Below are 111,184 nucleotides of genomic sequence, written 5' to 3'. Positions count from 1 at the left end.
AAGGCGTCGTCGCCGTGTGCCCCGGTGCGTACCCCGGCGACCAGTCCCGCTCCGGCGCGGACGCCGGTGAGCACGTCGTACGAGGTGTCGCCGACGACCGCGATCTGACGTACGTCGTCGGCGGCCTTGGTCCGCAGGAACGCCTCCAGGACCATGTCCGGGAAGGGCCGTCCGCGTCCGCCGGCGTCGGCCGGGCACAGGGTGAGCGGGACCAGGTCCCGCCAGCCGAGCGCGTCGAGGACGGCGTCCTGGGTGACCCGGGCGAATCCGGTGGTCAGGACGGCGGTACGGCCGCCCGCGAGGAGTTCCTCGATGGTCTCGCGCGCGCCGGGGACCGGGGCGACACGGCCGGCGTCGACGAGTTCGCCGTAGGCCTTCTCGAAGGCGGTGTTGGCGCGCTGGGCGAGGGTCTCCTCGCCGAACAGGTGGCGGAACACGGAGATCTTTGACTCGCCCATGGTGGCGCGGACGTAGTCGAGTTTCCGTGTGTGGTCGGGGCTGCCCGGCTCTACGCCGAGTTCGGCGGCGGCCCGTTCAAAGGCCTGCTCAACGAGGCCGCCGTCGGCGACGGTGGTGCCGGCCATGTCGAGGACGATCAGTCGGATGTCGTGGTTGGCCATGGTCATACGGGTCTCACCAGCCCAGTTCGTCGGCGGTCGTCTCGGCCATCGCGGGCGAGCAGGTCATGCCCCGGCCGCCCGGCCCGGTCACCAGCCACACCCCGTCGCGCACCCGCTGCCGGTGGACGACCCGGCCGGGCTCGGTGCACTGCGCGTACACCCCCGCCCAGCGGCGCCTGATCCTCGGCAGCGGACGGCCGAGGAAGGACTCGGCGATCGAGGCGAGGTGCTCGTAGGGGTCCTCGACGGTGTCGAAGGCGAAGGGGTGTTCGTACTCGTGGGTGTCGCCGATGGTGAGCGAGCCGTCGGCGCGCTGGACCATCAGCAGCTGCATCCGGTGCTCCGCCGCCGTGGCCGGCTGCGGCTGTCCGGCGTTGAGCTCGTCCAGGGCGGGCGAGGCGTAGGCCGGGTAGTAGCGGAAGCTGTCGGCGTCGGCGACCGAGGTGGTCATCGGCTCGTCCAGCGGGTCGGTCTGCATCATCTGGAGGCGGACGCGGCGTACCGGCAGTTCGGGTCCGGCCAGTTCGCGGACGAGTCCGCCGAGCCAGGCGCCCGTGCAGAGCACGACCATGTCGCCGTGGTGCACGTCGCCGTGGTCGTCGCGCACGGCACGGTCGCCGACCACCTCGCGGATCTCGCGGCCCGGCAGGAAGGTGTAGCGCGGCGACTTCAGCAGTTCGGCGCGGAGCGCGAGCTGGGCGGTACGGGGTTCGACGGCGGCGTCGCGCTCGCAGTAGAGCGCCGCGTCGAACTCGCCGCGCAGGGCGGGGTTCACGGCGCGGGCCTCGCCGGGCGTGAGCAGCTTGTAACCGCGGGAGGCGGCGTCCGCGCGGGCCACGGCGGCCTCGGCGACGGCCCGCTCCAGCTCGCCCCTGACCAGGGTCAGCGAGCCGTTCGGGCGGAAGCCGAGGGCCGGGATCCGGCCACCGATCTCCGCCCACAGCTCCCGGGCGCGCAGGGCGGTCTCCAGCTCCGGGCCGGATGCGCGTCCGCCCACCCAGACCAGGCCGAAGTTGCGCAACGACGCGCCGCGGGCCTCCGCCTCGCGCTCGATCTGTACGACCTCGTGGCCGCGTTCCACTGCGTGCCAGGCGTGCATGGTTCCCATCACGCCGGCTCCGACGACTGTCACTCTCACGGCGGCAACGCTCCTCGTGCTCCAGTAACCGGAAGGGTCCGGCTGACAACGAGAGGGTGAACGAGCCATCAAGTTTGGGCTAGACCCGTTATCGTTTCGTGATCGAGGAGGGGTGTGGATAGGGGATGAAAACGGGTGATCGGGGGACGGCTCAGGAGGCGGGTTCGTTGCCCCGCAGATGTGTGGTGAAGGAGAAGCGGTCGCCCCGGTACAGCGACCGCACCCGCTCCAGCGGCCGGCCCGCCGTGTCCCGCGAGACGCGGTGGATCAGCAGCATCGGCAGCCCCGGCGGCGTCCCCACGAGGAGCGCCTCGCGCGGGGTGGCCAGCACGGTCTCCAGCCGCTCGTCGGCGTCGCCGAAGCCGATGCCCTGGGTGTGGAGGTAGGCGTAGAAGGAGGAGTCGGGTTCGAAGTCGGTGTCCAGACCGGGGACCCGCTCGACCGCGATGTACGTGCTCTCCAGGCCGACCCGTTCGTCGTCCGCGAGCAGCACCCGCTCCAGGTGCCAGACCGGCTCGCCGCGCGTCAGCCCGGTCTCGGCGGCCAGCGCCTCGGGGCACGGGAAGCGGTCGAGCGTGACCAGGTTCCGCCCCGGGGTACGGCCCTGCCGGCGCACACCCTCGGTGTAGCTGGCGAGCGAGAGCGGCTGCGCCAGCTTGGGTCCGGCAACGACCGTGCCGCGGCCCTGGCGGCGGAGCTTGCCCTCCAGAAGCAGTTCGCGCAGCGCCTGGCGCACGGTCTCGCGGGCGACGTCGTACCGCTCGGAGAGATCGCGCTCGGTCGGCAGCAGGTCCCCCTCAGCCAGTTCTCCGACGAGCCGGTCGAGCCGCGCCTTGACCGCGTAGTACTTCGGGATGCGGCCGTGCTCCGGGATGCCGTGGCGGACGGGGGCGCCGGGGGCCTGGTCGTTCGGGTAGTCCACCCAGGGATCGTGCCAGACGGAGGGGGGTGATCCGGCGTCGCCTCCGGGTGAGCGGCGCCCGGTCGCTCAGCGGCGCCTGCGTGCGAGCAGGAGCGTGCCGCCCGCGACCAGCAGGACACCGGCGACGGTGAGGGCGGTACGCGGACTGCCGAGTCCGGTACGGGCGAGCTCGTCGGCGAGGGTGACGCGGCCGTCGGCGTCGGAGGGCTCGGGGGTGGGTACGGCGGAGGGGTCCTGGTCGGCGGGGGGCTCGGTGGCGGAGTCCGTGCCGGAGTCGGTGTCGGTGTCGGTGTCCGGGTCTCCGTGGACGGCGAACCGGTAGTCGTTCGACTGGCCCACCCAGTCCCCGTCGTTGTCCTGGCGCTGCACCACGGCCGCACTGGCGGTGACCTCGTTGGCCACGGCGTCGGAGGTGACGGAGAGCCGCACCTTGACGCGGGTGGTGGCCCCCGGGCCGACGGTGAACCCGGCGAAGTCGCCCGCCTCGAACGCCCCGACCAGCTCGTCCTCGTCGGTCGTCTCGAACCGCACGGGGTGCGGGTGGCGTCCCGCGTAGAACTCCAGTCGCGGCTGAGCGGCCTTCAGCGCCCGCGCCTCGTCGACCAGCACCACAACAGGGTGGATGTTCGCGCACGTCCGGTCGGTGGTGTTGGTGACGTCCACGAACCAGGTCCCGAACCCTCCACCGGCGTCATAGGAATCGGGCCCCCCGTGAATCCGGGTGACCAGCGGAAACTCCCGCCCACCGAAGCCGGCACAGGAGGGGGCGGCGGAAGCGGGGGCAGGGACGGGCAGAAGAACGGCGGCTGCGGCGAGGCAGAGGGCGGCGGGGGTAACCAGTCGCATAAACACATGACCTTGCCGCCCCAAGGTCCGACGACGGAGCCGCCACACGGCAGAGAGGAGGAACCCCGCCCAATCGGCGGACGCGCACCGACACCCTGCACACGCAGGGGTCGCCTACTGATCGGGGGCGCGCGAGCCGCCGTCGGGGGCGCGGGGAACTGCGCGTCTTTCTGGGGGCGCGGGGAACTGCGCGTTTTTAGGGGCGCGGGGAACTGCGCATTCTTTAGGGGGCGCGGGGAACTGCGCATCTCTTGGGGGCGCGGGGAACTGCGCATTCTTTAGGGGCGCGGGGAACTGCGCGACAAGCCACGACGGCGCCGCACCCACACTCAACCGACAGACCCCCACCCCCCACCCCCCTCAAACCCCCCGCCCAAACACCGGCGCCAACAACAACTGCGCCGCCCCCTCAGCCACCCCCCACACCCCACCAGAAGCCACCCGCACATCCGTCCCGGCCCCACACACCGCCGCCCCAACCCCCCGCAGAAACACCTCCGGCGCCCCGGAAACCGTCCGCCCCCCGAGCAACACCACGTCAATGTCCAGCAGGGACACAAGATTGGCGGCCCCCACCCCCAACACCCGCGCAGCCTCCCCCACATCCCCCCGCCCCACGGCGGCAAGACACAGCACCTCGATACACCCCCGGTTCCCGCAGGAACACCGAGGCCCGTCGAGCTGGATCACCTGATGCCCGAACTCCCCGGCCCCGGTCCGCGCCCCCCGATGAACCACCCCGCCGATCACCAGCCCCGCCCCCAACCCCGTACCAAGATGCAGATACGCGAACGACCGGGCCGTACCCCCCACTGCCAGCCTCAGCGCAGCGGCATTCGTGTCCTTGTCGACCACCACCGGCACCCCGAGCCGCTCAGCAAGCGCGTCCCGCAACGGAAAGCCGTCCCACTCCGGAAACCCGGTGACCCGGTGCAGCACGCCCCGACTGTGATCAAGCGGCCCAGGCAGCGCGACCCCCACACCAAGCAGCGACCCAACACTCTCCCGGTCACCGACCCCCACCCGGCCACCCACAACCTCACCAACCGCCCGCCCCACGCCCGCCACCACCGCATCCGCCCCGGCCCCCAGATCCAGCGCCGACGACGACTCCCCCACCACCCGCCCGGTGAGATCGACCAGCACGGCCCGCAGCTCGTCCCGGTCGAGATGCACCCCGACCGCATGCCCGGCCCCCGGCACCAGCCGCAACACCGTCCGCGGCTTCCCCCCGGTGGACGCCCGCCGCCCCGCCTCCGCGGCGAGCCCGTCCCCCCGCAGCCGGGCGGTGATCTTACTGACGGCCTGCGGCGTGAGCCCGGTCCCCTCCGCGAGCTCCAGCCGGCTGATCCCGTCCGCACCGGCCGCCCGCAGCAGATCAAGCACCAGCGCGGCGTTGTGGCTGCGCAGGGCGAGCAGATTGACGCCCGCACCGCTCGCCCCCCGCGCCCCGCCGTCCGCGTCCACGCCCATGCCCCTCTCCGCTACCGCCACTGACACCGGCACCGCCGCCGCCGTCACTGTCGCCGTCACCGTCGTGACCCAGCCTTTCACCACCCCATTGTCCTCCGCGCTTGCACTTTGGCAACAGCGTTGCGAAAGTGGGAGCCATGACTGGTACGACTGGCACTCCGACTGGCACTCCCCTCCGCGCAGGCCTCGTCGGCTACGGCCTCGCGGGTTCCGTCTTCCACGCCCCGCTGATCGCCTCCACCGAGGGCCTGACGCTGGACACGGTGGTCACCTCCAACCCCGAGCGGCAGGAACAGGCCCGCGCCGAGTTCCCGGACGTCCGCACGCTGGGCACCGTGGACGAGCTGTTCGACCGCGCGGACGAGCTGGATCTGATCGTCATCGCGTCGCCGAACAAGACCCATGTCCCGCTCGCCACGGCCGCCCTGAAGGCCGGTCTGCCGGTCGTCGTGGACAAGCCGGTCGCCGGCACCGCGGCCGAGGCGCGCGAGCTGGCCGCGCTGGCGGAGGAGCGCGGGCAGCTCCTCTCGGTCTTCCAGAACCGCCGCTGGGACAACGACTTCCTCACCCTGCGCAAGCTGATCGCCGAGGGCGAGCTGGGCGAGGTCTGGCGCTTCGAGTCCCGCTTCGAGCGCTGGCGCCCGCAGCTGAAGGGCGGCTGGCGCGAGTCCGGCGACCCCGCAGAGATCGGAGGTCTGCTGTACGACCTCGGCAGCCACGTCGTCGACCAGGCCCTCGCGCTCTTCGGCCGGGCCGCGTCGGTCTACGCCGAGTCGGACGCACGGCGCCCGGGTGCCCGTACCGACGACGACACCTTCATCGCGATCACCCACACCAACGGCGTCCGCTCTCACCTCTACGTCTCCGCCACCACGGCCCAACTCGGCCCGCGCTTCCGGGTGCTGGGCTCGAAGGCCGGCTATGTGAAGTACGGCCTCGACCCGCAGGAGGCGGACCTGCGCGACGGAAAGCGCCCCGGCACGAGCGGCGGCGACTGGGGTACCGAGCCCGAGGACCTGTGGGGCCGCGTCGGCTCCGGCGAGTCCCCGCTGACCGGCGGCGGCCGCCCCGAGCCCACACTGCCCGGCGACTACCCCGCGTACTACGCCGCGATCGCCGCCGCCCTGCGCGACGGTTCCCCCAACCCGGTGACCGCGCTGGAGGCGGCCGCCGCCCTCGACGTACTGGAGGCGGCCCGCCGTTCGGCCCGAGACGGAGTGACGGTAACGCTGTGACCAACCACGACAAGCCCGAACTGACGCCCACGGTCGAGGAGCTGGAGGCCCAGGAACGCCGTCTGGTGTTCCGGGCGTTCACCCACGACGACGCCTGGGAGCTCGGCTCCCTGCTGGTACGGCTGGCCACCGAGCGGCAGGCGCCGGTCGCGATCGACATCCACCGCGCCGGCCAGCAGCTCTTCCACGCCGCGCTGCCGGGCTCCACTCCGGACAACGACGCCTGGATCGCCCGCAAGCGCCGGGTGGTGGAGCGGTACGGCTCGGCGTCGTACCTGGTCGGGACCCGGTTCCGGGCGAAGGGCAGCACGTTCGAGGACTCCTCGCGGCTCGACCCGGATCTGTACGCGGCGCACGGCGGTTCGTTCCCGATCACCGTCGCGGACGTCGGTGTGATCGGCGCGGTGACGGTGTCGGGTCTGCCGCAACTGGCGGACCACAAGATGGTGGTGGAGGCGCTGGAGCAGTTCCTGGACGCGCGCGGCCTACTCTGATCGCCTGATCCCGTCACCCGACGCCTGATCCCGTCTCCCGTCACCCGTCACCCGTCACCCGTCACCCGTCACCCGACGCCCGACCCCGGCCCCCCGACCCCCGACCCCCGACCCCCGAGAGTCCAGGGCCGTTTCCCTCCAGGGGGAATCTTCCGGGCGGTCCCTCCCGTTGGCACAGCCGTACCGGCCGTCATGCCAACCGGAGGGATCGGACCCGATGAACAACGAGGCACTGGGCACGCTGAAGCAGCAGGTCGGGCGCTATGGCATCTGGAGCATCGGGCTGCGCTCGGAGGACCCCGACCGCCGTACCGAACTACGGGAGGCCGCCGCCGAGTTGGAGGCGCTCGGCTTCGGCGCGCTGTGGCTCGGCGGCAACACCACCGCCGCGCACGCCGCGCCCCTCATCGAGGCCACCAAGAGCCTCGCCGTCGGCACCAGCATCCAGAGCATCTGGCAGCACGAGGCCGCCGCCTCCGCCGTGGACTTCGCCGACCTGGAGACGGTCCACCCCGGCCGGTTCGTGCTGGGTCTCGGCGTCAGCCACGCCAGGCGCGCGGACCAGTACGGCCGCCCGTACGCGGCGCTGGTCTCCTACCTCGACGCCCTCGACGCGGCCGGGCTGCCCGCCGAGCGCCGGGTCGTGGCGGCACTGGGCCCGAAGATGCTGCGGCTGGTCTCGGAACGCGCGGCGGGCTCGATCCCGTACCTGGTCACTCCGGAGCACACGGCCGCCGCCCGCGAGATCCTGGGCGAGAACGCCCTCCTGGCACCGGAGTTGAAGGTCGTCCCGAGCACGGACCCGACCGAGGCCCGCGCTCTCGCCCGCCCGTTCCTCGCCCCGTACCTGGGCCTGCCCAACTACACCAACAACTTCCTCCGCCACGGCTTCACGGAGGACGACCTGACCAACGGCGGCAGCGACCGCCTGGTCGACGCGGTGTTCGCCTGGGGCGACGACACCCGCATCCGCACCCACATCAACGCGTTCCTGGACGCGGGCGCGGACCACGTGGCGTTGCAGGTGGTGGACGGATCCCCGAGAGAGACCCTGCCACTGAACACATGGCGCCACCTGGCAGAACTCCTGGCCTGAACTCCACCGGTGCGATGGGCCCGCAGGGCCCTCCTGAGGGGCGCGGGGAACTGCGCGACCAGCCACGACGGCGCCGCACCAACCCACGCCCCCCGCGGAGCGCTACGCCTGCTGGAACTCCTGCCGCTGCCGCCCCAGCCCCTCGATCTCCAACTCCACAACATCCCCACCCCGCAGATACGGCTTCGGCTCGGCATGCCCCAAGGCAACCCCCGCCGGCGTACCCGTGTTGATGACATCCCCGGGATACAGCGTCATGAAGTGACTGAGATACCGCACGACCTCCGCCACGGAGAAGATCTGCTCCGCCGTACTGCCGTCCTGCTTCAGCTCACCGTTGACCCAGAGCTTCAGCGACAGCGCCTGCGGATCCGGCACCTCGTCCGCCGTCACGAGCCACGGCCCGAGCGGGTTGAACGTCTCGCAGTTCTTCCCCTTGTCCCAGGTCCCGCCGCGCTCCAGCTGGAACTCCCGCTCGGAGACGTCGTGCGCCACCGCGTACCCGGCGACATGCGTGAGCGCCTCCTCGGCGGACTCCAGATAGCGGGCCGTACGTCCGATGACCACGGCCAGTTCGACCTCCCAGTCGGTCTTCTCCGACTTGCGGGGCACGAGGACCGTGTCGTTCGGCCCGACCACGGTGTCCGGCGCCTTGAAGAACAGCACCGGCTCGCTCGGCGGCTCGGCGCCGGTCTCACGGGCGTGGTCGTGGTAGTTCAGCCCGATGCACACCATCTTGCCGATCCGCGTCAGCGGCGGCCCGACACGCAGCCCGGTCGCGTCCAGCACGGGCAGCTCACCGGTGCCGGCGGCGGCGCGGATCCGCTCCAGCGCCGCATCGTCCGAGAGCAGCGCCCCGTCGATGTCGGGCACCAGGCCGGACAGATCACGCAGTACACCCTCGGCGTCGAGCAGCGCGGGCCGCTCCGCCCCCGCCGTACCGACTCGCAGCAGCTTCATGGTCACTATCTCCCTCGATCGCGGGCACTCCGCCGACGCGTGCGGTCATCGGAGGACTGGTCGATCCTCCAAGGTCACGGTCCACTCCGCAATACCCGGTTCATCTACTGGACCGTAGCCTCGCGCACCGGGGCGTAAGCCCGGCGTCAGCGATAGAGCGCGGCCCGCTCGACGGCGCTCCACGTGGTGCTGGTCACCACGTACAGCGCGGCGGCGAGCGGCACCACGGCGACGGTGACCAGCGTGAGGAACGACATGAACGGCATCGCCTTCGTCACCGCCCCGAGCCCCGGCATCTGCTCGCCGCCCCCGCCGAGGGCCACGGCCCCGCCCGAGTCGGCCATCATCCGCTTGGTACGCCGGTAGTTGAACGCGGCGACGCCCGCCACGAACAGGAACAGTGCGACGTAGACCAGCCCCGCCCCGCCGAGCACGCCGTCGCCGGCCAGGGCGTCGGACCAGCGGTCGCCGAGGGGCGCGCCCAGCAGGTCGTGGCCGAGGAGCGCGTTCGCCTCGCCGCCGATCGTGGTGCTGGAGAACAGGTGGTAGAGCAGGAAGAAGGCGGGGAGTTGGAAGAGCCCCGGCAGACAGCCGGCCAGCGGCGAGACCTTCTCCTTGGTGTGCAGTTCCAGTACGGCCTGCTGGAGCCGTTCGGGGTTGCGGCTGTGCTTCCTGCGGAGTTCGGCGATCTTCGGCTGCAACTGCTTGCGCGCGTTCTGGCCACGCGCGGAGGCCCGGGACAGCGGATGCACCAGCAGCCGGACGAGCATGGTGAACAGGATGATCGCGGCGGCTGCCGCGGAGGCGTGGAACAGGGGCTGGAGCAGATCGGCGAGCCGCTCGACCAGTTGCGCGAAAACGGACATGGGTGAGCCCTCCGTGGGTCTCGTCGTGCCGGGAGGTCCCGGGGATTCCGGGACGGATGTGTCGGCATGACGACCCGCGCGGGCAGGCTCGGACGAGGGTGATGGTGATGGTGCGGTGAGTGCCCTACGCGACGGTCGTCAGGAGGGCACGTCCGGGCGCTCGGGGACGTCTGCGCCCCTTGGCGTCGGGATCACGCTGCGGCAGGAAGGCCGTACGGCGGTCCCGGTCCCGTATCGCCGTACGTACGCGCGTCGGTGGCACCGCGGGCGCGCAGCGCGAGCCGATCAGTGCGCAGACGGCGAGCGCGGACCCGGCGGTGGCGGTCGCGGCGAGCGCGACGGTGACGGCCATGGAGAGACCGCCGCCGTCGAGGAGGGCGAACTGGAGAAGCAGGAGGACGGGGAGGAGGAGTGCGGTCGGCCGGCGCAGGGCGGGGCGTGACGGGACGCGGTCGTGGATCACGGACACACCCCCCTCGTCCTCACTCTCGCCGGCTGGACGGAACTCGCCTGCGCCGGACTGCCTACACCGGACTCGCCTACACCGGACTCGCCTACACCGAACTCGCTTGCACCGAGCCGGCCTGCGCCGGACTCGACCCCACCGGACTCTCCTTCACCGCGCCCGCCGGGTCGAGCCCGATCGGCTGGAGCAGCCGCTTCGGTGTCAGCAGCGCGCGGCTGACCGGATCCGCCGGGTCCGGGTCGAGTCCGGGACCCGGTGTCATCTCAACGTCCGGGACCGGCACAACGGTTCCGCAGGTGGGACATTCGCCGTAGGAGCCGAGTTCGGTGCCGCAGTCGGCGTGCCGGAAGACCCGCAGGACCGGCTGGTCGAAGTGCCCGGTGCCCCAGCGGCCGAGCGAGCGCAGCACCGGCCACAGCGCGACGCCGCGCTCGGTGAGGACGTACTCGTCGCGCGGCGGCGACTCCTGGTACCGGCGTTTTTCGAGGATGCCGTCGGCGGTGAGGTTCTGGAGGCGGGCGGCCAGGACGGCGCGCGGGATGCCGAGGTGGACGAGGAAGTCGTTGTAGCGCCGGACGCCGTAGAGCGCGTCGCGGATCACCAGGAGGGTCCAGCGTTCGCCGACGACCTCCAGCACGCGCGCGATGGTGCACTGCTGTGTTCCGTAGTCCTTGCCCAGAGCCATAGGCCCACTGTAACCACTTTACCGGGAGTAGGTTCAATGACCGAACTTATAGTGCTACGGTTTCCGCCATGACCAGGTTCAATGAACGAACCCTCGAAGGCGGCGGCCTCGATGGCGGCAGCCTCGAAGCACGTACGGTCGAGGAGGCGCCCGCTCCTGGAGCCGCACCCGCGGGACCGGTGCCGAACGCCCGCGCCACACTGACCCTGACGAGCGCCGCCACCGCCGTGGCCCTCATGACGTACACGGCGCCGATGGTGACGCTCGCGGACACCGCCGCCGCGCTGCACACCGCCCCGTCGGCCCAGGCCTGGCTCCTGAACGGCACCCCGCTCGGCCTCGCCGCGCTCCTCCTGGTCGCCGGCACCCTCGCCGACGACTACGGCCGCCGCCGTGTCTTCCTGGTCGGCACACTGGCACTCGGCCTCACCACCGCGCTCGGCGCCTTCTCGACCACCACATGGCAGTTCACGCTGGCCCGGGTCGCCCAGGGCGCGGCGAGCGCGGCTCTGCTGGCCAGCGCGCTCGGCCTGATCGTGCACGCCTTCCCGGACCCGCGGGCGCGGCTGCGCGCGACGGGCGTGTGGGGCGCGTTCGTCAGCGGCGGTATCGCGGTGGGCCCCCTGCTGAGCGGCGCCCTGCCGGACTGGCGCTGGGTGTACGCGGTGCTGGGCGCCGCGTCCGTGCTGGTGGCGGCGCTGGGGCTGCGTTCGCTCGCGGAATCCCGCTCTCCGCGCGGAGGCCGGCCGGACCTGCTGGGCGCGGTGACGTTCGGCCTCGCGCTCGTCGCGCTGGTCGCGGCGCTGACCCTGGGCCGGGACGGCTGGCTGCGCGCGCCGGTGGGGCTGCTGCTGCTCGCGGCCGTGGTGCTGGTGACGGTGTTCGCGGTCGTCGAACGCCGGGTGAAGGTCCCGATGATCGACCTGGGCCTGCTGCGGCGGCCGCGCTTCCTGGCCTCATCGGCGGGCGGTCTGTTCACGGGCCTGGCGGTGATCGGCCTGTTCAGCTTCCTGCCGACGGTGCTGCAACGTTCCCTCGGGATGTCCGCGCTCGCCTCGGCGTGGCTGCTGCTGATCTGGTCCGGCCTCTCCTTCGCGGTGGCGCTCCAGGCCCGCCGGCTGCACGGCCGGGTCTCCGCCCGCCACCAGCTCACCATCGGCTTCATCCTGCACCTGGTCGGCGTGCTGACCATGTGGGGCGCGATCGACGCCGGTTCCTGGGCCCGTCTGCTGCCCGGCCTGATCCTCGGCGGCGTCGGCGCCGGCCTCCTCAACGCCGCCCTGCCCGGACTCGCCGTCGAGTCGGTCCCGGCCGGCCGCGCGGCGATGGGGTCGGGCGCCCAGCAGACGTTCCGCTACGTCGGTTCCTGCGCGGGCGTGGCCCTGACGATCGCGATCGCGACGGTGCCGGGCGGCGGGATCGACCTGGCGCTCGCGGTGTCGGCGGGCTTGGCGGCCGTGGGGGCGGTGGGGGTGGCGGTGTCCCGGTGAGAAGGGTCCCTCCTGGGCGGGCTCTCAGCGTGGCCGCATGGAGCTGAGCTTCGCCCACACGATCAGCCGGTGGGCGGAGCTGTACTCCGGGGTGCAGGTGGTGAGGGTGAGGTAGTACCCGGGTTCGCGATAACCGGCGTCGGGGTGGACGAGGCTGCGGGGCACCGGCCGGACGACCCCGTCGTCACGGGGCGAGGTCTCCCGGAGCCCCTTGTCGACGACGTACGTGTAGAAGGCGTCCGCGGTCTCGACGCCGATCTCGTCACCGCGCGTGAGGCGATCGACGTACCGGAACGGCTCACCGTGTGTGTTCCGGTGCCCCGCGAGCGCGAAGTTCCCGGCCTGGCCGGGCTGTTGGGACGACGGATAGTGCCCGACGTACCCCTTGTCGAGCACACCCTCCTTGCCGACGCCCTCGGCGACGGGGACGCGGAGGCCGAGGCGGGGGATGGAGAGGATGGCGTAGGCGTGGCGGGGGCTCGCCCTCGTGCCGGAAATCCCCCCGGATCCGGCACGCGGCACCCCCGCGACACCGGCGCCTTCGTCGGCCCCCACCCCTGGCTCCCTCACCCCCGGCTCCCCCGCACCGGCCGTCCGCCACCCCTCCTCCAACCGCTCGACACCCCGCGCGGCAATCCCCTTGGCCTGCCGGTTGGTCCACCAGAGCTGATGGACGACGAGCAGCAGCAGTACGACCCCGACGGTGACGAGGATCTCGCCGCAGGCCCAGACCCCGCGCCGCAGCACAACACCCGGCCGTACGCGGCACCCGGCGTCCCGCTGGGCGGCCGGAACATCCCGATACCCCCCATCCACCCGGTCTGGGTACGACGGAAACCGGCCCCAGCGGTGCCCAATCCCCCCTCTCCGGCCCCCCGGCCAGCGGAAACCTCTCCTTCGTAACCGCTCGGCAGTACGGTGTCCCCCATGCGCCCCGACACGCCAGCCGAAAACGTCGACCACCCCGCCGAAGCGGCGCGCCTGGAGCGAACCGCCGGCCTGTATCCCGAGGACTCCGAAGCCCTGCTGCTGAGGGCCGCGGCCCACCGGGAACTCTCCGGCGACCGCCCTGCCGCGACAGCCCTCTACGACCGCCTGCTCTCCTCCGGCACCACCTTGGAAGACCCCCTCCTGGTACGCGCGCTCAAGGCGTCGAACCTGTGGGAGTACGGCCATGAGGCCGAGGCCAGGGCCATCATCGACGGCCTGCGCGCCGCGGCACCCCGCAGTGCCGCGCCCTGGCTGATCATCGCGGAGTCACTGGAGTCGCACGACGAGCTGGAGGCGGCGCAGGAGGCCTTCACGGAGGGCGCGACGCAGCTGCTGGGCGGGTCCGCGGAGCCTCCGCAGGCGACCCACCCGCTTCTCTTCGGCCGTCACCGGGTCCGCCGCATGCTGGGCCTGGCGCACGACGACTGGGACACCCTGGCTGACACGCTCCACTCGATGCCGGTCTCCCTGGACGAACTGCACGACCCGAAGCGCGTCTGGTCGCTGGGTTCGGACAACCCGGCGGAGCTGGAGGCGGAGATCTCCCGCCTGCGCGCGGAACTGGGCGCGTACCGGGAGGCGTTGTCCCGCCCGTATCCGGTGGCGATGCTGCACTGGCCGGCGCGGGAACTCACCGAACTCCTGACGGCGTACCCGCCGCTGGCGTCGGAGTACCCGTCCCACGAGGACCACCTGGCGACCATAGAGTCCTCCCTCCGCGAACTCGCCGCCTCCGGCACCCCCAACCTCGGCATCGTCACAGGCACGGTCCCGTCCTACGAGGCCTTCGCGGCCTCGGAATCCACCCCACCGGACGACCCCACCCTCCTCCCCCAGTACGCGACCACCCTGGCAGCCCGAGGCCGAGCAACGGCTTGGCCACCGGAGCCGGGAGCAACGTGCTGGTGCGGCTCGGGCCGGAATTATGGGGAGTGTCACGGGGTGTAGAGGCGACTCCGGCTCGGGGTAAAGAGTCGCCCCGATTCGCGTGTCGGCCGTTCTCGTCACGACCCACCTGAACGTCGTTGCCTGAGCTTAGAGTTGGACCATGACAGACGACGTCTACAGTGCATCCGACACAGAGCCTGGAAGCGACGACCCCGCAGAGAGCCTGGTCACCGAAGATTCTGAGGTTGTTGACCCCGAATCCGAAGAAATCGAATCGGCACCGATCCATGCCGACGACGCTCTTCGCTACTTCGGGGCCGACTTCGATGTGGATGGGCTTGTCAAACGGCTGGACAACGGGACGTTCATAATCCCCACGTTTGAGCCGCTAGCAGAAGATGACATTGCCGGGTTCGAAGGTTTTCAGCGTGGTCTGGTCTGGAAGAAGAAGCAGATGGACCGCTTTATCGAATCCATCCTTCTAGGCTACCCAGTCCCAGGAGTATTTCTCGTAGAATTGACGGATCGCCGCTACCTCGTCCTAGACGGACAGCAACGTCTGACCACCCTTCAAGCCTTCAAGCACGGAAAGTATTGGTCGACACGCGGCGCCAGTAAATTTTCCCTTCGGTACGTTGGCGACGAATTCAAGGGACACACATACGCAAACTTGGAAGCCAAATCACAACGCCTGTTCGACAATACCTTCATCCAAGCAACCATTGTTGTACCGAAGGGCGCCGAGGGGAAGCGGGGGATCTATTCCCTATTTGAGAGGATTAACAGCGGAGGAACAAATCTAAAGCCCCAGCAAATCCGGGTCGCACTCTATGCTGGCGCCACCGTAAACTTCGTCCGCGACTTGAATCAGGACTCGAACTGGCGAAGCCTTTTTGGCCCGCATAATCGCGACCTGAAAGACCACGAGCTGATCCTTCGGGCCATCTCGCTGATGCCGTCCGCCCAGGGCTTCCATAACTTCCGACCGCCTATGGCCACGTTCCTGAATAACTACCTCGGCGTCCACCAAGAGCAGCTTCCGCCGGACGCCGATGGAATCCGGATGCGCTTCTCCAGAGCAGCACAGCTCCTCAATCAAGCTCGCGGACGAGACGCTCTGAGGATCCGCGGCACACAAGTTAATGCTGCACACACTGATGCGGTTCTCGTCGGCCTCATGACCGCCCTAAAGGAGAAAGAGGGACTGACGTCCGACGATGTCGACTCCGCATTGTCTGTTTTGCTCACCAGTACCAGGTACCAGCTTGCAGTGTCCGAAAGCACCTCACACAGCGAGCAGGTGAGTGCCCGAATCCGTCTCGCCGCCAGGGCATTTCAGGGGGACCCACTTGCCGACGAGCAAGAGTAATGCCAGAAAACAGATCCTGGCCATGAAGTCTGACCTTGACGCTGCCTACAAAAGGTATCGCGAAGGTCTGACACAGATGGAAATATCTCTGCAAGAAGACCTGCACAAGTACATGTGCATACGCCTGTCGGGCTACTTGGAACAGTTAATGTTCGAGGCGATATCTGGTTTTATGGCCACCTCCACCGGAGGTCCTGCACGAAACTTTAGCCTGTCCTTCTTCAAAAAAGCTCCTAACCTAAATCCCGAAGCGCTCGAGAAGCTTATTGGCAGATTCGGTGACCCGTGGGATGCAGAGATAGCAGATTTCCTGAACAAGGATGAGCGTAGAAACTCCTTAGGAAAACTACTTGAAGTCCGGAACAAGGTGGCTCATGGGCAGAGCTACCGCGGGGGCCAGATGAACGTGGCCAACTATAAAGAACTTGTTGATGCGATTCATTCATGGGTCGTAGACAGAATGTTGTAGCCTGCGCTTACTCAAGCCCTGCGTAACCTCACACACTGCTTTCATTCAGGGAATAAAATGCTCCCATTCGAGGAAGAATCGGATCTACAAGCTTCCAAGTGGATCGGAAATCAAGAGCTGCTGAAAGAAGACGCTGCACTCAAGAAGGTAGCCGAGCATATCCGTTCCCTCGACCCGTCTGGGGAGAGGTTTGCCTCCGTTCTGCGCGACACCATAGATCAATTGCTTAACGGAGAGGTCACAGGACGGTACGCATGGCAGCAGCTATTCAAGACTGAGAAGACACATGCAGGGACGCTTGTTGAGATTAACCTCCAGCGTGAGTTCAAGTTCGCGGATGGCGGTGACGTGGGCGAGCACGGCCAGCACCCCATGGACTACCGCATCCTAGGAATAGACGTGGACTGCAAGTTCTCCCAGACTTTTGGCGGATGGATGATCCCACCCGAGGCAATCGGGTACCTCTGCCTTCTTGTGTGGGCAGACGACATCAAAAGCAAATGGAGTGCCGGCCTGTTCCGAGTGCAACAGGAGTGGCTCAATACCGGCAGCAACCGTGATAAAAAGTTGACATTGAAAGCAGAACATCGCGGGGACAAGGTTCTCTGGCTCTGGCGCAATGCCGAACTCCCAGTAAATGTCCTCCTACATCTGCCTGAGACTACCCGTAGCAAAATTCTGATCGATGGCCCGCGTCAGGGGCAAAAGCGCGTTATCGAACTGTTTCGAAGGGTTCAGAATCGCCGCATCGGTCGAGGTGCTGTACGTACTGCGGCGCAGCAACTCGACTACATGGCCCGGCTGCGGGAGGGTAAGAACAGAGCTCGGACCGTGCTGAGAGAAGAGGGCATCGTGATTGCCGGCCCCTACGGTAAGCATCAGGAAATTGCCCGTCAGATCGGCGCCGAGGTGCCCCAGCGGGGTGAGTTTGTAAGCTTCCGCGTGGCCGAAGCCGCACCGCAGCACGGCGACCGGCCACGCGTCGAGCTGGAGGGGCGACACTGGGTTCTTGCAGGGCCGGACGACCCTGTGGTGACGGCGCCACGCCTTCCCAAGATCTCCGGCGAGGAAGAACTCTGATCAGTCAGGCAGCGATCGGGATGGAGTCGACAGCATGGTCAGCAATGAGATCTGGGAGCCTCCCGCAGGCTCTTGGGCCTCTTCAGCTGCTCGCCGACGAAACATGCAAGCTATCCGCAGCCGAGATACCACCCCTGAACGGCTGATCCGCCGACTCGTCCATGCCCAGGGGTTGCGCTACCGAGTAGCCGCCAGGCCCCTGCCAGACCTCCGTCGTACAGCCGACATGGTCTTCCGTCCGGCGAAGGTCGCCGTCTTCATCGATGGCTGCTACTGGCACGGATGCCCCGAGCACTATGTTCCTCCCCGGACCAACCCTGGCTACTGGTCCGACAAAGTCGCCAGAAATGTCGCCCGCGACCGGGACACCGACCAGCGCCTTACAGAGGCTGGCTGGACGGTGCTCCGGTTCTGGGAACATGAGCCATCCGAGGAGTGCGCTGCGCACATTGCGGCTGAGGTCGAGAAGCACCGCAGTGCCTTGCAGAAGAGACTGTCCGGCAGCTGATCAGGTCTTCTTCGGATCACGTTCTCGTGCTGCCCTGAGCACGTCGATGATCGACTTACCGACAGCCCTGGCGACTGGCGGAGGGAACGCGTTCCCCACCTGCCGGTACTGCGCAGTCTTGCCGCCGGAAAAGTCCCATTCCTGCGGGAATCCCTGGATGATGGCAGCCTGCCGCACAGTCAGCATCGGACCATCAGAACCGAACAGGTCTCGCTCCTCGGTTTCCTTTTTCGCGCACATATCGATGTCGTTGGCTACGCCCATGCCCGAGACACCGAGCTGTTTCCAGGCCGCCTTCGCGCGACTTGGCCCAAGGTCAGCACCGCCGTGCTTCTTCGAGCCGCCGACAAGAGTGGGTGCGATCCCTCCGCCCTTCCCCTTGAGCTCAGCATCGCGTTTGGTTGCCTTCGCGAGCCACCGGTCATAGGCAGCATGGGCGCGCTCCGAGTGAAGCCCGCCGAAGTACCGCTTATACCGCTCATGCATCGTCGGTTCAAGACTCTTTGCAACGCTTACCGGATCCTCGTGAGTCGCCGTAGGCCACTCGTACTTGAGGTCCTTGATGACGTCATCGCGGAATGCAACGAGGATGGCCCGCGGACGGAGCTGGGGGACGCCGAAGTCACTGGCCTCCAGGACACCCCACTTGCATACGGTGTAGCCGAGGCCCTTCACCCGGACCATTTGTCCGTCTTCTTCGCGGTACGTTCCGCCCTGGAGCCGAGCCGTGATCCAGTCGCGGTAGTCCGAGAATTTGGGATCCATGATCCCGCGTACGTTCTCGATCATGACCGCCCGCGGCTCAAGAGCTTCGACCAGCTCAAGCATACGCGGGAACAGATCCCGTTCGTCGTCCTTGCCAAGTTGCTTGCCTGCATGGGAGAACGGCGGACACGGCACGCCGCCCGCGAGAAGATCCAAGCCGTCCCGCTTCAGCAGTCCGGCACTCTTCTGCACATCCCGGTGTGGATCAAACTTCTTCACGTCAGCTGACAGCACGTCACAGTGGACCCGCTCCCAGGCCCACACCTCATGATCTTCGATGTTCAGCTTGAGCGTCTCCACCGCATGCTGGTCAATCTCAACCAGCGCCAGGTGCCCGAAGCCTGCCTGATGCAGTCCGATGGCCTGCCCTCCGGCTCCGGCGCAGATCTCGATCGACGTGAACTCAGGCTCCGTCGCCGCGCTGGCGCCCGCGGATTCCTTCGTGTGGGTCATGCCCCCTCCTTACAAGCCGAACAGCGGCAGACTCAGTTTGCAATCCACCATCACTGAGGGTGACAGACCCCACTGACAACGAGACCTCACTAAGTGTGCAGTACGCATCGAGGTTCGCCGCACGCACCCTCCGACACGCCGAACACTCATACGATATTGCGCATGCGGATACCTGTGTGGACCGAGGACGAACTCGTGCTGGCTGGAGCCCTCGTCGTGAGGAACGGCTGGCGGGAGCTGCGCACGCACGATCCGGAGGTCCGGGAACTGTCCGGACTGCTTCGCTCGCTGCCTATCCACGGCGCGGAAGCACGTGGTCTGCCTGAGTTCCGGTCTTTCGGCAGCGTCAGCCGCAAGACCACCGACTTCATGACGAACCACCCGCTGTACCCCGGAAAGCCGACCCGGTGCGGTGCGCCCACGCTTCTCATGATCGAGGCCTTTACGCGGCGCGAAACTGAGTTGCTCCAGGCGGCCCAGGCCATCGAGGAAGGCATCGGTTCTGGCGAGCTCCAGCTGCTCGCCCCGCAGCCCGACGAAGTCGACGAGACCGGCGCCACGGCCATCGAGGGACGCCTCCTCGTCCGCAGGGCACTCGCCCGGGAGCGGGACCCGAAGCTGCGCGCGCTGAAGATCGCGCAAGTGCGCCGCAGCGGAGCCCCGCTCCAATGCGAGGTCTGCGACTTCGACTTCGCGCGCACCTATGGCAGAGACCTGGGCGACGGTTACATCGAAGTGCACCACGTCATCCCTCTTCACGTTGCTGGGGCCAGGAAGACGAGCCTCGACGATCTCGCGTGCCTGTGTGCCAACTGCCATCGCATGTGCCACAGGAGCCTTCCGGGAGAATCCTGGCGTACGCCGGCCTCCCTTCGCGAGCGGATCGGGAAGCCCGCATCGTCGGCAGCCCACTAGGCCGCCTCTGCTTCCGCCTCGTAGTGCATCTGGGCCCGTTCAAGAACATCGTCCGGGTCATGGCCCTGCGCCGAGGTCCAGTGGAGCAAATCGGCAATCAACTCCACCGCCGATTCGTGGAGGTCCGTCGCCCGGCCCTGCCGTTTCCTCCCGTCATCCCACACCCCCCGGTAGCCATCGAGGGCTGCGACCGCCCGCTCGATGCGCCGACAGTCGGTGCCTCCGTTCACCGGAACCTCGCACCAGACTGCCTTCCCCGCCGCCGTAAGGACCGCACCCCAGTCCGTCGCCATGGTTGCGAGGAGGTGCAGGCCACGACCGCACTCCGCATCACAGTCAGCCAGTTGCAGGAACGGCAACTCAGCGCTTCTGTCGTGAACTTCCAAACGCAGTCGCTCACACCGCCACTCCAGCACCAGCGTCGCGATAGCGCCTTCGCCGACGTGCTTGACCACATTCGTCGCCAGTTCTGTCACCAGCAGTTCAGCCTCTTCTAAGCCAGCTGAGAAGCCCCACCGGCTCAGTTGCTTCGTGGCGGCTCTGCGAAGCAGGCGTACCTCCGAGGGCGCCGCCTCAAAGGGCAGGACACAGCGGAGTCGGGGTTCGGTCACATCGGAGCTGGGCACAGCCACTCCTCCCTCCCAAGCCACGCACGCGCATGTACTTGCCGTATCCGATCGGCTGCCCTGCGTAGCTGCTTGCGATCGAGCATGACACAGAGAAATCTCTCTATGTAACTTCTCACGAGAATCCATCGAGTGAATCTGATGGTCGTCGCGTCCCCTCCTGCCTAGCCTTGCGAAGGATCTCCGGGCTACCGCCCGGCGCACGGCGAAGGAGCCGAATGTCCGAACGGACCACAACACGCCGCCGCCAACTAGGTGCCACGATGCGCAAGTTGCGCGCCAGAAGGGGCCTAACCCTGGAAGAGGCAGGACAGCTCGTCGGCGTGTCCAAAGCGACAGTCAGCCGCTACGAGACTCAAGCCGGCCCAGTCAAATGGATCGTCGTCGACGCACTGTGCCGTGAGTACGGAGCCACCGACGCCGAGCGACAGGCGGTCGTGCGCTTGGCGAAGGACGCCAGGCAACAGGGTTGGTGGAGCTCTTTCGCAGACTCCATCCCAGAGAGCATGAACCTGATGCTCACGCTTGAGGACGAAGCCGTACGCGAGAGCCACTTCTCGTGCGTGTACGTCCCGGGGCTCCTTCAGACGCGCGCTTACAGCACCGCCGTACAGAGGGCGAACGAAGTCCCGTTGGAAGCGGCCGAGATCGAACGCCTCGTCGACATCCGGATGAGGCGGCAGGAGCTCTTGAACCGTCCGAAGCCGCCGCACCTGTGGGCGATCCTCGACGAGTCCGTGGTCCGCAGGGTCGTCGGGTCACCGCATGTGATGAGAGAACAGCTGGATCGACTGCTTGAGGCAAACGAGTCCCTTCACATCACGCTTCAGATCCTGCCGTTCGCCAAGGGAGCGCACTCTGCTGCTCTGGGGACCTTCGTCATCATCGGTGGCGTCGAGCCGATGCTGGACGTCGTGTACGTCGACTTCCTCACGGGCTCCCTCTTCCTGGAGAAGGAGAAGGAACTGGACCGCTACAGACTTGCGTTCGAGTACCTCCGCGCACAAGCGTTGGACATGGAGGCTTCCTCCGCCATGATTCATCGCGCTCGCAAGGAGTTGTGAATGTCCGCTGGCTCGCAGCACTTTCCCGAACTTTCCTGGTTCAAGTCGTCCTACAGCGGGGGCAATACGACGGAATGCGTCGAAGCCGCTTTCATAGCTCTCGGCGTGCTCATACGAGACTCCAAGCGGCCAGAGCATGCACAGCTGATCTTCTCGCCGGACGCATGGACGGGCTTCCTGGAAGGCTCGGGACCGGTTGGCTGACATCCTTCGCGCCTGAGCTGATGAACGTGATGCTGCAATATCTCAGCCGTCCAAAGGCAGCGTTCACAACTCCGGTGCCAGCCATGTAAGCCGCAGCAGCGCTGCCGCCGCCAGCCCCGCAGGGATCCCGTACCACCATTTCCTCAGCCACGGCGCCGAAACGAACAGCCACGTCAGCGTTGTTTGGAACGCGCAGCCGAGCAGGGCGACCAGCGCGCTGGCGCTGGAGTTGGTGACGGCCTGGTCGTCCCAAGGGCCGTCCGGCTGGACCATGTAGGCAAGGAGGACGAAGTTGCCGGTGACCGCTGTGACAGCGACAAGGATCAACGCACACACGGCAGCCCCCATGCGCCCCGAAGGTGCCGGAGTCCGGTTCTCGTACGGATCGGTCCTCGGATGGGAGCCCATCTCGGCACACCTTGCCTCTCTTCCAGCTCTCCAGGAAAGCACCGACCTTATGCCAGGACGTACGGCGTCGCCGGGCACCGAGGTTCCTCCCCGGCTCCACCGCACGCGCGAATTCGCGGCATTCATGGACCCCCAAGCCACCCCGCTGGCCGAATTGCGCAGTCGTCTCGCCACTCTCTGTGTACCGTGCCTCAATGGCTGACAGTGATGAGGCCCGGTTGGGGAAGGAAGCCGCTCGGCGGCTGGCCGCGCTTCCGGGGTGTGAGATTGCCGTCGGGCTGAGTGACGCCGAGTTTCGGAGGATCGAGGCCGCGTACGGCTTTGCGTTCTCGGCGGATCATCGGGCGTTCCTCGCCCAGGGGTTGCCCCTTGCGTCGCCGCCCAAGAAGGGGGCCGCCTGGGAGCAGCCGTGGCCCGACTGGCGGGACGGGGACCCCGAGGATCTGCGGTACCGGCTGGAGTGGCCGGTGCGCGAGGTGTTGCGGGACGTGGAGCTCGGGGGCTGGAACGCGCGGGCGTTCGGTGCGCGGCCCCGGGGGCTGACCGCGGCCGTGGAGGCCGCCCGGCGGAAGCTGGCCCAGGCGCCGGCCCTCGTGCCGGTGTACGGGCACCGGTTTCTGCCGGGGGGCTCCGGGGCGTCCGGCCATCCCCTGTTGTCGGTGTGGGGCACCGACATCCGCTGCTACAGCGACGATCTCGTCGACTGGGTCGAGCGGGAGTTCGTGGGGCTGGACGACGGCGGCCCCTGGGAGGCCGACCCGACCGTCGCCGTCTGGGCCGACTTCATCGCGTAGCCCCCCAACCTCGCCCACCTCGCCCTCACCCCGTGAAACTCCAGCGTGTCTGGCTGAACCCGCCCTCCCTGCCGAATCCGAACGCCGTCCGGGGCGCGACCCGGTACACCACCGCCCGGCCCGCCTCCTCGGCGCCCTCCGTCGAGGGTGGGGCCGCCGACGAGTCGGGGGTGACGAACACCCCGTCCCCGACCTCGTAGTGCCAGTCCGGGCCGTACTTCGTCTCCCACGCCGCCGCCAGTTCGCGCAGCCGGCCGTCGTCGGTGACGCGGACCGACTCGCCCTCCACGACCAGGTCGCAGCCCTCGGCGTAGCGGTTGGTGCCGGTGGTGAGGACGACGTACGGGTTGGTGTCGAGGTTGAGGCCCTTGCGTTCCGTCGCGCCGGTGGAGAAGTGGAGGGCCCCGTCGAGCCACACCGTCATCAGCGGGGTGACGTGCGGGCGGCCGTCGGGGCGTACGGTCGCCACCCAGGAGATCTCGGCCGCCGCGAGCTCCGCCACCGCCTCGGCCCAGGGTTTCGGCGCCGCGCCGGGCGAGCTGTACCGGGTGTCCAGATCGGTCTTCGGGCCCTGTGAGTCCGCCTGCGGAGACATGGAGGGCTCCTCTCTGTCGCCGATGCCATCCATCATTCCCGTATGCCCGCCACCCGCCAATCCGCGCACGCGGGCGCCCGCGTTAGCCTCGACCGGTAGATCCCCTACTCGGGGGATCCCCGCGCACAGGAGATCCCCGTACTCAGGAGATCTCCGTACCCGGGATATCCCCGTAATCAGGAGGCAGCCATGGCCAGGGTTCCCAGCGCGCTCGTCGCGGCGAGTGGGCTTGTCGGTGGGTACGGTGTCGCCCGCTGGACCAGGAAGCGGGAGCTCGGCGGGGCCGTGCTGGCCGTCGCGGGGGCCGCGGCGGCGACCCAGTGGCGGGCGCGGGCCGGCGGAAAGGCCGCGGGCGCGCTGACGGCGGCCTACGTCGTCGGGTTCGGCGCCTCGCATCCGCTCGCCAAGAAGGTCGGCGCCTGGCCGGCCGTCCTCGGGGTGGCCGGAGCCGTGGCCCTCGCCTCCTGGGCCGTCGCCGACCGACGCCGGCAGGCCTGAGCCCTCCCCACGAGGATCCCCGCGCCCTTCCCACGAAGGCCCCGGAGATCTACGACGATCTGAACGCCCGCCGGTACCCCTGCGGACTCGTCCCCACCACCCTCCGGAACCGTTCCCGGAACGCCGTCGGTGACCCGAACCCCGCCTGGCTCGCGATCCGTTCCACCGAGTACGGCGTCGTCTCCAGCAGATGCTGGGCGCGCCGCACCCGCGCCCGGTGCAGCCACTGGAGGGGCGTGGTGCCGGTCTGTTCGCGGAAGCGGCGGTTGAGCGTGCGGGTGCTCATGCCCGCCCGGCCCGCGATCTCCTCCAGGGTGAGATCGCGGTCGCAGTGCTCCTCCATCCAGTTCAGCAGGGGCTCCATGGTCGCGCCGGCCGGCGCCGGTGGCCGGTCGTGGACGATGAACTGGGCCTGCCCGCCCTCCCGTTCGAGCGGCATGACCGACATCCGGGCCGCGTGCGCGGCGACCGCCGAGCCGTAGTCCCGGCGCACCATGTGCAGGCACATGTCCAGCGCCGCGGCGGCGCCCGCCGACGTCAGGAACTGGCCGTTGTCGACGTACAGGACGTTCGGGTCCACCGTCACCCTCGGGTAGCGCTCGGCCAGGTCCGGCGCGGCGATCCAGTGGGTCGTGGCGCGCAGGCCGTCCAGCAGGCCGGTCGCGGCGAAGAGGAACGCGCCGACGCAGACCGACGCGATCCGCGTACCGTTCGCCGCCGCCTCGCACAGCGCCTCGGTGACGCCGGGTGGCAGGGTCTCGGGCGGGTCCTCCACGCCGGGCAGGATGATCGTGTCGGCCTCGGCGAGCAGTTCGAGACCGTACGGCGCCCGGATCGAGAACGGTCCCGACGCCACCTCCTCCCGCTCCGCGCAGACCCGCACCCGGTAGGCCTCCCGGCCGTCCGGCAGCCGGGCCCACCCGAAGGCGTCGATCGGCGCGGAGAGGTCGAAGGGGATCACCCGGTCCAGGGCCAGTACGGCGACGGTGTGCATGGCCAGACAGTAGGCCTACGACGGGTTCCGGCCAAGCCCGTGGCTACGGCAATCAGGCCCATGCATGTCGCCCCAGCAGGCTGGCGAGAATCCATTGGACCTTGGCATTCCCGCCACTTCTCCTTGATCCGGGACTTCCCTACCGTCGGGTCCCGTGACCAAGTTCCTGCTCAGCGTCCATGTCCTCGCCGCGATCATCGCCATCGGCCCGGTGACCGTCGCGGCCAGCATGTTCCCGCCCGCCGCACGCCGCGCCCTGGCCGCGCCCGACGACCACAGGGCCACCGGGACGGTGGCGCTGCTGCACCGGATCTGCCAGGTGTACGCGACGTTCGGTGTGGTCGTGCCGGTCTTCGGGCTGGCCACGGGCAGCGCGATGGGGGTGCTCGGGGACACCTGGCTGATCACGTCGATCGTGCTGACGGTGCTGGCCGCCGCCGTACTGATGGCGCTCGTACTGCCCCGGCAGAGCACGCTCGCGGAGGGGCGGGGGTCGCGCGAGACGACCGTACAACTCGCCATGTTCACCGGTGTGTTCAACCTGCTGTGGGCGACGGTGACCGTGCTGATGATCGTGCGGCCCGGGTCGACGACGGGCGCGTAGCCCCTGTTCACACAGGGCTCGGACAGGGCTCGGACAGGCCCGTACAGGCTCGCGGCCCAGGTGAGCGGTGCTCGCACCAAACGACGCGCGAACCCTTGTGGAGAAAACTTCTCCACTTTAGCGTTCACCTCCGACGCGATGGACTTCGGCTGATCGCCAAGGAGTTACGCATGCCCTCTGCTCTGAGATCGCACCTCAAGCGCACGGTCGCCATGCTGGCGGCGTCGGCCTGTCTCGGGCTGCTTGTCGCTTCGGCGGACGCGAGCGCGACCGACCGGAACACCGACCGCGGCACCGGGACCACCGTCGCGAAGGCGAGCGGCTACACCAGCCACACCAACGTGGCCTACGCCTCCGGCGGCAGCCAGGTCCTCGACCTGTATCTGCCGGACGACGGCCGCAGGTCGCGCCCCCTCGTCGTCTACGTCCACGGCGGTGGCTGGGGCGGCGGGGACAAGACCGAGTTGCAGGGGATTCCCGAGTGGGACTCCCTGCTGTCCCAGGGCTTCGCCGTCGCCTCGGTGAACTACACACTGAGCCCGACCGCCGTGTTCCCCCAGCAGATCCACGAGGTCAAGTCCGCGATCCGCTACCTGCGCGCCAACGGCTCCCGCTACGGCCTCAGCGGCCGGGTCGGCGTGTGGGGCGGATCCGCCGGGGCCCAGATCGCGTCCCTGGTGGGCACCAGCTGCGGGGTCCGCTCGCTGGAGGGCACCATCGGTACGACCGGCCCGTCGAGCTGTGTCGACGCGGTGGTCGACCTTTCGGGACCGAACGACTTCACGGACCTGGCCGACAACCCGATGCTGGCCGGCGCGGTGGCCTCCTACCTCGGTTGCCCGTCCGGGATCGAGTCGTGCTCGGACGCCGTGCTGAGGCAGGCCAGTCCCCTGACCCATCTGTCGTCCGGGCGGCGGCCACCGGCCTTCCTCATCGGACACGGCGACGCCGACACCCTCATCTCCATCGAGCAGAGCCAGGTGCTGTACTCGGCGCTCAAGCGCGTCTGCGGGAACGTCAGTTTCTTCACCCTGCACGGACAGGACCACTTCTTCCCGTTCTCCGGCGCCCTCTCGGAGCCCTACCCGGCCCGGACCGTGCAGACGTCCAAGTACTGCTCACCGACCCGGACCAGCACCGAGCCACCGCTCGGCCTGACCACCCTGGGCTCCTTCTTCCGCGCCCACCTGTAGGGACACGGTCTCGAACAAGTCCCCCGCCACCGGTCAGCCCTCCAGCAGCGCCGCCACGTCCCCCGCGCCGGCCGCCCTCGCGAACGCGATCAGTTCCGCTCGCGTCGGCGCCGTCGCGGGGCCCCGGCGCGTCACCGCGAAAGCCGCCGCCGCGTTCGCCGTCCGCGCGGCGGCGACCGGCTGCACGCCCTCGCCGAGCAGCGCGAGGAACGCGCCCACATGGGCGTCGCCCGCCCCGTTGCTGTCCACGGCCGTCACCGGGAAGCCGGGCACGTGCACGGGGGCGGTGCCGTCGGGCGGGGCGAGCCAGCAGCCGTCCCGGTCGGCGCGGACCAGTACCCCGGCGCCCGGCGCGAGCCGCTCACGCAGCACGGACGCCGCGGTCGCGGGGTCGTCGTGACCGGACATCAGCCGGGCCTCGCGCGCGTTGGCGCTCAGCCAGTCCGTCCTGGCCAGTACGGGTTTCAGTACGGCCGCCGGGATGTCCGCCACCAGCGGCGCCGGATCCAGGCAGAGCGTGACGCCGGGCGGCAGTTCGCTCGCGAAGGCGGACAGCAGGGGGCCGTTGACCGGCATCACGAGTCCGTAGCCGGACAGCTGGACCAGGTCGGGCGCGCGCACCTCCGCGGCGATGGCCCGGACGTCCGCCCCGGTCATCTCGGCGTCGACACCGAAGCTCGTCACGAACGTCCGCTCGCCGCCGGCGTCCACCAGGGCCACGGTGAACCCGGTGTCGCCGTCCGTACGGGCCGGCAGCAGCGTCGGTACCCCCTCGGCGGCGAGCGCGGCACGGACCAGGTCGCCGTAGGGGCCGGTGCCGTGCAGTCCCGCGAAGACGGTCCGGGCGCCGAGCCGGCCGGCCGCGACGAGGGTGTTGAAGCCGCCGCCCGCGGTCACCTCCGTGCGGGTGCCGATGACGTCGCCGCCGCGTTCGGGCAGCGCGGGCACCTCGATCACGAGGTCGGCGATGACGTTGCCCGCCAGGATCACGCGTGCGCTCACCGGTTCGTCCCTTCCACCGCGGGCGTGTCCGCCTCGGGCGCTGTAGTTTCCGGCGCTGTTGTTTCCGGGCCTGCCGTCTCCGGGTCTGCCGTCTCCGGGTCTGCCGTCTCCGGGTCTGCCGGGCGGCCGCCCAGCAGGGCGTACAGCAGGGCGCCGACGGCAAGGGAGATCGCCCAGCCGAGGCCGTTCGTGCCGAGCCAGGTGAGGGCCCACGGGCCCGCGAACCACACGTCGTCGGCGCTGGTCGAGGCCTCCGTGAACAGCAGACCCGTGACGATGGCCACCGCCCAGGCGAGCACCGCGGGGATCCGGAAGCCGCCGGTGTACCAGTACCGGCTGGTGCGGGAGGTGTCCATGAGGGCGGCGGAGTCGTACCTGCGGCCCCGCGCGGAGTCCACCAGGGACACGCCGACCCACGCCGAGATCGGCACCGCGAGCAGGGTGAGGAACGTGGAGAACGGACCGTAGAAGTCCTCCGCGATCAGCATGAAGTAGATGCCGCCGAGGAACATCAGGACGACGTCGAGGGTCACCGCCCAGTGCCGGCGCACCCGCAGGCCCAGGGTGAGCATGGTCAGGCCGGCCGAGTAGGTGGACAGGTGGTTCGACATCAGCAGTCCGCCGAACGCGGCGATCAGATAGGGCACGGCCATCCACGACGGCAGCATGCCGTTGATCGCGGCGACCGGGTCGGAGGCGTTGGCCAGGGTGCCGTCGCCCGCGGAGAGCAGCGAGCCCAGCGAGATCAGCAGCACCAGCGGGATGCCGGCGCCGAACGCCGAGGCCGTCACCAGCCGGCCGCCGGGGATCTTCCGGGGCAGGTAACGGGCGTAGTCCGCGCCCGCGTTGGCCCAGCCGATGCCCGTACCCGCGGCGATGAAGCCGATACCGGCGACGACACTGCTCGCGGGTCCCGCGTCCACACCGAGGACCTTGTCCCAGTCGACGGTCGCGACGAGGAAGCCCATCACGATCAGGTTCAGCACGCCGAAGACGATCGTGGCCCACTTGTTGATCCACATGATCGTGGCGTGGCCGAGGCCGCTGATCAGCAGGGTGCAGCCGATGAAGACCAGCAGGGAGATCACCGACAGCACGGTGTTCTGGTGCCAGCCGAAGATCCACTGGAAGAGGGCGAGCAGCGCGTAGGCGGCGGTGGTCGTCGAGATCGTCTCCCAGCCGATCCGGCTGAGCCAGCTGATCAGTGTCGGACCGGCGTTGCCGCGCTGTCCGAACACCGAGCGGGACAGGGTCAGCGCGGGCGCGCCGCCCTTCTTGCCCGCGAGGCTGAGCACACCCACCAGCGCGAACGAGCCGACCGAGCCGATCACGGCGACGAGCATCGCCTGCCAGATGTTCAGGCCGCGGAAGGCGACGAGGGTCGCGCCGAGCGGAAGTCCCAGGATGGAGATGTTGGCGGCGAACCAGGTCCAGAACATCTGGATGGCCTGGCCGTGCCGCTCCTCGTCGGGGACCGGCTCGATCCCGCGTGCCTCGATGGCTCCGACCTGGTCGTTGACGCCTTCTGCCGTGTTGGTGCCGACGTGATCGTTCGTCGTCGAAGCGGTCATGACGGAACCTCCTTGCCTCGTAGCCTCATGCCTCGTACGGAGGGACTGGTGTCGCGCCGGGTGCCGGCCGGGCCGGCGGCGCGGGGTGCGCGTGCGCGTCAGCGCAGCGCGAGCAGGCGCTCCGTGAGGGGCTCGAGCTCAAGTTCGTTGACGGTACGGAGGGTGTCCACCGCGTCCCGGGGCAGCGCCGCGAGTCCGGCCACGGACCCGGCCACCGCGCCGGCGATCGCGGCGATGGTGTCGCTGTCGCCGCCGAGGTTCGCCGCGAGCAGGCAGCTGCGCCACGGGTCGCCGCCGGTCACGGAGAGCACCGCGAACGCGGCCGGTACGGACTCCTGGCTGGCCACGCTGGTGCCGACGAGCGAGCTCACCAGGTCCAGCGCCTGCGCCTCGGGGACGCCCCTGACCAGCTCGGACGCCCAGCCGATCCGGGCGGCGATGTCCGCGCCGGCGATCCAGTGGCCACGCCGGGCGCCGGCCCGCGCGGCCTCGGTCGCGGCGGCCACGGCGTCCTCCAGGGTGCCGCCGCCGACGCCGGTGCTGACGGCCGCGGCGACGGCCGCCGCTCCGGCGATCCCGACGGTGGTGTCGTGGGTGACCTGGCAGGACTCGACGACCCGGTCCAGGAAGGCGTCCAGGGGCTCGGCGCGGCACGCGATGCCGACGGGGGTGACCCGCATGGCCGCCCCGTTGGTGCTGCCGTGCTTTCCGGCCTCCTCGGGCGGGACACCGCGGGCCACCGCGTCCAGGGCGGCCTTCGTGGAGGGGCCGAGGAGGTCGAAGGAACCCTTCGCCTTCATCTCCTTCTCCCAGTCGAGCAGTTCGTGCGCGAACCGGAGCGGGTCGATGTGCCCGCCGCCCGCCACGAGGAGCCGGCCCACGATCACGGCCTGGTCGGTGTCGTCGGTGACGGACCCTGCGGGCATCCCGGCGCTGACCGGGTTGTCCGGGCCGGCCGGGGCGAAGCCGGTGAGAGTGCCGTAGGCGCGGACGACGTCGTCGCGGGACATCACCTGGGTGGGCATACCGAGCGCGTCGCCCATGGCGAGGCCGTAGAACGCGCCGAGGGCGCGGTCGCGGGTGCTGCTGTCGACAGGGGTGCTGTGGGTGGTGGTCACCGGCGGTCTCCTCGCCCCGAGCGGATGTGCAGTTGGAACCTGGCGGGGTCGAGCAGGCTCGTCACCTGCTCGACGACGGACTCGTCGGCGGCCCGGTACACCTGGTCCAGGTGCAGGAAGGACTCGCCGGGGGTACGGCCGAGGGTCGCCGCCTGGGCCTCGTCGAGGCCGCGCACGGAGACATGGCCGTCACCGGACTCGGTGATCCGTCCCGCCGCCAGCAGGGTCTTGTTGAGCGATCCGTCGGTGAGCCCGGTCCGCGGCAGTTCGGCGAGCGCGCCGACGGCGGGGACCCGGCTGAGCTCCAGGGAGACGCCCCGGCCGTCGGGGAGCCTGCGCACCCGGTCCAGGGCGACGAACGTGTCCGCCCCGGTGCCGAGCTCCGCCGCCAGCGCGGGATCGTGCAGGGTCTCGAACCGCAGGACCTCGGTGGTCAGGTCGGCCGCGCCGCCCGCGAGCGAGCGGGTCCAGCCGAGCCGGTTGTCCAGGGGCACACCGTCGAAGGTGACGAACGAGCCTATGCCGGGGTGGGTCGCGATCAGGCCCTGCTCGCCGAGCACCTGGAGCGCCTGCCGGAGTGTCGTACGGCTGACCCCGAACCGCTTGGTCAGCGCGTGCTCCCCGGGCAGCCGCTCGCCGGTGCCGTGCACGCCGGCCCTGATCTCGTCGGCGAGCACGCGGGCGATGTGATGGCGTTTATGAACCTGTCCAGGCATGTCTAAAACGGTACTGGACATGACTGGACAGGTCTATAGGTGACGGGAAATCGGGCCACGGCCCGGTGGGGAACGGAGGGAATCAGGCGTGCGGCCCGTGGGTCAGCACGTTCACGACCCAGCCGTTCGGGGCCCGTACGAAGAAGCGCCGTACACCCCACTCCTCGTCCCGCAGCTCCCGTACGATCTCCGCGCCCGCAGCCACCACCTGCGTGTACACCGCGTCCACGTCCTCGACCTCCACGCTGAGGTCGGGGACGACGGGCGCGGTGCGCTCCTCGGTGAAGAAGCTGATCTGGGCGGTGGGGTTGGAGGCGGAGCCCAGGGTCATGATCCAGCCCAGGTTCATGACCTCCTCAAGGCCCAGCAGGGCGTAGAAGTCGCGGTTCTCCCGCATCGACTCCTCGGACCCGACCCGGATGTCCGGCATGACCCTGCGCACGCTCATGGCGGTCTCTTCTCAGTAAGGGTGATCGCGGTGTCAGGCGCGCCCGGTGGGCGTCACCGCCGCCGACAGCGGGGTGGCGATGTCCTCCAGCGACCTGCGTTCCGCCTTGACCGCGAGGAACGCCGCCACCAGGCCCGCCGCGCACATCAGGCCGGCGCCGATCTGGAAGGCGAGGACCGTGTCGCCGACCACGCCGGACTCGGTGAGGTCCGCGAAGAGCAGCGGGCCGCTGATGCCGCCGGCCGCGGTGCCGAGGGCGTAGAAGAAGGCGATGGCCATGGCGCGGGTCTCCATCGGGAAGATCTCGGAGACGGTGAGATACGCGCTGGAGGCGCCGGCCGACGCGAAGAACAGGACCACGCACCAGCAGGCCGTCATGGTCACGGCGTCCAGTGAGCCCCGGTCGAAGAGCCAGGCCGTGCCGAACAGCAGGACACCGGAGAGCAGATACGTCGACGAGATCATGATCCGGCGGCCGACGGTGTCGAAGAGCTTGCCGAGCAGCAGCGGGCCGAGGAAGTTGCCGGCGGCGATGACGGCGAAGTAGTAGCCGGTCTTGCCGGTCGGCACGTCGAAGAACGTGGTCAGGATGGTGCCGAAGCCGAAGGTGATGGCGTTGTAGAGGAACGCCTGGCCGATGAAGAGGGACAGGCCGAGGACCGCGCGCCGGGGATAGCTCTGGAAGACGGTCTTCGCGATCAGGCCGAAGCCGATGCTCTTGCGCTCGTGGATGGTGATCTCACCGGCGGGCGGCGGCAGCTTCTCGCCGTGCTCCCGCTCGATCTCCTCCTCGACGGAGGACACCAGCGCCTCCGCCTTCTCGCCGCGGCCGTGGATGAACTGCCATCGTGGGCTTTCGGGCACATGTCGCCGCACCAGCAGGATGACCAGTCCCAGCACCACACCCAGGGCGAAGCTGAGCCGCCAGCCGAGGTCCTTCGGGAAGATGGCGGTGTCCAGCATCAGGATGGACAGCAGGGCGCCGCCGATCGCGCCGAGCCAGTAGCTGCCGTTGATGATCAGGTCGACGCGGCCGCGGTACAGGGACGGGATCAGCTCGTCGATCGCGGAGTTGATGGCCGCGTACTCGCCGCCGATGCCGAAGCCGGTCAGGAACCGGAAGAGGAAGAACCACCAGGACTCGAAGGACAGCGCGGTCAGCGCGGTGGCCGTCAGATAGACCACCAGGGTCACCATGAACAGCTTCTTGCGGCCGAAGCGGTCCGTCAGCCAGCCGAAGAACAGGGCGCCCGTGCAGGCACCCGCGACATAGAGCGCGGCGGCGATACCGGTGACCTGGGCGGCGGTGATGTCGAGTCCGCTGCCCTCCTCGGCGAGCCGGCCGGCGACATTGCCGACGATCGTCACTTCGAGACCGTCCAGGATCCAGACGGTGCCGAGACCGATCACGATCATCCAGTGCCACCGGGACCACGGCAGCCGGTCGAGACGGGCCGGTACGGCAGTGGTGATGGTTCCGGTGGAGGCGGGCACAGAGTCCGGCGACGACGATTGGGCTGTCATGGCTCCCTCTCCGTTGAGCGACCCCCTCCCGAATGCCCCGAACCCGCGGGGTCACGCCCCCAGCATGCGCGAGACCGTGTAGATCAGCAGCCCGGCGAGAGAGCCCACCACCGTGCCGTTGATCCGGATGAACTGGAGGTCGCGGCCGATGTTGGCCTCGATCTTCCGGGTCGTGTGCTGCGGGTCCCAGCTCGCCACCGTGTCGGTGATCAGGGAGGTGATCTCCTTGCGGTACGTCGTCACCACGTGCACGGCCGCGTCCTCGACCCAGCTGTCCACCTTCCCCTGGATGTTCGGCTCGGTGGCCATCCGCGCGCCCAGCGACAGCAGCGACGCCCGCACCCGCAGCCGCAGCTCACTGCGCTCGTCGTCGGCCGCGGAGACGATCATCGAGCGTACGGCCGTCCAGGCGGACGCGATCAGGTCCTGGACCTCGCCGCGGCCGAGGACCTCGCCCTTGAGCCGCTCCACCTTGGCCCGGGTCTCGGTGTCGGACTGGAGGTCGGCGGCGAAGTCGGTCAGGAAGGTGTCGAGGGCGCCGCGGGCCGGGTGGGACGGCATGTCCCGCATCTCGGCGCAGAAGCGCACCAGCTCCTTGTAGACCCGCTCGCCCACCTTGCGGTCGACAAAACGCGGGGTCCAGCCGGGCGCACCGCCCTGCACGGCGCCCATCACGGAGTCGCCGTGCAGTTCGAGCCAGTCGTGCGCGCGGGTCACCACCAGGTCGACGACCCGCTTGTGGCCTCCGTCGGCGACGACCTTCTCCAGCATCTTCCCTATGCCGGGCGCGATCTCCTGGGCGTCGGCCCGCCGGGTGATGGCCTCGCCGACCACCGCCTGCACGTCGGAGTCGCGCAGCACGGTCAGGGCGCCGCGCAGTGCCGTCGCCAGCTCCGCCGTCACCCGGTCTGCGTGGGCCGGGTCGGAGAGCCAGACGCCGAGCCGGCTGCCGATGCCGACGGCGCGCAGCCGCTGCCGTACGACGGTTTCGGAGAGGAAGTTCTCGCCGACGAACTCGCCCAGGGAGACGCCCAGCTGGTCCTTCTTCTTGGGGATGATCGCGGTGTGCGGGATGGGGATGCCGAGGGGGTGGCGGAACAGTGCCGTAACGGCGAACCAGTCGGCGAGCGCGCCGACCATGCCCGCCTCGGCGGCGGCGGCCACATAGCCCGCCCAGGCGCCGGCGCCCTCGTGGGAGGCCCATTTGGCGAGGACGTAGACCACGGCCACGAAGAGCAGCATGCCGGTCGCGGTGAGCTTCATCCGCCGCACACCGCGCTGCTTCTCCTCGTCGGCGGCGCTGAACGTGGTCATCGCGCGGGCGGCGGCCGCGGGGACCCCCCGACCGCGCGGGGCGCCGCTGCCGCTGCCGAGGATGCCGCGATTGCCGCGACTGCCGGAGGTACCCGGCGGCGAATCCTCCTCTATGGCGACACTCGCACCTGATTCAGGCACCTTGTCCGGTTCCGTACGATCCATCCGCTCCACCCGTTCGCGATCCCCCACAGCAATATTGTCCCTTCCTGACCGACTCCTGGAACGAAACGAGAGTTCCCGGCGTCTGTCCGGTCGGGGAAGGCCCAGCGACGGACGGCATCGGCCCAAAGGGGGTCCCGTGCGGCTGCCCCCCGTCTGATGACGCATCATTAGGTGATCACATCGGAGCCCGGAGCTCCGCCCGCCCGAGGAGACCCAGCACCGCATGACCAGGCGCAACGACGGGGGCGACGGGGTGTCCCCCGCCAGACAGCGTGCCCTGCTGGCCGCGATCGTCGCCCTGATCACGGCCGTCTCGGCCGCCATCTACGTCGGTGTTGCGGCCGACGAGGGCCGTGCCGAACGGCCCGCCGCCGGCCGCCCCCCGCAGAACTCCGCCGCCCCCGCCTCCACCGGCACCTGGGTCGGAGCCTGGTCCGCGTCCCCGTCCGGCGCCGAGCCCGGCACCGAGACGGACGGCCTCGCCGGCCGCTCGATCCGCAACGTCGTGCACACCAGCGTCGGCGGCACCAGCGCGCGTATCACCCTCTCCAACCTCTACGGGCAGCAGCCGCTGACGATCACGCGGGCCACGATCGCCCTCGCCGCCGGCGACAACACCGCGGGCGCCGCGGCCGGGACCATGCGCCGGCTCACCTTCGCCGGCAGCACAACGGTCGTCGTGCCCGCCGGGCAGCAGATCGTCAGCGACGCCGTGACCCTGCGCGTCCCGCACGACACCGACGTCCTGGTCACCACCTACTCCCCCACCGGCGCCGGCCCGGTCACCCATCACGCCCACGCCCGGCAGATCTCCTACGCCGCCCCCGGCGACCGCGCGGAGGATCCGGCCGGCACGGCCTTCACCGAGCAGGTCGAGGCCTGGCGGTATCTGACCGCGCTGGACGTGCTCAGCAACGAGTCCGACGGCACGGTGGTGGTGCTCGGCGACTCGCTCACCGACGGCATCACCTCCAGCCTCGGGGAGAACCGGCGCTGGACCGACGTTCTGGCCCGGCGGATCCGCGAAGCCGTCGCGTCCGGGCAGGACGTGCCGCGCTACAGCGTCGTCAACGAGGGCATCAGCGGGAACCGGGTCCTCGACGACGGGCTCGGCCGACCCGCCGACAATCCCAGCGGTCTGAACCGCTTCGCGCGGGACGCGCTGGGGCGCACCGGCGTCAAGGTGATCGTCGTCGACCTCGGCGTCAACGACATACTCCGGCATCCCGGTACGGCGGACGCGGAGCGGATCCTCGCCGGTCTGCGGGATCTGGTGGGCCAGGCGCACGCCCGGGGCATCAAGGTCGTGGGGGCGACGCTGATGCCGTTCGGGGGGCACCGGGGGTACACCGACGCCCGTGAGGACGTGCGGCAGCGGATCAATTCCGCGATTCGGGCGGGGCGGGTGTTCGACGCGGTCGCGGACTTCGATGCGGCGGTGCGGGATCCGTACGACCCACGGCGCTTCGCGCCGGACTATGACTCCGGGGACCATCTGCACCCCAGCGACCGGGGCTACGCCCGCATGGCCACGACCTTCGCCCTCAACACACTGAGAGGCTCGGCACCGGCGGAACTCTGAGCACGACCGTTGTGCGGGTGCGGGTCGGTGGGGGTTGGCCGCGCAGTTCCCCGCGCCCCTGAAAACGTCCTTCACCCGCGGCCCGGTGGGGGCTGATCGCGCAGTTCCCCGCGCCCCCAAAAGCCTCCCCACCAACCGGCACAGCCGACCCACCGCGACTACCGCCGCACCCAGCGCCCCGCCCCCACAGGGCCGCACCCACACGACAGCCGTCACCCCCCCCAGGGGCGCGGGGAACTGCGCGACCAGCCCCCACCCGGCCGCACCCACACAACGACCGTCGTCCCCCCCTCCAGGGGCGCGGGGAACTGCGCGAACGCCCCCACCGACCCGCACCCGCACGACGGCCGCAGTCACTCAGGGGCGCGGCCAACCCCCACCGGCCCGCACCCGTCAGTCGTCCGATCTACCGCCGCGGCGCCGATCCCGGTGCCCGTCCAGCATCCGGCGATGGACGTCGTACACCCCGCCCCTGTCCACGTCGTCGCGAGACGACACCGCCAACCGCCGCTCCGCCTTCAACCGCCTCCGCTCCGCCCGCGTCAACTTCCGCTCCACCCCGACCCCGCCCCAGAAGGCGAACCCGGTCACCACCACCCGGGGCCCGCCCGGCTCCCCCGGCACCCCGTCCTCCCGGTGGTCGAAGCCGCCCATAAAACCGAACCCACGGACCACGACCTCGACACCCGGCGGCACCACGACGTTCACGCCGCCCATGATCGCGACGCAGTTGATCACGACCTCGCCGTCCGCGAAGTTCGCCTCGCGCAGATCGATCTCACCGCCACCCCAGAACGCAACGGAGTTGAACCGCTTGGGCACCGTCCAGCGCCCCTTGCGCTGGAATCCGCCCAGCACGGCCACACCCCACGTCGACGAGCCCTCCCCGCCGACGATCCGGCCGGCCCAACTCGCGCCCTCCCCGGGCCCCTTGACCAGCGACACCGAGGGCACGGCCACCCCGGCGCCGGGCAGGTCCCGGGTGATCGGGGCCAGTTCGCCGTAGGTCCGCGCCTGATACGTCTGTTCCAGGCGCTCCTCGAACTCGGTCATGTCGAGGCGGCCCTCGGCCAGAGCGTCCCGCAGGACCTCGGCGACCCGCTCACGATCGGCATCGGACGCGCGCAGCTCCGGGACATCGTCGGTCATACAAGCAGCCTACGATTTCCACGCCCCCGGCACTACGCGGCTGGGCCCCGTCGTCACATTCCCGTCCGCCTCGCAACGCCGTGCACGCCCTCTCGCCGCACCGGGCGAAAACCCACTCAAAACCACAGCTACACGTTCGCCTTCCCCGCATACATCCGCGCGATCACCGCCTCGATGTCCGGCTCCCGTACCGACAGGTCGACCAGTGGGTACTCCGCCGCGACCCGTGCCACCAGCGGCGCCGCCGACTGCGACGCCGGGAACGCCAGCCACTGGCGGGGCCCCTCCACCCGTACGACCCGGGCCGCCGGGATCTCGATCGGGGGCAGCTCGCGCTCCAGGTCGACCACGAGGGTGCGCTCGCTCTCGCCCGCCTCGTGCAGACCGGCGAGCGGACCGTCGTACATCAGGCGGCCGTGGTCGATGACCATCACGCGCGAGCACAGTTGCTCGATGTCCTGGAGGTCGTGGGTGGTGAGCAGCACCGTCGTGCCGAGCTCGCTGTTCAGGTCCCGCAGGAACTCCCGCACCTTGGCCTTGGAGATCACGTCGAGCCCGATCGTCGGCTCGTCGAGATAAAGCACCTCGGGGTCGTGCAGCAGCGCCGCCGCGATGTCCCCGCGCATCCGCTGGCCGAGCGAGAGCTGGCGTACGGGGACGTCCAACAGCGCGCCCAGTTCGAGGAGTTCGACGCAGCGGTCGAGGTTCGCGCGGTAGCGGGCGTCCGGGATGCGGTACATGCGGTGCATCAGCCGGTAGGAGTCGATCAGCGGCAGGTCCCACCACAGGGTGGTGCGCTGCCCGAACACCACACCGATCCGGTGCGCGAGCCGCCCGCGCTCCCGCGACGGATCGATACCGGCGACCCGCAGCCGGCCCGCGCTCGGCGTGAGAATGCCGGTCAGCATCTTGATCGTGGTGGACTTCCCGGCACCGTTCGGGCCGATGTAGCCGACCATCTCGCCGCGCGCCACGGTGAACGAGATCCCGTCGACCGCCCGCACCTGCCGCCGCTCCCGCTTCAGGAAGCCGGTCTTCTTGCGCACGTCGAAGACCTTCTCGACACCGTCGAGTTCGATGAACGCGTCCGCGCGTCCGTCCGAGTCCGCCATCGCCACCTCTCCTAACTCCCCGTACTCCGGTAGGTCCTGAGCCCGGCCCGCCACGCCAGACCCGCCAGCGCACAGCACACCGCCGCCACCAGCGGCGAGGTGAACGCCACCCACCCCGGCAGGTCGAGCGGGTACGGCCGCCCCAGGACGTAGGTCGCGGGCACCCAGTTGACGAAGGCCAGCGGCAGCACAAACGTCACCCCGCGCACCAGCTCCCGCCCGAAGACCGTCGGCGGGTACTGCAACAGCGTCGTCCCGCCGTACGTGAACGCGTTCTGCACCTCCGAGGCGTCCTGCGCCACGAACTGGAACGCCGCGCCGACCACGAACACCGCACAGAAGATCAGCGCACCGCTCACGATCATCACCGGCATCAGCACCAGCTTCACCGGCGTCCAGTCGATGTCCGCCGTCGCCAGCGCGTAGCCGAGGATCAGCGAACCCTGCACGACCCGGCCCAGCCTGCGCAGCCCGAAGCGGTCGGCGGCGACCTGCGCGAGCACCGGCGCCGGACGCACGAGCAGCGCGTCGAGCGTGCCGTCGCGGACCCGGCGCCCCAGCCGCTCCATCGAGCCGATCGCCAGGTCGGCCAGGCCGAAGGAGACACTGGCCAGGCCGTAGAGCAGGGCGATCTCGGGCAGCTCGTAGCCGCCGAGCGCGTCCACCCGGGAGAACATCAGCAGGATCGCCACGAAGTCGAGGGCCGTCGCCGCGAAGTTGCCGAACGTCGTCATCACGAAGGAGGCCCGGTAGGCCATCGTGGAACGGATCCACATCGCGGTGATCATCCGGTAGGCGCGAAGCCCGTCCACCAGCCGGCCGGCGTACGAGTAGGCGGGCCGCCCGGCGCTCTCCCGCACCGCGACCCGGTGAGGTGCCTCACCCACCCTGGACCACCACCCGACGCGTCGCCGCCGACTGCAACAGCCGGCCGGTCAGCAGCAGCACCACCGCCCACATCCCCTGGAAGGCGAACGTCTCCCACAGGTCGGCCCGGCCGAGCAGCACGTCCGCCGGCGCCTGGAGCAGCGACGACCAGGGCAGCAGCCGCACCACCTCGCCGAGCGGCCCCGGAAAGACGTTCAGCGGCAGCATCAGCCCCGAGCAGAAGAACCCCAGCAGCATCGCCATCTGCGTCACCCCGGTCCCGTCCATCAGCCAGAACGCGCTCAACGCCACCAGATACCGGATCCCGAAACTCACCAGCATCCCCAGCAGCACCGCGACCGCGAAGGCCACCCAGGTCAGCACGTCCGACGGCAACGCCACCGGGAACATCAGCGCACCGAACGTGAACGGCAGCACCCCCCGCCCCAGCAACTGGAACGCGGCCCGCCCCAAATCCCCGGCCAGCCACCACAGTTGAAGATCAACCGGACGGTAGAGGTCGATCGCCACGTCCCCCGTACGGATGCGTTCCATCAGCTCGTCCTCGAAGCCGCCGCCCCCGATCGCCAGCGTCGACAGCAACGCCTGCCCGACCCACACGAAGGTCACGGCCTGCGCCTGGTCGTACCCTCCGAGCTGCGGACGCTCGTCCCACAGAGCGAGATACGTGTACACCAGAACGACCCCGAACACGGTGTTGGTGAACACCCCGGCGGCAGTGGCCGCCCGATACGTCGCGTACCGTCGTAAACCCCCCGCAGCGACGGCCACGTACAACCGTCCCGCGCCCACACCCACCACCCTCCCGCTCGCACCGACACCAAAGCGCCGGAGCCTACTGGCCCGGTGGTGACGCATGCCACCGCATTTCCCGGCCGGAGCGTGCCGCTCACCGGGAACGGAACGACCGGTGCGAGAGTCTTCAACAGGGGCGCAAGAGGCGTACTGAGGGCGTACGGGAACGTACGACGCGAAACAGGAGTCCGTGCACAACATGAGCGACGAGCCGCAGCCGCACCAGCCGACCGAGGGCTGGGCACCGCCACCGGCGCCGGAGGGCAAGAAGAAACGCCCGAAGCGGACGGGCTGGCGACGGCTGATCCCGACCTGGCGCATGGTGCTCGGCACCTGCGTGATCGGCATCCTGATCCTGGGCGGCCTGTTCTTCCTCGGCTACTCCCTGGTCAAGATCCCGCCCGCCAACGCGCTCGCCACCAAGCAGAGCAACGTCTACCTCTACGCGGACGGCACCCAGCTCGCCCGCGACGGCGAGGTCAACCGCGAGAACGTCACCCTCTCCAAGATCTCCAAGGACGCCCAGCACGCCGTCCTGGCCGCCGAGGACCGCGACTTCTACTCCGAGTCCGCGATCGACCCCAAGGCCATGCTGCGCGCCGGCTGGAACACCGCCACCGGCAAGGGCAAGCAGTCCGGCTCCACGATCACCCAGCAGTACGTGAAGAACTACTACCTCGCACAGGAGCAGACCGTCACCCGCAAGGTGAAGGAGTTCTTCATCTCCATCAAGCTCGACCGCGAGCAGAGCAAGGACCACATCCTCGAGGGCTACCTCAACACCAGCTTCTTCGGCCGCAACGCCTACGGCATCCAGGCCGCCGCCCAGGCCTACTACGGCGTCGACGCCACCGGACTCGACCCCGCCAAGGGCGCCTACCTCGCCTCCCTGCTCAACGCACCCAGCGAGTACGACGTCGTCGCCCACCCCGAGAACCGCAAGGCCGCCGAGGCCCGCTGGAACTACGTACTCGACGGCATGGTCAAGGAAGGCTGGCTCAGCAAGGCCGACCGGACCGGACTGAAGTTCCCCATGCCCCGCGAGGCCACCGTCTCCACCGGCATGTCGGGACAGCGCGGATACGTCGTCGAGGCCGTCAAGCAGTACCTCACCGAACACAAGGTCATCGCCGCCGAGGACCTGGAGGCCGGCGGCTACCGCATCACCACCACCCTCCAGAAGCCCAAGCAGGACGCCTTCGTCAAGGCCGTCGACGACCAGCTGATGTCCCAGCTCGACAAGAAGGACCGCAAGGTCGACAACTACGTCCGCGCGGGCGGCGCCTCCGTCGACCCCAGGACCGGCAAGGTCGTCGCCATGTACGGCGGCATCGACTACGTCAAGCAGTACACGAACGGCGCCACCCGCCGGGACTTCCAGGTCGGCTCCACCTTCAAGCCGTTCGTCTTCACCGCCGCCGTCGACCACCACTCCACCACCCAGAACGACACCACGATCACCCCCAACACGCTCTACGACGGCACCAGCTCCCGCCCCGTCCAGGGCTGGACCGGCAGCTACGCCCCCGAGAACGAGGACCACGTCGACTACGGCGACATCAGCGTCCGCGAGGCCACCGACAAGTCCGTGAACTCGGTGTACGCGCAGATGGCCGTGGACGTCGGCCCCGAGAAGGTCGTCCAGACCGCCGTCGACCTCGGCCTGCCCGCCAACACCCCCTCCCTCGTCCCCTACCCCTCCGTCGCACTCGGCGTCGCCACCGCCAGCGTCCTCGACATGGCCGAGGCCTACGCCACCCTCGCCAACCACGGCGAACACGGCACCTACACCCTCGTCGAGAAGATCACCAAGGACGGCTCCGAGGACATCCGGCTGCCCGGACGCAAGACCACCCAGGCCGTCAGCCGCGAAGCCGCCGACACCACGACCTCCATGCTCCAGAGCGTCGTCGACAACGGCACCGCCACCGCCGCCCAGGCCGCCGGCCGCCCCGCCGCCGGCAAGACCGGCACCGCCGAGAACGACAAGGCCGCCTGGTTCGCCGGCTACACACCGGACCTCGCCACCGTCGTCGCCGTCATGGGCCAGAACCCGGAGACCGCCAAGCAGGAACCGCTCTACAACGCCCTCGGCCTGGCCCGTGTCAACGGCGGCGGACCGCCCGCCGAGATCTGGGCCCAGTACACCAAGGACGCGCTCAAGGGCACCGACGCGACCGACTTCGACCTCCAGGTTCAGGACGGCGCCGAGGAGTGGGAGTACCCCACCGCGCCGCCCACCGACGAACAGCCCGACCCCGACGACCCGACCGACGCCGCCAGCCCGCCCACCGACGAGCCGGGCAACGGCGACGAGACGACCGGACAGCCCTCCGACGGCACGGCCAACGGCGGTGCGGCGACCGGGGGCACCACGGGAGACGGCACCGACGGCGGCGGTACGGCCGACGGCGGCACCACGGGTGACACGACCGGCGCCACCACCGGCGACCCGGCCGGCGGCACCTCGGGAGACGGCACCAACGGCGGCGGTACGGCCGACGGCGGCACCACCGACGGCGGAGCGACCGGCGGACTGACCACCGGCACCGGCGGCCTGCCCGCCTCCACCCGCAGAGGTCAGTGACCCGAGGTCGCCTTCAGACCCACCACGGCCACCAGCAGCAACGAGATGAAGAAGATCCGGGCGGCGGTCACCGGCTCACCCAGCACCACCATGCCGAGCACCGCCGCACCGGCCGCACCAATGCCCACCCATACGCCATAGGCGGTACCGATGGGCAGCGTCCGGGCGGCATACGACAGCAGAACCATGCTGGCCACGATTCCGGCACCGGTCAGAAGACTCGGCACCAGACGGGTGAAACCGTCCGTGTACTTCATACCGATCGACCAGCCGACCTCAAGCAGACCGGCGACGAGCAACAGAACCCAAGCCATGACAAGCACCTCCGGGACGACAGAACGCTGGACGGGGATGCGTCGTCTTTGCGTTCGACCCGGTACGGCGCGTCTCGTCGGGGTGCCCCTCAAAAGTAGCAAAGAGCAGCCAAAAGGGGCTGGTGACGATGGTCACCAGCCCCTCAGCACGACTGCCCGGCTACTTCACAGATACAGCCCGGTGGAATCCTCAGAGCCCTCGAACCGGTCCGCCGCCACCGCATGCAGATCCCGCTCCCGCATCAGCACGTAGGCGACACCCCGCACCTCGACCTCCGCGCGGTCCTCCGGGTCGTACAGCACCCGGTCACCCGGCTCCACCGTCCGCACGTTCTGCCCCACGGCCACGACATCGGCCCACGCGAGACGCCGGCCCACGGCCGCGGTCGCCGGAATCAGGATGCCGCCACCGGAACGCCGCTCGCCCTCACCCACGTCCTGCCGCACGAGGACACGGTCGTGCAGCATGCGGATGGGCAGCTTGTCCGGATGGGTGCTGTTGTCGTTCGTGTTGGCGCTCACGGCTCGAACCTACCTGCCTTCAGCACATCCGTACGCGGCCGGGTCAGCGCCCGCGACGCCGGGCGCCGAGCGTCAGCAGACCCACCACGCCCACGGCCACCAGCGCCACCGGCACGATCCGCTCCAGACGGGGTGCGCCCTCCTCGTTCACGAACTGCGCCCGCACGTCACTCACGGCCCGGTTCACCCGGACGTAGGCCTTGCCGAGTGTGTGATCGACGTTGGCCGCCACCTTCGCCTTCGCATCCCCGACGATCGTCTTCGGGTGCACCCGCACCCCGATCTCGTCCAGCGTCTGGGCCAGCACGTCGCGGCGGTTCTTGATGTCCGCCTCGATCTGCGCCGGGGTTCTGGTGTCCGACGTGTCCGCCACCGTACGGCCTCCGCAATCTGCTGATGCTGTGTTCCGGACAGTCTGTCAGCTCCACGCCGCGCCGCACTGTCAGGACCCCCCGTTACGCTCGTCCCCATGAGTGAGCGACTCCAGCCCGGGGACGTGGCCCCCGCCTTCACCCTGCCCGACGCCGACGGCAACGACGTGTCCCTGGCGGACCACAAGGGCCGCAAGGTCATCGTGTACTTCTACCCGGCCGCCCTGACGCCCGGCTGCACCAAGCAGGCCTGCGACTTCACCGACAACCTGGAGCTGCTCGCCGGCGCCGGGTACGACGTCGTGGGCATCTCCCCCGACGCCCCGGAGAAGCTGGCGAAGTTCCGCGACAAGGAGAACCTGCGGATCACGCTGGCCGGCGACCCGGAGAAGACGGTCATCGAGGCCTACGGCGCGTACGGCGAGAAGAAGAACTACGGCAAGACGTACCTGGGCGTCATCCGCTCCACGGTCATCGTGGACGAGGACGGCAAGGTGGAACGGGCCCTGTACAACGTCCGCGCGACAGGCCACGTAGCCAAGATCATCAAGGACCTGGGCATCTGACCCCCGTCTCCCCCGAACGGCCCGTACCCCCGACCTGCGGTACGGGCCGTTCCGCATTCCACGCGTGACTGTCCGATAACCGGTTCGTTACTCCGTACGAGACCACGAACACGTGGCCGAGATCGGAGGGGGCTCAATGGGGGCCAGTGCATACACACGCGAGCGGTTGGAAGAGGCGGCCCGCGGGGCGCGAACGTTGTCGGAGGCGTTGGAGCGGTTGGGGGTGGATCCGAAGAGCTGGAAGCGGCGCTATGTCGTCGACCGAATGCGCAGACTGGGGGTCGACGTCTCGCATTTCGAGCGCGAAGGGACCAAGTGGACGAGAGCGATCCTTGAGCCTGTGGTCGCCCGGTCGACGAGTGTCTACGACGTTCTGCGGAAGCTCGGACTCGACCCGGTCGGCGGTCACCACACCAACATCTCCCGGCGGATCAAGGCCTACGGGATCGACACCTCGCACTTCGCGGCGAGCCGAACCGAGCGCCAGAAGAACAACCGGCGCCGCCGGACAGCCATGGAGATCCTCGTTGAGGACACATCGGAGCATGCCCGTCGTATTCCAAGCAGCCGACTCAAGAGGGCGATGCGCGAACTCGGCGCAGTGGAGCGTTGCGCCTTGTGTGGAACCGAACCGACCTGGCAGGGGAAACCGCTGCCGCTGGAAGTCGATCACATCGACGCCGACTGGCGGAACAATCGCATCAAGAACCTGCGGCTGCTCTGCCCCAACTGCCACTCGACGACCGACAGTTACCGTGGCCGCGGCAAGGGACGCGTCAGCGGCGGCACCCCATGAACAGTGGCGCGCGGTACACCCGCGAACGTCTGACCGAAGCTGCTGCCAGGTGCTCCGACATCGACGAGGTCATCGCCTTCTTCGAGACCCGGCCCTACGGTCAGCTGCGTCGTCATCTCTTTCGGCGCTTCGACCACTTCGGCATCGACATCTCCCACATGCCCCGCCGGAAGCGAGGGAACGCTCCAGAGCCCAGACCGGCCGCCGACGCGTTGCGCGACGCGGTCGAAGGCGCGGCCTCGATCGCGGACGCTCTCCGCAGACTGGGGATGGAGCCGTACAGCAAGTCACTGCGCGCCCGCCTCCGAAGCTGGGTGGCCGAGGGCGGTCTCGACACCTCACACTTCCTGGGCCAGGCGCATCAACGCGGTGGGCCGGGCACGGTGCCGCTCAGACGGGCCGGGGACATCCTCGTCCAGCACGACGGCACCCGTCGGACAAAAACGCACCTCCTACGCAGAGCGCTCCTGGAAGTGGGCATGCCGGAAGAGTGCGCTGAATGCGGGTGCGGTCCCCAATGGCTCGGCAGGCCGATGACCCTGGAGATCGATCACATCAACGGGGACTGGAGGGACGACCGGCGGGAGAACCTGCGCATGCTGTGCCCCAACTGTCACGCGACCACCAGCACGTGGTGTCGAGGCGGTCGCCGTTCCCGCGAGGTCGGCGCGGGCTGACCGGTACCATGGCGTGGCATGCGGCCGTGATGGAATGGCAGACATCCGGCGCTTAGAACGCCGTGGGCGAAAGCCCGTGTGGGTTCGAATCCCACCGGCCGCACGAGTGCAGAGGGGCCGTCGAACGGGCGGCCCCTCCGACATACCTCAGCCCAGCAGCTCCCGTACGACCGGTACCAAGGCTCTGAACGCCTTGCCGCGGTGGCTGATCGCGTTTTTTTCCTCGGGGGTGAGTTCCGCGCAGGTGCGGGTTTCGCCCTCCGGCTGGAGGATCGGGTCGTAGCCGAAGCCGCCCGTGCCTGTCGGGGTGTGGCGGAGGGTGCCTCGCAACTGGCCCTCGACCACCCGTTCCGTGCCGTCGGGCAGCGCGAGGGCCGCCGCGCAGGCGAAGTGGGCGGCGCGGTGCTCGTCCGCGATGTCGGACAGCTGGGCGAGGAGCAGGTCCAGGTTGGCCTTGTCGTCGCCGTGGCGGCCGGCCCAGCGGGCCGAGAAGATGCCGGGGGCGCCGTTCAGGACGTCGACGCAGAGGCCGGAGTCGTCGGCGACGGCGGGCAGCCCGGTGGCCCGGGCCAGGGCGTGTGCCTTGAGGAGGGCGTTCTCGGCGAAGGTGACGCCGGTTTCCTTGACGTCGGGGATGTCCGGGTAGGCGTCCGCGCCGACGAGTTCGTGGGGCAGGCCTGCGTCGGCGAGGATCGCGTGCAGCTCGGTGATCTTCCCGGCGTTGCGGGTGGCGAGGATCAGGCGGGTCATGCCCTCCAGTATCCCGGCCACCCGCGGGGGCCGGTTACGGCGTGCAGACCTTGGTCAGTTCGCCGGCGGCGTCGGTGACCGGGCTGATGTCCGGGGTCTCGTCGCCGTTCTGCACGGCCGTGCGGACGTTCTGCACGGCCTTCTGGAGGTCGTCGACCGCCTTGTTGACGTCGGTGTTGTCGGTCTTGTCACCGATCTCGTCGAGGTTCTGGTCGATGGACTGGAGGGATTCGTCGATCTGTGTCGGGTCGTTCGCCGCGGCGTCGACGGCCTGCTGGAGGTCGGTGACGCTGTCGGCGATCGCGTCGGCGGTCTGGACGCAGTCCAGTGCCTTGTTGACGGCGTCGCAGCCGGTGGTCAGCCCGGCGGTGAGCACAACGGCCACCACGGTGGCGGCGACGGCGGCGGTACGACGTCGGCGGCTCGCGGCCATGGAACGGTCCCTCCCTGGTTGCGGGCCCGGTGTACGGCCCGCTGCCGCCCCCCTGTCGCCCTGTTGTCCGGCCGGGCGCACAGTGATGAGCCGTGCGCCCGTACCTCTAGGGACGCGGCGGCAGGCACCCCGGTTGCCCGGAGCGGCCTGCCGATTTGGCGTGCCCTTTACTTTTCCAGGACCGTATCAAGTGCCTTGCGCTGAAGGGCAGCCAGTTCGTCGCATCCGGCCACGGCGAGGTCGAGGAGGGCGTTGAGTTCGTCGCGTGCGAAGGGTTCGGCCTCGGCGGTGCCCTGTACCTCGACGAAGCGTCCGTCGCCGGTGCAGACGACGTTCATGTCGGTCTCGGCGCGGACGTCCTCCTCGTAGCAGAGGTCCAGCAGCGGGATGCCGCCCACGATGCCGACGGAGACCGCGGAGACGGTGCCGGTGAGGGGCTGGCGGCCGGCCTTGACGAGCTTCCTGCCCTGGGCCCAGGTGATGGCGTCGGCGAGTGCGACGTAGGCGCCGGTGATGGCGGCGGTGCGGGTGCCGCCGTCGGCCTGGAGGACGTCGCAGTCCAGGACGATGGTGTTCTCGCCGAGTGCCTTGTAGTCGATGACCGCGCGCAGGGAGCGGCCGATGAGGCGGGAGATCTCGTGGGTGCGGCCGCCGATCTTGCCCTTGACGGATTCGCGGTCGCCGCGGGTGTTGGTGGCGCGCGGCAGCATGGAGTACTCGGCGGTGACCCAGCCTTCGCCGCTGCCCTTGCGCCAGCGCGGGACGCCTTCGGTGACGGAGGCGGTGCAGAAGACCTTGGTGTCGCCGAAGGAGACGAGGACGGAGCCCTCGGCGTGCTTGCTCCAGCCGCGTTCGATGGTGACCGGGCGGAGCTGTTCGGAGGTGCGTCCGTCGATTCGTGACATGGGGTCGAGCCTAGTCCCCCGTCAGGAAGGGGCCGGAGACGGTGTGCCTCCGGCCCTTTGTGGGTGGCGGCGAGTCCGAAGGAGGGGATGTCGTGCCAGGCGGCGGTCCTGGTGGGCGTCACCCCGCATGACTTCGCCCCGTCGGGCGGCTGCTCGGCGGGGCGGAGGAGACGTCTGTCAGCGACTCACATCATGTCTTCGATGTCGGCCGCGAGCGGGTCCGCGTCGGTGCCGACGACGACCTGCACGGCGGTGCCCATCTTCACCACACCGTGGGCGCCGGCGCCCTTGAGCGCGGCGTCGTCGACCAGGGCGGCGTCGGCCACCTCGACCCGCAGGCGCGTGATGCAGCCCTCGATCTCTTCGATGTTGTCGATCCCGCCGAGCCCGGCGACGATCTTCTCAGCCTTGGTGGCCATCTTCGTTCTCCCTGATCTGAACCGCTTTGTCGCAGTAACCCACAGTTGGCCCAACTTCGCGAGCGGTCATGCCGTCCGTACCGAATGATGGCGTCACGACAGCGGAACCGTCCTCAACTGGTCTACACCAGCTGGCCGACGGTCGCCAAACCCGGCCCTCCAGGAGGAGTCCGATGAGTGCCGAGAGCGCCGCCGGCCCCGTACGCAACCCGTGGAACAACGTGTTCCAGGGCCTTCAGAAGATGGGCCGCAGCCTCCAACTGCCCATCGCCGTGCTCCCCGCGGCGGGCATCCTGAACCGCCTCGGCCAGCCCGACGTGTTCGGTGACGACGGGCTGGGCTGGACCAACGTCTCGAAGGTGATGGCGGGTGCGGGCGGCGCGCTGCTCGACTCGGCGCTGGGTCTGCCGCTGCTGTTCTGCATCGGTGTGGCCATCGGTATGGCGCGGAAGGCGGACGGTTCGACGGCACTGGCGGCGGTGGCGGGGTTCCTCGTCTACTTCACGGTGCTGCGGCAGTTCCCGGAGGACTGTCCGTCCGGGGCACAGGTGGTCGTGGCGGGCTGCCAGGCCAACGACGGCACGGTGAGCGTCTTCACGTACCAGAACCCGGGGGTCTTCGGCGGCATCATCATGGGGCTGCTGTCGGCGTTCTTCTGGGCCCGTTTCCACCGTACGAAGCTGGTGGACTGGCTGGGCTTCTTCAACGGCCGGCGTCTGGTGCCGATCATCATGGCGTTCGTGGCGATCGCGTTCGCGGCGCTGTGTCTGTGGGTGTGGCCGCCGATCGGCAACGGGCTGGAGAACTTCAGCGACTGGATGAGCGACCTGGGTGCGTGGGGCGCGGGTGTGTTCGGTATCGCGAACCGGGCGTTGCTGGTGATCGGGCTGCACCAGTTCCTGAACGTGCCCATCTGGTTCCAGTTCGGCACGTACGTGAAGCCGGACGGCACGGTGGTGCACGGTGACATCAACATGTTCCTGGCGGGCGACCCGAACGCGGGGCAGTTCACGACCGGCTTCTTCCCGATCATGATGTTCGCCCTGCCGGCCGCGGCGCTGGCCATCGCGCACACCGCGAAGCCGGGCCGCCGCAAGGAGGTCGGCGGCATGATGCTGTCGGTGGCGCTGACGTCGTTCGTGACGGGTATCACCGAGCCGATCGAGTACTCGTTCCTGTTCATCGCGCCGGTGTTGTACGCGGTGCACGCGGTGCTGACGGGTGTGTCGATGGCGGTGACGTGGGGGCTCGGTGCGAAGGACGGCTTCAGCTTCTCCGCCGGGCTGATCGACTACATCATCAACTGGAACCTGGCGACGAAACCGTGGCTGATCATTCCGATCGGTCTGGTCTTCGCGGTGGTGTACTACGCCATCTTCCGTTTCGCCATTACGAAGTTCGACCTCAAGACGCCGGGGCGGGAGCCGGAGGACGAGGTGGAGGACGTGACGAAGGGTTAGCCCGGCAGCCCGCCCGCCGCTTTCACAGTCACCCCAAGTACCCTTCCGCAGGGCCCTCGGATCCCCTTTCCCGAGGGCCCTCAGCCATGCTCCGGAAGGTTCCGCTTTCCCTGTTGGCCGGGTACGCGCAGTAGCCGTGCGACAGCGAATTTCGCGGGTTCCTTATGCGTCCTTCATCTGCTAGAACAGGTCTACACCACTGAGTGGTGTAGACCACCACCCGATGGAGGACGTATGAGCACCGCCACCGATACGGCGGCCCCCGCGAAGAAGCGGGGATCCGGTCTGTTCCAGGGCCTACAGAAGGTCGGCCGCAGCCTTCAGTTGCCGATCGCCGTACTGCCCGCGGCCGGACTGATGGTCCGTCTCGGCCAGCCGGACGTCTTCGGCAAGGACGGCCTCGGCTGGGACAGGGTCGCCGCGGTGTTCGACAACGCCGGCGGCGCCATCACCGGTGCGCTGCCCATGCTCTTCTGTATAGGCGTGGCCATCGGCTTCGCGAAGAAGTCGGACGGCTCCACCGCGCTCGCCGCCCTCGTCGGTTTCCTGGTCTACAGCAAGGTGCTGGAGGCCTTCCCCGTCACCGAGGCCAAGGTCCAGAACGGCGCGGACATCGCCGCGACCTACAACAACCCGGGTGTGCTCGGCGGCATCATCATGGGTCTGCTGTCGGCGGTGCTCTGGCAGCGGTACCACCGCAAGAAGCTGGTGGACTGGCTGGGCTTCTTCAACGGCCGGCGTCTGGTCCCGATCATCATGGCCTTCGTCGGTGTCGCGGTCGGCGTCTTCTTCGGGCTGGTCTGGGAGCCGATCGGCGAGGGCATCAGCAACTTCGGTGAGTGGATGACCGGCCTCGGCTCGTTCGGCGCGGCCCTGTTCGGCGCCATCAACCGCGCGCTCATCCCGATCGGCATGCACCAGTTCGTGAACACGGTGGCGTGGTTCCAGCTCGGCGACTTCACCAACGCCGCCGGCGAGGTCGTCCACGGCGACTACAGCCGCTTCCTGGCGGGTGACCCGGACGCCGGTATGTTCATGTCGGGCTTCTTCCCGATCATGATGTTCGGTCTGCCGGCCGCCGCGATCGCCATCGCGCACACCGCCCGCCCCGAGCGCCGCAAGGCCGTGATGGGCATGATGATCTCGCTGGCCCTGACCTCCTTCGTGACCGGTGTGACCGAGCCGATCGAGTTCTCGTTCATGTTCATCGCACCCCTCCTGTACGTGATCCACGCGGTACTGACCGCGCTGTCCATGGCGATCACCTGGGGACTGGGCGTCCATGCGGGCTTCAACTTCTCCGCGGGCTTCATCGACTACGCGCTCAACTGGAACCTGGCGACCAAGCCATGGCTGATCATCCCCATCGGCCTGGTCTTCGCGGCGATCTACTACACCGTCTTCCGGTACGCGATCGTCAGGTTCAACCTCCCCACCCCGGGCCGTGAGCCCGAGGAGGAGGTCGAGGACCTCACCAAGGCGTGAGTCCCGTACGGACATGAGGAGGCCCCGGCATCAGGACGATGCCGGGGCCTTCGCGCGACCGGGCCTATGAGATCTCGGGGTGGATCAGATCTCGTACGACGTTCTTGGTGCCGCCAGTTCGACCGGGCCGTCGTACGCCGCCCGGGCGTCGGCCAGGTTGAGCTGGGGGTCGGTCCACGGCGGGATGTGGGTGAGCACCAGCCGGCGGGCCGCGGCACGCGCCGCCGTCTCCCCCGCCTCACGGCCGTTGAGATGCAGGTCCGGGATGCTCTCCTTGCCGTGCGTGAACGCGGCCTCGCACAGGAACAGGTCGGCGTCGCGGGCGAGTTCGTCCAGCGCCGGGGTGGTTCCCGTGTCGCCGGAGTACGTCAGGACCCGGCCGGCGTGCTCGACGCGGATGCCGTAGGCCTCCACGGGGTGGGCCACGCGGTCGGTGTGCACGGTGAACGGGCCGATCTCGAAGGTGCCCGGCTTGACCGTGTGGAAATCGAAGACCTCGCTCATGGAGGAGGCGCTCGGGGTGTCGGCGTAGGCGGTGGTCAGCCGGTGTTCCGTGCCCTCGGGTCCGTAGACCGGGATCGGATCACAACGGCCGCCGTCGTGCCGGTAGTAGCGCGCCACGAAGTACGCGCACATGTCGATGCAGTGGTCGGCGTGCAGATGGCTCAGGAAGATCGCGTCGAGGTCGTAGAGACCGCAGTGGCGCTGCAACTCGCCAAGGGCACCGTTGCCCATGTCGAGAAGCAGCCGGTAGCCGTCGGCCTCGACGAGGTAGCTCGAGCAGGCCGATTCCGCGGACGGGAACGACCCCGAGCAGCCGACGACGGTGAGCTTCATGAAACAGAAACCTCCGCTGGCGGGAATGGAAAAAACGGGGGTCGTGCGGTTCGTCGAGCGTAAGGCGCAAAACGTCCTGTCGCTCCTCCGCCAAGGGCTGTTGTGGGCGAACTCACCTGTGCTGTCACCGGTTCGGCTGGACCCGGGGCGCCTGGGGCGCATGAGGCGGGGCGTACTGATAACGCGAGGGGGGCGCGGGGTGCATCGCGCGCCGGTACCGTCATCTGTATGGACACGTCATGGTGGCTGGCGGTCGCGGCGGTGGTGCTGCTCGCGCTGGTCGCCGCGCTCGTCGACGGCTGGGGCCGGGGACGCAGGCCGAGCGGGCGCTCATCACGCCCGCCGGGTCGCCCCGGCGCACGGAGCACGCGGACACGGCCGCGCCCCGCGGAGATCTGGTGGGCGAACGTTCCCTACGAGGACGGCCCCGGCGCCAAGGACCGGCCCTGCCTGGTGCTGGCGGTGCACGGGCGCCGGGTGACGGTCGCGAAGATCACCACGAAGTACCACGAGGAACGCTCCGGCGTGATCCCGCTGCCCCCGGGCGCGGTCGGCGACGCCCAGGGCCGCCCCAGCTACCTGGAGACGGACGAACTCCGCCAGGTCCCGGTGGCCGACTTCCGCAGGCGGGTGGGGGTGGTGGACCCAACCCTCTGGGACCAGATCCGCCACCTGGCAACGTGATCGGGGGCTGGAAGACCGCCGAGGGAGGGGCGCGGGGCTGTACTGGATCCGCGGCTCCGCCGCGTGGGCGCGACCAGCCACAACGGACCCGCAGCCGAAAACGCGCCCCCTGGGCGGGCTAGGCCCAGAGCTGCCCCTGCAAGGTGGCGATGGCCTCTTCATCGGTGGCCGCGGTGTAGACGCCGGTCGACAGGTACTTCCACCCACCGTCGGCCACGACAAAAACGATGTCGGCGTCGACGCCGGCCTTCACCGCCTTCGTGCCCACCCCGATCGCGGCATGCAGCGCCGCCCCCGTGGACACCCCGGCGAAGATCCCCTCCAGCCGCAGCAGCTCCCGCGTACGCGTCACCGCGTCGGCGGACCCGACGGAGAACCGCGTGGTCAGCACCGACGCGTCGTACAGCTCCGGCACAAACCCCTCGTCGAGGTTCCGCAGACCGTAGACCAGGTCGTCGTAGCGCGGCTCGGCGGCGACGATCTGGACGTCCGGCTTGTTCTCGCGCAGGAAGCGGCCGACGCCCATGAGGGTGCCGGTGGTGCCGAGGCCGGCCACGAAATGGCTGATGGAGGGCAGGTCGGCGAGGATCTCCGGCCCGGTGCCGGCGTAGTGCGCGCCCGCGTTGTCCGGGTTGCCGTACTGGTAGAGCATCACCCAGTCCGGGTGCTCGGCGGAGAGCTCCTTGGCGACGCGTACGGCGGTGTTGGAGCCGCCCGCGGCCGGTGAGGGGATGATCTCGGCGCCCCACATGGCGAGCAGCTCGCGGCGCTCCTGCGAGGTGTTCTCGGGCATCACGCAGACCATCTTGTAGCCCTTGAGCCTGGCGGCCATGGCGAGGGAGATGCCGGTGTTGCCGGAGGTGGGTTCGAGGATGGTGCAGCCCGGGGTGAGCCGGCCGTCCTTCTCCGCCTGCTCGATCATGAACAGGGCGGGGCGGTCCTTGATGGAGCCGGTGGGGTTGCGGTCCTCCAGCTTGGCCCAGATCCGGACCTCGGGGGACGGCGAGAGCCGCGGCAGGCGCACCAGAGGGGTGTTGCCCACCGCGGCCAGCGGGGAGTCGTAGCGCATCGAGGGCCCGGAGCCTCAGGCCATGCCGCCGGCCACGGCCGGCAGGATCGTCACGTTGTCGCCGTCGGTGAGTTTGGTGTTGATGCCGTCGAGGAAGCGGACGTCCTCGTCGTTGAGGTAGACGTTGACGAAGCGGCGCAGCTGCTCACCGTCCACGATGCGGGCCTGGATGCCCGTGTGGCGGCTTTCGAGGTCGGTGAAGAGGTCGGCGAGGGTCTCACCGCTGCCTTCCACCGCCTTCTGACCGTCGGTGTACGTGCGGAGGATGGTGGGGATGCGGACCTCGATGGCCATGGGTGCGGCTCCTGTCGGGAGAAGTCTGGTCGGTGGGCGCGCGGCAGCGCAGGTGCAACGGCGATGTGGTGCGTCGTGAAAGCGCCGCGGCTCACGGCCGTACGGCAGCAGGGAGGTGCGTCAACAGATGGCGCTGGCAAGCCTGCACAAATCGACGTGCAGCCGCGCCACGAGCAGTGTGCCCGGCGTCTTCTCGCTCACGTCGTTCAGAACCATGGGCTCATCGTATCGATTCCCGGTCCGGGTACTGGAATGTGATCTCGCATAGTGGATGAATTCTGCCCGAATACCGGGATCAGTGGCTTTCCACGACCGTGACCTCCTCCTCCGTGACCTCACCCTCCACGATCCGGAACGAGCGGAACTGGAACGGGCCCGCACTGTCGGTGTCGGCGGTGGAGACGAGGACGTAGTGGGCGCCGGGTTCGTTGGCGTAGGAGATGTCGGTGCGCGAGGGGTAGGCCTCGGTGGCCGTGTGGGAGTGGTAGATGATCACCGGCTCCTCGTCGCGGTCGTCGAGCTCGCGGTAGAGCTTGAGCAGATCACCGGAGTCGAACTCGTAGAAGGTGGGCGAGCGGGCGGCGTTGAGCATCGGGATGAAGCGCTCCGGGCGGCCCGAGCCCTCCGGGCCGGCGACGACTCCGCACGCCTCGTCGGGGTGGTCCTCGCGCGCGTGGGCGACGATCTGGTCGTAGAGGGCCTGGGTGATGGTCAGCATGTTCGTCAGGATAAGCAAACGGGCCGTTCCGTACCGAGGGTTGGTACGGAACGGCCCACATGCTGAACAGCGGGGTGGTGTGCGACGGGTCAGCCGACCTTGCCGAACTCCTCCGTGCGGCGCTCGGCGACCTGCGGGTTGCGGACCTTGAGGATCATCCAGCCGATGTAGAGGGCGGCGGCCCAGCCGGCCATCACGTACAGACAGACGCGGGCGTCGGCGTCGTACGCGATCAGGCAGGTGACGAAGAGCAGGAAGACGATGGCGATGTACGAGCACACCGCGCCGCCCGGGGCCGGGAAGGAGGAGGCGCGCAGCCGGCCCGACTCCACACCCCGGCGGTACATGACGTGGCTGATCAGGATCATCAGCCAGGTCCAGATGCCGGCGGCGGTGGCGACGGAGGTGACGTAGCCGAAGGCCTTCTCCGGGACGATGTAGTTGAGGATCACGCCGATGCCCATGAAGAACATGGAGACGGTGATGCCGATCGCCGGGGTCTTGGTCGAGGACAGCTTGTTGAAGATGCGCGGGGCTTCACCGTTGTCGGCGAGGGTGCGCAGCATGCGGCCGGTGGAGTACATGCCGGAGTTGCAGGACGACAGGGCGGCCGTGAGCACCACGAAGTTGACGATGCCTGCACCGGCCGGGATGCCGATCTGGGCGAAGGCCTCCACGAAGGGGCTCACGCCCTCCGAGAACTCGGTCCACTTGACCACGCACAGGATGACGGTGAGGGCACCGACGTAGAAGAGCGCGATCCGCCAGGGCAGGGTGTTGATGGCCTTGGGGAGGGTCTTCTCGGGGTTCTCGGACTCACCGGCGGTGACGCCGACGAGTTCGACGGCGAGGTAGGCGAACATCACGCCCTGGAGGGTCATCAGCGAGGAGCCGACGCCCTTGGGGAAGAAGCCGTCGAAGGCCCAGAGGTTGGAGACGGCGGCGGTGTCGCCGGCCGAGGAGAAGCCGAAGGTGAGCACACCGAGGCCGATCACGATCATGCCCATGAGGGCGGTGACCTTGACCATCGAGAACCAGAACTCGATCTCGCCGAACAGCTTCACCGAGATCAGGTTGGCCGCGAAGAGCACCAGCAGGAAGACCAGCGCGGTGACCCACTGCGGGACGGACGGCCACCAGTAGTTGACGTAGATCGCGGCGGCGGTGAGTTCCGCCATGCCGGTGACGACCCACATCAGCCAGTACGTCCAGCCGGTGAAGTAGCCGAAGAAGGGGCCGAGGAACTCCCGCGAGTACTCGGCGAAGGAGCCCGAGACCGGGCGGTAGAGCAGGAGCTCGCCGAGCGCCCGCATGATGAAGAAGATGATCACGCCGGCGAGGGCGTACATCAGGATCAGGCTGGGTCCGGCCTTGGCGATGTTCGCCCCGGCGCCCAGGAAGAGGCCGACGCCGATGGCGCCGCCGATCGCGATCATCTGGACCTGACGGCTGCCGAGCCCGCGCTCGTACCCCTCCTCGGGGGCGTCGCCGCCCACGGCCTCGTTGCCGTCGCCCTGCTTGCCGACCTGCACTGAGGTCATGTGTGGTGAGCCTTTCTCCAGCCGATCCGAGCCAGTCCCTTTGGCTTCGGACCGGTTTCCGATCCCCCCGGACAGGTGGAGCTGTGCCTGGTCGGCGGTCCGCCGGCTCGTGGCGCACCCGGCGGGACATGGGTGGTGTCCGCCGGGCGGTCGTGAAGATTTATCACGCCCGCAACACTGATCACCTGGCCGACATGTGACGCACCGCACAGGAAGAACCGGACAAAGGAGAATCGGGCGCGGCAAAAACGGCCGCCGCGGTAACGCGATCGTTATCCGGATTTGAGCGTCCGCTGAGCGAACGCGAGAGGTGACCCGAGGGGTGGTCCGGGGGGTGGTCCGGGGGGCGATCCGGGGGGAGCGGGCCGGTCAGCCCATGAGGGTCGTGACCAGGGTCTCCTGGAGGCCGCCGAGCCACAGGTAGGCCATGACCATCGGCTTGCGGGGGTCCTCGTTCGGGAGCCGGTACAGCAGGTCGCTGTCGTCCTCGTCGGTGATCTCCAGGCGGGAGCCGATGGCGAGCCGCAGGTCGTTGAGGGAGCCCAGCCAGCGCCGGGACTCGTCGGGCGCCAGCTTCAGCACCGCGCCGCCGTCACCGGACCCGGCGGCCAGCTCGTCCAGGGTGCGGATCACCGCGAGGGCGTTCTCGCGCTTGCCGGCCCGCAGGTCGTTCTCCGTGTAGCGGCGGAACTCGGAGGAGTACGCCCGCCGTTCCTCGGCCTCCTCGGCGGAGGCGGCCGCGTGCTCCGGGTCGCCGTAGGCGTCGGGGAAGAGCCGCTTGAGCACCGGGTCGGCGGGCGGCTCGCTCGGGCCGTCGTTGAACAGCTCCGCGAGCGGGTCGTCGGGGGCGTCCTCGGCGGGCCCCGGACCGATCAGTTCCAGCAGCTGGACGGCCAGCGACCGGATGATGGAGATCTCGACCTCGTCGAGGGCGACGGCCGCGCCGCCGCCGGGGAGCGGTTCGAAGGTTCCTGGCATGGCGGGGATCGCTACTTCCGGGGTCCTGGCATGGCGGGGTGACCGTTACTTCCGGTCCTGCTGGAGGGTGGCCCACAAGCCGTATCCGTGCATCGCCTGCACGTCGCGCTCCATCTCCTCGCGGGAACCGCTGGAGACGACGGCACGGCCTTTGCGGTGGACGTCGAGCATGAGCTTGGTGGCCTTGTCCTTGGTGTAGCCGAAGTACGTCTGGAAGACGTACGTCACATAGCTCATGAGGTTGACCGGGTCGTTGTGGACGATGGTGACCCAGGGGACGTCCGGCTCGGGTACGGCAGAGACCTCCTCCGCCGACTCGGTGCGTTCGATCTCGATGGGAGCGGCTGACGTCACACCCCCATGCTGCCATGCGCGCCACAAATCGTCACACTGACGAAATGGGGTGCTAGCATCGTTGCCATGAACACAGCGGACCTTGGGCTGCCGGTGGATGTTCCCTCGACGGCGCTCTTCACTGACCAGTACGAGCTGACGATGCTCCAGGCCGCCCTCAAGGCGGGCACCGCGGAACGGCGCAGTGTCTTCGAGGTCTTCACCCGGCGGCTGCCGGACGGGCGCAGGTACGGCGTGGTCGCGGGCACCGGCCGGGTGCTCGACGCCGTCGAGAACTTCCGGTTCGACGCGGACGTCCTGGGCTTCCTGCGGGAGAACGCGATCGTCGACGAGGCCACCCTGGAGTGGCTCGCCGACTACCGATTCCGCGGCGACATCTGGGGCTATCCCGAGGGCGAGGTGTACTTCCCCGGCTCGCCGATCATGCGCGTCGAGGGCTCCTTCGCCGAGTGTGTGCTGCTGGAGACCGTGATCCTCTCCATCCTCAACCACGACTCGGCGATCGCCGCCGCGGCCTCCCGGATGTCCTCGGCCGCCGGCGACCGCCCGCTGATCGAGATGGGTGCCCGCCGCACCCACGAGCTGGCCGCGGTCGCCTCCGCCCGCGCCGCCTACGTCGGCGGCTTCTCCTCCACCTCCGACCTCGCGGCCGGTTTCCGCTACGGCATCCCGACCGTCGGGACCAGCGCCCACGCCTTCACCCTGCTGCACGACAGCGAGCGCGACGCCTTCCGGGCCCAGGTGAACTCCATGGGCCGCGGCACCACCCTGCTGGTCGACACCTACGACGTGGCCACCGCGGTCCGTACGGCCGTGGAGGTCGCCGGGCCCGAGCTGGGCGCGGTGCGGATCGACTCCGGCGACCTGCTGCTCGTCGCCCACCGGGTACGGCAGCAGCTGGACGAGCTGGGCGCGACCGGCACGCGGATCATCGTCACGTCCGACCTGGACGAGTACGCGATCGCCTCCCTGGCGGCGGCGCCGGTGGACGCGTACGGCGTGGGTACGCAGCTGGTGACCGGGTCCGGGCATCCGACCTGCTCGATGGTGTACAAGCTGGTCGCCCGCGCGGAGTCCGCGTCCGCCACGGCCCCGCTCGTGCCGGTGGCCAAGAAGGCGAGCGGCGGGAAGACGTCCATCGGGGGGCGCAAGTGGGCGGCCCGGCGGGTGGACGAGTACGGGGTCGCCGAGGCGGAGGTCGTCGGCGTCGGCGCGGTGCCCGCGGAGCTGGTGGACCGGCAGCTGCTGGTCGAGCTGGTCAAGGGTGGCGCGGTGGTGGCCCGGGAGTCCCTGGACGTCGTACGGGACCGGCATGTTGCCGTGCGGGGGAATCTGCCGCTGTCCGCCACGCAGCTGTCCCGGGGGGAGCCGGTGCTTTCCACGGAGTACGTGCAGGTGGGCTGAGGGGTCTCGCCGGGGCGGGGCGGGGGCGCACGGCGCCGGGCGGCCAATTGCACCCTCCCGCATCCGGGCCGGACTCTCTAGGCTCGTAAGTTCAGGTTCTTGAGTGAGGACACGACATGCGCCGCGCCTTGATCGTCGTAGACGTCCAGAACGACTTCTGTGAGGGGGGCAGCCTCGCGGTGGCCGGCGGCGCGGATGTGGCCGCCGCCATCACCGAGCTGATCGGGCAGGCCCCTGCCGGGTACCGCCATGTCGTGGCGACCCGTGATCACCACATCGCGCCCGGTGGGCACTTCGCGGACAATCCGGACTTCGTGCACTCCTGGCCGGCGCACTGTGTCGCGGGCACGGAGGGGGTCGGGTTCCACCCGAACTTCGCGCCGGCCGTCGCTTCGGGGGCGGTCGACGCCGTGTTCGACAAGGGGGCGTACTCGGCCGCGTACAGCGGTTTCGAGGGGGCCGACGAGAACGGGACCGCGCTGGCGGAGTGGTTGCGGGCTCGGGAGATCGACGAGGTCGATGTGGTGGGGATCGCTACGGATCACTGCGTGCGGGCGACTGCGTTGGATGCGGTGCGGGAGGGTTTCCGGACGCAGGTTCTGCTGGACCTGACGGCCGGCGTCTCCGAGGCCACCACGGCGCGGGCCCTGGAGGAACTCCGCGAGGCGGGGGTAGAACTCTCCGGCAAGCCGGTCGTCTGAACGCACACCCACTTCCCGGCGGGGGCCTGTCGCGCAGTTCCCCGCGCCCCTGGGTCGGACTCCGGCCGCGGGCCCGGTGGGGGCTGATCGCGCAGTTCCCCGCGCCCCTGAGTGGGTCACCTCTAGGTCGGCGACCAGCTGACCCACAGAAGGGGCGCGGGGAACTGCGCGACAAGCCACGACGCACCCGCAGCCCGAGTCCGCCCCAGGGGCGCGGGGAACTGCGCGACCGGCTACGACGGGCCGCGGCCGGCATCCCACGCAAGGGGCGCGGGGAACTGCGCGACAAGCCACGACGCACCGGCAGCCCGAGTCCGCCCCAGGGGCGCGGGGAACTGCGCGATCGGCTGCGACGGGCCCGCGGCCGGCGTCCCACGCAAGGGGCCGCGGGGAACTGCGCGACGAGCCCCCACCGGGCCGCGGGTGGAGATGTTTATGCCGGTCTTCGGATCAGGGCTCTGATGGGGTGCCAGAGTTCTGAGACTGTCAGGAGGCCTTCCGGGGCCGTGCGCCATATCAGGCCGTCGGGATGGTGCAGCACCGCCGTGATCTCGTCCGGCGAGGGCGGCGCCGCGTTCCCACGCAGGTAGACCGCCCGGAGGCCGAGGTTCCGCAGCCGGGTCAGGGCCCGGGCCCGGTTCTGGGCGTGCACCAGCACCCGGACGCCCCCGGCCGGGGCCCCGCCGAAGGGTCCGTACGGCGCGGGGCTGGGCAGATTCAGCGCCACCACCACCGTGCCGTTCGGCAGCTTGCAGAAGCCTCCTGCGGCCATGCGGTCATACCCCCGTGATCATCGGTGTCAATAAGAGAGCCACAGGACGCACCTAAACACGACCGGCGGCAACCCGCCAAGGGGTTGCCGCCGATACGCTTCTGACCTGGGAAAATACCGCTTACCTCACCGCACGGCCCACTTCGAGCTCGATCGTGGAGCCGTCCTTGGCCTCCTTGAGGAGCTTGATCTTGGTGTTGGTGTCAGTGATCTTGACACCGGCGGTGGGGTTGGACGCGTCGTAGTAGGTGTTGGTCCGGTCGTTGAAGACCGAGACACCCTTCGACGACGGGATCTTCTTCGCCTTGTCGGCGTTGTGCAGCGTCATGCCGTCGGTGCGGGACAGGCTGAACGGCGAGTCGTAGGCCTGGATGCGGTTGCGCATCAGCGTGCCGTCGGACCACTTCAGCTGCGCCGGGTGCGAGTCCACCGGCAGGACCAGGCCGACACCGGGGTGCTGGCTGGTGTTGTTGTCCGCCTGGGAGGTGTCCCACTTCCAGATCAACAGGCCGTTCTGGTACGCGTAGTGCTCGACCCAGTCCGGACGGGTCGTGGAGAAGCCGAAGTTGTACGGGCCGGTCTTCAACGTCTTGTCGTACGACACGTACTGGCGGTTCTCGGCGATGTAGTACTGCGCGTAGTCGTCGGTGTACGACCCGCCGATACGGGAGAAGCCCTTGGCGTTCCAGGCGGCGTCCGCGCTCTCGGCGTTGTCCGTGAACAGCGCGGTGCCGTCGGCGACGACCGAGATCCGGTCGGCGGCGAAGCCCTTCTGCGCGACCCCGCCGTCGGTGGCGTAGCGGAAGCGCAGGTCGAACTTCTGGCCGGCGTAGGCGTCGAGCGAGTACGACAGCTTCTTGTAGCCGTCGACCGTGCCGGTCAGGGCCGGCTTGTCGCTGCCGTCGCGCGGGATCGGCTGACCGTCCACGGTGCCGTCGAGGGCCGTCCAGTTGGCGCCGCCGTCGGTGGAGACCTCGGTGTAGAGGTAGTCGAAGTCGGTCTCGATGTCGTACCAGCCGTCGAGGGTGAGGTCGGCGGCGGACTTGCCGGTCAGGTCGACCGAGCGGGTCAGCGTGTTGCGCAGGTCGTCACCGCTGCCGCTCCACCACTGGGTGGCACCCTCGGCCGGGGGCACGACCTCGGTGGTGACCTCCTTGTTGGGGAGGGTCACGACGAGCGCCTGCTTGTACTTGGTGTTGTACTCGGCGACGCCCAGCTTGTGCCAGGACTTCGTCCCGGCCTTCGCGGTGTCGTAGTTGAGCCAGCCCAGCTGGAGCTTGTCCCAGGCGGTCATGTCGCCGGGCATGTCACCGATGGCGTTCTTGCCCTCGCCGAGCCAGGAACCCGAGGACATCAGGGTCCAGAAGCCGGTGGAGTTCTCGCCGCCCGCGGTGTCGTAGTGGTCCGGCAGACCGAGGTCGTGGCCGTACTCGTGGGCGAAGACGCCCAGTCCGCCGTTCTCCGGCTGGATGGTGTAGTCGCCGACCCAGATGCCGGTGGAGCCGATCTGGGTGCCGCCGAGCTTGTTGCCGTCGGGGCCGGTGGCGCCGGCGTCGGTGCCGAACGCGTACCAGCGGTGCGCCCAGATGGCGTCCTCGCCCTGCGCGCCGCCGCCGGCGGACTCGTCCTCACCGGCGTGCACGATCTGGAAGTGGTCGATGTAACCGTCGGGCTCGTTGAAGTCGCCGTCGCCGTCGAAGTCGTAGCGGTCCCACTGGTCGTACTCGGAGAGCTTCGCCTTGATCTCGGCGTCCGTCTTGCCGGCCGCCTTCTGGCCGGCGGCCCACGCGGTGACGCCGTCCTGCACCGCGTACCAGGCGCAGTTGTCGGGCACGCAGTTGTTGGAGCCGTAGCGGGCCTCGTTGTAGGGGACCTTGACCCAGTCGGCGACCTCGCCCGCCACCGAGTAGCGGCCCGAGGACTGCTTCTCGTAGTAGGTCTTCATCGAGGCGGCGCCCTCGCCGAAGTACAGGTCCTGGTAGTGGTCGCGGTTGTAGTCCGCCTGCCACTCGGTGCTGTTGTCCTTCGCCCGGTCGGGCTTGGCTATCTGGTTGTGCAGCGGGCCGGGCGTGCCGCCGTAGCGGCTGTCGACCTGGTCGCCGAACTCGACGAGGATCGTGAAGATCTTGTCGGTCTTCTCGCGGCCGAGCTCGACGTACTTGCTGTCGCCCTTCTTGCTCGCCAGCTTCACGACGTTCGAGCCGTCGCGCTTGGTCACCTCGGCCTCGCCGGAGATGACCTGGTTGAGGGCCTCTTCGCGCTGGGCGGCCTGCGTGTCGGTGAGCGGGCCCTTGAGGTCGTGGGGCTCCTCGTTGGCGCGGGCCGACGACGGGTCCTGCCGGTCGACGGCGGGTGCGCCGGCGCCTGCGGCGGAGTCGGCCTGGGCCACGGTGAACGTCGAGAACGTGGCGGTGGCCGCGGCGAACGCGACGGCGGTGGCCGCCGTTCTGAACGTCCAGGGTCTTCTGGGCACTTGAGATCCTCCCCAGCGTCCGGGCGCGCGGTAGGGGGATCCGGGCATGGAGGAGCCCGCGCGCTCCTGAGCGACGCGTGTAGTCAAGTGACGACATTCGACTAGAGGTTGGCCAGAAAAGACAGACCTTGACTTGAGCAGGTCAAGTGCACTATGCGGTGTGTTCACCTCGCTGAGCGAACGCGCCGGACCTGTCCGACACCGCCCACACCCGCCCACACCCGCCCGTACCTGCACCTCCGCGGGACCACTTCTGCCCAACGGGCGCGCGGGACTGTCCACTTGATGGACGCCATGAATCGGTGCGCCCCCTGTGCACCGGCACTGTTGGTCAGGTCACGCTTACTGTTCGTTCCGCTCGGGCATGCACGCCATTAGAGTCGGCTGGCGGAACGCCCGGAAGTCGGCGGAAAGCCAGGCCGACAACCTAGTCTCACCCCACTTCCGAGGACACGATTGCCATGCCTCGTCCGACTGCCGCACAGCTCGCCTACGGCTCGTGCACCGTGATCCTGTCGACGCTCGCCATGCTGCTTCTGTCACAGACGAGTTCGGCCGTGGGAATCGCGGTCGTCGCTGTCACGGCGCTGGCCCTCGGGCTGCTCGTCGCCCTCACGGCCCCGATGAAGAAGACCCCCCGGCGGATCCCCTCCACCACCGTGGCGCAGCACGCGCCGCCGGCGCCCCAGCAGGTGCCGGTCCAGGTGTCGGTGTCGGTGTCCGCAGGTATGCGCGAGCCGGTTCGGGAGCGCACGCGCTCCTGAGCACACCGGTTCCTACTCGTGCACGTCGACGGCGGGTCCGCTTGAGCGGGCCCGCCGTCGTGGTGTGTCAACGCCTGCCGGTCAGTCGTGGTGTGTCAACGCCTGCCGGTCAGTCGTGGTCGGTGACCCTCCGCCGGTCAGCCGGCGCTGACCACCACCGTCTTGGCCGCCTTGTCGTGCAGCCCCTGCTTGTACGGCTTGTCGAAGAAGCTCCAGCCGCCGCAGATCGCCGTCCAGATGCAGGCGCAGCAGAAGGCGAACGGAATCCACAGCACCGCCGCGCGCAGCAACGCGGTCTGCACGGACGGCGTGGCGCCGTTGTCCAGGTTGGCGACCCGCATCCGCAGCCACTTCATGCCGAGCGTCTGACCGGTCCTGGAGATCATGAAGGTGTCGTACGCGATGTAGAGCACGGCCGCGATGGCGGACTGCGCGATCGACCGGCCGACCTGCACGTCGTCGCCGTCGACCTGGTACTCGTCGACGTTGAATCCCCAGGTCAGCAGCCAGACCACAATGCCGACCATGATCATGTCGATGATCCGGGCGAGGGTGCGGCGACCGCTGTCGGCGAGCGGGGGCATACCGGCGAGGGGGTCGGCCGGGTAGCCACCGGGGCCGCCCGGACCGCCAGGACCTCCCGGGCCGCCGGGGCCGCCGTACGGGGGCCGGCCGCCGCCGTACGGGTCGCCGGGTCCGCCGTAGGGAGGCTGACCGCCCGGGGGTGGGCCGCCGGGGGGCTGGCCGCCGCCGTACGGGGGCTGGCCTCCGCCGGGTGGTGGTGGCGGGCCCTGCGGGGGCGGGCCCTGCGGGGGCGGGCCTTGTGGGGGCGGGGTGCCGTCGCCCTGGGGTGCGTCGTACGGTGAGCCCGCCCCTTGCCCGGGAGGGGGCTGCTTCCTGAACGGGTCGTCCTCCGGCGGTTCGCCGGAACCGGGGGGCGGTTGGGTACTCATGGCCCGAGTGGACCGCGAACCCCTCGCCGCCGCATCCGGCAAGGGGCCGTCCGGAGTACCGAATCACGTGGTGCGGCGGCCGTACCGGGCCGTCCCGCACCCGAGGTACGTCAGCCGGCGACGAACGTACGCGCCGCCTTGTCGTGCCAGCACTGGTGCCACGGCTTGTCGAACAGGCACCACACGACCCCGACCAGACCGAAGCAGAGCAGGCCCGGCACGCTGAACACGACCCAGCGGCGCAGCGCCGACCCGAACGACGGCGCGTCGTGCAGCTCGATGTCCCGCACCTCCAGGCCGAGCAGCCGCTTGCCCAGCGTGCGCCCCCACTTGGCGGTGGGCAGCGCCTCGTAGAGGACACCGAAGAGCAGCAGGACGGCGACGATGATGCCCAGGTACATCCCGGTCGTGCCGTCGAGCAGCCATACCGTGACGGTCTCGCCGGAGAGCTTGGCCTCGTCGATCTTCCCGTTGACGTGGTCCATCGCCCTGGTGCCGAGCGGTACGGCGGCCACCGCCGTGACCGCCAGGATCGCGAGGGTGTCGATCAGCCGCGCGGCGAACCGCTTGCCGAGACTCGCGGGACGGGCCTCCGCCTGGCGCCGGAGCATCGCGTGGAACGGGTCGTCGGCCGGCGGGCGCCACGGCGTCACCGGCTCGTCGCCGGACGCGCCGGCCAGCCGGTGCACCTGCTGCGCCCACGAGGACTGACCCCCGCCGACGCCTCCGGCGAGCGGGGCGGCGGGCTGCTGGGGCACGGACTGGTTCGGGACCGACTGCTGCTGGGGCACGGCGGGCGCCTGGGCCTGCGCGGTCCCGGCCTGGGCCGCGGCGGGGGCCGCCCCGGGCTGGACGGGACCCTGCTGAGCGGGGCCCTGCTGACCGAGCCCCGGCGTCATGGGCCCAGCCGGGCCCGGCTGTCCGGTGGCGGCGCGGTCCGCGGCCGTCTGCCCCGCGCGGAACCCCGGGCCGGACGGGCCGCCCGGCGACGGGTTCTGCGCCGCGGGCTGCCGGGTCGGATCCGGCGCCCCCGTGCCCCCGGGGCGCTGTCCGCCGGGCCGGGAGAGCGCGCGGAAGGTCATCGTGCCGTCGTCCGCGGGACCCCCGGCGGAGTCGGCCGTGGCCGCCGGTCCGGGTGTGGGGCGGCGGAAGACGAAGGTGTTGCCCGAGGGCGGTACGTCGGTGTCGCCGTCGGCGGGCGGGATCGTCGCGATGCCGTCCGTACGGGACGACTGGCCGTCCGGCTGGACCGGGGGGCCGCCGTCACCGGGGTCGGAGGTGTGCGCGAGCCGTGGGTCGGCGCTCTGCCCCAGGCTCTGTCCGATGCTCTCCGGGGAGCCCCAGGAGACCCGGCGGTCCTGGTCGCCGCCGAAGCCGGACTGCCGGTTGCGGTCGGCGCCCCAGGCGGTGGCCGGTTCGGGCCGGCTGCCGTACTGCTCGCCGGCCGCCGGCGCGGGATCGCCCGCGCCCGGGTCCTCGTCGAAGAAGTGCGGGCCGGTCTCCTCGACCGGGCCGGCGGGGCCCCCGGACGGGGGGCTGAGCGGTTCGCCGGCGGCCGGGGCGGGGCGGCTGGTGCCGGGCACCCAGGACGCGCCGTTCCAGTAGCGGACGTAGCCGGGGATGGAGGGGTCCGGGTAGTACCCCTCACGGGGCCTGTCGTCGCCTGGTGCCGGGGTTGGGGCGCTCATGTCCGTCGTCCCGTATCTGCTCGCGGGTGGTTATGGGGGGCTCCACATCTATCAGACCGGGGGCGCGGTCATGCCGGGTCCTGCCGGACGGGGCACATCTGAGCACGGATGTGCTACGCGCTTGGCGTTGGCGGGGGGTTGTTTTTCGGGTGCGGCGGCGTGGGGGCTGAGCGCGCAGTTCCCCGCGCCCCTGGCTGGGTTGCTCTGCCGTGCGTCCCTCTGCACCCGGAAAAATCTTGGCCGAGTCGCGTAATGGTTGGTGGGGTGGTCTCTCTTCACTGCTGCGGGCCCGCTTCGGAGGTCCGTGTGGACAAGTGAGGGAGAGTTCGTCATGCATACCGTTGTGGAGCGGGAGTTGGAGCTGCGGCTTGTTCTGTCGCCCGAGCGGAGCATTCCGGTGCCTGCCCGGCTGAGCTATCGGACCGATGATCCGTACGCCGTCCACATCTCCTTCCACATCAACTCCGAGAACCCGGTGAACTGGACGTTCGCCAGGGAGTTGCTGGTGGAGGGAGTGTTCCGGCCGTGCGGGCACGGGGACGTGCGGGTGTGGCCGACCAAGGTCGAGGGGCGGTCCGTGGTGCTGGTCGCGCTGAGTTCGCCGGACGGCGACGCGCTTCTGGAGGCCCCGACGGCGCAGGTATCGGCGTGGCTGGAGCGGACGCTGCGGGCGGTCCCTCCGGGCTCTGAGGCCGAGCAGCTCGGGATCGACGACGGCCTCGCCGAGCTGCTGGCCCCGACTCCGGCCGACGATCTGTGGCTGCGCGACCCGTGGCCGTCGGACGAGTCGCAGGACGGTGAGTGAGTGCCGGGCACTGACAGGTGAGTTCAGAACAGCTTGCCCGGATTGAGGATGCCGAGGGGGTCGAAGACCTGCTTGACCGCCCGCTGCATCTCCAGGCCGACCGGGCCGATCTCGCGCGCCAGCCAGTCCTTCTTGAGTACGCCGACGCCGTGCTCGCCGGTGATCGTGCCGCCGAGTTCCAGGCCGAGGCCCATGATCTCGTCGAAGGACTCGCGGGCGCGGCGGGACTCGTCGGGGTCCTGCGCGTCGAAGCAGACCGTGGGGTGGGTGTTGCCGTCCCCCGCGTGCGCGCAGACCCCGATGGTCAGCCGGTACTTCTCGGCGACGCGCTCAATGCCTTCCAGCATGTCGCCGAGCCGGGACCGGGGTACACACACGTCGTCGATCATCGTGGTGCCCTTGACGGCCTCCAGCGCGGTGAGCGCCAACCGGCGCGCCTGGAGGAGGAGTTCGGACTCGGCGGCGTCGTCGGCCGGGACGACCCGGGTGGCGCCGGCGTGCTCGCAGAGCGCGCCGAGGGCCGCGAGGTCGGCGGCCGGGTCCGGGGTGTCGAAGGCGGCGAGGAGCAGGGCCTCGGTGGTCTCGGGGAGGCCCATGTGGGCCAGGTCGTTGACGGCTTTGACGGTCGTACGGTCCATCAGTTCGAGGAGGGAGGGGACGTGGCCGCCCTCCATGATCCGGCAGACGGCGTCGCAGGCCTCGGCGGCGGAGTTGAACTCGGCGGCCAGCACGAGTTGCCGGGGCGGCTGCGGGCGCAGCGCGAGGACGGCCTTGACGACGATGCCGAGGGAGCCCTCGGAGCCGACGAAGAGCCGGGTGAGGTCGTAACCGGCGACGCCCTTCGCGGTGCGGCGGCCGGTGGACATCAGCCGGCCGTCGGCGAGGACGACGTCGAGGCCGAGGACGTACTCGGCGGTCACTCCGTACTTCACGCAGCACAGGCCGCCGGAGGCGGTGCCGATGTTGCCGCCGATCGTGCACATCTCCCAACTGGAGGGGTCCGGCGGGTAGTAGAGGCCGTGTTCGCCGACCGCGCGGGAGAGGGTGGCGTTGATGACGCCGGGTTCGACGACGGCGACGCGGTCGACCGGGCTGATCTCCAGGATGCGGTCCATCTTGACCAGGGACAGCACGATGCAGCCGTCGGAGGCGTTCGCGGCGCCGGACAGGCCGGTGCGGGCGCCCTGCGGGACCACCGGGACCCGCAGTTCGGTGGCGGTGCGCATCACGTGCTGGACCTGTTCGACCGTCCTCGGCAGGACCACCACGGCCGGCGTGCCGGCCGGGCAGAAGCTCGCCATGTCGTTGGCGTAGGAGGCGGTGACGTCGGGATCGGTCAGGACGGCCTCGGCCGGCAGGCCCGCCAGCAGCCGGTCGGTGAGGTTGCCCTGGACCTCGTCGGGTGCGGCTTCGATACGGCTCATGATCACAGCGTGGCACCCGGGGCCATCGGTGTGAACCCCCGTGGGCGCACCCTGGGCCGACGTGTCGCGAACGTGCCGCTGTCGCAGAGTGAGCGGCATGAAGATCCAGGCGAGCGCGTTTCCGGCCCCACGGAGGCGCCGGTTCCGGATGGTCGGTGCGGTGCTGGCCGTCGCTCTCGCAGGGTGTCTGGTGGCCGGCGGACTCTGGGCGCTGCGGTCCTCGCCGGTGCCGAAGGGGCCGCCGCCGGCGCCGGGTCCGGCGGCGCAGGCGCGGTCGGCGGTCACGGCGGGGGTGCCGGCCGCGCTGCCGGATCTGGCGGTGCTGATCGACGAGCGCGAGACCCGGGTGCGGACGCATCCGCGGGACGCCGCGTCGTGGGCGGTGCTGGGGACGGCGTATGTCGAGCAGGGGCGGCGGCTGGCCGACGCGGCGTTCTATCCGACGGCGGAGAAGGCGCTGCGTACGTCGCTGCGGGTACGTCCGCGCGGGAACGCGCCCGCTCTTGAGGGGCTCGCGGCGCTGTCCAACGCGCGGCGGGACTTCCGGTCGGGGCGGAAGTGGGCGCAGGCCGCGCTGAAGCTGGAACCGCGCCGCTGGACGACGTATCCGCTGCTCATCGACGCCTGTACCGGGCTCGGTGACCACAAGGGGGCCAAGCGGAGTCTCGACCGGCTCGACGAGCTGCACTCGGGGCCGGCCGTGCGGGCGCGGGCCGCGGGTGTGTACCGGGATCTGGGCTGGCGCGAAGACGCGGCGGCGGCGCTGTCCGACGCGGCGGCCGCGGCCGAGCAGCCGGCCGAGCGGGCGGCCTGGCTGGAGCGCGGCGGCCAGCTGGCGTGGGAGCGGGGCGACCGGGAGGCGGCGCTGCGGCACTTCTCGGAGGCCGTGCGCACCGATCCGGACCAGCGGGCCGCGCAGGCGGGCCAGGCGCGGGCGCTCGCCGCGCTGGGCCGTACGTCGGAGGCGCTGAGCACCTACCGGGTGGCGCTGGCGAAGCAGCCGGCGCCGGAGTACGCGCTGGAACTGGGCGAGTTGTACGAGTCGCTGGGTCTGGGGCAGGCGGCGCGTGTGCAGTACGACCTGCTGCGGACGCAGGTGCGCAACGCCGCCGCCGGCGGGGCGGACGAGGAGCTGGTGCTGGCACGGATGGAGACCGACCACGGGAACGCGGTGGAGGCGGTGCGGCTGCTGCGGGCGCAGTGGAGCCGGCAGCCGTCGATCGCCGTGGCGGACGCGCTGGCCTGGGCGCTGCACGCCGCCGGGCAGGACAAGGAGGCGCTGAAGCTGGCGGTGCGGGCCACGGAACCGCTGCACGGGGGTGGGGTGCGCAGCGCGCTGTACGCGTATCACCGGGGGATGATCGAGCGGTCGCTGGAGCGGTACGGGGCCGCGCGGCGTCATCTGCGGGAGGCGTTGCAGATCAATCCGTACTTCTCGCCGCTGCACGTGCCGCTCGCGCGGGCCGCGCTGGCACGGCTGGGTGAACCGCCGACCTCCGCGCAACGTGTGCAGTAGCCTGCGTCCGTGCTGGGCATAATGCCCGCCGGGAGGTCGTAGGAGTGGGCCTTCTGTACAGGGCGCGGAGGCGGGCGGGGTGGCCATGACGATCGACCAGCTGGACGGGCGGATCATCGTGCTGCTGGCCCGTGAGCCGCGGATCGGGGTACTGGAGATGTCCCGGCGGCTCGGGGTGGCGCGCGGCACCGTGCAGGCCCGTCTCGACCGGCTTCAGTCGAATGGAGTCATCCGGGGATTCGGCCCCCAGGTCGATCCGGCGGCCCTCGGCTACCCGGTGACGGCGTTCGCCACCCTTCAGATCCGGCAGGGGCAAGGGCCGGACGTGCGGGCGCACTTGTCGACCGTGCCGGAGGTCCTCGAACTGCACACCACCACCGGCACCGGCGACATGCTGTGCCGGCTGGTCGCCCGTTCGAACGCCGATCTCCAGCGGGTGATCGACCGGGTTGTCGGTTTTGATGGCATTGTCCGGGCCTCCACGGCGATCGTCATGGAGAACCCCGTTCCGCTGCGGATCATCCCGCTGGTGGAACAGGCGGCGCTCCAGGAGTGAGCCGCGCGCGGCGAGCCGCGGGGCCGGACGTGCGAGGACATGGGCGGGCCGGCCGACCGGGGTGAGCGCGTGAACTTCTGGGAGTACCTGGGCAGTCGCCACCAGCAGCTGCTCACCGACGCTTACCAGCACGCCAGCGCCGTGTTCCAGTGCATGGTGGTGGCGACCCTGATCGGCGTGGTGATCGGGGTGGTCACCTACCGCTCGGACTGGGCGGGCAACCTCGCCACGACCGCCACGTCCACCATCCTGACCATTCCGTCGCTGGCCATGATCGGTCTGCTCATCCCGATCGTCGGTCTTGGTGTGCCGCCGACGGTGATCGCCCTGACGCTGTACGGGCTGCTGCCGATCGTGCGGAACTCGATCGTCGGTCTGCGCGGCGTCGACCCGACCCTGGTGGACGCGGCCAAGGGCATCGGGATGTCCCGGGTGATGCGGCTGGTCCGGATCGAGCTGCCGCTCGCCTGGCCGCCGATCCTGACCGGCATCCGGGTGTCGACGCAGATGCTGATGGGCATCGCGGCGGTCGCCGCGTACGCCTCCGGCCCGGGGCTCGGCAACCTCATCTTCCGCGGTATCGCCTCCCTGGGCAGCAAGAACGCGCTCAACCAGGTGCTCGCGGGCACGCTCGGGATCATCATCCTCGCCTTGTTGTTCGACGCCGTGTACGTCCTGATCGGGCGGCTGACCATCTCCAGGGGGATCCGTGTCTGACGCGTCCAGGCCATCGCCGTCCGAAGGGTCCGAGCCGCGGGGACGGGCGGCCGAGCCGCGGGGGCAGGCGGACCAGCCGCGGGGGCAGGCGGACCAGCCGCGGGGGCAGGCGGACCAGTCGCAGGGGCGGGCGGACCAGTCGCAGGGGCGGGCGGCGGCTCCGGGGCAGGAGCAGCGGCGACGGCAGGAGGAGGCGCAGGAGCACGAGTCGGCGGTCAGGGGCTCCGGTGGGAGCACCACCGGCGCCACGATCGAGCTGGAGAACCTCACCAAGCGGTACGCGGGCAGCGCCCAGCCCGCCGTCGACAACGTCAACATGGAGATCAAGGCGGGCGAGACGGTCATCCTCGTCGGTCCGTCCGGCTGCGGTAAGTCGACCACGCTCAAGATGATCAACAGGTTGATCGAGCCGTCCGGCGGCCGCATCCGGATCAACGGTGAGGACGTCACCGACATGGATCCGGTCAAGCTGCGCCGCAAGGTCGGCTACGCGATCCAGTCGTCGGGTCTCTTCCCGCACATGACGGTCGCGCAGAACATCGCGCTCGTACCGAAGATGATCGGCTGGTCGAAGGCGCGGATCCGGGACCGGGTCGAGGAGATGCTCGATCTGGTCGGGCTCGACGCGGGCGAGTTCCACGGCCGCTATCCGCGCCAGCTGTCGGGCGGGCAGCAGCAGCGCGTCGGGGTGGCGCGGGCGCTCGCGGCGGATCCGCCGGTGCTGCTGATGGACGAGCCGTTCGGCGCGGTCGACCCGATCACCCGGGACCATCTCCAGGACGAACTGATCCGGCTCCAGCGCGAGTTGCACAAGACGATCGTGTTCGTCACCCACGACTTCGACGAGGCGATCAAGATCGGCGACCGGATCGCGGTCCTGCGCGAGCGCTCACACATCGCGCAGTTCGACACACCGGAGGCGATCCTGACGAACCCGGCGGACGACTTCGTCTCGGGTTTCGTGGGCGCCGGCGCGGCCCTGAAGCGGCTGAACCTGTCCCGCGTAAGGGATGTGGAGATCACCGACTACCCGACGGTGACCGTCGACGACCCGCTCCAGGACATCTTCAACATGCTGCGTTCCAGCGGCACCAACGAGATCCTGCTGCTCGACAGGCGCGGGCGGCCCTACAAGTGGCTGCGGCGCGGGGACCTGATGCGGGCCAAGGGGTCGCTCGCACGGGCGGGGACGCTGGTGCACGACACGGTGACCCGGGACGCGACCCTGCGGGACGCGCTGGAGGCGGTGCTCACCGACAACGCGGGGCGGGTCGCGGTCACCGGGCGGCGCGGCGAGTACACCGGCGTCGTCGACATGGAGGTCCTGATGAACTCCGTGCAGGAGCTGCTGGAGGCGGACCGGCTGGAGGCCATGGAGCACCGGCACGAACTGGCGGAGGCGCGCGCCCAGCACACGCACGCCGAACAGGAGGGCGTCGCCGGGGAGGAGGACGCGTGACCACCTCCTCGGACCAGAGCCGGCCGCCGGGCGAGCACGACGTCAAGGGCCACCCCTTCCGCGACGAGGGGGAGGTCGCGGGCGACCAGGAGCCGCCGCCCCCGCCGACTCCGGTGACGCGCAGGATCACCTGGCAGAAGCTGACGTTCCTGCCGGCGTTCCTGGTGGCGGTGCTGCTGGCGACCTGGCTCTGGTTCGCCCAGGCCGACCTGGACACCATCTCCGAGAACGCGCTGTCGGGCGGCCAGGTGTCCGAGGCGCTGTGGCAGCACGTCGAACTGACCGTGATCTCCACGTTCTTCGTGCTGATCATCGCGATCCCGCTGGGCATCCTGCTGACCCGCAAGGCGTTCCGCAGGGCCACACCGGTGGCGATGGCGTTCGCCAACATGGGCCAGGCGACCCCCGCGATCGGTCTGCTCGCGCTGCTGGTGATCTGGCTGGGCATCGGCCGCAGGGCCGCCCTGATCGGCATCATCGTCTACGCGGTGCTGCCGGTCCTCTCCAACACGATCGCCGGCCTGAAGGCGAACGACCCGGACCTCCTCGAAGCGGCCCGCGGTATCGGCATGTCGGCGATGGGAGTGCTCTCCCGGGTGGAACTGCCCCTCGCGGTCCCGCTGATCCTGGCGGGTGTACGGACGGCCCTGGTCCTCAATGTCGGTACGGCGACCCTGGCGACGTTCGGCGGCGGTGGCGGGCTCGGCTCGCTGATCACCACCGGGATCACCACCCAGCGGATGCCGGTACTGGTCCTCGGCTCGGTCCTCACCGTGGCCCTCGCCCTGCTCGTCGACTGGCTGGCCTCACTCGCGGAACTGATGCTGCGGCCACGAGGGCTGGAGGTGGGGACATGAGGGCGGGAAGTGGGGACATGAGGGCGGGAACTGGGGCCATGCGGGCCGGAGACGGGGACATGGGACGGCGGATGCGACGGCGGACGTGTCTGGTGCTTGCGGGCGGACTGCTGGTGACGAGCGCGGCCGGATGCGGGCTGACGAGCGGGTCGCCGATGGTGGACGACGTACAGCCGGGCTCGGTCGGCAGGGGCGAGCCGCTCAAGGGCGCCGAACTGACCGTGACGTCCAAGGAGTTCACCGAGCAGCTGATCCTCGGCGCGATCATGGGCATCGCCTTCGAGGCGGCCGGCGCGGAGGTGCTCGACCGCACCGGCATCCAGGGCTCCATCGGCGCCCGCGAGGCCGTCAAGAAGGGCGAGGCGGACGGGATGTACGAGTACACCGGCACCGCCTGGATCACGTACCTCGGCAACGCCAAGCCCATCGCCGACCCGATCAAGCAGTGGGAGGCGGTCCGGGACGCGGACCTCGAGAACGGCCTCACCTGGCTGCCGCCGGCCCCGCTCAACAACACGTACGCGCTCGCCATGAACCAGTCCAACTACCGGAAGTACCGGACGAAGACCCTCTCCGACGTGGCCGCGCTGTCCCAGCGGGATCCGGGCGCGGTGACGCTGTGCGTGGAGGGCGAGTTCGCCAACCGCGCGGACGGGCTGCCGGGCATGGAGAAGGCGTACGGGATGGACATCCCGGCGGGCGACGTCACACAGATGGACACCGGGATCATCTACACGCAGGCCGCGAAGGGCACCTGCGTGTACGGCGAGGTGTTCACCACCGACGGGCGCATCAAGTCCATGAACCTGGCCGTGATGGCCGACAACCTGAAGTTCTTCCCGAACTACAACGCGGCGCCCGAGATCAACACCAAGGCCCTGAAGAAGTGGCCCGCCATCGCGGACATCCTCGCCCCCATCACGAAGAAGCTGACGAACGACGTGGCGCAGACACTGAACGCGCGGGTGGACGTGGACGGGGAGGACGCGCACGAGGTGGCGCTGGACTGGCTGAAGGACGAGGGGTTCGTGCGGGCGGGGTGAGGGGCGCCGGGCTGACTCGACCCGGCTTCCAAAGGGTTCCTTGCAAAGAAGTACTTGCAAGGATTTCTTTGCAACGTTATCTTTGTACGTATGGAGGAACCCAGGACCCCCGAGGTCCACACACTCGACGCCCGTTCCCTGCGCGGGCTGGCGCATCCGCTGCGTATGCAGCTGCTGGACACCCTGCGCCTCGGCGGTCCGGCGACGGCTTCCCAACTCGCCGAGAAACTGGGCGAGTCGAGCGGCGCGACCAGCTATCACCTCCGGCAGCTCGCCGCCTACGGGTTCGTCGAGGACGACCCGGAGCGGGGCAAGGGCCGCGAGCGGTGGTGGAAGGCGGCCGTGAAGGGGCTGCACTTCGACGACGAGCTGTTCAACGACCCGAACCCCGCCGTGCGCGGCGCCGCCGACCTGTATCTGCACGAGGTCGCCACCGCCCAGGGACGGGAGCTGTCGACCTGGATCGGCAACCGGGAGCAGTGGTCACCGGAGTGGGTGCGCAGTACGGACCTCAGCAGCATGACGCTCCGGCTCACACCGGAACTCACGCTCGAACTCATCCGGAAGATGCACGACCTCGTCGACACCTACCGCGACCTGGAGCACGTCGAGGACGCCCCCGGCGTCGAGACGGTCCGCGTCCACACGCACGCCTTCCCGCTCAACACCGACTGAGAGAGGCACGCTCCGATGACGCACCCCGAGACCCATCTCGCCCTGCACCACGCCCGTGCCGCCGACCTCCACGCGGAAGCGGACGCGTACCGGCTCGCGGTGGCCGTCCGGCAGCCGCGCGCCCTGCGGACCCGGGTCGGCTGGACCCTCGTGGAAGTGGGACTGCGGATGGCGAACCCGGCGCGGCCGGTGCTCGCGCGGTAGGGCGGGCCGGGGCCGGGTCAGCAGCTCGGGACCGAGCCCGCGCCCGTCGACAGGGCCGTGAGGGAGTCGATGGCGCCGTCCAGAGTCGTCACCGGGATCAGGCGCAGGCCCTTGGGGAGTTCGGACCGGGCGTCCGAGCACTCGGCCTTCGGGACCAGGAAGACCGTGGCGCCGTCGCGGTGCGCGGCCTGGGTCTTCAGGGCCACGCCGCCCACGGCACCGACCTTGCCGTCGGCGCTGATCGTGCCCGTACCGGCGATGGTCCTTCCACCCGTGAGGTCGCCGCCGCTGCCGTCACCGTCGAGCTTGTCGACGATGCCGAGGGAGAAGAGCAGGCCGGCGCTGGGGCCGCCGACGTCGGCGAGCTTCAGGGTGACCTTGACGTCCTTCGCGTCGAGATCGAGCTGGGACAGGGCGGCCTCGGTCGCGACGTCCTGGGACTCCTGCATCTGCTCGGCGTTGTACTCCTCGATCTCCTTCACGCTGTCCCCGCTCGGGTAGACCGAGTCGCGGGGCATCACGGCGCGGTCGGTACGGAACCAGCTGTCGAGTACGTCGCCGAGTCCGACCTTCGCGTCCGGGCCGGTCGCCTCGATCGTCGTCATCCGCAGCTGGCCGGAGGTGTCCCGGACGGGGGCGCCGGAGATGGTGATCACCGGGTCGCCGCGGTTCTCGCCGAGCACGTTCGCCGTCATGCCGGGCTGCGCCACCGAGAACGGCAGCGGCGCGAACACCGCGGTGGCGATCAGTGCCACGACGGGCAGAGCGCAGACGGCGAGGGCCCGGGGGCGTGTGAGACGAGAGAGCACAGGATCAATCTAACGGCGTCCACTCCAAACCCCTCCGCCGGGCGCCACCCCAGACACACCACACGGCTCCGCCGTCCCCCACCCCAGGCGCCACCGGACGACTGCGCCGGCCACCACCCCCAGGGGCCACCGGACGGCTGCGTCGACCACCACCCCCAGGGGCCACCGGACGGCTGCATCGGCCACCACCCCCAGGGGCGCGGGGAACTGCGCGACAAGCCCCCACCGACCCGCACCCACCCCCGGCGCCCACCACCACCCCCCAGGGGCGCGGGGAACTGCGCGACAAGCCCCCACCGACCCGCACCCACCCCCGTCGGCCACCACCCCCAGGGGCGCGGGGAACTGCGCGACCGACCCCCACCGACCCGCACCCGGCCGATCCCGCGCCAGCCGCACGCAGGGGCTCAGCGCAGAGCCTCCGCCACCTCTCTCGCCGCATCCACCACACGGAGCCCCACGCGTTCCGGCACGGCGTCCGAGAGCATAACGACGCCGACACTCCCCTCAACGCCCGTGACACCCAGAAGCGGCGCGGCAGCGCCACTCGCGCCGGCCTCCAACTCCCCGTGCGCCAGCGTGTACCCGGGATCCTCCGTCGGCTGCTGCCGGGCGGCGAGAATCGCCTTGCCCGCGGCACCACGGTCCAGCGAGTGACGGAACCCGGCGCGATAAGCCACGTGGTAGTCGGTCCACGTCGGCTCCACCACCGCGACGGCCAGCGCATCCGCGCCGTCCACCAGCGTCAGATGCGCCGTCGCCCCTATGTCCTCGGCCAGCGAGCGCAGGGCGGGCAGCGCCGCCTCCCGTACCAGCGGATGCACCTGGCGGCCCAGCCCCAGCACACCGAGCCCCACGCGGGCCCGCCCGCCCAGGTCACGGCGGACCAGCGCGTGCTGCTCCAGCGTGGCGAGCAAGCGGTACACAACCGTCCGGTTGACGCCCAGCTTGTTGGAGAGTTCGGTGACGGTCAGCCCGTGGTCCGTGTCGGCCAGCAGTTTGAGGACGCGCAGTCCCCGGTCGAGCGTCTGAGAGGTCTCCGCGGTCACGACGCCCACTCCTTCGTGGTGAGGCCGGCAGCCTCGTCGCGGCGGATGCGTCGCCGAGTCCCGTCAGCGACGCTCGTCAGAGGCTGCCGATCGGCTGACGGCCCGGCCGGTCGTCCGGGCCCAGTCGCTTCACGGCTGCGCTCCGCGGCGGCGCTGCCACGGGGCGTGTGCGTAGCGGGACAGTAGCGAGCCGGTCCGCTCAGCGGAAGGCTCCGTCCAGAATCCGGGCACAGCCGGACGCGGACACTCCCCTTCGTCCCGATATATACGGCGCACACAGCGCCCGATCAGGGACGCGGCGCCACGCGACGCCGTGATGTGCACGCCGACAAGGGGCGCGGGGAACTGCGCGACCAGCCCCCACCGGCCCGCAGGCGGGACTCCCCCCACCCCGGAGCCCCCGGCGTCACTTCATCCGCGTAGCCCACTCCTGCACCTTGGCGATCCGCTGCCGCAACTGCCCCGCGGTGGCCTCCGCGCTGGGCGGCCCCCCACACACCCGCCGCAGCTCGGTGTGAATGACCCCGTGCGGCTTCCCCGTCTGGTGGACGTACGCGCCGACCATGTTGTTGAGCTGCCGCCGCAGTTCCATCAGCTCCTTGTGGCTGACGACCGGCCGCCGCTCGGCCGGCATCTCCAGAAGGTCCGCCTCCTCGGCCGGCTTCTTGCGGCTGTGCGCGATCTGCCGGTCCTGCCGCTTCTGCAACAGCAGCTGCACCTGGTCCGGCTCAAGGAGCCCGGGAATGCCGAGGTAGTCCTGCTCCTCCTCGCTCCCGGGGTGGGCCTGCATCCCGAACTCGGCGCCGTTGTAGGTGACCCGGTCGAAGACGGCGTCGGACTCCAGCGCCTCGAAGGGCAGCATGTCCTGGTCGCCGGTGTCCTCGTCCTGCTCCCGCTCGGCCTCCTGGAGAAGCTTGTCCTCCTCGGCGTACGGGTCCTCCTCGCCGTCCTTCTTCGGCTTGTCGAGCACATGGTCGCGCTCGCGTTCCATCTCGCCGGCGAAGCCGAGCAGATCCGGCACGGTCGGCAGGAACACGGACGCGGTCTCACCGCGCCTGCGGGACCGCACAAAACGGCCCACGGCCTGCGCGAAGAACAGCGGGGTCGAGATCGTCGTCGCGTACACCCCGACCGCGAGCCGCGGCACGTCGACGCCCTCGGACACCATCCGGACCGCGACCATCCACCGGTCGGTGTTCTGGCTGAACTCGTCGATCCGGTCGGACGCGCCCGAGTCGTCGGACAGCACCACGGTCGCGCTGCTGCCGGTGATGTCCCGGATCAGCTTGGCGTACGACCGCGCGGAGTCCTGGTCGGACGCGATGACCAGCGCGCCGGCGTCCGGGATGGCCTTGCGGACCTCGGTCAGCCGCTGGTCGGCGGCGCGCAGCACGGCCGGCATCCACTCGCCGCGCGCGTCCAGCGCCGTACGCCACGCCTGGCTGATCGCGTCCTTGGTCATCGGCTCGCCGAGCCGCGCCTCGATCTCGTCGCCGGCCTTGGTGCGCCAGCGCATGTTGCCGCTGTAGGAGAGGAAGATGACGGGCCGCACGACGCCGTCGGCGAGCGCGGGGCCGTAGCCGTAGCTGTAGTCGGCGGAGGACCGCCGGATCCCGTCGCCGCCCTCCTCGTACGCCACGAAGGGGATGGGGTTGGTGTCGGAGCGGAACGGCGTACCGGTCAGCGCGAGCCTGCGGGTGGCCGGTTCGAACGCCTCCAGGCAGGCCTCGCCCCACGACTTGGAGTCACCGGCGTGGTGGATCTCGTCGAGGATGACGAGCGTCTTGCGCTGCTCGACCCGGTTGCGGTGCAGCATCGGGCGGACGCCGACGCCCGCGTAGGTGATCGCGACGCCGTGGTAGTCCTTGCTGAGCGGCCCGGCGCTGTACTCCGGATCCAGCCTGATCCCTATCCGCGCGGCCGCCTCCGCCCACTGCTTCTTCAGATGCTCGGTCGGCGCGACCACGGTCACCTGCTGCACGACGTGGTGGTGCAGCAGCCAGGACGCCAGTGTCAGCGCGAAGGTCGTCTTGCCGGCGCCGGGGGTGGCGACCGCCAGGAAGTCGCGCGGCTGCTCCTGGATGTACTTCTCCATCGCACCCTGCTGCCAGGCGCGCAGCTTGCTTGCGGTGCCCCAGGGGGCGCGGCCCGGGAAGGCGGGCGAGAGGTGATGGGAGGAAGACGGCGAGGAGGCAGAGGAAGCGGCGGTGGTAGTCACGGTCTCCGGGGGGTGGTCGGGCGGCTGTTCGATACGACCCTGAGGTCGGCTACGTATGACAACCGGGCCACCCTACCGGCGGCCTCCTCGGTCAACGCGTGAACAATGCCGGGTCGCCCGTGGGTGGGACCCACATCACAACCGGCCGCCCACCGGCGCTCACTTGGCCACGGCGGCCCGCACCCGCGTGGTGACCCATGCCCCCACCAGCGCGACCGCCGCCATCGGCAGGAACACCGCCGCGAACGCCGCCGGGTGCGAGCCGGAGGCCTCGGTCGCCGTGTGGGTCACCGTGCCGCCGCCGAGCGCGGCGAAGGCGGCGCCGCCGACGGCGAGCAGGAGGACGTTGGAGAGGCCGTCGGAGATCTGGAGGGAGGCGGAGTTGGTGCCGGCCTCGCTCGGGGCGGAGAGGTGGAGCAGCAGGACGCTGGTGGAGGAGATCACCAGGCCCATGCCGAGACAGCCGAAGCCCCACGCCACGGCGACGATCCACACCGGTACGGCGTCGATCAGCACACTCGGCGCCGTCGCGATCGCCGCGGCGACCAGGACCATACCGAAGGTCATCAACGGCTGCCGGTACCGCTCAAGGCGGGGCCGTGACTGCACCCATGACCCGAGCGCCCAGGTGCCGCCGCCCGCCGCCAGCGAGAACCCGGCCAGCGTCGGACTGAGCCCGCGCTGGGTGACGAGCATCAGCGGTACGAAGGACTCGGCCGCGATGAAGGATCCGGCGGCCACACCGCGCAGCAGCACCACCGACGGCAGTCCGCGCGCCGCCCGGTAGGTGCCGCGGGGCAGCAGCCCGAGGACGGCCGGTACCAGCAGCGCGACGCCCGCGACGCCGGGGACCAGCGAGAACCAGCGCAGGTCCTGCGCCGCGTACTGGAGCAGGCCCGCGCCGAGCGAGATGCCGAACGCCAGCCGGATCCGGCGCCGGTCCAACGACGGACGCTCCTTCCCGGGAGCGGCGTCCGTTCCTACGGGGCCCGCCGCCCGCCGGCGTATCTGCGGCAGGGCGAGTGCGAGCGGCAGGGCGACCAGGACGGGGATGCCGAGGAAGACCCAGCGCCAGCCGAGCTGCTCGGTCACCGCGCCCGCCGCGAGCGGTCCCACGATCGAGGGCACCACCCAGCTCGCCGCGAACGCGGCCATGATCGCGGGGCGCAGCCGTTCCGGGTAGACGCGGCCCACCACGACGTACAGCCCCACGATGACGAGGCCGCCGCCGAGGCCCTGCACGGCCCGGCCGAGGATGAACAGCCACATCGCGCCGGCCGTCCCCGCGAGCAGCAGCCCCACGGCGAACGACGCGACCCCCGCCGTCACCGGCCCGAACGGCCCGCGCCGGTCCGACCACTGCCCGGCGAGCACCATCCCGAACAGACTCGTCGTGTAGTACCCCGAGAACGCGAACGCGTACAGCGACACCCCGTCCAGCTCCCGGGCCGCAACCGGCATCGCCGTCCCAACCGCTGTCGCCTCGAAGGCGATCAGCAGCACCACGGAGACGATCCCCAGACTGAGCGCCCGATAGGACCGGCTCAACACGGTCTCCTCCGTCCGGGCAACGGGCTCACCGTGCTCGCCGGACGGACTACCTGCGGTCTCTGGGACATGTGCGACTTCGGTGTCGCGCGGCTCGGGGGTCGTCATGCCCGCCAGCGTAAGGGCCACAGCCCCGCTTTACCCCTGTCGAGAGACCCCCTCCCCCTCAGACCTTCGTCGTACGACCACCGCCCGCCGGCCCCGTTCCTTGTGAACGCCACATGGCAGTCCCGTTGCAGCCCCGCCGATCCCCTTGAGCCCCGCCTTCCCCCGCCCTACGGTCATTCCATCTCCACCAGCGACCGTGTGCCCGAGTGGTTCAGGGGCTCGCCTGCAAAGCGAGTTACGTGGGTTCGAATCCCGCCACGGTCTCCAGATCTTTTCGCGCCCCCCGTCGACGCCGGGGGGCGCGCGGCGTTCAGAGGACGCCCGCTGTCTCGTTCTGGAAGAGGCGGGTCCAGTAGTGCCAGTCGACCGGGCGGTGGGGGGAACCCGTGGGGTCGACGGATCTCAGGACGCGGATCATCGTGGCGGCCAGCTGGTCGTAGGCGTCCGTGGTGAGTTCGTGGTCCAGCTCGCGGTCGATGGCCCGCTCGCGGTGCAGCAGCCAGAGGGTGAAGGCGAGGGTGGAGACGTCCGTGTTCAGCGGGTGGAGTGTTGCGTCCCGCTCGCTCCACTCGAGGACCTCGCCGGTCGCGCCGTCCACGAGCAGGCTGTGGCCCTCGACGAGGTGGCCGAGGCGGATCAGCTGGGCGGCACGGTCCGGGAGCGGGAGGGCCGGCCGGACGTCGGTGCAGTCCTCGTCGCCGTAGTACTCGGCGAGGGTGGGCAGCGGGACGTCCGTGTCCAGGGAGAGCAGTGTGCCGTTCTCCGGGAGGCCCGTCTCACGCAGGAAGCGGCGGGTCGGCTCGTGGGTGAGCGTGGCGGGGAAGTCGACGTCCTCGAACCGCGCCACCCGCCCAGGGCCGAACTCCCGGTCCAGCAGCCGCTGCGGAAGGTCCAGCGCCAGCCCCGAGCCGGTACCCGGACCGGCCACCAGGGCCAGCGGGCGGATCAGCGCCGCCATCTTCCAGTACGGCGGCACGGCGCCGTCCGCGCCCTCCTCGAACACGGCGAGGAGCTGCCGTGAGGCCTCCGCGGCGGCCTTGGTGCCGGACCGCCCGGCGTAGGCCGCGAACTGGCCGCGCAGCTCCGCCAGTTCCTCCGTGGCCGCCGCGAACGACACCAGCGCGCGCAGCGAGGGGGCGAGCGGGCGGCTGTCCATCAGATCGGGTCGGTCGTACAGGAAGTAGGCCGTGGAGACCGCGCCGGTCGCGCCGTCGAGCAGGACCGACTCGCCCTGGATGCCGTCGGGGGTGAGCAGGCCGCCTATCACCAGCCGGTCGCGCAGCTCGGCCGTGAGGGTGTCGGCGTCGCCGGTGGAGTCGGCGACCGTGCGCAGGCCGTCCGCGCGCAGGGTCTCGAACGTCAACAGGTCGCCGGTGCCCGGCAGTCCGGGGCCCGTCAGCCAGTCACGGGTGGGCGCGTGGGTGATGTAGGAGTTCAGGTCGTCCTCGGTCAGGGTGATCGCCGCGGTGATGGCGCCGGTCGTGCTCATAGCTCCCCCGTGCATGGTTGTCAGGGGCCGGTCCGCCCGCCCGCTCCGTCGGCCGTCCCCACTGCTCAGCACACTACGCGGTGCCACTGACAATGGGCCTTGACCTGCACGGACGCGGATAACGACGCCTGCTTCGCCGGGCCCGCCCCCCGTCCGTTCCCGGGTAGGGGGAACAGACGCCTGCGCCCGGCGTCGAACCAGAGATGAAGTGGTCCGGCCACCCAAGCAGACGTCTGAAACGCCCCAACGGTTGCCGAATCTCCCTCGATTACCTCAAGTCCCACTGGAGCCGGAGTCGTCGGCTCCGGTCACTGCCCGGTGACGACCGCGGCCTGCGGCCGGATGGGCAGCCGGTTCACGGGCCGTCCCGTCGCCGCCCGGACGGCCGACGCGATCGCCGCCGGTGACGTCACGACCGGTACCGCGCTGACCGCCTTCGCGCCGAACGGGGCGACCACGTCCCGCTCCTCGACGAGTTTCACGATCCGGATGTCGGGGGCGTCGAGCGCCGTCGGCAGCGCGTACCCGGTGAGGTCGGGGTGGCGGATCGTGCCGCGCGGAGTGCGCAGGTTCTCGGTGAGCGCGATACCGACGCCCTGGGTGACACCGGCCTCGATCCGCGCGGCGAGCTGCGCCGGGTTCAGGATCCGCCCCACGTCCTGGGCGACCGCCAGCTCCACGACCCGTACCGAGCCGAGTTCGATGTCGACGTCCACCACCGCGCGGACCGCGCAGAAGGCGAGCCCGACATAGGCGTCGCCCTGGCCGGCCGCGTCGAGGGGTTCGGTGGGGTGCGGGCGGCACTGCGCGGTGGCCCACAGTTCCTTGCCGTCCAGGGCCTCACTGACCGTCGTGGACAGGACACCGTCGTACGACGTGATCTTGCCGTCGGCGATCTGGAGCAGCTCGGTCGACATGCCGAACTTGTGCGCGAGCGGCTGGAGGAGCTGCGTACGGACCATCTTCGCGGCGCGTTCGACGGCGCCGCCGGAGACCCAGGTGTGGCGGCCGCGGCAGCCGGCGCCGGCCGGCGGCTGGTCGGTGTCGACCGGGGCCACGTGCACCTCGTCGACGCCGAGGGTCTCCTGGACGATCTGCCGCGCGAGGGTGGTGAAGCCCTGGCCGGTCTCGACGGCCGCGCACAGGACGGTCGCGACACCGTCCTGGACCTTCACGGTCGCCGTGGAGACCTCGTCGGCGCCCTCGGCGCCCAGCATGTGCACCATGCCCAGGCCGTAGCCCACGCCCCGGCGCACGGCGCCCGGTTCGCCCGCGCCCTCGGGGCCGCCGGGGAGCAGCCACTCGTCCTCGGGCGTGTCCTTGGGCAGCGCGGGCAGCGGGAAGTCGCGTACCGCCTGGAGGAGTTCGGCGACCGGCGCCGGGCAGGTCACGGTCTGGCCGATGGGCAGCACGTCGCCGGTGGCGAGGGCGTTCTGGAGGCGCAGTTCGGCCGGGTCGACGCCGAGCTTCTTGGCCAGCTTGTCCATCTGCGCCTCGTAGGCGGCGCAGACCTGCATGGCGCCTTCGCCGCGGACGTGGCCGGAGGGCGGGTTGTTGGTGCGTACGGCCCAGCCCTCGATGGAGGCGTGCGGGACGACGTAGGGGCCGCAGGCGAAGGAGACGGCGGCGGCCAGGGCCTCCGCGGAGGTGTCGGCGTAGGCGCCCGCGTCGAGCAGGATCTGTGCCTCGACCTTGACGAGCCGGCCCTCGGTGTCCGCGTGGTGGCGGTACCGGAGCAGCGTCGGGTGCCGGTGCACATGGCCCAGGAAGGACTCCTCGCGCGTGGCGGTGAGTTTGACCGGGCAGCCGGTCTTGAGGGCGAGCAGACCGAGCGGCAGCTGGAAGCCCTGGTCCTCGCGGTCGGCGGTGGCGCCGGGCACACCGGTGACGACGATCTTCACGCGCTCGGGCTCGATGCCGTAGCAGGCGGCGGCCGCGTTGCGGTCGTTGTGCGGGTCGGTGGAGGCGAGGTACAGCTCCACACCGCCGTCGGGTCTGGGCACGGCGAGGCCGGCCTCGGCGCCGATCGGGGCCGGGTCCTGGCGGCCGATGCGGTAGAGGCCCTCGACGACGATCTCGCCGGTCGCGTCGGGGTCGCCGTGGCGCAGCGGGATGTGGCGGATGAGGTTGCCGTCGGGGTGCAGCGGTTCGGCCTCGAAGGCCTGCTCCGGGTCGGTGACGGCGTCGAGGACCTCGTACTCGACGATGACGGCGGCGGCGGCCATCCGCGCGGTGTCGGGGTGGTCGGCGGCGACGGCGGCGATGGGCTCGCCGTGGTGGCGCACGACCTCGGAGGCGAAGACCGGGCGGTCGGCCTTGCCGCGGCCGTGCAGCGGGGTGCCGGGCACGTCCTCGTGGGTGATCACGGCCCGTACGCCGGGCATCTCGCGCGCGTGGGTGGTGTCGATGGAGACGATGCGCGCGTGCGGGTGCGGTGCGCGCAGTACGGCCGCCCACAGCAGGCCCTCGGCCCACAGGTCGGCCGCGTAGGGGAAGGTGCCCTCGGTCTTCGCGCGTGCGTCGGCGGGGGCGAGCGACGCGCCGAGGCCGTGCGGGATCGGCTCGGCGGCGGGAACGGCCTCCGCCGTCGTCGCGGTGGCGGCTTCGTTGCTCACGCCTGGCCTCCGTCCTGTCCCGGGCCCGGTCGGAACGCCTGGTCATGGCCCTGGGTTCTGGGTGACTCGAACGCCGACGGGTTGACCCCTCCGGCTCCGGGGCCCGCCTGATGAGGAATACGCGGCTCGTCGCCGTTGTGTTCGGCGTTTCCCGCGGTGCTGGTCGCCGAGCGTTCGGCGACGACGTCCTTGACGGCGTCCACGACGCCCCGGTAGCCGGAGCACCGGCACAGGTTGCCGCAGAGCGCCTGGCGGGTCTCCAGCTCGGTGGGCGCGGGGTTGCCCTCCAGCAGGTCGTGCACGGTCATCGCCATGCCGGGCACGCAGAAGCCGCACTGCACGGCACCGCACTTGGCGAGCGCGCGCTGGACGTCGGAGGGCTGTCCGTCGGTGGCCAGGCCCTCGACGGTGCGCACCTCGCTGCCGGCGGCGGTGACCGCGGGCACCAGGCAGGAGGCGACGAGCCGGCCGTCGACCTGGACGTTGCAGGCGCCGCACTCGCCCTGTGAGCAGCCGTCCTTGGCGCCCGCGAGGCCGAGCCGCTCGCGCAGCACGTAGAGCAGCGACTCGCCGATCCAGGCGTCGGTAACGGGCCGGTCGGCGCCGTTGACGCGGAGCACGTAGGACGCGAGGGGGTGGTCGTCGTGCGGGGGTGTGGGCGCCTCGACGGGGGTGCCGGAAGCGTCCGGAGTGCCCGGATCGTCCTCGCCGTCGGGGGCGTTGGACCCGTCGGATCCTTCGCCGCCGTCCGGGACGGGCTCGGCAACGGGCTCTACGTCCGTCTCGGGCGCCGCGGAGAGCGCCGTCGGCCGGGACTCCCCCGCGGGCTCCTCCGAGGGCTCTGCGGGCCCCTCAGTGGCCTCGTGCGGCTCCTGAGCCACTCCGTGCGACCCGTTGACGCCCGGAGGGGCGGCCGGCGCCTCCGCTGGGAGGGCACCCGGCGCGGCGGACAGGTCGGGCGCCTCGGGTGCCGGGGCCCAGGACTCGCCCGCGCCGCCCTCGGTCGCCCACGGCGCGGCGGCGCCGCCCGGCAGCGTGGCCGGCGGTGTGCCGCCCCACTGCTCGACCAGGGACGACGTGGTGAACTCGCCCGATTCATCCGGAAGATCACCATTGGCGACGGGGATCGACCACTGGCCGGTCACGTCGTGACCCGGCGCCGGAGCGACCGCCCCCGCCGCGGCGTCCTCGAAGTTCCACTGCCCGGTGGCGCCCGGGTTGTACGCGAAGTGCTCGGGCCGGCCGATGTCGTGGTGCCCGGTGTCGTGGTGACCCGTGTGGTGCTGCCCGGTGTCGTGGTGACCCGTGTCGTGCCCGCCCGCGTTGTGCCGGCCGCCGTCCTGGCGGCCCGTGTCGTGCGGCACGGCGTCCGGCGCCGGCCACTGCGCGCCGTCGGCCGGGGCGGTGGACCAGGTGCCGTTCGCGGCCGGGTCGGCCGGCGGGGCGGGCGCTATGGGCGGCGGCACATAGCCGTGTCCGGGCGCGGCGAGCAGCGCGTCGATGCCGCCCTCGGGCAGCTTCACGAACGCCGTGGCGCCGTCGTCGTACTCGCCCTGGGGCAGCGGGTCCCAGCGCCCCGCGCCCTGGGGGGCGCCCTCTCCGTGCTGGTCGTCGGTCACGACAGTGCCCTCCCCAGTGCTCGTCGGGCCAGCGCGGCGACGGTGCGGCGCAAGTGCAGTACGGCGGGCGGAAGCTGCGGTACGGAGCCGTCCTCGGCCGGCGCCGGGTCGGGGATGCAGGCCGCGGCGACGTACTCGCCGAAGGCGCTCAGCGCCTCGGGCACGAGCGCGCGGTCGTTGTCCCAGTCGATGAGCTGCGCGACCCACTGCTCGGCGTCCAGCGGGCGCAGCGGCATCGGCGCTATGGCGCCGACGGCGCACCGCACTCCGCGCCGGGCGGGGTCGAGGACGAGCGCAACGGAGGCGACGGCGCGCCCGGGTCCCGTACGGCCCGTGGCCTTCAGGAAGACCTGCGGCGCGTGCAGCAGCGGCACGCGCACGAAGCCGATGAGTTCTCCCGCGCGGAGCATCTCCACGCCGGCCAGCAGGTGCGACACCGGGATCTCCCGGCGGGCGCCGCCCGGACCGGCGATGACCAGGGCCGCCTCCAGGGCCGCGAGGACCGGGAGCGCGTCACCGGTGGGCGACGCCGAGGCGATGTTGCCGCCCAGGGTGCCCGCGTTGCGGATGTGCGGGGGGCCCGCCGCGCGGGCGGCCGCCGCGAGGGCCGGGATGAGGGCGGCGAAGTCGGGGCGGCCCATGCGCGCGTGCGTGAGACCGGCGCCGAGCAGGGCGTGGCCGTCCTGGTACTGCCAGCCGCGGATCTCGCTGATCCGGCCGAGGCCGACGAGCGCGGCGGGGCGGAGCTGACCGGAGTTGATCGCGGTCATGAAGTCGGTGCCGCCCGCGACGGGCACGGCGGCGGGCATGGCGGTGAGCGCCGCCACGGCCTCGTCCAGAGTCGTGGGCAGCGTGACGGCCTGCGCCGCCTGCGGTGCGTGCGTGCTCAAACCGGCTGCCCCTTCCCGCTGCCCCACCTGGTCCCACCTGTGCTGCCGTACGGTACGTGCTGACAGGGCGGACGTGGCAACTCTGGCACATCATCGCAGGACCCGAACGCGGGGGTCCGCTAGGAGGCATTCGCCCACCTCGCCGGGGAGATGGTCCGGTTTCGCACGGCATTACCCGTGCGCACCGATTGGCACTCTTCGGTGATGGTCGGCGGTTTTCTCCCGCTTGTTCGGGACGGGCACGCGCGCGAAGGCGCGCGCCGGCGAACTGCCCGACACGCGCCCCACGACAGGCGACCCACAACAGGCGTCACCGCCCGGCCGCCACGGCACAGGCCGTCACCGCCCGGACTGTCACCGCCTCGGCGGCGCCCCCTCGATCGGCCGCCCCAGCACACCCGGCCGCTGCTGCCACGGCTTGGGTCCGGTCGGCGGCCGGTAGGCGACACCGAGGGCGTCAAGTCGCCGGTAGTGCGTGGCCATCCGGCCCTCGAAGTCCTCGAAGTCCCGCTCCGCCGGGGCCGGAAGCGCGCTCCAGGCGACCTCGGCGAAGGCGGCGAGCCGCGGGAACGTCTGGTAGTCCACCCGCGCGATGTCCTCCATCACCTCGGTCCAGACGTTGGCCTGGGTGCCCAGCACCCGCTCCGCCTCCTCCGGCGTCAACTCCCCCGGAACGGGCTCGAAGCGGTAGACGTCCTCCAGGGTGCGGACGAAGCCGATCGGCACGGGCTCGTCCGGGCCGCCGTGCTGACGGTGGTCCAGATACACGTGCTGCTCGGGGCACATGACGACGTCGTGGCCCGCGCGCGCGGCGGCGATCCCGCCGCCGTAGCCGCGCCACGAGGAGACCGCGGCGCCCTCGGCGAGCCCGCCCTCCAGGATCTCGTCCCAGCCGATGAGCCGGCGCCCGCGATCGGCGAGCCACTTGTCGAAGTGGCGGATGAACCAGGACTGGAGCCCGTCCTCGTCACCGAGCCCGAGTTCGCCTATGCGGCCCTGCGCGACCTCCGACTTCTGCCACTGGTCGCGCTTGCATTCGTCGCCGCCCACGTGGATGAACTCCCCGGGGAACAGGTCGAGCACTTCCTCGAACACCCCCTCGTAGAAGCCAAGGGTGTTGTCAGTGGGGGCGAGTACGTTCTCGGAGACGCCCCAACTGTCCCAGACCGAGAGGGAGGCGGTGTCGATGACGTCGGTGTTGCCGAGTTCCGGATACGCGGTGATGGCGGCCTGCGAGTGCCCCGGTACGTCGATTTCGGGGACGACCGAGATATGCCGCTCGGCGGCGTAGGCGACGATCTCGCGGATGTCGTCCTGGGTGTAGAAGCCGCCGTGCGGCTTGTCCTCCCACAGCGGCGAGGCCCGGTGGCCGAATTTCGTGCGCGACCGCCAGGAGCCGACCTCGGTCAGCCTGGGGTACCGCTTGATCTCGACGCGCCAGCCCTGGTCGTCCGTCAAGTGGAAGTGGAAGACGTTGAGTTTGTGCGCGGCCATCAGGTCCAGATAGCGCAGCACGCCTTCCTTGGACATGAAGTGCCGGGCGACGTCCAGCATGAGACCGCGCCAGCGGAAGCGGGGCGCGTCCTCGATCCCGACCAGCGGCAGCCGCCACTGACGGCCGGGCAGCGCGGCGCGCCGGAAGGCGTCCGGGCCGAGCAGTTGCCGTAGCGACTGGGCGCCCCAGAAGAGTCCGGCCTGGCCGCCGCCGACCAGGTCCACCCCGGTCGGGGTGACCGTCAGCCGGTAGCCCTCGGGGCCGAGTTCGGCGCCGACGGCCGGGTCCACGGACAGCCGGACCACGCCGTCCTGTGTGGCCGGCGCCTGGGGGAACGGCAGTCCGGTGGCCGCGCCCAGCACGGACCGCAGCCAGCGTTCCGTGCTCTCGGCGCCCTCGGCGGCGGCCAGTCCGGTGGCCGGGCCCAGCTCCAGGAAGCCGGTCCCGGTCTCCGTCACCCGCGCCGGGCCGGGAATCAGATCCGTCAGAGAAGTCACGTCAGTCCTTTACCGCTCCGCCCAGTCCGGAGACCAGGCGCCGCTGTACGAGTACGAAGAAGACCAGCACCGGAATCGTCATCACCGTGGAGGCCGCCATCACGCCTCCCCAGTCGGGGTCGTCGGGTTTGTAGAAGACCAGCAGGGCCATCGGAAGGGTCGATTGGGAGGTGTCACTGATGATGAAGGAGCGGGCGAACAGGAAGTCGTTCCAGGTCGAGATGAAGGAGAACACACTGGTCGCCACGAGGCCCGGGAAGACCAGGGGGAAAAGGATCTGCCACATGAATCGTGCCCGGCTCGCCCCGTCGAGATACGCGGCCTCCTCCAGCGCCTCCGGCACGGCTTTCACGAACCCCCGCAGCATCCAGATCGCGAAGGGCAGCGAGAAGGCGATGTGGGGCAGGACCAGCGACCCCAGCGTGTTCAGCAGGTTGAAGTCCCGCATGAGGAAGAACAGCGGGATCGTGAGGGCCTCGATCGGCACCATCTGGGCCACCAGGAACATGATCAGCAGGGTGGTCCGGAAGCGGAACCGGAATCGGGTCACGGCGGTCGCCGCGAGGAACGCGATGAGCGCGGAAACGATCACGACCGTGCCCGCGACGACCAGACTGTTGACGAAATACCGGCCGAATTCCTGCTGTCCGAACACCCGCCGGAAGGAATCCAGGGAGGGGTCCAGCGTCCAGGGCCTGGGCCGGGACGACTCGATCTCGCCGGCCGGTTTGAAGGCGCTGAGCACCATCCAGTACAGCGGGAAGGCGACGACCACGGCGATCAGCAGCGCCGACAGCTCGGCCGCCAGCCGCCAGGGACGTCGTACGAGGGAACGCAGCACGGTCACAGTTCCTCCCCCTGCCGGCGCAGCAGCCGCAGGTACACCAGCGTCACGGCGAGCAGGATCAGCAGCATCACGATGCCGATCGCCGAGCCGAGGCTGTACTGCGAGGACGAGAACGCCTGTTGGTAGGCGTAGACGTTGAGGACCATGTTCTGGCCCGCGATGCCGCCGCCGTTCGTCATGACGTAGATCTGGGTGAAGACCTTGAAGTCCCAGATCACGGACTGGATGGTGACGATCACCAGGATCGGCCGGAGCATCGGCGCCATGATCGAGCGCCAGATCCGCCACTGCGAGGCGCCGTCGAGCGCGGCGGCCTCCAGCACCTCGGTGGAGATGGAGCGGATCCCGGCGTAGACGGTGACCATCACGAACGGGAAGGAGCACCAGACCACTTCGAGCAGGACGAGGAAGAAGGCGCTGAACCGCCCGTACGTCCAGGAGTGGTCGCCGAGCCCCAGGATCCGGTTGACCGGGCCGAAGTCCGGGTCGAACAGCAGCAGCCAGACCGTGGATCCGGTGACCGCGGGCGTCGCCCACGCCCCCAGCGCGGCCAGCATCAGCGCCAGCCGCGGCAGGGCCCGCACCCGCGTCAGCAGCACGGCCAGCGCACAGCCCACGGCAAGGGTGGACACCACACAGGCGGCGGCGAAGACCACGGTCGCGGCCAGCACCTGCCAGAATTGCTCGTCACGGAACAGTTCGGCGTAGTTCCCGAACCCCTTGAAGGTGGTCGGCTCCCCACCACTGACCTGAGCCTGCGTGTACTCCAGGAACGAGATCAGCCCAAGCTGGTAGATGGGGTAGACGAGCAGCCCCGCAAGCACCACAAGCGCGGGAGCAACATAGATCCAGGGCACCCACGTGGACCCCCGCCCAGGCGCACCCCGGGAGGGGCGCGGGGAACTGCGCGAAGTACCCACGACTGCCCGCACCCGCCCGCGCTCAGTACCCCCCGCCTTGGTCGGCGCAACCCCCGTCACCCGGCGGAGCCAAACGCGTCGTCCATCTTCGCGGCAGCGTCCCCCGCGGCGGCGGCCACGTCCTTCTTGCCGCTGACGATCTCCTGGAACATCGTCGGCAGCACCAGCGACGCGTCGATCTGCGCCCACGCGGGCGACGCCGGCACAAACCTGGTCTCGGCGCCGAGCGTCTCGACGAACGGCTCGACGAAGGAGTCCTTCTCCGCGGCCTCGTCCCGCACGTCGGCGTAGGTCGGCAGGAAGCCCATGGCGTCGAAGAGTTCGCCCTGGGTCTTCTTCGAGGCGAGCTGCTGCATGAGGTCGACGGCGAGCGTGCGGTGCGAGGTGCTCTTCAGGACCCCGATGTTGTTGCCGCCGGCGAAGGCCGGTGCGATCGAACCGGACTCGACACCGGGCAGCGGCACCACCGCGTACTTGCCCTTCACGGACCCGGCCTCGACGGCCTGGTGGCTGAAGTCGCCGCCGATCGCCATGGCCGCCTTGCCGGAGGCGAACGCGGTGACGGTGTCGTTGCCGCCCATGCCCGCGCACTTGGCGGCCGGACAGTTGTCGTCGCCGAACAGGGAGGTGTAGGCCTTGATGCCCTTCTGGGCGTCGGCGCTGTCGATCGCGGAGGCGAACGACGTGCCCTTGCCGGTGGCGAGTTCACCGCCGTTGGCCCAGATGAACGGCATCGCGCCGTACGTGTAGGCGCCGCCGACGGCTATGCCGTACAGGTCGGGCTTGGCGGCGTGGATCTCCTTGGCGGTGGAGATCAACTCGGCCTGCGTCTTGGGTGCCTTCAGGCCGAGTTCGTCGAAGACGTCGGTGCGGTAGTACAGCGCGCGGACGCCGACGAAGAAGGGGGCGCCGTAGACCTTTCCGTCGACGGTGACCGACTGGCGGGCCGTGGGGTCGGAGTCCTTGGCCTCGTCCCAGGCGTTGAAGTCGGCCGTGACGTCGGCGAGTCCGCCGTCCTTCACATAGCCGGCGGTGTCGGTGTTGCCGTACTCGATGACGTCGGGGGCGCTCTTCGGGTCGTTGAAGGCGGCCTTGATGCGCTGGGCCCGGGTCTCGACGGGGATGTACTCGACGGAGACCTTGGTGTCCTCGTGCGCTTTCTGGAAGTCGTCGATCACTGACTCGACGACTTGTTCCTTGGGTTTGTTGTTGACCTCCTGGAAGAGCCAGACCCGCAGGGTTCCGGTCTTCTCGTCCTCACCGGAGGAGGAGTTGTCGGAGGTCGAGGGGGCGCAGGCGGCGGTGAGCAGAAGCGCCGGGGCGAGCAGGGCGGCCATACGGACGGACAACTTCATGGAGTACTCCTCCGAACGGTGTTGCAACATGCGCAATGACGGTTTCGCTGTGCACAACACTGCGGAGGCTAAGGAGTTGATGAACGGGCCCACAAGAGGTCTCAACCACTCTGTGACCGGGTGACGCACTCCATGCAACGGAGAGGGGGGAGCAAACGGAGAGAGGACACCAAAAGGCACAAAGGCCCCCGGAGCGTGTCGGAACACACCTCGGAGGCCTGCGCGAGTTCTCTCCCGGCGGCTACTTCTTGTCGCCGCCCTTGCCGCCCTTGCCCTGGTCGCCGCCGGCGCCCATGGACTCGTAGATCTCCTTGCACATCGGGCAGACCGGGTACTTCTTCGGATCGCGGCCCGGCACCCAGACCTTGCCGCACAGCGCCACGACGGGGGTCCCGTCGAGGGCGCTCGCCATGATCTTGTCCTTCTGGACGTAGTGGGCGAAGCGCTCGTGGTCGCCGTCACCGTGGGAGGTCTGCGGCGTCGGCTCTACGAGGGTCCCCGTACCAGTCCCGCGCTCGGGCTCAAGAGTGCTCATAAAACCAAGAGTACTGAAGCTCACATCGATCAGTTCGGCGAAGGGTCGCCGATCAGTTCAGGGAGCGTGGCCGATCAGTTCAGCGACGGGTCGTCGGCGTACGTGGCCACCATCGCCAGCTCGCTGCGCTGGCGGCGCAGCACCTCCCGCCAGAGGCGTTCGGGCTCCGGGGAGGAGACGTCGCCGGGCTCGGACTCCACCACGTACCAGGCGCCCTCGACCAGCTCGTCCTCCAGCTGACCCGGGCCCCATCCGGCGTACCCGGCGAAGATTCTCAGTGAACCGAGCGCGGCGGCGAGCAGCTCCGGCGGGGCCTCCAGATCGACCAGGCCGATCGCGCCGTGCACCCGCCGCCAGCCGAGCGGGGCGCGCTCGGTCGACGCGCCGCCGGGGATGACGGCGACCCCCAGCGCGGAGTCCAGCGAGACCGGGCCGCCCTGGAAGACGACCCCCGGCTCGCCGGCGAAGTCCGCCCAGGCCTCCAGGATGTCGCCGACCCCCACGGGCGTCGGGCGGTTGAGGACGACACCGAGCGAGCCCTCCTCGTCGTGGTCGAGGAGCAGCACCACCGCGCGGTCGAAGTTCGGGTCCGCCAGGGCGGGCGTGGCCACGAGCAGCCGCCCTGTGAGCGAGGACACCTCGGTCATGGCAGACATGATCCCGCATCTTGCCGTCACGTGTGGAGGCAATGGGGGGACGCGAGGCGACGCAGGCCAGGGCGGAGAGAAGCATCCCGGGCGCACGGACGGGCCGGTGACCCCATGTGCCCGATTGGGAGCGGTTCGTGTTGTGACACAGCTATGACAGGGCTGAGCCGTCCTTGGGCTTACAGGAGGGGGGTCGACGGCGATTACTCTTGCTCTCCGGCCCCACCCGAACTCCACGGAACGCGAGATTCATGACCGTCAACGGCGCTGATGACGTACTGCTGGTCCACGGCGGAACCCCGCTCGAGGGCGAGATCCGTGTCCGCGGTGCGAAGAACCTCGTACCGAAGGCGATGGTCGCCGCCCTCCTGGGCGGTGGCCCGAGCAGACTGCGCAATGTTCCGGACATCCGTGATGTGCGGGTGGTCCGCGGGCTGCTCCAGCTGCACGGGGTGACGGTCCGTCCGGGCGAGGAGCCCGGCGAACTCGTCCTGGACCCGACGCACGTCGAGAGCGCGAACGTCGCCGACATCGACGCGCACGCGGGTTCGTCCCGGATCCCGATCCTGTTCTGCGGCCCCCTGCTGCACCGGCTCGGCCACGCCTTCATCCCGGGCCTCGGCGGCTGCGACATCGGCGGCCGGCCCATCGACTTCCACTTCGACGTGCTGCGGCAGTTCGGCGCGACGATCGAGAAGCGGGCCGACGGGCAGTACCTGGAGGCTCCGCAGCGGCTGCGCGGCACGAAGATCCGGCTGCCGTACCCGTCCGTCGGCGCCACCGAGCAGGTGCTGCTGACGGCCGTCCTCGCGGAGGGCGTCACCGAGCTCTCGAACGCGGCGGTGGAGCCGGAGATCGAGGACCTCATCTGCGTCCTTCAGAAGATGGGCGCCATCATCGCGATGGACACCGACCGCACGATCCGCGTCACCGGTGTGGACAAGCTCGGCGGTTACGACCACGGGGCCCTGCCGGACCGCCTGGAGGCCGCCTCGTGGGCGTCCGCGGCGCTGGCGACCGAGGGCAACATCTACGTCCGTGGCGCCCAGCAGCGCTCGATGATGACGTTCCTGAACACCTACCGGAAGGTGGGCGGTGCCTTCCAGATCGACGACGGGGGCATCCGCTTCTGGCACCCGGGCGGCCAGTTGAAGTCCATCGCGCTGGAGACGGACGTGCACCCGGGCTTCCAGACCGACTGGCAGCAGCCGCTGGTGGTCGCGCTGACCCAGGCGACGGGCCTGTCCATCATCCACGAGACGGTCTACGAGTCCCGCCTCGGATTCACCTCCGCACTCAACCAGATGGGTGCGCACATCCAGCTCTACCGCGAGTGCCTCGGCGGCTCGAACTGCCGCTTCGGCCAGCGCAACTTCCTCCATTCGGCGGTGGTCTCCGGGCCCACCCGGCTCCAGGGAGCCGACCTGGTCATCCCCGACCTGCGCGGCGGTTTCTCCTACCTGATCGCCGCCCTCGCGGCCCAGGGCACCAGCCGAGTCCACGGCATCGACCTCATCAACCGCGGCTACGAGAACTTCATGGAGAAGTTGATGGAGCTCGGCGCCAAGGTCGAACTCCCCGGCAAAACACTGGGCTGACATTCCGTAAGCAAACACGCCGATGGGGCGCCTCCCCGAACTCGGGAGGCGCCCCATCGGCATTCACTGCAACGCCCTGGAAGGGGCGCGGGGAACTGCGCGACCGGCCCACGACGGACCGGCAGCCGCCAACGGCGTAGAGCCGCGACGGCGGTAGCGCGACCCTTACTTGCCCTTGGCCGCTTCCTTCAGCTTCGAGCCCGCCGAGACCTTCACGCTGTAGCCGGCCGGGATCTGGATCGGGTCACCGGTCTGCGGGTTGCGCGCGGTGCGAGCGGCACGGTGGGTGCGCTCGAAGGTCAGGAAGCCGGGGATGGTGACCTTCTCGTCGCCCTTGGAGACGATGTCGCCCACGACCTCGGCGAACGCGGCCAGCACGGCGTCGGCGTCCTTGCGGGTCACCTCTGCGCGGTCGGCCAGCGCGGCCACCAGCTCACTGCGGTTCATGTTGTTACTCCCGTGTTCATCTTGCTGTTGAGGCGTGCCACGCGGCGGAGCCGCATATTGGGCACAGCTGAGCCGATGCTGTCAGGGCCCTCGGGCGGTCCCCGGACCCGGGCCCGTCGTCAGACGCTCGCGCCCAGGGACGCATCCTGCCCCTACCTGCGGCGGGAATGCCAATCCGGCACCCGCGCGCGTCGTGAGAACACCCGTGGGAGTCACACGAAAAGAGGGCCTGAGCCTGGCGACACCCTAGAGGGCTGTCGACGTCCGCCGGTTCCGCGACGCGCCGACGCGGGGGCTGTCGTGGCGATGCTCACAACCCGGGCACACCTTGGCACCCGGCCCGTCGTCGCACCGCCCCGCAGCCCCCACTGCGCACCGCCAGCCTACGACGGCGTCCCGGTGACCGCCTTCGCGGCCTCCCGCACCGCACCGGCCACCGCGCCCGCCACCTTGTCGTTGAAGACGCTGGGCACGATGTAGTTCGGGTTGAGCTCGTCCTCGGTGACGACGTCCGCGAGGGCCGTGGCGGCCGCGAGCATCATGTCCGTGTTCACCGTGCGGGACTGGGCGTCGAGCAGGCCGCGGAAGACACCCGGGAAGACCAGCACGTTGTTGATCTGGTTCGGGAAGTCGGAGCGGCCGGTGGCCACGACGGCGGCGGTCTGCCGGGCGATCGCCGGGTCGACCTCGGGGTCCGGGTTCGCGAGCGCGAACACGATCGCGTCGTCCGCCATGGCGGCCACGTCGTCCCCGTCCAGCACGTTCGGCGCGGAGACGCCGACGAAGACGTCCGCGCCGCGAACGGCCTCCTTGAGGGTGCCGGTGAGGTTCTCGGGGTTGGTGTTGTCGGCGATCCAGCGCAGCGGCGAGTCGGCGGCGGCGTCGACGAGGTCCTTGCGGCCGGAGTGCACCACACCCTGGATGTCGGCGACGACGGCGTTCTTCACACCGGCGGCGATCAGCAGCTTCAGGATGGCCGTACCGGCGGCGCCGGCCCCGGACATGACGACCCGTACGTTCGCGATGTCCTTGCCGACGACGCGCAGCGCGTTGGTGAGGGCCGCGAGGACGACGATGGCGGTGCCGTGCTGGTCGTCGTGGAAGACCGGGATGTCGAGGGCCTCGCGCAGCCGGGCCTCGATCTCGAAGCAGCGGGGCGCCGAGATGTCCTCCAGGTTGATGCCCGCGAAGCCGGGGGCGATCGCCTTGACGATCTCGACGATCGCGTCGGTGTCCTGGGTGTCCAGGCACAGCGGCCAGGCGTCGATGCCGGCGAACCGCTTGAACAGGGCGGCCTTGCCCTCCATGACCGGCAGCGCGGCCTTGGGGCCGATGTTGCCGAGGCCCAGCACGGCGGAGCCGTCGGTCACGACCGCAACGGAGTTGCGCTTGATGGTGAGCCTGCGGGCGTCCTCGGGGTTCTCCGCGATCGCCATGCAGACACGGGCCACACCCGGCGTGTAGATCATCGAGAGATCGTCACGGTTGCGGATGGGGTGCTTGGACTGCATCTCGATCTTGCCGCCGAGGTGCATGAGGAACGTACGGTCCGAGACCTTGCCCAGTGTGACGCCCTCGATGCCGCGCAGCTGCTGCACGATCTGGTCGGCGTGCTCGGTGGAGGTGGCCGCGATGGTCACGTCGATACGGAGCTTCTCGTGACCGGACGCGGTGACGTCGAGGCCGGTCACCGAGCCACCGGAGGACTCCACGGCGCTGGTGAGCTGCGAGACGGCCGTTCCGCTCGCGGGCACCTCCAGCCGGATGGTCATCGAGTAGGAGACGCTGGGCGCCGTTGCCATGGCCGACTTCCTCTGCTTTCACGGTGTCGCCGATTTCTGCCGTCCGATCGTCGCACCTACCGCCGGGTACGTGGTAGCCGCCCCGGGTTGCGCTCATTGAGTTCACGGACGGGCGCAGCACCCGGATGACTTTCGGAAAACTTCTTCCACCATACGAGATTCGATCAGCCGGTGGAGAGGGGCCCAACGAAAGAGGTCCACGTCACATCCGTGACGTGGACCTCTCACCGTTCAGTGACACCGACCCGCCATGCTCGCCTCGCGGCAAGTGGTCGCTCGTAGCGACGAAGGTTGGGCCCGGGGGCTTGGATCGGGCCGGTGCCACGTCAAGGCTAACAAACCGATCCCGTACGGCCATTCCCGTACCGGAAGTTCATTTCCGCGTCAGTCGCGGAGCAGGTCCGGCACCCCCTGGGCATTGGGCTCGTCGCGGTCCGCGGAGACCACCGTGAGCTGCTGCGTGGCGCGGGTCAGGGCGACGTAGAGCACCCGCAGGCCGGCCGGGGACTCGTCCGCGATCTCTGCCGGGGAGACGACCACCGTGGCGTCGTACTCCAGGCCCTTGGCCTCCAGGCTGCCGAGGGCCACCACACGGTCGCCGAGCCCGGCGAGCCAGCGGCGGGCCTCCTCGCGGCGGTTCATCGCCACGACGACACCGACCGTGCCGTCCACCTGGTCCAGGAGGCGCTGGGACTCCTCGCGGACCGTCCGGGCAAGGGACTCCCGTACGGCGGTGAAGCGCGGCTCGACGCCGGTGGAGCGGACCGCCCGGGGAGACTCGGCGCCGGGCATGGCGAGGGCCAGGACCTTGGCGGCGAGTTCGGCGATCTCGGCCGGGTTGCGGTAGTTGACCGTGAGCTGGAAGCGGCGCCCGCGCGAGGAGCGGCTCGTGGCGCTGTCCCGGCCCGCGTAGGACGGGCGGGTGCCGAGGGCCTCGTCGCGGGCCTCGGCGGCCTCGTCCGGGTCGGACCAGGAGGACTGGGCGGGGTCGCCGACGACCGTCCAGCTGGCGTGCCGGCCGCGGCGGCCGACCATGCGCCACTGCATCGGCGTGACGTCCTGGGCCTCGTCCACGATGACGTGCGCGTACTCGGTGCGCTCCTGGGCGAGCCGCTCGGCGCGCTCGCGCTGGGTCTCCTCGCGCACCGGCATCAGCTCGTCCAGGCCGGTGAGGTGGTCCAGCGGGTCCAGGTCACGCTTGCGGCGCGGGCGGGCCGGGGTGCCTAGGATCGCCTGGAGCTCGTCGAGCAGGGCGATGTCGTGCACGGAGAGCCCGTCGCGGCCGAGTGAACGGGCGACCTTGCGGACCTCGCCCGGGTTGAGGATCCGGCGCGCCCAGCGGCCCAGGCGCCGCTCGTCGGCCATCGCGGCCAGCACGTCCTTCGGCGTGAGCTCGGGCCACCAGGCATCCAGGAACGCGATGAAGTCGTCCTCGGTGGTGAGGTCCTCGTCGAAGGAGGAGCGCAGTTCGGCGGCGAGTTCCGGGTCGGTGTGCCGGCCGCCCGCGCCGGACTGGTCCCACAGGGCGTCCAGGAGCAGCTTGCGGGCGCGCGGGCGCAGCAGGTTGACCGGCGCGGTGCCGCCGAGGGCGGACTGGCGGATCCGGTCGAGCGCGGCCGCCTCCAGTTCGAGCCGGCGCCCGAAGGCGACGACCCGCAGCCTGGTCGGCGGGGCGGACGGCCCGCGTACGGCCCTCTCGTCGTACCCGTTGCCCCCGTCGTACCCGTTGTCCCCGTCGTCTCCGAAGGAGAGCTGGCCGGTGGCGGCCGGAGCGGCCCCGGAGCCCAGTTCCAGCGCGCCGCGCGCGGCCTTCCGCAGCACCTTCAGCATCCGGTAGGAGCCCTTGGCGCGGGCGACCGCCGGGGAGTCGTAGAGCGTGGCCTCGACGCCGTCCACGAGTGAGCCGATGGCGCGGATCGCGACCTGGCCCTCCTCGCCGAGCGACGGGAGCACACCCTCGGTGTACGCGACGAGCAGCGGGGTCGGCGAGACGATCAGGATGCCGCCCGCGTACCGCCGCCGGTCCTGGTAGAGCAGATAGGCCGCGCGGTGCAGGGCCACGGCGGTCTTGCCGGTGCCGGGGCCGCCCTCGACGTAGGTCACGGACGAGGCGGGGGCCCGGATCACCAGGTCCTGCTCGGCCTGGATGGAGGCGACGATGTCGCGCATGGTGTGGCCGCGGGCCTGGCCGAGCGCGGCCATCAGGGCGCCGTCGCCGATGACGGCCAGCGTCTCGCCGTCCAGGGAGGCGGTGAGCTCGGGGCGCATCAGGTCGTCCTCGACACCGAGCACCCGGCGGCCCTTGGAGCGGATCACCCGGCGCCGTACGACCCGCCCCGGGTCGACCGGGGTGGAGCGGTAGAACGGGGCCGCGGCGGGCGCCCGCCAGTCGATGACGAGCGGCGAGTAGTCCTGGTCGAGGACGCCGATCCGGCCGATGTGCAGCGTCTCGGCGATGTCGGCCGTGTTGTCCTCGCGGACCGCGCCCTCGGCGGGCTCGACGGCCGTGTAGGCACCGTCGGGACCCTTCTTGCCGTCCTTGCCGGGCAGCAGGTCGATACGGCCGAACAGGAAGTCCTCGAACTCGTTGTTCAGCCGGTTGAGATGGACGCCGGCCCTGAAGACCTGGGCGTCCCGCTCGGCGAGCGCGCCGGGCGTGCCGACCTGGCCCCGCTGGGCCGCGTCGTGCATGAGGAACTCGGCCTCGTGGATCTTCTCCTCAAGGCGTCGGTACACCTGATCGAGGTGCACCTGTTCGACACCGATCTCTCGGTCTCGCAAGGAGTCGAGCGCCGTTTCCTCTGGAGCCTGAGCGGCCACCGGGCCCCCTTCTGACGTGCTGGGCAGCCGTCCACCGTACGCGAAGGGAGCCGGGAAAGGCTACGGCCCGCCCGGAGCTGATCGCACCGGACAGGCCTTTGACACCCGCTTCACTCGTCAGGGCCTGTCCGCCGTCACACCGGACAGGCCCCGCCGCAAGCGTCAGACGTCGATCTCCACCAGCTTCTTGCCGTCGAGCGTCATGACCTCGAAGTGGTCGATCTCGCCCGGCTTGAAGGCGGCGCCGCTCTGGATGTACAGCGGGTTTCTCGCCTGCTGGGTCTCGGCGCCGTCGATGCCGTAACCCCACTCCGGGACGGACCAGGTGCTCATCGACTCGCGCTCGCCGTTCTTGCCGACGGCGATCAGGGAGCACTTGAGCGGGCCCTTGACGTTCTTGAGCTCCAGGACACCGTCGGTGCCCCAGGCCTTCTCCGACATCGCGACGGTGCCGGTGACCTTGCTGCTCGGGTCGGTCGCGGTCGCACGGTCGGGCATCTTCTCGAACGCCGACTTGGCGGGGCTCGCGGCCGTCACCTGGTTGTTGGGGGTGGAACCGCCGCCGTCGCCGTTGGTCGCCACGGCCACGAACGGGCCGCCCACGATCAGGGCCGCGGCCGCCGCCACCATGTAGAAGGACCGGCGCCGTTTCTGCGCGCGGCGCTCGGCGATCTCGTCGACCAGCTTCTCCGCGAGGCGCGGCGAGGGTTTGGCGGACAGCGACTCGCCGATCGCGGGTGTCCCGGTGCCGGGCAGGTCCGCCAGCGCGGCCAGCATCGGCTCCATCCCGGCCAGCTCGTCGAGCTGCTGGGCGCACCACTCGCAGCCGGCGAGGTGGATCTCGAAGGCGCTCGCCTCGGCGTCGTCGAGGATCCCGAGGGCGTAGGCGCCGACGGTCTCGTGCTCATTCGGGCCCGCTGTTCCCTGCTGCATGGAAGCAGGCATACCCGGACCCCCCGATCCGTATCCCCCGTATGTGTTCATCACGCCGTCACCCCCCGCTCCTCCAGCGCCAGCTTCATCGAACGCAGGGCGTAGAACACCCTGGAGCGCACCGTGCCGCTGGGTATGCCCAGGGTCTCGGCAGCCTCGTTGACCGTACGCCCCTTGAAATACGTCTCGACCAGCACCTCGCGGTGGGCAGGGGTCAGGTCGTCGAGCGCATCGGACAGCGTCATCAGCCACAGCGCCTTGTCGATCTCGTCCTCCGCGGGGATGACCTCCAGCGGCGACGGATCGACCTCCTGCGGCCGGGCCTGCCGGCTGCGGTGGCCGTCGATGACGATGCGGCGCGCGACCGTCACCAGCCAGGGGCGTACCGATCCGGTCGCTCGGTTGAGCTGACCGGCGTTCTTCCAGGCACGGATGAGCGTCTCCTGCACCACGTCCTCGGCGCGCTGCCGGTCCCCCGCGACCAGGCGCAGGACATATGCGAGCAACGGACCCGCGTGCTCTCGGTACAGCGCACGCATCAGCTCCTCATCCGGTTCCGAGGGCTGGGACATGCGATGTCGGGCCCTCGTTCCACGTTCATTGGCCACGGCCGCATCCTTGCGCACGCCCACCTCCGGTGTCCGGGGGTTCCCCCGAGTCGGTCGCTCGACACCGGGTACGGACCCCAAGGGCCGGATGTTCAAAGTGGGGTGACAGTTTTCCGCGTGGTGACGTGACGAGGGGGGACATGGGGGCACATTCCCACCGCGTGATCTTCACATTTCCGCCACGTCTTCAAGATCGCGTCGGCTGCCCGTGAACGGCCGGGCGGAAACCCGGTGTTGCCGAAATCACTTCCCAACTCGTTCCACAGAAGCCGCATAAGAGACACTCAGGCTTGTGACAGCGCCATGCGCCGACGGTGCCGGGCGACCCGTTCGCGGTTTCCGCAGACCTCGCTGGAGCACCAGCGGCGCCGGCGCCCGCGGGACGTGTCGAGATAGACGACGGGACAGTTGTCGCCCGCGCACTGCCGCAGCCCCGCCCGCGCGACGGGGTCGGTGAGCAGCTCCACGGCGTCCCGGGCGAGGGCCGCGAGCAGCGCGGCACACTCCGGCGGACCGCCCAGTTCCCGTACGAGGCCCCCGTCTTCGGCGCGTACGGCGCGCGGTGCCGGGGGCGCGGCGGCGCCGGCCAGGGTGTTGACGCGGGTGAGGGAGGCGGCGAGCGCCAGGGGCGCGCGGACCTCGGGTGCCAGGTCGGCGCGGATCAACCGGCCGATGTGGGTGCGCAGTTCACGGAAGGCCTCCGGCCAGGAGGTGTCGGCGTGGGCCAGCGAGGTGCCGGGCGGGACGAGTGAGGAGCCGGCGATCCAGGCGGACAGCTCCGCGACGGAGCCGAGCCGCTCCGCGGGGTGTGTGGTCGCCAGCAGATCGAGGCAGATCCGTCCCGCGTCGAACCTCGGCTCGTGCGGGGCCGTGGCCGTACCCAGTGCCATGTTCCTGTCACCACCTGGGGTGAACGAGCGTGGGGAACCGTCACTCCTACAGTGCCTGCCCGCTCCGGCCGCCGGAAGCCCTCGTACCGCCTGGACGTCCGCTTATGCGCCGGAGCCTCTCGGCCATGTGCCGGGCCGGGGGTGCGGGCCTTCACTGGAGGTATGGAAACGAACCCGAACCGGATCACCGGCGCGGTTCTCGGGGCGGCCACCGTCACCGTGGGCCTGATCGCCGGCACCTTCTTCATCTTCGCCGTCACCGTGATGCCGGCCCTGGCCCACAGCGACGACGACGTCTACGTCCAGGTCATGTCGGACATCGACGACGCGATCTACAACCCGCTGTTCCTCGGCGCCTTCATGGCCGCGCTGCTGCTGACGGCGGTCGCGGCCTGGCGGCTGCGGGGCCGGCCAGGACCGCGCGCCTGGATGTGGGCGGCCCTGGTGGCGTACGGCCTGACCTTCCTGATCACGATGGGCATCAACGTGCCCCTGAACGAGGACCTCGTCTCCTCGACCGACCCGGTGGCCGCGCGCGCGGACTTCGAGGACCCGTGGGTGTTGTGGAACGGGATCCGCGCGGCCACGTCGGCGCTGGCGCTGGCCTTCCTGGCGTGGGGTTCGCTGCTGTACGGACGGGAGCGGCGGGCGGCGGCGCGGGAGACGGCACCGATGAGTTCGACGACGGCGCCGGGGCCGGTGGGGTGGGGGCGGCCGGATCCGCGGGGCTGATCGCTCTCGTGAGACGGGCGAGGAGACGTGGGGCCGGCCTCAAGGCGGGCCCCACACGTACGCGCGCGTGCGGCCTGCGTACGGGGCAGAGATCCGCGTACGGGTCAGAGATCCGCGTACTTCGTGTCGGCCGACGGGTCCAGGGCCAGCCGGTAGCCGCGTTTGACGACGGTCTGGATCAGCTTCGGGGCGCCCAGGGCGGTACGGAGGCGGGCCATGGCGGTCTCGACGGCGTGTTCGTCGCGGCCGGCGCCGGGCAGGGCCCGCAGCAGCTCCGCGCGGGCGACGACCCAGCCGGGGCGCCGGGACAGGGCCCGCAGCAGGGACATACCGGCGGGCGGTACGGGTTTGAGGTCGCCGTCGACCAGGACCGCGTGCCCGCGGATCTCGACCCGGCGCCCGGCGATCGGCAGCACCCGGGCCCGGCCCGGCAGCTCCCGGCAGAGCAGCTGGACGAGCGGGCCGAGACGGAACCGTTCGGGCTGGACGGTGTCCACACCACGGGCCTGGAGCGGCAGCGCGGTGACCGGGCCGACGCAGGCCGGCAGGACGTCGTGGTGGAACGCGGTGAGCAGTTCCGGCAGCAGGCCGCGTTCCTCCGCGCGGGAGAGCAGGGACGCGGCGGCGGGCGCGCTGGTGAAGGTGACCGCGTCGACGCCGCGCGAGACGGCGGCGTCCAGCAGCCGGTCGACGGGCGCGATGTCCTCCGGGGGCATCCACCGGTACACGGGCACCCCGACGACCTCCGCCCCGGCCACCCGGAGCGACTCGACGAAGCCGGGCAGGGGCTCGCCGTGCAGCTGGACGGCGACCCGGCGGCCGTCGACGCCCTCGTCGAGCAGCCGGTCGAGGACCTCGGCCATGGACTCGCTGGACGGCGACCAGTCCTCGGTCAGCCCGGCGGCCCGGATCGCGCCCTTGACCTTGGGCCCGCGGGCCAGCAGTTCGATACCGCGCAGCCGGTCGAGCAGGGCCTCGCCGAGCCCCCAGCCGTCGGCGGCCTCGATCCAGCCGCGGAAGCCGATGGCGGTGGTGGCGACCACCACGTCCGGCACGCGCGCGATGAGGTCCTTGGTCGCGGCGAGCAGCTCACCGTCGTCGGCGAGTTGCACGATGCGCAGGGCGGGCGCGTGCAGCACGGCCGCCCCGCGGCGCTGGAGCAGCGTGCCGAGCTCGTCGGCACGCCGGGCGGCCGTGACGCCCACGGTGAACCCGGCCAACGGCCCGTGGTCCGGTGGTCCCTGCTGTGCGTCGTGCATGGCGTACATGGCTCTCGTTCCCGCGCTTGGGTCGTCGTACCGCTGGATGCCGTACTCGCATGCCGACCGAGCCTGTCAACGGCGCGTGACAGGCTCGGTTCGGTGTGATGTCACCGGTGTTACGTCACACCTCGGCGTAGCTGAGCTGCGTCTTCGTCTCCGTGGTCGCCGGGCCCGCCGTCCGCGCGGCCGGGCGGCGAAGGTATACGGCCCAGGTGACGGCGAAGCAGAGGCCGTAGAAGACGAGGAACGCGACGAAGGCGCCGGTGCCGGATCCGGCGGTCTGGAAGGACTGCCGGAAGGCGAGGTTGATACCGAGTCCGCCGAGGGCGCCGACCGCGCCGATGAGCCCCATGGAGGCCCCGGACAGACGCCGCCCGTACGCGGCCGCGGCCTCGCCGGTGAGCCCCTGGGCGAGCGCCTTGTTCTGGAAGATGCCGGGGATCATCTTGTACGTCGACCCGTTGCCGAGGCCGCTGAGCACGAACAGGGCGATGAAGGCGACGCTGAAGACGGCGAGGGACTCGCGCATGCTGCCGACGATGATGACAGCGGTGGCGGCGGCCATGCCGACGTAGTTCCACAGCGTGATCCGGGCGCCGCCGTACTTGTCGGCGAGGGCGCCGCCCAGCGGACGGATGAGGGAGCCGAGCAGCGGACCGATGAAGGTGACGTAGGCGGCCTGGAGCGGCGTACGCCCGAACTGTGTCTGGAGCACCAGCCCGAAGGCGAAGCTGTACCCGATGAAGGACCCGAAGGTCCCGATGTAGAGGAAGGCCATGATCCAGGTGTGGCGTTCGCGCACGGCGTCCTTGGCGGCCCCTGTGTCGTTCTTGAGGGACGCGATGTTGTCCATGTAGAGCGCGGCGAGTACGGCGGCGACGACGATCAGCGGGATGTAGATCCCGAGCAGCACCCGCGGACCGCCACTGGCCCCGATGACGGCGAGCCCGACAAGCTGCATCACCGGAACGCCGATGTTCCCGCCCCCGGCGTTGAGCCCGAGAGCCCACCCTTTCTTCCTGAGCGGGAAGAAGGCGTTGATGTTCGTCATCGAGGAGGCGAAGTTGCCACCGCCGATACCGGCGAGCATCGCGCACACGAGGAAGGTGCCGTACGAGGTCCCGGGCTCCATGACGGCGAACGCGACGACCGTCGGGATGAGCAGCAGGCTCGCCGACACGATGGTCCAGTTCCGCCCGCCGAAGATCGCGACGGCGAAGGTGTAGGGCACGCGCACGACGGCGCCGACGAGGGTGGCCATGGACACGAGGAAGAACTTGTCGGCGGGGGTGAGGCCGTACTCGGGGCCCATGAACAGCACCAGCACCGACCACACGGTCCAGATCGAGAACCCGATGTGCTCGGAGAGCACGGAGAAGACGAGGTTCCGCCGGGCGACCTTCTCCCCGGTCTCCCGCCAGAACGTCTCGTCCTCGGGATCCCACCGCTGAATCCACCGACCGCCCCTGCTCGGGGGTACGGGGGCCGTACTCGGGGCTGTCATGACGCCTCCACGATGCTCCGGGACTCGGGCTCCGCTACGTGCGGACAAGTCCCGAAGGTAGGGAGCCCTCGTTTCACCCCTGTGCCCACGAGTGACTGCCAAGGAACGTTGGTCTCACGGGGGGTGGGGGCGGGGTGAGAGGTCGGCGCCGTCAGGTGCCGGGCGCGAGGGGGTTGCCGTGGCCCGGGGGCCGGCCGCCGTCCGGCAGGTCCTGCGGGCCGCCGCCCTGCCGGACGCCTGCGTACTCGTAACCGATCCACACGGGCGGCTCACAGCCTCCGCCGATGGCCCTTTCCGCTTCTCGTTCGCCGGCCGTCCGGCCATAGTTCCGGGCGGCGTTTTGCCGCCAGGTCCTCTGCCCAGCCGAAGGTGATGATGCAGGTGCCTATTAGGAGCCAGGTGATCGCCAGGACCGGCCAGGGGCTTTCCAGGAGCCAGGTGTAGTGCTGCCACATGACGTCGAATTCCCAGAGGCGGTCCCACTGGGTCGCGGCGACGAGGATGCAGATGTTGTGCCAGAGGTAGATCGTCACCGCGCGGGAGTTGAGCAGGGTGATCGGGCGGGCGAAGCGGCGCAGGCGGGCGGGCCACTCCGACCAGGACGGGCTGAAGTGGAGCAGCAGCAGGACCGTGCCGAAGGACCACAGGGCCTGGGCCGGCGGCATCGCGTCGAGGTCGTTGCCCTCGGAGAAGTTGTGGGTCACGGCGTACCAGAGGCCCATGCCCGCGACGACGGGGGCCACGGACGGGACGACGTAGCGGGGCAGGCGTTTGAGGATGCCCTCCTGGTGGGCCATGCCGAGGATCCAGCAGGCGCCGAAGGTGCTGAAGTCGGTCAGGGCCGAGGGAACCCGCTCGCCGGGCAGGGTGATCCAGGCCTGGTCGAGGCCGAACGACAGGGCGAGCGGCGCCAGGATCGTGACCAGCGGCATCGCGCGCAGGGCCTTGAGCAGGAACGGCGACAGCAGCACGTACCAGAGGTAGGCGCGGATGTACCAGAGCGGGCCCGCGAAGTCCGCCGCCCAGTTCTCGCCGACGACACCGTGGACGCCGGGCAGCCCCTCCGCGTACGGCGGGTCGCTGAGCGGGAGGACCCAGTAGAGGAGGTGTTGCCACCACCAGCCGGGGTGGCCCTCGGCGTCCGGGCCCCAGCCCTGCGCGACCATCCCCGCGATGCCGACGACGGCCAGCACCCACAGCGGTGGCAGCAGCCGGCGGACCCGGCCCCGGATGACCTGCACCGGCGGGCGCTTCAGGGAGCGGGCCATGAGATTGCCGGCGAGGGCGAACATCACGCCCATGGACGGGAACACCAGCGGCAGCCAGGCCCAGCCCGTCAGGTGGTAGAGGACCACCCGGAAGAGGGCGAGGGCGCGGAGCAGGTCGAAGTAGCGGTCCCGGGACGGGGGCTTGGGTATCGGTGCCGGTGCGCTGGACGGGGCCGGCGGCGCGGCCAGCGGCCCGGCGCTGCCTAGGTGCTTCTCGTCGTACATGAAGGGTGGTCCCTGTGGTCGGAGTGGGGCGGCGGCGCGGTCAGCCGACCGGGCGTCGGTCGGCGGGGCGCGGCACCGCGGAGCCCCCGCCGGGGAGCCCCACCGCGCCGGTGCGCCGCAGTTTCTGCCAGCGCAGCCGGCCGCCGGTCAGGGCCGTGATCCAGGACTGGAGCAGGACGACGTACATGAGCTGGCGGTAGAGGATCTGCTGGAGCGGCAGGGAGATCAGGTGCGTCATCCGCTCGCGGTCCAGCCGGAACGCGTACGCCGCGCAGACCGCCTGGATCGCCAGGACGCCCAGCCAGGCCAGGATCGTCTTCTGGGTGGGGCCGAAGACCAGCCCGTAGAGCAGGAACACGTCGATCAGGGGTGCGAGGAGCGGTGCGACCACCATGAACAGGGAGACGAACGGCAGTCCCACCCGGCCGAAGCGGCCCGAGGGGCCCTTCTCGACGACCGCGCGGCGGTGCTTCCAGATCGCCTGCATCGTGCCGTACGACCACCGGTAGCGCTGCGACCACAGCTGCTGCACCGACTCCGGGGCCTCGGTCCACGCGCGGGCGTTCTCCGCGTAGACCACCCGCCAGCCCCTGCGGTGCAGGGCCATCGTGATGTCGGTGTCCTCGGCGAGCGTGTCGTCGCTCATGCCGCCGACCTGTTCGAGCGCGGAGCGGCGGAAGGCGCCGACGGCACCGGGGATGGTGGGCATGCAGCCCAGGACGTCGTACATACGGCGGTCCAGGTTGAAGCCCATCACGTACTCGATGTGCTGCCAGGCGCCGATCAGGGAGTCACGGTTGCCGACCTTCGCGTTGCCGGCCACCGCGCCCACGCGCGGGTCGCCGAACGGCTGGACCAGCTCGCGGACCGTCGCCGGTTCGAACACGGTGTCGCCGTCCATCATCACGATCAGGTCGTGACTGGCGTTGGCGATCCCGCGGTTGAGGGCGGCGGGCTTGCCCCCGTTGAGCTGGCGCACCACACGGACGCCGGGCAGCCGCAGGTCCTCGACGATGCGGGCGGTGCCGTCGTTCGAGCCGTCGTCGACGACGATCACCTCGATCGGATGGTCGCTCGCCACCAGCGAACGGACCGTCTGCTCGATGCACTTCGCCTCGTTGTACGCGGGCACGAGGACGGAGACCGGTTCCGTGACGGTCGGCCCCCAGCGGAAGTCGCGGCGCCGGACCCGGCGCGCGTGCAGCGCGGACAGGATCAGCATCAGCCCGAACCGGGCGAAGACCAGGACGCCGATCACCGCGAGCCCCACGACGAGCACGTCCGTCGTCCGCTCCGACGCCTGCACCAGCAGGATCCAGGCGTCGCCCTTCAGCGCCTCGACACCGGCGACCGGGGTGTGCGCGCTGGGCGCGTTCAGCGCCTTGGTGAGGGTGTCGAAGCGGTAGCCCTTGTCCTGGAGCCGGTCGATGTACCGGTCCAGCGCCGCCACCGTCTGCGAACGGTCGCCGCCGGAGTCGTGCATCAGTACGACGGCGCCCTCGCCCTTCTCCGGCATCGCCCGCCGGATGATCTCCTCGACGCCCGGCCGCTTCCAGTCCTCGCTGTCGGTGTCGTTGACGACGGTGATGTAGCCCTTGCTGCCGATGTACTCGGTGACCGGCCACGACTCGTTGTCCATGGCGTACGCGAACGACGAGTACGGCGGCCGGAACAGCGAGGTGCGGATACCGGCCGCGCCCGCGAGCGCGAGCTGGTTCTGGGACAGCTCCCAGTCGATGCGCTCCCTGGACTGGAGGGAGAGGTCGGGGTGGTTGAAGGTGTGCAGGCCGATCTCGTGGCCCTCGTCGACGATCCGCTGGACCAGCTTCGGGTAGCGGGAGGCCATGGTGCCGGTGATGAAGAAGACGGCGTGCGCGTTGTGTTCCTTGAGGACGTCCAGGACCTTCGGGGTCCACTTGGGGTCCGGGCCGTCGTCGAAGGTCAGGACCAGTTCCCTGTCCGGGACGTCGAGACTCGTACGGCGGCCGTCGCGGGTGTCGATCACGGGCCCGCCCTTGAGGACGTCCCGCGGCACCTCGCTCTTCGATATCGGTTCCTGGACCCGGTGGTCGGCCAGGATCTCGCTGTGCACATAGCCGCGCAGCATCAGCATCGCCATCAGGGCGACGAGGACGAACGTGGGCAACAGCAGGCGCATGGGCAGGCGGCGGCGCCGGAGGCCGGCGGGTGCGGATCCCCGGCGGCGGGTGCGGGATGCCATCAGAGGACGTACTCCGGATACGGGGAGAGAGCGGAGGGCCGCGCGGCGGGCGCGGCGGTGCCGGCGGCAGCGGCGGAGGCGGGCAGGGCGACGGCCGATGTGCCGGTGCCGGTGCCGGACGCGGCGTTGACCGAGGACCGGTTGATCGACGGTCCGTTGGCCGTTGTGTCGGATCCCGTGCCCGTACCCGTGCCGCCGGACGCGGCGCCGCCTTCACTCGTGGTGGGGTCGGGGGACGTGGTGACCGTCTCGGTGGGGTCCGGGTCGGGGTCGGGCGAGTTGGTGACCGGGACCGACGGGTCGGGGTCCGCGTCGGTCGGGCCGGTGCCCGGCTTGGTCGCGTCGCCCGTCTTCGTCGGACCGGGGTCGG

Annotated in this window: 109 protein-coding genes, 2 tRNA genes and 1 riboswitch (2 of these 112 only partly in view); of the genes, 40 read left to right on the top strand and 71 right to left on the bottom strand. The window is 70.2% G+C overall.

Going from position 1 to position 111,184, the window contains the following annotated elements; genetic code table 11:
- The 5 genes from ACIQAC_RS24460 to ACIQAC_RS24440 all read right to left on the bottom strand — a co-directional run.
- Nucleotides 1–626 carry the 5' portion of an HAD family hydrolase gene (locus ACIQAC_RS24460; RefSeq protein WP_402194134.1) on the bottom strand. Its footprint begins 73 nt before the window's first position, so the window shows 626 of its 699 coding nt (coding positions 1–626); the start codon lies at nt 624–626; its stop codon lies beyond the left edge, outside the window.
- A 7-nt stretch (nt 627–633) separates the two neighbouring features.
- Nucleotides 634–1,758, bottom strand: a complete 1,125-nt coding sequence (locus ACIQAC_RS24455; protein WP_402194132.1) for a TIGR03364 family FAD-dependent oxidoreductase — start codon at nt 1,756–1,758, stop codon at nt 634–636.
- Between the two features lie 151 nt (nt 1,759–1,909).
- Nucleotides 1,910–2,680: a GntR family transcriptional regulator gene (locus ACIQAC_RS24450; RefSeq protein ID WP_402194131.1), complete on the bottom strand. Its 771-nt coding sequence runs from the start codon at nt 2,678–2,680 to the stop codon at nt 1,910–1,912.
- Between the two features lie 66 nt (nt 2,681–2,746).
- Nucleotides 2,747–3,343: an LPXTG cell wall anchor domain-containing protein gene (locus tag ACIQAC_RS24445; RefSeq protein ID WP_402194130.1), complete on the bottom strand. Its 597-nt coding sequence runs from the start codon at nt 3,341–3,343 to the stop codon at nt 2,747–2,749.
- Nucleotides 3,344–3,886: 543 nt separating this feature from the next.
- Complete coding sequence (locus ACIQAC_RS24440) at nt 3,887–4,999, bottom strand: ROK family protein (protein ID WP_402194476.1); 1,113 nt, start codon at nt 4,997–4,999, stop codon at nt 3,887–3,889.
- Between the two features lie 137 nt (nt 5,000–5,136).
- On the opposite strand from ACIQAC_RS24440, the gene ACIQAC_RS24435 reads away from it, so the two are divergent.
- From ACIQAC_RS24435 to ACIQAC_RS24425, 3 genes are all read left to right on the top strand, one after another.
- Nucleotides 5,137–6,234 (top strand): Gfo/Idh/MocA family oxidoreductase, encoded by a 1,098-nt coding sequence (locus ACIQAC_RS24435; protein WP_402194128.1) that lies wholly within the window; start codon nt 5,137–5,139, stop codon nt 6,232–6,234.
- Nucleotides 6,231–6,728, top strand: a complete 498-nt coding sequence (locus ACIQAC_RS24430; protein ID WP_402194126.1) for a heme-degrading domain-containing protein — start codon at nt 6,231–6,233, stop codon at nt 6,726–6,728. The genes ACIQAC_RS24435 and ACIQAC_RS24430 overlap by 4 nt, the downstream gene beginning before the upstream one ends.
- Nucleotides 6,729–6,945: 217 nt before the next feature.
- Nucleotides 6,946–7,824, top strand: coding sequence for an LLM class F420-dependent oxidoreductase (locus tag ACIQAC_RS24425; protein ID WP_402194125.1), 879 nt, complete (start codon nt 6,946–6,948; stop codon nt 7,822–7,824).
- Between the two features lie 102 nt (nt 7,825–7,926).
- On the opposite strand, the gene ACIQAC_RS24420 is transcribed toward ACIQAC_RS24425, so the two are convergent.
- From ACIQAC_RS24420 to ACIQAC_RS24405, 4 genes are all read right to left on the bottom strand, one after another.
- Nucleotides 7,927–8,784 (bottom strand): fumarylacetoacetate hydrolase family protein, encoded by an 858-nt coding sequence (locus ACIQAC_RS24420; protein WP_402194123.1) that lies wholly within the window; start codon nt 8,782–8,784, stop codon nt 7,927–7,929.
- Nucleotides 8,785–8,930: 146 nt separating this feature from the next.
- A complete protein-coding gene (locus tag ACIQAC_RS24415; protein ID WP_402194121.1) occupies nt 8,931–9,650 on the bottom strand; it encodes a YidC/Oxa1 family membrane protein insertase in 720 nt (239 codons plus the stop codon).
- A 124-nt stretch (nt 9,651–9,774) separates the two neighbouring features.
- Complete coding sequence (locus ACIQAC_RS24410) at nt 9,775–10,113, bottom strand: DUF6412 domain-containing protein (RefSeq protein WP_402194474.1); 339 nt, start codon at nt 10,111–10,113, stop codon at nt 9,775–9,777.
- 91 nt (nt 10,114–10,204) lie between these two features.
- Nucleotides 10,205–10,801, bottom strand: coding sequence for a winged helix-turn-helix transcriptional regulator (locus ACIQAC_RS24405; protein WP_402194120.1), 597 nt, complete (start codon nt 10,799–10,801; stop codon nt 10,205–10,207).
- Between the two features lie 68 nt (nt 10,802–10,869).
- On the opposite strand from ACIQAC_RS24405, the gene ACIQAC_RS24400 reads away from it, so the two are divergent.
- The gene (locus ACIQAC_RS24400; RefSeq protein ID WP_402194119.1) at nt 10,870–12,291 is read left to right on the top strand and encodes an MFS transporter; all 1,422 of its coding nucleotides are present in this window, start codon (nt 10,870–10,872) and stop codon (nt 12,289–12,291) included.
- A 24-nt stretch (nt 12,292–12,315) separates the two neighbouring features.
- On the opposite strand, the gene ACIQAC_RS24395 is transcribed toward ACIQAC_RS24400, so the two are convergent.
- On the bottom strand, nt 12,316–13,038 hold the full coding sequence (locus ACIQAC_RS24395; protein WP_402194473.1) for a class E sortase: 723 nt from the start codon (nt 13,036–13,038) through the stop codon (nt 12,316–12,318).
- 180 nt (nt 13,039–13,218) lie between these two features.
- On the opposite strand from ACIQAC_RS24395, the gene ACIQAC_RS24390 reads away from it, so the two are divergent.
- From ACIQAC_RS24390 to ACIQAC_RS24370, 5 genes are all read left to right on the top strand, one after another.
- Complete coding sequence (locus ACIQAC_RS24390) at nt 13,219–14,229, top strand: SEC-C domain-containing protein (RefSeq protein ID WP_402194118.1); 1,011 nt, start codon at nt 13,219–13,221, stop codon at nt 14,227–14,229.
- Between the two features lie 100 nt (nt 14,230–14,329).
- Entirely contained in the window at nt 14,330–15,538 is a 1,209-nt protein-coding gene (locus tag ACIQAC_RS24385; protein ID WP_402194117.1) for a DUF262 domain-containing protein, read from the top strand.
- Nucleotides 15,519–16,007, top strand: a complete 489-nt coding sequence (locus ACIQAC_RS24380; protein ID WP_402194115.1) for a HEPN domain-containing protein — start codon at nt 15,519–15,521, stop codon at nt 16,005–16,007. Before ACIQAC_RS24385 ends, ACIQAC_RS24380 begins: the two co-directional genes overlap by 20 nt.
- A 57-nt stretch (nt 16,008–16,064) precedes the next feature.
- Nucleotides 16,065–17,087: a NaeI family type II restriction endonuclease gene (locus tag ACIQAC_RS24375; RefSeq protein WP_402194114.1), complete on the top strand. Its 1,023-nt coding sequence runs from the start codon at nt 16,065–16,067 to the stop codon at nt 17,085–17,087.
- 34 nt (nt 17,088–17,121) lie between these two features.
- Nucleotides 17,122–17,595, top strand: a complete 474-nt coding sequence (locus ACIQAC_RS24370; protein ID WP_402194113.1) for a very short patch repair endonuclease — start codon at nt 17,122–17,124, stop codon at nt 17,593–17,595.
- Here ACIQAC_RS24370 and ACIQAC_RS24365 read toward each other — a convergent pair whose 3' ends face one another.
- A complete protein-coding gene (locus ACIQAC_RS24365) occupies nt 17,596–18,813 on the bottom strand; it encodes a DNA cytosine methyltransferase (protein ID WP_402194112.1) in 1,218 nt (405 codons plus the stop codon).
- Between the two features lie 162 nt (nt 18,814–18,975).
- Between ACIQAC_RS24365 and ACIQAC_RS24360 the strand changes: the two genes are divergently transcribed.
- Nucleotides 18,976–19,728 carry an HNH endonuclease gene (locus ACIQAC_RS24360; protein ID WP_402194110.1) on the top strand — a complete coding sequence of 251 codons (753 nt, stop codon included), beginning with the start codon at nt 18,976–18,978 and terminating at the stop codon, nt 19,726–19,728.
- On the opposite strand, the gene ACIQAC_RS24355 is transcribed toward ACIQAC_RS24360, so the two are convergent.
- Nucleotides 19,725–20,354, bottom strand: coding sequence for an ATP-binding protein (locus ACIQAC_RS24355; RefSeq protein WP_402194109.1), 630 nt, complete (start codon nt 20,352–20,354; stop codon nt 19,725–19,727). The genes ACIQAC_RS24360 and ACIQAC_RS24355 overlap by 4 nt on opposite strands.
- Nucleotides 20,355–20,572: 218 nt before the next feature.
- Here ACIQAC_RS24355 and ACIQAC_RS24350 point away from each other — a divergent pair, with 218 nt between their 5' ends.
- Together ACIQAC_RS24350 and ACIQAC_RS24345 are read left to right on the top strand one after the other, a co-directional pair.
- Nucleotides 20,573–21,418, top strand: a complete 846-nt coding sequence (locus tag ACIQAC_RS24350; RefSeq protein WP_402194108.1) for a helix-turn-helix domain-containing protein — start codon at nt 20,573–20,575, stop codon at nt 21,416–21,418.
- Nucleotides 21,419–21,622 carry a DUF397 domain-containing protein gene (locus tag ACIQAC_RS24345; RefSeq protein ID WP_402194107.1) on the top strand — a complete coding sequence of 68 codons (204 nt, stop codon included), beginning with the start codon at nt 21,419–21,421 and terminating at the stop codon, nt 21,620–21,622.
- Nucleotides 21,623–21,685: 63 nt separating this feature from the next.
- Here the strand turns inward: ACIQAC_RS24345 and ACIQAC_RS24340 are convergent, their stop codons facing one another.
- Nucleotides 21,686–21,970 (bottom strand): hypothetical protein, encoded by a 285-nt coding sequence (locus ACIQAC_RS24340; protein ID WP_402194106.1) that lies wholly within the window; start codon nt 21,968–21,970, stop codon nt 21,686–21,688.
- A gap of 254 nt (nt 21,971–22,224) precedes the next feature.
- Here ACIQAC_RS24340 and ACIQAC_RS24335 point away from each other — a divergent pair, with 254 nt between their 5' ends.
- Nucleotides 22,225–22,824: a hypothetical protein gene (locus ACIQAC_RS24335; protein WP_402194105.1), complete on the top strand. Its 600-nt coding sequence runs from the start codon at nt 22,225–22,227 to the stop codon at nt 22,822–22,824.
- Between the two features lie 25 nt (nt 22,825–22,849).
- Here the strand turns inward: ACIQAC_RS24335 and ACIQAC_RS24330 are convergent, their stop codons facing one another.
- Nucleotides 22,850–23,419: a pyridoxamine 5'-phosphate oxidase family protein gene (locus ACIQAC_RS24330; protein WP_402194104.1), complete on the bottom strand. Its 570-nt coding sequence runs from the start codon at nt 23,417–23,419 to the stop codon at nt 22,850–22,852.
- 189 nt (nt 23,420–23,608) lie between these two features.
- Between ACIQAC_RS24330 and ACIQAC_RS24325 the strand changes: the two genes are divergently transcribed.
- Entirely contained in the window at nt 23,609–23,917 is a 309-nt protein-coding gene (locus ACIQAC_RS24325) for a hypothetical protein (protein WP_402194102.1), read from the top strand.
- 49 nt (nt 23,918–23,966) lie between these two features.
- Here ACIQAC_RS24325 and ACIQAC_RS24320 read toward each other — a convergent pair whose 3' ends face one another.
- A complete protein-coding gene (locus ACIQAC_RS24320) occupies nt 23,967–24,911 on the bottom strand; it encodes a GlxA family transcriptional regulator (RefSeq protein WP_402194101.1) in 945 nt (314 codons plus the stop codon).
- Nucleotides 24,912–25,065: 154 nt separating this feature from the next.
- Between ACIQAC_RS24320 and ACIQAC_RS24315 the strand changes: the two genes are divergently transcribed.
- The gene (locus tag ACIQAC_RS24315; protein WP_402194100.1) at nt 25,066–25,515 is read left to right on the top strand and encodes a hypothetical protein; all 450 of its coding nucleotides are present in this window, start codon (nt 25,066–25,068) and stop codon (nt 25,513–25,515) included.
- A gap of 170 nt (nt 25,516–25,685) precedes the next feature.
- On the top strand, nt 25,686–26,708 hold the full coding sequence (locus ACIQAC_RS24310) for an alpha/beta hydrolase fold domain-containing protein (protein ID WP_402194099.1): 1,023 nt from the start codon (nt 25,686–25,688) through the stop codon (nt 26,706–26,708).
- Nucleotides 26,709–26,741: 33 nt separating this feature from the next.
- Here the strand turns inward: ACIQAC_RS24310 and ACIQAC_RS24305 are convergent, their stop codons facing one another.
- The 7 genes from ACIQAC_RS24305 to ACIQAC_RS24275 form a co-directional block, all read right to left on the bottom strand.
- Complete coding sequence (locus ACIQAC_RS24305; protein WP_402194098.1) at nt 26,742–27,710, bottom strand: PfkB family carbohydrate kinase; 969 nt, start codon at nt 27,708–27,710, stop codon at nt 26,742–26,744.
- Nucleotides 27,707–29,281 (bottom strand): purine-cytosine permease family protein, encoded by a 1,575-nt coding sequence (locus tag ACIQAC_RS24300; protein ID WP_402194097.1) that lies wholly within the window; start codon nt 29,279–29,281, stop codon nt 27,707–27,709. The genes ACIQAC_RS24305 and ACIQAC_RS24300 overlap by 4 nt, the downstream gene beginning before the upstream one ends.
- Nucleotides 29,282–29,379: 98 nt before the next feature.
- Complete coding sequence (locus ACIQAC_RS24295; protein WP_402194095.1) at nt 29,380–30,399, bottom strand: ADP-ribosylglycohydrolase family protein; 1,020 nt, start codon at nt 30,397–30,399, stop codon at nt 29,380–29,382.
- Nucleotides 30,396–31,115 (bottom strand): GntR family transcriptional regulator, encoded by a 720-nt coding sequence (locus tag ACIQAC_RS24290; protein WP_402194093.1) that lies wholly within the window; start codon nt 31,113–31,115, stop codon nt 30,396–30,398. Before ACIQAC_RS24290 ends, ACIQAC_RS24295 begins: the two co-directional genes overlap by 4 nt.
- A gap of 82 nt (nt 31,116–31,197) precedes the next feature.
- Entirely contained in the window at nt 31,198–31,563 is a 366-nt protein-coding gene (locus ACIQAC_RS24285; RefSeq protein ID WP_402194092.1) for a VOC family protein, read from the bottom strand.
- 33 nt (nt 31,564–31,596) lie between these two features.
- Entirely contained in the window at nt 31,597–33,087 is a 1,491-nt protein-coding gene (locus tag ACIQAC_RS24280) for an MFS transporter (protein ID WP_402194090.1), read from the bottom strand.
- A 51-nt stretch (nt 33,088–33,138) separates the two neighbouring features.
- Nucleotides 33,139–34,566 (bottom strand): DUF445 domain-containing protein, encoded by a 1,428-nt coding sequence (locus ACIQAC_RS24275; RefSeq protein ID WP_402194089.1) that lies wholly within the window; start codon nt 34,564–34,566, stop codon nt 33,139–33,141.
- A gap of 223 nt (nt 34,567–34,789) precedes the next feature.
- On the opposite strand from ACIQAC_RS24275, the gene ACIQAC_RS24270 reads away from it, so the two are divergent.
- Nucleotides 34,790–36,148 (top strand): SGNH/GDSL hydrolase family protein, encoded by a 1,359-nt coding sequence (locus tag ACIQAC_RS24270; RefSeq protein ID WP_402194088.1) that lies wholly within the window; start codon nt 34,790–34,792, stop codon nt 36,146–36,148.
- A 393-nt stretch (nt 36,149–36,541) separates the two neighbouring features.
- Here ACIQAC_RS24270 and ACIQAC_RS24265 read toward each other — a convergent pair whose 3' ends face one another.
- The 4 genes from ACIQAC_RS24265 to ACIQAC_RS24250 all read right to left on the bottom strand — a co-directional run bounded on the left by ACIQAC_RS24265 (nt 36,542) and on the right by ACIQAC_RS24250 (nt 40,095).
- Nucleotides 36,542–37,297, bottom strand: a complete 756-nt coding sequence (locus tag ACIQAC_RS24265) for a DUF1707 domain-containing protein (RefSeq protein WP_402194087.1) — start codon at nt 37,295–37,297, stop codon at nt 36,542–36,544.
- A 128-nt stretch (nt 37,298–37,425) separates the two neighbouring features.
- Entirely contained in the window at nt 37,426–38,409 is a 984-nt protein-coding gene (locus ACIQAC_RS24260) for an ATP-binding cassette domain-containing protein (RefSeq protein WP_402194086.1), read from the bottom strand.
- Nucleotides 38,410–38,420: 11 nt separating this feature from the next.
- The gene (locus tag ACIQAC_RS24255; protein ID WP_402194471.1) at nt 38,421–39,269 is read right to left on the bottom strand and encodes an ABC transporter permease; all 849 of its coding nucleotides are present in this window, start codon (nt 39,267–39,269) and stop codon (nt 38,421–38,423) included.
- Between the two features lie 19 nt (nt 39,270–39,288).
- On the bottom strand, nt 39,289–40,095 hold the full coding sequence (locus ACIQAC_RS24250; protein ID WP_402194085.1) for an ABC transporter permease: 807 nt from the start codon (nt 40,093–40,095) through the stop codon (nt 39,289–39,291).
- A 196-nt stretch (nt 40,096–40,291) separates the two neighbouring features.
- On the opposite strand from ACIQAC_RS24250, the gene ACIQAC_RS24245 reads away from it, so the two are divergent.
- Complete coding sequence (locus ACIQAC_RS24245; protein WP_402194083.1) at nt 40,292–42,679, top strand: transglycosylase domain-containing protein; 2,388 nt, start codon at nt 40,292–40,294, stop codon at nt 42,677–42,679.
- Here the strand turns inward: ACIQAC_RS24245 and ACIQAC_RS24240 are convergent.
- From ACIQAC_RS24240 to ACIQAC_RS24230, 3 genes are all read right to left on the bottom strand, one after another.
- Nucleotides 42,673–42,993, bottom strand: a complete 321-nt coding sequence (locus ACIQAC_RS24240; RefSeq protein WP_402194082.1) for a DMT family transporter — start codon at nt 42,991–42,993, stop codon at nt 42,673–42,675. The two genes, ACIQAC_RS24245 and ACIQAC_RS24240, sit on opposite strands and share 7 nt — an antisense overlap.
- A 36-nt stretch (nt 42,994–43,029) precedes the next feature.
- Nucleotides 43,030–43,098, bottom strand: a riboswitch (guanidine-III (ykkC-III) riboswitch).
- Nucleotides 43,099–43,158: 60 nt separating this feature from the next.
- Complete coding sequence (locus tag ACIQAC_RS24235; protein WP_401542197.1) at nt 43,159–43,461, bottom strand: GroES family chaperonin; 303 nt, start codon at nt 43,459–43,461, stop codon at nt 43,159–43,161.
- A gap of 97 nt (nt 43,462–43,558) precedes the next feature.
- Complete coding sequence (locus ACIQAC_RS24230) at nt 43,559–43,888, bottom strand: DUF3618 domain-containing protein (RefSeq protein WP_402194081.1); 330 nt, start codon at nt 43,886–43,888, stop codon at nt 43,559–43,561.
- Between the two features lie 96 nt (nt 43,889–43,984).
- Between ACIQAC_RS24230 and bcp the strand changes: the two genes are divergently transcribed.
- The 4 genes from bcp (at nt 43,985) to ACIQAC_RS24210 (ending at nt 46,028) form a co-directional block, all read left to right on the top strand.
- Complete coding sequence (gene bcp, locus ACIQAC_RS24225) at nt 43,985–44,452, top strand: thioredoxin-dependent thiol peroxidase (RefSeq protein WP_402194080.1); 468 nt, start codon at nt 43,985–43,987, stop codon at nt 44,450–44,452.
- Between the two features lie 136 nt (nt 44,453–44,588).
- On the top strand, nt 44,589–45,248 hold the full coding sequence (locus ACIQAC_RS24220; protein WP_402194470.1) for an HNH endonuclease signature motif containing protein: 660 nt from the start codon (nt 44,589–44,591) through the stop codon (nt 45,246–45,248).
- Nucleotides 45,245–45,925, top strand: coding sequence for an HNH endonuclease signature motif containing protein (locus ACIQAC_RS24215; protein WP_402194078.1), 681 nt, complete (start codon nt 45,245–45,247; stop codon nt 45,923–45,925). Before ACIQAC_RS24220 ends, ACIQAC_RS24215 begins: the two co-directional genes overlap by 4 nt.
- A 20-nt stretch (nt 45,926–45,945) precedes the next feature.
- Nucleotides 45,946–46,028, top strand: a tRNA-Leu gene (locus tag ACIQAC_RS24210).
- A gap of 44 nt (nt 46,029–46,072) precedes the next feature.
- Here the strand turns inward: ACIQAC_RS24210 and rdgB are convergent.
- The 4 genes from rdgB to ACIQAC_RS24190 form a co-directional block, all read right to left on the bottom strand.
- Entirely contained in the window at nt 46,073–46,675 is a 603-nt protein-coding gene (gene rdgB / locus ACIQAC_RS24205) for an RdgB/HAM1 family non-canonical purine NTP pyrophosphatase (protein WP_402194077.1), read from the bottom strand.
- A 34-nt stretch (nt 46,676–46,709) separates the two neighbouring features.
- Nucleotides 46,710–47,108, bottom strand: coding sequence for a hypothetical protein (locus ACIQAC_RS24200; protein WP_402194076.1), 399 nt, complete (start codon nt 47,106–47,108; stop codon nt 46,710–46,712).
- Between the two features lie 167 nt (nt 47,109–47,275).
- A complete protein-coding gene (rph, locus tag ACIQAC_RS24195) occupies nt 47,276–48,013 on the bottom strand; it encodes a ribonuclease PH (protein ID WP_402194074.1) in 738 nt (245 codons plus the stop codon).
- A gap of 185 nt (nt 48,014–48,198) precedes the next feature.
- Nucleotides 48,199–48,432 (bottom strand): glucose PTS transporter subunit EIIB, encoded by a 234-nt coding sequence (locus ACIQAC_RS24190; protein ID WP_402194073.1) that lies wholly within the window; start codon nt 48,430–48,432, stop codon nt 48,199–48,201.
- 173 nt (nt 48,433–48,605) lie between these two features.
- Between ACIQAC_RS24190 and ACIQAC_RS24185 the strand changes: the two genes are divergently transcribed.
- Nucleotides 48,606–49,892: a PTS transporter subunit EIIC gene (locus ACIQAC_RS24185; RefSeq protein ID WP_402194072.1), complete on the top strand. Its 1,287-nt coding sequence runs from the start codon at nt 48,606–48,608 to the stop codon at nt 49,890–49,892.
- A gap of 234 nt (nt 49,893–50,126) precedes the next feature.
- Nucleotides 50,127–51,377 carry a PTS transporter subunit EIIC gene (locus ACIQAC_RS24180; protein ID WP_402194071.1) on the top strand — a complete coding sequence of 417 codons (1,251 nt, stop codon included), beginning with the start codon at nt 50,127–50,129 and terminating at the stop codon, nt 51,375–51,377.
- Nucleotides 51,378–51,461: 84 nt separating this feature from the next.
- Here ACIQAC_RS24180 and ACIQAC_RS24175 read toward each other — a convergent pair whose 3' ends face one another.
- Nucleotides 51,462–52,214 carry an MBL fold metallo-hydrolase gene (locus ACIQAC_RS24175; RefSeq protein ID WP_402194070.1) on the bottom strand — a complete coding sequence of 251 codons (753 nt, stop codon included), beginning with the start codon at nt 52,212–52,214 and terminating at the stop codon, nt 51,462–51,464.
- Between the two features lie 228 nt (nt 52,215–52,442).
- On the opposite strand from ACIQAC_RS24175, the gene ACIQAC_RS24170 reads away from it, so the two are divergent.
- A complete protein-coding gene (locus ACIQAC_RS24170) occupies nt 52,443–52,898 on the top strand; it encodes a type II toxin-antitoxin system PemK/MazF family toxin (protein WP_402194068.1) in 456 nt (151 codons plus the stop codon).
- A gap of 118 nt (nt 52,899–53,016) precedes the next feature.
- Here the strand turns inward: ACIQAC_RS24170 and ACIQAC_RS24165 are convergent, their stop codons facing one another.
- The 7 genes from ACIQAC_RS24165 to clpS all read right to left on the bottom strand — a co-directional run bounded on the left by ACIQAC_RS24165 (nt 53,017) and on the right by clpS (nt 57,852).
- Nucleotides 53,017–53,967 (bottom strand): PLP-dependent cysteine synthase family protein, encoded by a 951-nt coding sequence (locus ACIQAC_RS24165; RefSeq protein WP_402194067.1) that lies wholly within the window; start codon nt 53,965–53,967, stop codon nt 53,017–53,019.
- Nucleotides 53,968–53,982: 15 nt separating this feature from the next.
- The gene (locus ACIQAC_RS24160; RefSeq protein WP_402194065.1) at nt 53,983–54,261 is read right to left on the bottom strand and encodes a MoaD/ThiS family protein; all 279 of its coding nucleotides are present in this window, start codon (nt 54,259–54,261) and stop codon (nt 53,983–53,985) included.
- A gap of 120 nt (nt 54,262–54,381) precedes the next feature.
- Nucleotides 54,382–54,477, bottom strand: coding sequence for a putative leader peptide (locus ACIQAC_RS24155; RefSeq protein WP_351911754.1), 96 nt, complete (start codon nt 54,475–54,477; stop codon nt 54,382–54,384).
- Nucleotides 54,478–54,556: 79 nt separating this feature from the next.
- Nucleotides 54,557–54,979 (bottom strand): Mov34/MPN/PAD-1 family protein, encoded by a 423-nt coding sequence (locus ACIQAC_RS24150; protein WP_402194063.1) that lies wholly within the window; start codon nt 54,977–54,979, stop codon nt 54,557–54,559.
- An 89-nt stretch (nt 54,980–55,068) separates the two neighbouring features.
- On the bottom strand, nt 55,069–56,520 hold the full coding sequence (locus tag ACIQAC_RS24145; protein ID WP_402194062.1) for an amino acid permease: 1,452 nt from the start codon (nt 56,518–56,520) through the stop codon (nt 55,069–55,071).
- Nucleotides 56,521–56,889: 369 nt separating this feature from the next.
- On the bottom strand, nt 56,890–57,498 hold the full coding sequence (locus ACIQAC_RS24140) for a DUF2017 domain-containing protein (RefSeq protein ID WP_402194060.1): 609 nt from the start codon (nt 57,496–57,498) through the stop codon (nt 56,890–56,892).
- Nucleotides 57,499–57,543: 45 nt separating this feature from the next.
- Nucleotides 57,544–57,852, bottom strand: coding sequence for an ATP-dependent Clp protease adapter ClpS (clpS, locus tag ACIQAC_RS24135; protein ID WP_402194059.1), 309 nt, complete (start codon nt 57,850–57,852; stop codon nt 57,544–57,546).
- A gap of 66 nt (nt 57,853–57,918) precedes the next feature.
- Between clpS and ACIQAC_RS24130 the strand changes: the two genes are divergently transcribed.
- Both ACIQAC_RS24130 and ACIQAC_RS24125 read left to right on the top strand, forming a co-directional pair.
- On the top strand, nt 57,919–59,256 hold the full coding sequence (locus ACIQAC_RS24130; RefSeq protein ID WP_402194057.1) for a nicotinate phosphoribosyltransferase: 1,338 nt from the start codon (nt 57,919–57,921) through the stop codon (nt 59,254–59,256).
- A gap of 116 nt (nt 59,257–59,372) precedes the next feature.
- Nucleotides 59,373–59,957, top strand: a complete 585-nt coding sequence (locus ACIQAC_RS24125; protein ID WP_402194056.1) for a nicotinamidase — start codon at nt 59,373–59,375, stop codon at nt 59,955–59,957.
- A 433-nt stretch (nt 59,958–60,390) separates the two neighbouring features.
- Here ACIQAC_RS24125 and ACIQAC_RS24120 read toward each other — a convergent pair whose 3' ends face one another.
- Complete coding sequence (locus ACIQAC_RS24120) at nt 60,391–60,729, bottom strand: hypothetical protein (RefSeq protein WP_402194055.1); 339 nt, start codon at nt 60,727–60,729, stop codon at nt 60,391–60,393.
- Nucleotides 60,730–60,850: 121 nt separating this feature from the next.
- Nucleotides 60,851–63,202: an immune inhibitor A domain-containing protein gene (locus ACIQAC_RS24115; protein ID WP_402194054.1), complete on the bottom strand. Its 2,352-nt coding sequence runs from the start codon at nt 63,200–63,202 to the stop codon at nt 60,851–60,853.
- 461 nt (nt 63,203–63,663) lie between these two features.
- Here ACIQAC_RS24115 and ACIQAC_RS24110 point away from each other — a divergent pair, with 461 nt between their 5' ends.
- A complete protein-coding gene (locus ACIQAC_RS24110) occupies nt 63,664–63,966 on the top strand; it encodes a hypothetical protein (protein ID WP_402194052.1) in 303 nt (100 codons plus the stop codon).
- Between the two features lie 137 nt (nt 63,967–64,103).
- Here ACIQAC_RS24110 and ACIQAC_RS24105 read toward each other — a convergent pair whose 3' ends face one another.
- Both ACIQAC_RS24105 and ACIQAC_RS24100 read right to left on the bottom strand, forming a co-directional pair.
- On the bottom strand, nt 64,104–64,919 hold the full coding sequence (locus ACIQAC_RS24105) for an RDD family protein (RefSeq protein ID WP_402194051.1): 816 nt from the start codon (nt 64,917–64,919) through the stop codon (nt 64,104–64,106).
- Nucleotides 64,920–65,029: 110 nt separating this feature from the next.
- Entirely contained in the window at nt 65,030–66,607 is a 1,578-nt protein-coding gene (locus tag ACIQAC_RS24100; RefSeq protein ID WP_402194050.1) for an RDD family protein, read from the bottom strand.
- Between the two features lie 331 nt (nt 66,608–66,938).
- Here ACIQAC_RS24100 and ACIQAC_RS24095 point away from each other — a divergent pair, with 331 nt between their 5' ends.
- Nucleotides 66,939–67,412, top strand: a complete 474-nt coding sequence (locus ACIQAC_RS24095) for an SsgA family sporulation/cell division regulator (protein ID WP_402194049.1) — start codon at nt 66,939–66,941, stop codon at nt 67,410–67,412.
- Nucleotides 67,413–67,435: 23 nt separating this feature from the next.
- Here the strand turns inward: ACIQAC_RS24095 and ACIQAC_RS24090 are convergent, their stop codons facing one another.
- Entirely contained in the window at nt 67,436–68,842 is a 1,407-nt protein-coding gene (locus ACIQAC_RS24090) for an FAD-binding oxidoreductase (protein ID WP_402194048.1), read from the bottom strand.
- 91 nt (nt 68,843–68,933) lie between these two features.
- Here ACIQAC_RS24090 and ACIQAC_RS24085 point away from each other — a divergent pair, with 91 nt between their 5' ends.
- The 8 genes from ACIQAC_RS24085 to ACIQAC_RS24050 all read left to right on the top strand — a co-directional run bounded on the left by ACIQAC_RS24085 (nt 68,934) and on the right by ACIQAC_RS24050 (nt 75,863).
- The gene (locus tag ACIQAC_RS24085; protein WP_402194047.1) at nt 68,934–70,352 is read left to right on the top strand and encodes a tetratricopeptide repeat protein; all 1,419 of its coding nucleotides are present in this window, start codon (nt 68,934–68,936) and stop codon (nt 70,350–70,352) included.
- 85 nt (nt 70,353–70,437) lie between these two features.
- Nucleotides 70,438–70,908, top strand: a complete 471-nt coding sequence (locus ACIQAC_RS24080) for an Lrp/AsnC family transcriptional regulator (protein WP_402194045.1) — start codon at nt 70,438–70,440, stop codon at nt 70,906–70,908.
- Nucleotides 70,909–70,977: 69 nt separating this feature from the next.
- Nucleotides 70,978–71,625: an ABC transporter permease gene (locus ACIQAC_RS24075; RefSeq protein ID WP_402194044.1), complete on the top strand. Its 648-nt coding sequence runs from the start codon at nt 70,978–70,980 to the stop codon at nt 71,623–71,625.
- 250 nt (nt 71,626–71,875) lie between these two features.
- Nucleotides 71,876–73,084 carry a betaine/proline/choline family ABC transporter ATP-binding protein gene (locus ACIQAC_RS24070; RefSeq protein WP_402194468.1) on the top strand — a complete coding sequence of 403 codons (1,209 nt, stop codon included), beginning with the start codon at nt 71,876–71,878 and terminating at the stop codon, nt 73,082–73,084.
- Complete coding sequence (locus ACIQAC_RS24065) at nt 73,081–73,941, top strand: ABC transporter permease (protein ID WP_402194042.1); 861 nt, start codon at nt 73,081–73,083, stop codon at nt 73,939–73,941. Before ACIQAC_RS24070 ends, ACIQAC_RS24065 begins: the two co-directional genes overlap by 4 nt.
- A gap of 71 nt (nt 73,942–74,012) precedes the next feature.
- Nucleotides 74,013–74,984 carry a glycine betaine ABC transporter substrate-binding protein gene (locus tag ACIQAC_RS24060; protein ID WP_402194040.1) on the top strand — a complete coding sequence of 324 codons (972 nt, stop codon included), beginning with the start codon at nt 74,013–74,015 and terminating at the stop codon, nt 74,982–74,984.
- Nucleotides 74,985–75,074: 90 nt separating this feature from the next.
- Complete coding sequence (locus tag ACIQAC_RS24055) at nt 75,075–75,659, top strand: ArsR/SmtB family transcription factor (RefSeq protein WP_402194039.1); 585 nt, start codon at nt 75,075–75,077, stop codon at nt 75,657–75,659.
- Between the two features lie 15 nt (nt 75,660–75,674).
- Nucleotides 75,675–75,863 (top strand): hypothetical protein, encoded by a 189-nt coding sequence (locus ACIQAC_RS24050; RefSeq protein WP_402194038.1) that lies wholly within the window; start codon nt 75,675–75,677, stop codon nt 75,861–75,863.
- A 17-nt stretch (nt 75,864–75,880) separates the two neighbouring features.
- On the opposite strand, the gene ACIQAC_RS24045 is transcribed toward ACIQAC_RS24050, so the two are convergent.
- The 4 genes from ACIQAC_RS24045 to ACIQAC_RS24030 all read right to left on the bottom strand — a co-directional run bounded on the left by ACIQAC_RS24045 (nt 75,881) and on the right by ACIQAC_RS24030 (nt 81,595).
- Nucleotides 75,881–76,672: a S16 family serine protease gene (locus ACIQAC_RS24045; protein WP_402194037.1), complete on the bottom strand. Its 792-nt coding sequence runs from the start codon at nt 76,670–76,672 to the stop codon at nt 75,881–75,883.
- Nucleotides 76,673–77,079: 407 nt separating this feature from the next.
- Nucleotides 77,080–77,721 carry an IclR family transcriptional regulator gene (locus ACIQAC_RS24040; RefSeq protein ID WP_402194035.1) on the bottom strand — a complete coding sequence of 214 codons (642 nt, stop codon included), beginning with the start codon at nt 77,719–77,721 and terminating at the stop codon, nt 77,080–77,082.
- A gap of 406 nt (nt 77,722–78,127) precedes the next feature.
- Complete coding sequence (locus ACIQAC_RS24035) at nt 78,128–79,939, bottom strand: DEAD/DEAH box helicase (RefSeq protein ID WP_402194034.1); 1,812 nt, start codon at nt 79,937–79,939, stop codon at nt 78,128–78,130.
- A gap of 159 nt (nt 79,940–80,098) precedes the next feature.
- Nucleotides 80,099–81,595 carry an MFS transporter gene (locus ACIQAC_RS24030; protein WP_402194033.1) on the bottom strand — a complete coding sequence of 499 codons (1,497 nt, stop codon included), beginning with the start codon at nt 81,593–81,595 and terminating at the stop codon, nt 80,099–80,101.
- Between the two features lie 192 nt (nt 81,596–81,787).
- On the opposite strand from ACIQAC_RS24030, the gene ACIQAC_RS24025 reads away from it, so the two are divergent.
- Nucleotides 81,788–81,862 (top strand) — tRNA-Cys (locus ACIQAC_RS24025).
- A gap of 43 nt (nt 81,863–81,905) precedes the next feature.
- Here the strand turns inward: ACIQAC_RS24025 and ACIQAC_RS24020 are convergent.
- The 10 genes from ACIQAC_RS24020 to ACIQAC_RS23975 form a co-directional block, all read right to left on the bottom strand.
- The gene (locus ACIQAC_RS24020) at nt 81,906–83,084 is read right to left on the bottom strand and encodes an SUKH-4 family immunity protein (protein WP_402194031.1); all 1,179 of its coding nucleotides are present in this window, start codon (nt 83,082–83,084) and stop codon (nt 81,906–81,908) included.
- 308 nt (nt 83,085–83,392) lie between these two features.
- Nucleotides 83,393–85,699 (bottom strand): xanthine dehydrogenase family protein molybdopterin-binding subunit, encoded by a 2,307-nt coding sequence (locus tag ACIQAC_RS24015; protein ID WP_402194030.1) that lies wholly within the window; start codon nt 85,697–85,699, stop codon nt 83,393–83,395.
- Nucleotides 85,696–87,318, bottom strand: coding sequence for a 2Fe-2S iron-sulfur cluster-binding protein (locus tag ACIQAC_RS24010; RefSeq protein ID WP_402194028.1), 1,623 nt, complete (start codon nt 87,316–87,318; stop codon nt 85,696–85,698). Before ACIQAC_RS24010 ends, ACIQAC_RS24015 begins: the two co-directional genes overlap by 4 nt.
- Nucleotides 87,315–88,208, bottom strand: coding sequence for an FAD binding domain-containing protein (locus tag ACIQAC_RS24005; RefSeq protein ID WP_402194027.1), 894 nt, complete (start codon nt 88,206–88,208; stop codon nt 87,315–87,317). The genes ACIQAC_RS24010 and ACIQAC_RS24005 overlap by 4 nt, the downstream gene beginning before the upstream one ends.
- Nucleotides 88,209–88,562: 354 nt before the next feature.
- Nucleotides 88,563–90,191 (bottom strand): beta-N-acetylhexosaminidase, encoded by a 1,629-nt coding sequence (locus ACIQAC_RS24000; RefSeq protein ID WP_402194466.1) that lies wholly within the window; start codon nt 90,189–90,191, stop codon nt 88,563–88,565.
- Nucleotides 90,192–90,201: 10 nt separating this feature from the next.
- On the bottom strand, nt 90,202–91,047 hold the full coding sequence (locus ACIQAC_RS23995) for a carbohydrate ABC transporter permease (RefSeq protein WP_402194025.1): 846 nt from the start codon (nt 91,045–91,047) through the stop codon (nt 90,202–90,204).
- Nucleotides 91,044–91,967, bottom strand: coding sequence for a carbohydrate ABC transporter permease (locus tag ACIQAC_RS23990; protein WP_402194023.1), 924 nt, complete (start codon nt 91,965–91,967; stop codon nt 91,044–91,046). The genes ACIQAC_RS23995 and ACIQAC_RS23990 overlap by 4 nt, the downstream gene beginning before the upstream one ends.
- A 56-nt stretch (nt 91,968–92,023) precedes the next feature.
- A complete protein-coding gene (locus ACIQAC_RS23985) occupies nt 92,024–93,322 on the bottom strand; it encodes an extracellular solute-binding protein (RefSeq protein ID WP_402194022.1) in 1,299 nt (432 codons plus the stop codon).
- Between the two features lie 241 nt (nt 93,323–93,563).
- Nucleotides 93,564–93,857 carry a DUF3039 domain-containing protein gene (locus ACIQAC_RS23980; RefSeq protein WP_402194021.1) on the bottom strand — a complete coding sequence of 98 codons (294 nt, stop codon included), beginning with the start codon at nt 93,855–93,857 and terminating at the stop codon, nt 93,564–93,566.
- A 74-nt stretch (nt 93,858–93,931) separates the two neighbouring features.
- Nucleotides 93,932–94,504 (bottom strand): YqgE/AlgH family protein, encoded by a 573-nt coding sequence (locus ACIQAC_RS23975; protein ID WP_402194464.1) that lies wholly within the window; start codon nt 94,502–94,504, stop codon nt 93,932–93,934.
- Nucleotides 94,505–94,755: 251 nt separating this feature from the next.
- Between ACIQAC_RS23975 and murA the strand changes: the two genes are divergently transcribed.
- Nucleotides 94,756–96,102, top strand: a complete 1,347-nt coding sequence (gene murA, locus ACIQAC_RS23970; protein WP_402194019.1) for a UDP-N-acetylglucosamine 1-carboxyvinyltransferase — start codon at nt 94,756–94,758, stop codon at nt 96,100–96,102.
- A 165-nt stretch (nt 96,103–96,267) separates the two neighbouring features.
- Here murA and ACIQAC_RS23965 read toward each other — a convergent pair whose 3' ends face one another.
- The 6 genes from ACIQAC_RS23965 to ACIQAC_RS23940 form a co-directional block, all read right to left on the bottom strand.
- The gene (locus tag ACIQAC_RS23965; RefSeq protein WP_004000874.1) at nt 96,268–96,549 is read right to left on the bottom strand and encodes an HU family DNA-binding protein; all 282 of its coding nucleotides are present in this window, start codon (nt 96,547–96,549) and stop codon (nt 96,268–96,270) included.
- 383 nt (nt 96,550–96,932) lie between these two features.
- Nucleotides 96,933–98,351: an NAD-dependent malic enzyme gene (locus tag ACIQAC_RS23960; protein ID WP_402194017.1), complete on the bottom strand. Its 1,419-nt coding sequence runs from the start codon at nt 98,349–98,351 to the stop codon at nt 96,933–96,935.
- A gap of 384 nt (nt 98,352–98,735) precedes the next feature.
- Entirely contained in the window at nt 98,736–101,171 is a 2,436-nt protein-coding gene (locus ACIQAC_RS23955; RefSeq protein ID WP_402194015.1) for a HelD family protein, read from the bottom strand.
- A 162-nt stretch (nt 101,172–101,333) separates the two neighbouring features.
- On the bottom strand, nt 101,334–102,104 hold the full coding sequence (locus ACIQAC_RS23950) for an anti-sigma factor family protein (protein ID WP_402194014.1): 771 nt from the start codon (nt 102,102–102,104) through the stop codon (nt 101,334–101,336).
- A gap of 50 nt (nt 102,105–102,154) precedes the next feature.
- Nucleotides 102,155–102,676: a sigma-70 family RNA polymerase sigma factor gene (locus ACIQAC_RS23945; RefSeq protein WP_010039908.1), complete on the bottom strand. Its 522-nt coding sequence runs from the start codon at nt 102,674–102,676 to the stop codon at nt 102,155–102,157.
- Nucleotides 102,677–102,996: 320 nt separating this feature from the next.
- Nucleotides 102,997–103,602, bottom strand: a complete 606-nt coding sequence (locus ACIQAC_RS23940; RefSeq protein WP_402194012.1) for a CGNR zinc finger domain-containing protein — start codon at nt 103,600–103,602, stop codon at nt 102,997–102,999.
- A gap of 162 nt (nt 103,603–103,764) precedes the next feature.
- Here ACIQAC_RS23940 and ACIQAC_RS23935 point away from each other — a divergent pair, with 162 nt between their 5' ends.
- The gene (locus ACIQAC_RS23935) at nt 103,765–104,334 is read left to right on the top strand and encodes a DUF1772 domain-containing protein (protein ID WP_402194011.1); all 570 of its coding nucleotides are present in this window, start codon (nt 103,765–103,767) and stop codon (nt 104,332–104,334) included.
- A gap of 104 nt (nt 104,335–104,438) precedes the next feature.
- Here ACIQAC_RS23935 and ACIQAC_RS23930 read toward each other — a convergent pair whose 3' ends face one another.
- The 5 genes from ACIQAC_RS23930 to ACIQAC_RS23910 form a co-directional block, all read right to left on the bottom strand.
- A complete protein-coding gene (locus ACIQAC_RS23930) occupies nt 104,439–105,593 on the bottom strand; it encodes a uroporphyrinogen-III synthase (RefSeq protein WP_402194462.1) in 1,155 nt (384 codons plus the stop codon).
- A gap of 124 nt (nt 105,594–105,717) precedes the next feature.
- A complete protein-coding gene (locus tag ACIQAC_RS23925) occupies nt 105,718–107,100 on the bottom strand; it encodes a nitrate/nitrite transporter (RefSeq protein ID WP_402194010.1) in 1,383 nt (460 codons plus the stop codon).
- A 269-nt stretch (nt 107,101–107,369) separates the two neighbouring features.
- Nucleotides 107,370–108,593 (bottom strand): acyltransferase, encoded by a 1,224-nt coding sequence (locus ACIQAC_RS23920; RefSeq protein WP_402194008.1) that lies wholly within the window; start codon nt 108,591–108,593, stop codon nt 107,370–107,372.
- 40 nt (nt 108,594–108,633) lie between these two features.
- Entirely contained in the window at nt 108,634–110,814 is a 2,181-nt protein-coding gene (locus ACIQAC_RS23915; RefSeq protein WP_402194006.1) for a glycosyltransferase, read from the bottom strand.
- Nucleotides 110,814–111,184: the 3' end of a hypothetical protein gene (locus tag ACIQAC_RS23910; protein ID WP_402194004.1), read on the bottom strand. Its footprint extends 493 nt past the window's final position; 371 of the gene's 864 nt are visible here — the last part of the coding sequence; the start codon falls outside the window, past its right edge — the gene reads right to left on this strand; it ends in the stop codon at nt 110,814–110,816. Before ACIQAC_RS23910 ends, ACIQAC_RS23915 begins: the two co-directional genes overlap by 1 nt.

It is taken from the genome of Streptomyces sp. NPDC088387, assembly GCF_044753385.1.
GTDB lineage: Bacteria > Actinomycetota > Actinomycetes > Streptomycetales > Streptomycetaceae > Streptomyces.
This window is presented reverse-complemented; position numbering and strand designations above follow the sequence as displayed.

Bases quoted from the DNA above. Each gene is read 5' to 3' on its own strand.
- ACIQAC_RS24440 (WP_402194476.1), bottom strand. From the start codon at position 4,999: ATGGGCGTGGACGCGGACGGCGGGGCGCGGGGGGCGAGCGGTGCGGGC.
- ACIQAC_RS24435 (WP_402194128.1), top strand. From the start codon at position 5,137: ATGACTGGTACGACTGGCACTCCGACTGGCACTCCCCTCCGCGCAGGC.
- ACIQAC_RS24425 (WP_402194125.1), top strand. From the start codon at position 6,946: ATGAACAACGAGGCACTGGGCACGCTGAAGCAGCAGGTCGGGCGCTAT.
- ACIQAC_RS24420 (WP_402194123.1), bottom strand. From the start codon at position 8,784: ATGAAGCTGCTGCGAGTCGGTACGGCGGGGGCGGAGCGGCCCGCGCTG.
- ACIQAC_RS24415 (WP_402194121.1), bottom strand. From the start codon at position 9,650: ATGTCCGTTTTCGCGCAACTGGTCGAGCGGCTCGCCGATCTGCTCCAG.
- ACIQAC_RS24405 (WP_402194120.1), bottom strand. From the start codon at position 10,801: ATGGCTCTGGGCAAGGACTACGGAACACAGCAGTGCACCATCGCGCGC.
- ACIQAC_RS24400 (WP_402194119.1), top strand. From the start codon at position 10,870: ATGACCAGGTTCAATGAACGAACCCTCGAAGGCGGCGGCCTCGATGGC.
- ACIQAC_RS24390 (WP_402194118.1), top strand. From the start codon at position 13,219: ATGCGCCCCGACACGCCAGCCGAAAACGTCGACCACCCCGCCGAAGCG.
- ACIQAC_RS24385 (WP_402194117.1), top strand. From the start codon at position 14,330: ATGACAGACGACGTCTACAGTGCATCCGACACAGAGCCTGGAAGCGAC.
- ACIQAC_RS24375 (WP_402194114.1), top strand. From the start codon at position 16,065: ATGCTCCCATTCGAGGAAGAATCGGATCTACAAGCTTCCAAGTGGATC.
- ACIQAC_RS24370 (WP_402194113.1), top strand. From the start codon at position 17,122: ATGGTCAGCAATGAGATCTGGGAGCCTCCCGCAGGCTCTTGGGCCTCT.
- ACIQAC_RS24365 (WP_402194112.1), bottom strand. From the start codon at position 18,813: ATGACCCACACGAAGGAATCCGCGGGCGCCAGCGCGGCGACGGAGCCT.
- ACIQAC_RS24360 (WP_402194110.1), top strand. From the start codon at position 18,976: ATGCGGATACCTGTGTGGACCGAGGACGAACTCGTGCTGGCTGGAGCC.
- ACIQAC_RS24350 (WP_402194108.1), top strand. From the start codon at position 20,573: ATGTCCGAACGGACCACAACACGCCGCCGCCAACTAGGTGCCACGATG.
- ACIQAC_RS24345 (WP_402194107.1), top strand. From the start codon at position 21,419: ATGTCCGCTGGCTCGCAGCACTTTCCCGAACTTTCCTGGTTCAAGTCG.
- ACIQAC_RS24340 (WP_402194106.1), bottom strand. From the start codon at position 21,970: ATGGGGGCTGCCGTGTGTGCGTTGATCCTTGTCGCTGTCACAGCGGTC.
- ACIQAC_RS24335 (WP_402194105.1), top strand. From the start codon at position 22,225: ATGGCTGACAGTGATGAGGCCCGGTTGGGGAAGGAAGCCGCTCGGCGG.
- ACIQAC_RS24330 (WP_402194104.1), bottom strand. From the start codon at position 23,419: ATGTCTCCGCAGGCGGACTCACAGGGCCCGAAGACCGATCTGGACACC.
- ACIQAC_RS24325 (WP_402194102.1), top strand. From the start codon at position 23,609: ATGGCCAGGGTTCCCAGCGCGCTCGTCGCGGCGAGTGGGCTTGTCGGT.
- ACIQAC_RS24320 (WP_402194101.1), bottom strand. From the start codon at position 24,911: ATGCACACCGTCGCCGTACTGGCCCTGGACCGGGTGATCCCCTTCGAC.
- ACIQAC_RS24310 (WP_402194099.1), top strand. From the start codon at position 25,686: ATGCCCTCTGCTCTGAGATCGCACCTCAAGCGCACGGTCGCCATGCTG.
- ACIQAC_RS24300 (WP_402194097.1), bottom strand. From the start codon at position 29,281: ATGACCGCTTCGACGACGAACGATCACGTCGGCACCAACACGGCAGAA.
- ACIQAC_RS24290 (WP_402194093.1), bottom strand. From the start codon at position 31,115: ATGCCTGGACAGGTTCATAAACGCCATCACATCGCCCGCGTGCTCGCC.
- ACIQAC_RS24285 (WP_402194092.1), bottom strand. From the start codon at position 31,563: ATGAGCGTGCGCAGGGTCATGCCGGACATCCGGGTCGGGTCCGAGGAG.
- ACIQAC_RS24280 (WP_402194090.1), bottom strand. From the start codon at position 33,087: ATGACAGCCCAATCGTCGTCGCCGGACTCTGTGCCCGCCTCCACCGGA.
- ACIQAC_RS24275 (WP_402194089.1), bottom strand. From the start codon at position 34,566: ATGGATCGTACGGAACCGGACAAGGTGCCTGAATCAGGTGCGAGTGTC.
- ACIQAC_RS24270 (WP_402194088.1), top strand. From the start codon at position 34,790: ATGACCAGGCGCAACGACGGGGGCGACGGGGTGTCCCCCGCCAGACAG.
- ACIQAC_RS24265 (WP_402194087.1), bottom strand. From the start codon at position 37,297: ATGACCGACGATGTCCCGGAGCTGCGCGCGTCCGATGCCGATCGTGAG.
- ACIQAC_RS24260 (WP_402194086.1), bottom strand. From the start codon at position 38,409: ATGGCGGACTCGGACGGACGCGCGGACGCGTTCATCGAACTCGACGGT.
- ACIQAC_RS24245 (WP_402194083.1), top strand. From the start codon at position 40,292: ATGAGCGACGAGCCGCAGCCGCACCAGCCGACCGAGGGCTGGGCACCG.
- ACIQAC_RS24240 (WP_402194082.1), bottom strand. From the start codon at position 42,993: ATGGCTTGGGTTCTGTTGCTCGTCGCCGGTCTGCTTGAGGTCGGCTGG.
- ACIQAC_RS24235 (WP_401542197.1), bottom strand. From the start codon at position 43,461: ATGCTGCACGACCGTGTCCTCGTGCGGCAGGACGTGGGTGAGGGCGAG.
- bcp (WP_402194080.1), top strand. From the start codon at position 43,985: ATGAGTGAGCGACTCCAGCCCGGGGACGTGGCCCCCGCCTTCACCCTG.
- ACIQAC_RS24220 (WP_402194470.1), top strand. From the start codon at position 44,589: ATGGGGGCCAGTGCATACACACGCGAGCGGTTGGAAGAGGCGGCCCGC.
- ACIQAC_RS24215 (WP_402194078.1), top strand. From the start codon at position 45,245: ATGAACAGTGGCGCGCGGTACACCCGCGAACGTCTGACCGAAGCTGCT.
- rdgB (WP_402194077.1), bottom strand. From the start codon at position 46,675: ATGACCCGCCTGATCCTCGCCACCCGCAACGCCGGGAAGATCACCGAG.
- ACIQAC_RS24200 (WP_402194076.1), bottom strand. From the start codon at position 47,108: ATGGCCGCGAGCCGCCGACGTCGTACCGCCGCCGTCGCCGCCACCGTG.
- rph (WP_402194074.1), bottom strand. From the start codon at position 48,013: ATGTCACGAATCGACGGACGCACCTCCGAACAGCTCCGCCCGGTCACC.
- ACIQAC_RS24190 (WP_402194073.1), bottom strand. From the start codon at position 48,432: ATGGCCACCAAGGCTGAGAAGATCGTCGCCGGGCTCGGCGGGATCGAC.
- ACIQAC_RS24185 (WP_402194072.1), top strand. From the start codon at position 48,606: ATGAGTGCCGAGAGCGCCGCCGGCCCCGTACGCAACCCGTGGAACAAC.
- ACIQAC_RS24180 (WP_402194071.1), top strand. From the start codon at position 50,127: ATGAGCACCGCCACCGATACGGCGGCCCCCGCGAAGAAGCGGGGATCC.
- ACIQAC_RS24175 (WP_402194070.1), bottom strand. From the start codon at position 52,214: ATGAAGCTCACCGTCGTCGGCTGCTCGGGGTCGTTCCCGTCCGCGGAA.
- ACIQAC_RS24170 (WP_402194068.1), top strand. From the start codon at position 52,443: ATGGACACGTCATGGTGGCTGGCGGTCGCGGCGGTGGTGCTGCTCGCG.
- ACIQAC_RS24165 (WP_402194067.1), bottom strand. From the start codon at position 53,967: ATGCGCTACGACTCCCCGCTGGCCGCGGTGGGCAACACCCCTCTGGTG.
- ACIQAC_RS24160 (WP_402194065.1), bottom strand. From the start codon at position 54,261: ATGGCCATCGAGGTCCGCATCCCCACCATCCTCCGCACGTACACCGAC.
- ACIQAC_RS24155 (WP_351911754.1), bottom strand. From the start codon at position 54,477: ATGGTTCTGAACGACGTGAGCGAGAAGACGCCGGGCACACTGCTCGTG.
- ACIQAC_RS24150 (WP_402194063.1), bottom strand. From the start codon at position 54,979: ATGCTGACCATCACCCAGGCCCTCTACGACCAGATCGTCGCCCACGCG.
- ACIQAC_RS24145 (WP_402194062.1), bottom strand. From the start codon at position 56,520: ATGACCTCAGTGCAGGTCGGCAAGCAGGGCGACGGCAACGAGGCCGTG.
- ACIQAC_RS24140 (WP_402194060.1), bottom strand. From the start codon at position 57,498: ATGCCAGGAACCTTCGAACCGCTCCCCGGCGGCGGCGCGGCCGTCGCC.
- ACIQAC_RS24130 (WP_402194057.1), top strand. From the start codon at position 57,919: ATGAACACAGCGGACCTTGGGCTGCCGGTGGATGTTCCCTCGACGGCG.
- ACIQAC_RS24125 (WP_402194056.1), top strand. From the start codon at position 59,373: ATGCGCCGCGCCTTGATCGTCGTAGACGTCCAGAACGACTTCTGTGAG.
- ACIQAC_RS24120 (WP_402194055.1), bottom strand. From the start codon at position 60,729: ATGGCCGCAGGAGGCTTCTGCAAGCTGCCGAACGGCACGGTGGTGGTG.
- ACIQAC_RS24110 (WP_402194052.1), top strand. From the start codon at position 63,664: ATGCCTCGTCCGACTGCCGCACAGCTCGCCTACGGCTCGTGCACCGTG.
- ACIQAC_RS24105 (WP_402194051.1), bottom strand. From the start codon at position 64,919: ATGAGTACCCAACCGCCCCCCGGTTCCGGCGAACCGCCGGAGGACGAC.
- ACIQAC_RS24100 (WP_402194050.1), bottom strand. From the start codon at position 66,607: ATGAGCGCCCCAACCCCGGCACCAGGCGACGACAGGCCCCGTGAGGGG.
- ACIQAC_RS24095 (WP_402194049.1), top strand. From the start codon at position 66,939: ATGCATACCGTTGTGGAGCGGGAGTTGGAGCTGCGGCTTGTTCTGTCG.
- ACIQAC_RS24085 (WP_402194047.1), top strand. From the start codon at position 68,934: ATGAAGATCCAGGCGAGCGCGTTTCCGGCCCCACGGAGGCGCCGGTTC.
- ACIQAC_RS24080 (WP_402194045.1), top strand. From the start codon at position 70,438: ATGACGATCGACCAGCTGGACGGGCGGATCATCGTGCTGCTGGCCCGT.
- ACIQAC_RS24060 (WP_402194040.1), top strand. From the start codon at position 74,013: ATGCGACGGCGGACGTGTCTGGTGCTTGCGGGCGGACTGCTGGTGACG.
- ACIQAC_RS24055 (WP_402194039.1), top strand. From the start codon at position 75,075: ATGGAGGAACCCAGGACCCCCGAGGTCCACACACTCGACGCCCGTTCC.
- ACIQAC_RS24050 (WP_402194038.1), top strand. From the start codon at position 75,675: ATGACGCACCCCGAGACCCATCTCGCCCTGCACCACGCCCGTGCCGCC.
- ACIQAC_RS24030 (WP_402194033.1), bottom strand. From the start codon at position 81,595: ATGACGACCCCCGAGCCGCGCGACACCGAAGTCGCACATGTCCCAGAG.
- ACIQAC_RS24020 (WP_402194031.1), bottom strand. From the start codon at position 83,084: ATGAGCACGACCGGCGCCATCACCGCGGCGATCACCCTGACCGAGGAC.
- ACIQAC_RS23985 (WP_402194022.1), bottom strand. From the start codon at position 93,322: ATGAAGTTGTCCGTCCGTATGGCCGCCCTGCTCGCCCCGGCGCTTCTG.
- ACIQAC_RS23980 (WP_402194021.1), bottom strand. From the start codon at position 93,857: ATGAGCACTCTTGAGCCCGAGCGCGGGACTGGTACGGGGACCCTCGTA.
- ACIQAC_RS23975 (WP_402194464.1), bottom strand. From the start codon at position 94,504: ATGACCGAGGTGTCCTCGCTCACAGGGCGGCTGCTCGTGGCCACGCCC.
- murA (WP_402194019.1), top strand. From the start codon at position 94,756: ATGACCGTCAACGGCGCTGATGACGTACTGCTGGTCCACGGCGGAACC.
- ACIQAC_RS23965 (WP_004000874.1), bottom strand. From the start codon at position 96,549: ATGAACCGCAGTGAGCTGGTGGCCGCGCTGGCCGACCGCGCAGAGGTG.
- ACIQAC_RS23960 (WP_402194017.1), bottom strand. From the start codon at position 98,351: ATGGCAACGGCGCCCAGCGTCTCCTACTCGATGACCATCCGGCTGGAG.
- ACIQAC_RS23950 (WP_402194014.1), bottom strand. From the start codon at position 102,104: ATGCAGCAGGGAACAGCGGGCCCGAATGAGCACGAGACCGTCGGCGCC.
- ACIQAC_RS23945 (WP_010039908.1), bottom strand. From the start codon at position 102,676: ATGTCCCAGCCCTCGGAACCGGATGAGGAGCTGATGCGTGCGCTGTAC.
- ACIQAC_RS23940 (WP_402194012.1), bottom strand. From the start codon at position 103,602: ATGGCACTGGGTACGGCCACGGCCCCGCACGAGCCGAGGTTCGACGCG.
- ACIQAC_RS23935 (WP_402194011.1), top strand. From the start codon at position 103,765: ATGGAAACGAACCCGAACCGGATCACCGGCGCGGTTCTCGGGGCGGCC.
- ACIQAC_RS23930 (WP_402194462.1), bottom strand. From the start codon at position 105,593: ATGCACGACGCACAGCAGGGACCACCGGACCACGGGCCGTTGGCCGGG.
- ACIQAC_RS23925 (WP_402194010.1), bottom strand. From the start codon at position 107,100: ATGACAGCCCCGAGTACGGCCCCCGTACCCCCGAGCAGGGGCGGTCGG.
- ACIQAC_RS23920 (WP_402194008.1), bottom strand. From the start codon at position 108,593: ATGTACGACGAGAAGCACCTAGGCAGCGCCGGGCCGCTGGCCGCGCCG.
- ACIQAC_RS23915 (WP_402194006.1), bottom strand. From the start codon at position 110,814: ATGGCATCCCGCACCCGCCGCCGGGGATCCGCACCCGCCGGCCTCCGG.